This window comes from Bacillus sp. FSL R9-9410 (assembly GCF_038050385.1).
Classification (GTDB): domain Bacteria; phylum Bacillota; class Bacilli; order Bacillales; family Bacillaceae_G; genus Bacillus_A; species Bacillus_A cereus_U.
On record NZ_JBBOTV010000001.1, the window covers coordinates 172,696 to 288,038 of the forward strand.

The following is a 115,343-nucleotide window of genomic DNA, read 5'->3' on the forward strand; positions in this document are numbered from 1 at the left end:
GCCTCTTGAAGAAGGAAAAGAGCTAAGTGAAGTGATGGAAGAGTTTGTAGAGCGAAAAGATATTCGTAGTCACGAAGGTGCTATCGGTATTTTTACAGATGATTATGTCGACCGAACGGAGTTATTTGTACACGTTGTTAAGTTACTTGTTGGGCAATATAAGTATGATGAAAAGCAAGCATAAACCTTGCACCATGCGCGATGTATGGTAGTATAAAGAAAAGATTATAGTGTGAAAAAAGTGCACTCGTTAGAGGAGGAAATATAGATGAAATCATTAGAAAGCATGGAACAATTCCAAGAATTAAAAAATGAAGAGAATGTAGTCTTCATGTTCTCAGCAGAATGGTGCCCAGATTGCCGTTTCGTTGATCCATTTATGCCAGAAGTAGAAGAGAAGTATAGTGATTTCTCATTTTACTATGTAGATCGTGATGAGTTTATTGATTTATGCGTGAAAGTAGACGTATTTGGCATTCCAAGCTTTGTAGCGTACAATAAAGGTGAAGAAACTGGACGCTATGTAAATAAAGATCGTAAAACACAAGAGCAAATCGAAGAGTTTATTGAAGGTTTAAAATAAGACAATTAGCCAATTGAATTGTAAAAACAACCTCTACCTTCGCGGGGGAGGTTATTTTTTTGGAAGGGAGGAAAAAGAGATGAAAATGACAAGTAAAAAGATGAAAGACGAGTTAATGAAGAAATTATCTCGACCAGAATGGGACTTTCATTATGATAGCGAGAAAGAAGTTCTTCGTATTGAACAAGCAGACTCGAAAAAAGGTATTAACGTATCACTTCCAGGAGTAGTTGCAAAATGGGAAGTGAACAAAGAAAAAGCGATTGAAGAGGTCGCTTATTACGTACAAGAAGCGCTAATTGCAATGCATAAAGAAGAAAATAGCACGGCGAAAATTTTACCTGTTATTCGCTCTACTTCTTTCCCGAAACAATCAGAAGAAGGAAATCCGTTTCTTATGACGGACCATACGGCGGAAACACGTATTTACTATGCGCTAGATTCTAATAAAACGTATCGATTAATTGATGAGCGCTTATTGCAAAAATTAGAGCTTACAGAGGAACAAGTACGTGAAATGGCATTATTTAATGCTCGCTCATTAGGTTATGAATTTAAGCAGGACACAGTAGCCGGTAATACATTCTACTTTTTAAACACAAATGATGGATACGATGCGACTCGTATTTTAAACGAATCGTTACTACACTCGATGCGTGAAAAGATCTCTGGTGATATGGTTGTTGCAGTTCCTCACCAAGATGTATTAATTATTGCTGATATCGTCAACGAAATCGGTTATGATATTATTGCACAAATGACAATGAAATTTTTTGCCGAAGGGCATGTTCCGATTACATCACTTTCATTCGTATATGAAGATGGGGACTTTGAACCAATCTTTATTTTAGCGAAGAATCGGAAGAAGACAGATGGAAAAGAGAAAGGATGAACGAAGTGAACGTTTTTTACAACCTTGAAGGAATTGGTGACACTTTAATTGTTACCTTACAAGATATTACTTTAGAAAACCGTACATTTGACCGCAAAGGAGATGTTGCTCGCGTTTATGATCGTGAAAGCAACGTAACAGGAGGATTCAACATCTTTAATGCGTCTTCTTATGTAGAAGTAACAGACAACGGAAACGTTACATTAACGAAAGAGTTTGTTGAAAAAATTAACGACATTTTAGCAAAGAACGGCTTTGAAGAAAAAGTAGAAGCTGATTTCACGCCGAAATTTGTTGTAGGCTATGTAGCTGAAAAAGAGAAGCATCCAAATGCTGATAAATTAAACATCTGTACAGTAGAAATCGGTACAGAAACATTACAAATCGTATGTGGTGCACCAAACGTTGATGCAGGACAAAAAGTTGTTATTGCAAAAATCGGTGCTGTAATGCCAAGTGGTATGTTAATTAAACCAGCTGAACTTCGCGGTGTTCCTTCTTCTGGAATGATTTGCTCTGCACGTGAATTAGAGCTTCCAGATGCTCCAGAAGAAAAAGGTATTCTTGTATTAGAAGACAGTTTTGAAGTTGGACAAGAATTTAAATTTTAATTGATATTAGAAAAGTAGCCTCGCATACGTGAGGCTACTTTTTTTTGTGCGGAATTCCTAGCATTGTAACGTTTCCTCTCAAAATCTATATTGTATTTTAAAAATAGATTAGGTAAAATTTAGAAAAAAGAAGGGGATAGACGTATGAAACAACAACCAAAAATTGCAGAACTTCTGAAACGAATTGAAACTTCAAAACAGCAAGATATCGAGTTAGGTTCCTATGAAATATATTTATTTAGCGAAGATGAATTAGAAAAAGGACAAATCGGTTACCGATATGATAAACATAAAAATTCATTAATAAGCAATGAAAGTGGAAAATGGCAGGAAGGATGGATTGTTATCGGATATGAAACGGACATGGGGGAACCTGTTTTCGTTAATGTAGATAAAGATATTTATCCTGTTTATACAGCTGAGCGCGGTACGGAAACGTGGCAACCGATTTATATCGGAAATATGGATGATATTATAAAAATACTATAAGAAAATGCTTTGAGCCCGGTGCAAAGTGATAGGAGAGAAAAATGAAGTATATAAAAATAATGTGCGCTATTGCAGTCATTGGAATATATATGGGAGGTTGTTCACAAGAACAACCGAAAAAAGAAACAACATCTTCTGTACAAGAGAAAAACAACGATAAAAAAGAAGACGCACCGGTAGAAAAGCAGAAAGAAGAACAAGAAAAGAAAGAAGAACCGCAAGCAATTCAAACGAATGAACAAGTTGAACTTAAGCAGGAGGAAGTGTCGGCCAAAGAAAAGACGGAGGAAATCCCGCCGGCGCAGACGACTGAACAGCCCGTACAAAATAATGAACAAAAAGTAGAGAGTAATGAGAAACAAGAGAAGTTTCTCGTTATTATTGATCCGGGGCATCAACAAAAAGCGAATTTAAATTTAGAGCCAATTGGTCCAGGAGCAACTACGCAAAAATATAAAGTAACAGACGGAACAACGGGAGTTGTAACGAAAAAGAGGGAATCAGTTCTTGTATTAGAGATGGCTTTTATATTGAAAGAAAAATTGGAAGCAAAAGGTATACAAGTATTGATGACAAGAACGTCACATGAGGTTGATATAAGTAATAAGGAACGAGCGACATTCGCGAATGATCATAAGGCGAATTTATTTTTACGTCTTCACGCGGACGGTTCTGAAAATCCAAACCAAAGTGGGTTCGCTGTATTGACGCCAGCGGAAGGAAATCAATATACGAAAGAAATCTATGCTGAAAGTTTTCAAGTCTCTCAAACAATTGTAAACAAAATGAGGGAAAATCATCAGGTGAAAGTAAATGTAATTAAATTTCGAGATGACCTTTCTGGATTTAATTGGTCGAAAGTACCCGGAGTACTATTAGAACTCGGATTTATGTCAAACCCAGAAGAAGACAAAAAATTATCTGACCCACAGTATGTAAATTCTTTGTTACAAAGCGTGACGGATAGTGTAGATGAATATCAGAAAAATAAAGCTTAAATTGCAGTCTTATATGGAAGGCTGCTTTTTTCTATATACAAAATACTCGTAAATTAGAATATTATGGATAAAGTTAAGATGCTTAATTTTACCTGCACTTTTTGCCGAATGCTGATACAATAAAGGTTGTTACTATTTAGTAGAAAGAGTGGTAAGCATGTTAGATTGGATGAAAAAGCTGTTTAACAAAGAGGAAGAAAAAACAGTGATGAATAAAGAAGTACCAAAGCAAATTGTAAGTCAGCCGAAAATTCCTCGTGTAAACCACTACACTGAAGCAAGAGAAGCACAAATGGCAAATCGGAATGCAGGGAAATGTCGTTTTCCATTAATACCAGATAATGGCTTCGATGAGGAGGATGTAAGAGAACTGCCTAACTTTGAAGAACAACCTATTCAAAGAGGAACATATGAAGAACAGCCTACTCAAAGAGGAATAAAAGTGGAAAGAAGTAGACGATCGTATGTGGAAACAGAAGCCCCTACATATGAAGAACCGGAATTGCAATATGAACCGGAACCAGAGCCTGTCGTAAAAAAAGCATTCGTACCGTCGCAAGAAAGTAACCGTAGACCATTTCGTCCAACAGAAATGATTTCTCCGATTTATGGATATAACCGTCCTTCAGTAGAAACGAAGGTTGTGCAGGAGGAAGAAAAGGAAAGAGAAGATCTTGAAATATCTGTTGAAGGAAAAGCTGTTGTTGACGCATGGTTAGAGAAAAAGGGATATACATTATCTGACTTTTCGGGAGTTCTACAAGGAAGTTCATCTGTTAAGAATGGAGTGAACGAACGAAGTAATAAAGTAGAAGAAAAATCGGTTGTGGATGCATGGTTAGAGAAAAACGGTTACGAAGTTGAACGTCAAGCCCCTTCATTAGAAGAAAGCCTAAGTGATGATTTGCTTCATAAAACAGTAGGACAGCATGTGGAAGAAGAGGCTACAATTGTACAAGCCTTGAAGCAGGAGCAAGATGTAGTGGCGTTATCATCTACAGAAGATAACGAAGAAACTTTACAAGAAGAGTCAATAGATTCTAAAGTAGAGCATGTGTATTCGATATTAACAGAAGAAAATGAATGTAATACAGAAATAGAAGAAACTGTTGCTGAAGTTGCAGCAAATCAAGTCGAAGAAGAAACCTTAGAAGATGTAGTGATTGTAAAAGCAGATGAAAAGCTTGAAGAAACAATTACTATAGAAATACCAGATGCTTTTGAAGAAGAAGAAGTGGAATTAGAAGAATCTGAGGAAGCAGAAGAAGTGGAATTAGAAGAATCTGAGGAAGAAGAAGAAGTGGAATTAGAAGAATCTGAGGAAGCAGAAGAAGTGGAATTAGAAGAATCTAAAGAAGCAGAAGAAGATGCGGAGTTAGAGGAATCTAAAGAAGCAGAAGAAGTGGAATTAGAGGAATCTAAAGAAGCGGAAGAAGTTGTGGAGTTAGAAGAAGCTAAGGAAGCAGAAGAAGTGGAATTAGAGGAATCTAAAGAAGCGGAAGAAGTTGTGGAGTTAGAAGAATCTAAGGAAGCAGAAGAAGTTGTGGAATTAGAAGCATCTAAAGAAGCAGAAGAAGATGTGGAGTTAGAAGAATCTGAGGAAGCAGAAGAAGTTGTGGAGTTAGAAGAATCTAAGGAAGCAGAAGAAGTTGTGGAGTTAGAAGAATCTGAGGAAGCAGAAGAAGATGCGGAGTTAGAAGAATCTGAGGAAGCAGAAGAAGTTGTGGAGTTAGAAGAATCTGAGGAAGCAGAAGTTGTGGAATTAGAAGAATCTGAGGAAGCAGAAGTTGTGGAATTAGAAGAATCTGAGGAAGCAGAGGTTGTGGAATTAGAGGAATCTAAAGAAGCAGAAGAAGTTGCGGAGTTAGAAGAATCTGAAGAAGCAGAAGAAGCTGTGGAATTAGAGGAATCTAAGGAAATAGAATCAGTTACGGAATTCGCATTAGAGGAAACACCGCAAGAAGAAGTAATTGAAGAAACGATGAATACAGAGTCGTTAGAAAATATAGCAGTTGAAGAGCAACCAGTGATTTCTCAGCAAGAAACAATTGAGTTCATGGAAGAAAGTGAAGTATTCGTACCAGTTTCAGAAGCAGATGAGCAAACGAAGAAAGATGTTCAAAGCTTTGCGAATGTTTTAATTGAAGAAGCTGATGAAAAGAAACAAGTTGTTGAAGAACAGCCTGCTGCACAAAAAGAAGAGCCGAAACGTGAGAAAAAGCGTCATGTTCCATTTAACGTTGTCATGTTAAAACAAGACAGAAAGAAGTTAATGGAAAGACATGCGGTAAGAACGAACGTAACGCAATCTACTGTCGGTGAACGAGTAACGGAAAAACCAATGCAGCAAGTGGTAGTGGAAGCCCAAGTGGAAGAAAAGCCAATGCAACAAGTAGTGGTAGAAACCCAAATGGAAGAAAAACCAATGCAGCAAGTGGTAGTAGAAGCGCAAGCGGAAGAAAAACCAATGCAGCAAGTAGCGGTGGAAGCCCAAGCGGAAGAAAAGCCAATGCAGCAAGTAGCGGTGGAAGCCCAAGTGGAAGAAAAACCGATGCAACAAGTGGTAGTGGAACCGCAAGTGGAAGAAAAACCGATGCAACAAGTAGTGGTGGCTGAACAAGTACAAGAGCCAATTTCAAATACGGAAGTACAAGAGAAAGCATATGTTGTAAATCAAAAAGAGAACGATATGCGCAACGTACTACAAACGCCACCGAAGTATGAACTTCCGCCATTAACGTTGTTGGCGATTCCACAGCAGGCAGCATTAGATAATACGGAGTGGCTAGAAGAACAGGAAGAATTATTAAATACGACATTTAATAATTTCCATGTTGGAGCACATGTTATTAACGTGTCACAAGGGCCGGCGGTAACTCGTTTTGAAGTACAACCAGACCCAGGTGTGAAAGTAAATAAAATTACAAATTTAAGTGATGATATTAAGTTAAGTTTAGCTGCGAAAGATATTCGAATTGAAGCACCAATTCCAGGGAAGAGTGCAATTGGAATTGAAGTTCCAAACAAGGAAAGTAAGCCAGTATTCCTGCGTGAAATTTTAAGAAGTCCTGTATTTACAAAGAGCGAATCACCGCTTACAGTTGCGCTGGGGCTTGATATTTCAGGTGATCCAATTGTAACGGATATTCGAAAAATGCCACATGGACTTATTGCGGGTGCAACTGGTTCAGGGAAAAGTGTGTGCATTAACGCGATTTTAACGAGTATTTTATATAAAGCGAAGCCGCATGAAGTGAAGTTGATACTAATTGATCCGAAGATGGTTGAGCTTGCACCATACAATTCTGTTCCACATCTTGTAGCACCTGTTATTACTGACGTAAAAGCAGCTACAGCTGCGTTAAAGTGGGCGGTTGAAGAGATGGAACGTCGTTATGAATTGTTTGCTCATGCTGGTGCTCGTGATTTAACTCGTTACAATACGATTGTAAGTGGGAGAGAAATCCCAGGTGAGACATTACCTTATATTGTAATCGTCATTGATGAGTTAGCGGACTTAATGATGGTTGCTCCTGGTGATGTTGAGGAAGCGATTTGTCGTATTGCACAAAAAGCTCGTGCTTGTGGTATTCACTTATTAGTTGCGACGCAGCGTCCATCTGTAGACGTTATTACAGGTTTAATTAAATCAAACATTCCAACGCGTATTGCGTTTACAGTATCATCTCAAGTTGATTCGCGTACGATTATCGATATCGGTGGCGCGGAGAAATTACTTGGCCGTGGTGATATGCTATTTTTAGGAAACGGCACATCTAAACCAGTTCGTGTACAAGGTGTATACGTATCAGATGATGAGATTGAAAGAACAGTTGATCATGTGAAAAAGCAAATGAAGCCAAACTACTTATTTAAGCAAGAGGATTTATTAGCAAAATCAGAGCAGAGTGAGTCTGAAGATGAACTATTTTTTGATGCATGTCAATTTGTTGTAGAGCAAGGGGGGGCGTCCACATCTTCTGTACAGAGAAAATTCCGCATAGGTTATAATCGCGCGGCACGTCTAATTGAAGAAATGGAGTCGCAAGGGATTATTTCTGAAGCAAGAGGAACGAAACCGAGAGAGGTCCTTATTTCCGAGGATGAATTTGCCGCTATGCAGGAAACGAATGTATAGTAAACGGTTTTGCTGTATACTAAGAGAAAATGTTGGATAGTAAAGTAGGGAGTAAAGCGACATGAAAGAAATTGAATTAAAATTAAAAGGTGAAATAAATCGACTAACAAATAAAACATTTAAATTTGATGAACGTGTTGGAGAAGGCTGGTTCTCTGCCGTTTACTTTTTAAAAACTAGAGAAATTATTGAAGAATTTCGCCCGAAAAGTGTTGTAACAATGCAGTTTTTCCAAAAAGAACATTCAGTTCTTTGCGGAGCAGATGAGGTAATCGCATTGCTACAAACATTCGCCAAAAATCCTGAGAAATTAGAAATTCATTCTTTAAAGGATGGCGATAATATTAGCCCGTTTGAAACAGTTTTAACAATTCATGGTCCTTATGAATACTTCGGCTTTTTAGAAGGTGTAATTGATGGGATTTTAGCTCGTCGTACATCAGTTGCGACAAACGTATATAACGTTGTCCAAGCTGCACGTAGTGTAGATAAAGAAAAACCGGTTATTTTCATGGGAGATCGTGACGATCATTATACTCAACAAGCTGGTGACGGCTATGCGGCATACATCGGAGGTATGAGCGCACAAGCAACGCATGCAATGAATGAATGGTGGGGCAGAAGTGGTATGGGGACGATGCCTCACGCTTTAATTCAAATGTTTAATGGCGATGTTGTTGAAGCAGCAAAGGCATATCATAAAAAATTCCCAGAAGATGAATTAGTCGTACTAATTGATTATAACAATGATGTCATTACAGATGCACTTCGCGTAGCGCGTGAATTTGGATCAACATTAAAAGGTGTACGTGTCGATACGTCTCGTACAATGATTGATCAATACTTCATTCGTCACCCCGAAGTACTTGGAACATTCGATCCACGTGGTGTAAATCCATCACTTGTATTTGCACTTCGTAAGGCTCTTGATGAGGAAGGGTTCCAACATGTAGATATCGTTGTAACTGGTGGGTTTGATGAGAAGCGTATTCGTGAATTTGAAGCTCAAAATGTTCCTGTCGATATATACGGAGTAGGAAGTAGCTTATTAAAAATGAATATTGGTTTTACTGGTGATAACGTAGAATTAGATGGAAAACCAGAAGCAAAAGCTGGTCGTAAATACCGTCCAAATTCACGTCTAGAGCGTGTTCAATTAGAAACAAAAGAAGATATGTAAAAGCGAGAAAAACTGATAGGTGATTGACCCTATCAGTTTTTCTGTTATCATAGTATAGCAGCTTGTTTTTTGCTATAATAAATGTGTTATGGACATAAAAAAAGTACGTACGAGTTTATCACTGATAAGTGAATATAAAAAGAAATTCACTGCATCAGAAATGTATGATGATTACCAAAATAAGAAAAGATTCATATACTGTCTTATAGATAGGCCGTTGTATTAGTTCGAAATGTTGGAGGTTCTTTAAGATGACAGTTTACCATTTTGTAGGAATTAAAGGAACAGGAATGAGTTCATTAGCACAAATTCTTCATGACATGAAGCATACTGTTCAAGGGTCTGATTATGAAAAGCGTTTCTTTACACAAACAGCATTGGAAAAGCGTGGTATTTCCATCCTTCCTTTTGATAAAAATAATATTAAAGAAGGACAAGTGATTATCGCAGGAAACGCATTTCCTGATACGCATGAAGAAATCGTAGCAGCAAAAGAATTAAATATCCCAGTACATCGTTATCATCACTTCTTAGGTGACCTTATGAATCAGTACACAAGTGTTGCAGTAACTGGTGCACATGGAAAAACATCAACTACAGGTTTGTTAGCCCATGTAATGCAAGGCGCACATCCAACATCTTACCTTATTGGAGATGGAACTGGGCATGGGGTAGAAAATAGTAAGTATTTTGTATTTGAAGCTTGTGAGTATCGTCGTCATTTCTTGTCTTACTATCCAGACTATGCAATCATGACAAATATCGATTTCGATCATCCAGATTATTTTGCAGACATCAATGATGTATTTAATGCATTCCAAGAGATGGCATTGCAAGTGAAAAAAGGTATTATTGCATGTGGTGATGATGAAGAACTTCAAAAAATTCAAGCGAAAGTACCTGTTATTTTCTATGGATTTGGAGAAGATAATGATTTCCAAGCACGTAACATTCAAAAGAGAACTGATGGTACTATATTCGATGTATTCGTTCGTAATACGTATTATGACACGTTCAAAATTACAGGATACGGCGATCACAGCGTATTAAATGCATTAGCAGTTATCGCGCTTTGCCATTATGAAGACGTTGATGTAGAAGCGGTTAAACATCAACTAACAACATTTGAAGGTGTTAAACGTCGCTTTAATGAAAAACCGATGGGAGAGCAAGTTATCATTGATGACTATGCACACCATCCGACAGAAATTAATGCAACGATTGAAGCAGCTCGTCAAAAACATCCAGAGCGTGAAGTTGTCGCTGTATTCCAGCCACATACATTCTCACGTACAGAGAAATTTTTAGATGAGTTCGCAGAAAGCTTAAGTAAAGCTGACCAAGTATACTTATGTGATATTTTCGGATCAGCACGTGAAAACAAAGGTGAATTAACAATTGAAGATCTGCAAAAACGTATCGATGGCGCAGAGCTGATTACAGATACAACAACAGAGGTATTAAAGAAACATAAACACGGCGTTCTTATTTTCATGGGCGCAGGTGACATCCAAAAATTCGAAGCAGCTTACGTAAAAGAAGTTCAAGTTGCAGAGAAGTAAGAAAAAAGACGCATAGCTATGGCTGTGCGTCTTTTTTGTTGTGTTCGATATATTTTAAAAAGCGTTGATATGTTGATATTGCTTATTCTTTTTGTATTGTCGTTTTAATAAAACGATATACAGTGAACTAAAAAATACATATCCGATTAAATAATAGAATGAAAACATATCGAACTGTTTTGTTATCATAATTCGAATAGCGAAAAATGAAAATGGAAGAGCGATTAAAACGCTAGTACTAAAAGAAAGCACTGTTTTTAAAAATTTTAATAGATCTGCATTCCAATGGTTCTCTCTACAGATGAACCAAATGTTGCTTGCGATAAAGGCTAGTAAAAATGGTAAATTAGCTGAAATATTTATAAAACCAAGTGCGATAGGTACTGATAAAGCCCCAAGTGGAGCGATTGATAGACCTGTAAAGTATTTAATAAATGTATTTGTAGATTGCTGTGCATCTTGAATAACGTCTGTATATTCTGCTGCAATTTCCTTTGCTAATTCTTTTGGAGGTAGAAATTCTTCAATAACTTGTTGAGGGATAATTGCTAAGGGTATCCCGTCACTTTCTTTACTTAATGCGTTTTCATATAAATCGGATTTGATTTCTAGCACATGTTGTTCTCTTGTTGATGTAGGCAAGTTCATTAAACCTTTGTGAAGATCCTGTAAGAAAGAAGCGATGAGTTCATTTGAAAAGAATTGTTCCTTGTTCATTTTTTATCCTCTCCTTTAGCTAGTAACATTAGAGCATGATAAACTGCGTCATAATCATTTAAGCGATTATGCAAAATTTCTCTCCCTTCATCTGTAATCCGATAGTATTTTCTTTTTGGTCCATCACCGGACTCTTCCCAATAGGAAACAGCCCAATTGTTTTTTGTAATTCGATTTAAGATAGGATAAATCGAACCGTTTGGAATATGAAATACAGGGATATCTTGTAATGCACTTGTAATTTCGTATCCGTACATAGGTTGTTTGCTTATTAAAGACAAAATAGCGAGATCAAAAACACCTTTACGTAATTGAATTATAAAATTATCATTTTTTTCCATGGCTTAACTATATATGATTCATATCTAGATATCAATCATATATAGTGGTTATTCGTATATAAAAAAAGAAAGTGTGAATATTTAACATTTTTTATCTGTAAGTGTTAGAATAATAAGAAAAATGAAAAGGGGCTAAAAAACATGTTCACACTCCGAGTAGATGACGAAATCGAATTACAACTATTAGAAAAACATCATAAAGAGGGACTATATGAATTAATAGATCAAAATCGTAATCATTTAAGAAGATGGCTTCCGTGGGTAGATGGGACGAAATCTGCTGCTGCTTATGATGATATTTTTCCGATGTGGTTAAAGAAATTTGCAGAGGGAGATGGGTTCGAGGCTGGCATACGTTATAAAGGAAAGCTCGTTGGGATGGTAGGTATTCATCCAGTGATCTGGGGTAAGAAAGCTACGAGTCTTGGATATTATCTTGCAGAAGATGCTGGCGGAAAAGGTATTATGACGCGAAGTGTGAAGAGTGTGCTTCATTATGCATTTGAAAATTTAAAGTTGAATAAAATTGAAATTCGGTGCGGTGTTGAAAATGCGAAAAGCCGTGCAATCCCAGAACGTTTAGGGTTTAAGTTAGATGGAATTTTACGAGATGAAGAATGGGTGTATGATCATTTTCAGGATATTGCTGTTTATAGTTTACTAGCTTCAGAATGGAAGGATATTCGATGAACGAGAAGATTTGTATTATGCCATATGAAAGTAAGTTTCGAGATGAAGTAGTAGATCTCATTGTTCATATTCAGCGAAAAGAGTACAATGTCCCAATTACGAAAGAAGAGCAGCCGGACTTACTAGAAATAGAAACGTTCTATCAAAGAGACAGCGGAAACTTTTGGGTAGCAGCTTATGATGGTAAAGTAGTTGGAACGGTAGCTTTATTAGATATTGGGAAGCATCAAGTAGCGCTAAGAAAAATGTTCGTGAAAAAAGAGTTCCGCGGAAAAGAATGGGGTGCATCAAGTATGCTGCTTCAAACAGCAATTTCTTGGGCTGATGATAAAAAGTTGAAAGATATTTATTTAGGAACAACAGTAAAATTTTTAGCGGCGCATCGCTTTTATGAGAAGAATGGTTTCCAAAGTGTGAGTATAGTAGAGTTGCCAAAAAGTTTTCCTGTGCTAGAGGTAGATAAGAAATTTTATAGATATATTATTTGAAAAGGTCATTTATAAATGATCTTTTTTTATAAACTAAAATGGAAATTATGGTATAATTTGGATTAGGGGGTGTGGGTATGAACTTTCCAATTCAAAGAAGTAAGTTAGGAATAATTTTCGCTAGTATAACGTTAGCTTTTATGGTGGTATATCCAATAGTTATGTTTTTTACAAGAAAAGGGGATTGGGCTTCAGCTCTAATTGGGATGGGATTATGTTTTATTGTAAATGTCCCTCTCGTTTGGGAAATGTTCATTAAAAAACATAAAGTGGAAAATGGTATTTTAAAATACGGAATTTTAAATGACGACGTTGTATTAAAAGATATAAGAGTTGTTCGTCAAGTTGGAAAATCATTTGAGATTACAACGAATGCGTATAAAGTACATATGATTGCGATGCCGCAAGATCCGGATGAATTTTTGGCGTTTATCGCGAAAGAAAATCCATATGTGAAAATAGAAATGGTAGGTAAGAAATGAAATATATAAAATCTTTATCCCGCTATTTGCGGGCAGTAAGAATCCCACCTCAAAATTCGGCTGGAGCAAAGAAGTAAGGTGGGAGATCAACTGCCCGTAAACGCCCGATTGGTGAGGGCTAATAATCAGTGGGGGATGAACAACCCCCCCACTGATTAAAGTTTCACTTTATTTTGTTTGGAAATTTTGCTAGTGCTGGCTATTTGCACTAGAGTATATATGAAACGGGATCTGCCCTTATATGTCCCAATATTAATAGGTACTATCGCAGTGACGCTTTTATTTTATTTTCATTTTTGGCAAACAAAAAGCGAGAAAAGTAGCTCCATATAAAGTAGGGGGATTAGAAATGAAAAAAAATTATATGTTGTTTTTGTTTCTACTAATCACATCCATTCTTTTAATAGGATGTAGTGCGAAGAAAGAGAAGTCTGATGTTAGTTTAGAAAAGGCACAAAAAATTGAAATAGAATCGCTTATTGATTCGAGCTATAAAAAAACAATTACCGATAAGAAAGAAATCACAAAGTTGTTTGAATCAATCAAGATGAATGAGTGGGAAATGGAATCGGCTCCTATGGATACTCCGCAAGGGAAAACGTTTAAAATGTATCAAGAGGATACACCGAAATTATTGGATTCGAGTAAAGATAAAAAAGAATTACATGAAATTGGTACTATGACAGTATATAAAGATGTCCCTTATGTTGAGGTTGAATTGAAAATTAGTAAAATGAAAAATAAAAATAGTTTTAAAGTACCAGAAGATGTAGCTAAAAAATTATTAGAGTATTAATGAAAAAGCGCTCGGGATTCTATCCGAGCGCTTTTCATATTATTTTAAGTTCTCTGGGTTTAAAGCTTCTAGTTCAGTTACAACGAAGCGTCCGTCTTTACGGATTAGTACGTCGTCGAAGTAAATTTCGCCGCCGCCATATTCAGGGCGCTGAATGCATACTAAATCCCAGTGGATGTTAGAGTTGTTGCCGTTCCATGCATCATCATAAGCTTGTCCAGGTGTGAAGTGGAAGCTACCATCGATTTTTTCATCGAATAGAATGTCTCCCATTGGATGTAAGATGTATGGGTTTACGCCGATTGCGAACTCACCAACGTAGCGTGCGCCTTCGTCTGTATCGAAGATTTTGTTAATGCGCTCTGAATCGTTTGCAGTTGCGTCAACGATTTGGCCATTCTCAAATTTAAGTTGTACATTTTCAAATGTATAGCCGTTGTAAGGTGATGGCGTGTTATAAGAAACTGTACCGTTAACAGAATCGCGAACTGGTGCAGAATATACTTCACCATCTGGAATGTTTAAATGACCTGAGCATTTAATTGCTGGAATGTCTTTAATAGAGAATGTTAAGTCAGTTCCAGGACCAGTTAAGCGAACCTTATCTGTTTTATTCATTAATGTAACAAGGCTATCCATTGCCTTGTCCATTTTACCGTAATCTAAGTTACATACTTCGAAGTAGAAGTCTTCGAAAGCTTCTGTGCTCATTTTAGCAAGCTGCGCCATAGAAGCATTTGGGTAGCGAAGAACAACCCAGCGTGTTTTCGGAACACGGATGTCTCTATGAACCTTTTTACCAACTGTTTGGCCGTGAACTTTCATACGTTCACTTGGAACGTCAGCTTGTTCGTTAATGTTATCACCAGAGCGAAGACCAATGTAAGCATCCATATCTTTCATTACGCTCGCTTCATATGCAGCGATTTGTTCGAAATGTTCTTCAGTAGCACCCATTAATAAAGAGCGATCTACTTGATGATCTTTTAAAGAAACGAATGGGAAACCACCAGCTGCATATGCTTCTTTTACAAGTGCTGTTACAAGTTCTTTTTGTAAGCCAAAGTTTTCAATTAATACTTTCTCACCTTTTTGTAATCGGATAGAGTAGTTAATTAAATTGTATGCTAACTTTTCAATACGTGGATCTTTCATATGTAAAGCCTCCCTACTAATTATGTATCCTCACCTATTGTAACCTACTTAGTGGAATTTGTTGAATGATTTGTGTTAAAGTTAACGAATAAGTATGAAAATTCTAATGGAAAGATAGGGATTAGAACGAAACGGAAAATGATTGTATAATAAGAGAAAGTATGAAAAAGATAAAGGAAGTGATGAAATGCAAGTTCTTTTATATGTAAGTGCGGCTATTATTGCAGTTGCTTTCGCTGTATTAGTAGTGTATGTATGCAGAACGTTGTTATCGGTTCAGAAGACGTTAGAAAATGTTGCAAGTACGTTAGAAGGTTTAGAAAAGCAAATGCAAGGAATAAGCGTAGAGACGGAGCAATTATTACATAAGACAAATGCGTTAGCTGATGATATTCAACAGAAGTCACAGTCGCTAAATAAAGTAGTAGAAGGTGTAGATGGAATCGGAACGACGATCCACTCTTTAAATACGAAGCTTCGCAACGTTTCAGAGTCTGTTACAGACGAAATTGAAAATAATGCAGATAAAGTGGCACAAGTTGTACAGTGGAGCAGCGCAGCAATTGAAGTATATAATCATTACCGTACTACGAGACAAGAGAAAAAGATTGAAAAAGAAGAGCGTAAACTTGAGAAAGCTGAGCAGAAGGCTGAAAAGAGAGAGAAGCGCTCTAGACTTCGCATGAGAGGTGAGTAATGATGAGTATGATGAAGATTGAAACAATTGAAGAACTTGAAGCGTTAGTAGAAAAGAATGAGCCTTACGTTCTTTTTAAACATAGTACGACATGCCCAATTAGTCACGGTGCATATACAGAGTTTCAAGCGTATTGCGGTGAAGAAAGAGAAGTGCCAGCATATTACTTATACGTACAAGATGCGAGAGATGTTTCGAACAATGTTGCAGAGCAGTACAGCATTAAGCATGAATCTCCGCAAGTACTATACATAAAAGATGGAATGGTAGTATGGCATACATCGCATTGGAATATTAAAAAAGAAGCTTTAGAAGAGAATGTAAAATAGGGGGAGGCAAGCGAAGGGCTTGCTTCTTTTTTATTTTGTTGCAATATATTTAATGGTACACTAGAGATACATTAAAACTAAGTAAATTGACTTTTGAAAGTGGGTTTTAAGCAATGAAGAAAATGGCGTTATTCATCGCAAGCTTAAGTGTATTACTGGGGGCTTGCAGTAATAATACTATTGAGAAAAAAGATGAAGTTGTACAGAAAGATACGAAAGAAAAAAGTATGATTCCAAGGACTGCTGTTTCTAAGGATTACTATAGAACTGTTATTCCTTTAAAAGAACAAAAGGTAATTAATACAGTTAATGTTAAAACTAATTCTAAACTAGATTTAGCAGAATATGAAAATGGTTTAATGGATATTGCTTCAAAACAATTCGATACAGAAAATTACGTATTACAATTAAATCAATATATTCCAGAGAAAACAATTGATGAATTAGTTACGAAACAAGAAGTACCAGTTTTGACTAATATTATAGAACAGGACTACTTCGGCAAACAGAATTCAAATGAACTAAGCTTATCTGGTGTTGTTATTGGTTTATCTATGTCTTCAAGTGTATCTAATGAGGAAGCTATTTCTAAAGGTACTGAAGTCGCTAAGGGGCTTGTAGAAGCTATTAATAAAAATGATAAATATAACAAATCTCCAATTACGTTTGCTATATTCAAGCAAGAAAGTACAAGTTCTTTAAAGAATGGTACTTATATTTCAAGCGCTACTGTTCAAAAGAACGAGACTAACCTTGGAAATTGGGATACTATTGATGAAAAATCGTATTCGTATCCTTCTCAAGAATTTGAGGGAGCACAAGGAGAAGATAAGAAAAAGTTAGATGATTTTTCGAAAGCAATAAAGAAATTCTCTCCAGGAGATTATATCCCTGTTAATGCTAAGATTTCTTATAAGCAAAATAAGATGGATAAATTAAAGATGGATCTTGTCGTTAAATATAATGGTAAGTCAGAATTAATGGCACTCTCTCAAATGGCTGCTCAAAGTATGTTAGAACAATTTCCTAAAGATGCTAAGGTTCAATTACAGATAAAGTCCGAGAATAAAATCGAGGTTGTTATTATAAAAGAGAAGAACAGCGATAAACCGTTTGTTTCTTTCCTATAAAATAAAAAAGACAGTTTTTAAGCTGTCTTTTTTATTTTATAAATTTTCCGCAGTTCAATGAGTTTATGAAAGAATTAAAAGCATTCGGAAGTAAATTATAAAAAGGTTTCTTAGTCTATGTAGCCCTTGTTACATAATTTTTTACAAAAATTGACCTTTTTTGTATAAAAAATACGAAAATACGAGAAAAGAAGCGAATTTTTTCGAAACTTTTGCGGGAAAATATTGTATGACCCTGCGTTTTTATCGTATCATTAGTAAAAGGAAGAACTCGGGACGATTGTTGGCATCTGCAAATAGAGTTGATGTCTTTTTTTCATTCAAGTGAACCGATACATAAAAATAGATAACATAAATAGAAGGAGTGTGCGAAGAGATGAACATAACAATCTATGATGTAGCGCGCGAAGCAAACGTTTCAATGGCTACCGTATCACGTGTTGTGAACGGTAACCCAAATGTAAAGCCTACAACAAGAAAGAAAGTATTAGAAGCAATTGATCTTTTAGGATACCGCCCAAATGCGGTAGCACGTGGACTAGCAAGTAAGAAGACAACTACAGTGGGTGTTATTATTCCTGATATCTCAAATACGTTTTATGCAGAACTTGCTCGTGGAATTGAAGATATCGCAACAATGTACAAATATAACATCATTTTAAGTAACTCTGACCAAAACAAAGAGAAAGAGTTCCACTTATTAAATACGATGCTTGGGAAACAAGTGGACGGGATTGTTTTCATGGGTGAAGATATTACAGATATTCACGTGGAAGAGTTCAAAAAATCTCCAGTACCAATCGTATTAGCAGCGTCATTTGATGAGCAAAATGAAACGTCATCAGTAAATATTGATTATACACAAGCCGCTTACGATGCAATGAAGCACTTTGTTGAGCAAGGACATAAGCGTATCGGTTTCGTCTCTGGTCCTTTCATTGATAAAGCAGGAAGCGCGAAGAAGTTAAAAGGTTATAAAAAAGCTTTAGAAGAAGCAGGTATTTCATATGATGAAAATCTTATAATTGATGGAGATTACACATATGATTCAGGTATAGAAGCGTTTGAAAGACTTTGGAGCATGGATGAAAAGCCAACAGCAATCTTCGTATCTTCTGATGAAATGGCACTAGGTGTAATCCACGCAGCACAAGACGCGGGATTAAACGTACCAACTGATATCGAAGTGCTTGGTTTTGACAACACACGTCTTGCATTAATGGTGCGTCCACAGCTTTCAACAGTTGTACAACCAATGTATGATATCGGTGCAGTAGCAATGCGTCTACTAACGAAATACATGAACAAAGAAAAAGTAGAAGATCACTCAGTTATCTTACCTCACCGTATCCAATTTAGAGATTCAACGAAGTAAGAATAAGAGAGCTCACAGCGATAGCTGTGAGCTCTTATTAGTATTCAGGATAGTATTGTTTAACTACTGTATCGACAGTTTCATTTTTCTTAACATGTAAAAAGCGTGCATATAATTCTTTTCCTGTCTCAAATGGTGTGTCATCTAATTCGAAAACATGCAACACTTTTCTAAACGTCCATGTTACTTGCTCACCGTACATATTATCGTACGTATCTTCAGAATGTAGAGCTATCTTTTCACCTAGCTCGTGAGCGTCCTCTAAACTGTTCGCCTTAACGAGAATAATACTTTCTTCAAAAAGTGTATCGTGATTCTCTTCATAATGTTCATCAATTTTACTAGGATTAGGTTCACCTGAATGAACAGATTCAAATAATAATTTTACAGCGTACATATGAGATCAATCTCCTTATGCTGAATGTTTTACTTTATAAACAATACTCGCGATAAGTGAAGCTGGTATTGTAAATACGTTGCTTTGATAATGGTAATGTATTTGGGATTCTTCATAAGACATTCGCTACAGTTGGGGTTATTCCTTGTTATATGTCACACAAGTGCAAATTTAACTATTATAGGGCAATGTCATGTATAATAGAAAGAAAAGGCTTGTGAGGGGGGAGAAGAGATGATCGTTCTTTGGATAATTACGCTTTGCATGACTGCTATTTTTGCATATATGACGTTAAAACAAAATGGCTTAAAGCGATTTGTTCCAGGAAGTATTCTTGCAGGAATCGCCCTTATCACGTATGTAATTTCAATTTTTACTGAAAGTATTTCGATAGATTTAAGTACGAGTTTAATGTTTATCGGTATTACACTATTTGCAGGTAGCATTATGGTACTTATGGTTGCAGGTATTATTGCATTTATTCATATGAATTCAGAAACGTTATAGCATATAAAAAAGGCATGTCCCGAGAGGGGCATGCCTTTTGTCCGTTCAATTATGCTCTATCTTGAGAAGAGTTTTGTTGTTTTAGTAAGTCGCGAATTTCGCTAAGAAGAACTTCTTCTTTTGTTGCTTTTTCTTCTTTCTTTTCAGCTTCTCTTTTTAAAGTCATTTTGTTAAAGACTTTAACGAAAATGAAGATTGCGAATGCAACGATTAGGAAGTCAAATATCGTTTGGATAAAGTTACCATATTTAACAGAGGCCTCGCCTACTGTAAATTTTAATCCTGTGAAGTTAATTCCGCCCATTAATAAACCGATTAATGGTGTAATGATATCTTTTACTAAAGAACTAACGATTTTACCGAATGCAGCACCGATTACAACCCCGACAGCTAGATCAATGACGTTTCCTTTTAAAGCGAACTTTTTAAACTCGTTCCACATGTGTTAATCCCATCCTTTCCACGATTCAATATGAAATTTATAATTCCTATCAACATATTCTATAGAAATTTGTGATAGAAATAAAGAGGAAATGGGAATGAAAGTAAATTCTGAAAAATGTATCCGTTTTAATTTTTGCTTACAGCTTGCAGTAGAGATTGGAGCATTTGTTGAGATTTTAATCCTTCTAATCCATCTACAATAGGCTGTGTATCACCTTGTACACATTGGATAAAATGATGAACAGCATCTTCAAATCCGCGCTGCTTTAACGTTGTCTCCCATGATGGTGAACCACTTTGTGAAACGGAGTTTTCTTGCTCAATTTCAAATGTGTTCATATTTTTTACGCGAATGATTTTACCTGCCGTTACAAGTTCAATTTGTTCTAAATTTGTACCTGCATGGCGGTGCATCGCCGTAGAAAGTAAAAGTCCATTTGCAGTTGTATATGTATGATGTCCGTAAAGAAGTTCGTTCTTTTCATTGATTTGCATCATATTATGAACGACGTTAAGGTCATCGTTAGCTAACCAGCGAGCAGTATCTACAATATGTAAGTAATCATCTAACATAGTAAAGTCATACGTATATGGCCCCACCTTATTTGTGCGGTGCTTTTCAATTCGAATCCATGAAGTATCATTAGCTTGCTCTTTGGCAGTAACGTACATAGGAACGAAACGGCGATTAAATCCCACCATTAACTTTCGATTATACTTTTCACTCATTTCAACTAGTTTCTCTGCTTGTTCAGTAGTAGCAGCTAGCGGCTTATCAACATAAACATCGATTCCTTTTTTCAGAAGTTCAGAAACGATTTCATAATGTGTAGCAGTTGAACTATGAACGAAAGCCGCATCACATTCTGAAGCGAGTGCCTGAAGGTTAGCGAAATCTTGAATACGATATTGCTCGCAAATTTGTTTTCTTTTATTAACATTAGGTGTAAACGCTCCCACAAAAGTCCAATCAGTTTCCTTTGTCAGTGTTGGAAGGTAAGCCTTTTGTGCAATACTACCTAATCCAATCATTCCAATACGAGGTTTGCTCATGTTTTTTTCCCACCCTATTATAAATATATAAGTTGTCTAGCTGTATAGCTATGTGACGAAATAACTGTAGCATAGACTGGGGAGAATGGCAAAAAATAGATTTGAAAATGATACGTTTTTTATAGGAAATGAGCTTTTATTTATTTGTCGCTAATAAAATCTTCTCTATCTCTTCAAAGTTATGAGCACGGGCGTGTTGCAATGGGGTAATACCATCATTGTCGGGAATATTTACATCAGCACCATGTTCAATAAGAAGTTGAATGACTTGTTGCTGTGTTTCATCTCCATTGCTTAGTACGATGGCCTCCATTAAAGCTGTCCATCCGAGGTTATTTACATGGTTTACATCGATATTTGTTCGAGTGAGGAGTTCTTTTATTACATCGAGATAACCATGCTCTGAGGCTGGAATAAGAGCCGTTCCGCCGTAACGATTCGTCAGAGCTGGATCTGCACCAGCATCAATCGTTAGTTTTAAAATGTCTAAGTAACCTTCTGCACCGGCGTATAGAAATGGATTGTTTTTCATATTATCTTGGATATTTACGTCAGCACCAGCGTCGATAAGAGCTTTGGCGGTTTTTACATCATTTTTGTATGTAGCAATCATAAGAGGAGTACGTCCTTTATTGTCCGTTATATTTATGTCAGCCCCTTTTTTGAGTAATGATATAACAGTATTTGTTTCTTGTTTCTTAGTAGCTGTTAGTAGTGCTGTCTCCATGTTTGTCATCTCCTTTTTAACTTCTTGTTCTTGTGAGCATCCTTGTAAAAAAATTACGCAACATATCATGCTTAATGTTTTTTTGAACATGGAATTTCAACCTCCTTTTGTAAGCAATTCGGCATCCTAATTTAAACTGTAAAATAGGAACATTAAATTTTTATAAACTGGTGCTAAAATTACTATAAAATCGCTTGAGTATTTGAACATATATTTTTATGCTTATGAGTAATAAGGATAGATAAAGTGAGGATTTTAATTATGTCTATTAAAACAAGGTTTTTATTTTCTTATATTGCCGTTATTCTCGTTTCCATTACGCTTATATTAGTCGCGGGATTTTTAATTGTTTTTTCGATAACGGGTGATTTGGAATCAGTGAAAAATTTCTACAAGAGTTCTTACATCCAAAAGCCACTGACGGCGGAAGAAGAAAATATTTTTCTTGAATTGAAATCGGAGGCTAAACAGAATCAATCACAATTGTTAGATGAATCGTTCATGTCATCGATCGAAGAGGAAGATGTGAAAATAGTTGTAAGGAAAGGAGAAGCAATTTCATATGCTTCAAAAGTATTTGAAAGCGTAGCTTTAAAAGAAGCTCTTCCAAAATTTGAAAAGACAAATATCAATAGTCGTGGCACAACGGAACTAAATGGTACATTTTATCGATATGTAAAATTTGATTTTTATTTTCCAGAGAATGAAGAAGGGAGTATATTTGTACTAAAAAAGCAAAGTTCGTTCGTAGATCTTACACAAAAATTATTTCCGATTTTATTCGTAGCGCTTTTACTTTTAGCCATTTTACTCATTGGACTAGTAAGTTATTTTGTCTCAAGAAGTGTGATAAAACCAATCTTTGTATTGAAAGATGCAACTGAGAGAATTAAAGAAGGAAATTTAGATTTTCAAATTCCAGTTACATCGTACGATGAGGTAGGGCAATTAAATCAAGGGTTTGAGGAAATGAGGAAGAAGTTAAAAGAATCGATTGAAGTGCAAACGCAATACGAAGAAAATCGAAAAGAACTTATTTCAAACATCTCTCACGATTTAAAAACACCAATTACATCTATTATAGGCTATGTGGAAGGAATAAAAGATGGGGTAGCAAATACGCCGGGAAAAATGGATAAATATTTAACAACCATTCATACGAAAGCAAAACATATGGACACACTCATTGATGAACTATTTTTGTTTTCGAAGCTCGATTTGAACCGAGTTCCATTTCAGTTTGAAACGATAGAGTTAAATATGTTTATGCAAGATTTGATAGAAGAGATGCAGATGGATTTAAGTGAAGAAGGTATATCTGTATACTTACAATTACAGCATGTATCACCGCTATATGTAATAGCGGATCTTGAAAAAATAAAGAGAGTTATATCGAATTTAATTAATAATAGTGTGAAGTACATGGATAAAGGTGAGAAAAAAATTACCGTTACAGCATCAAGTAATGAAAACAAAGTTATCGTGAAGGTGAAGGATAATGGATCAGGAATAGAATCTGATACACTTCCATATATTTTTGAGCGTTTTTATCGTGCAGAGCAATCACGAAATTCTAGCACAGGTGGAAGTGGACTTGGTTTAGCGATAGCGAAGCAAATTGTTGAAGAACATGGTGGGGAAATTTGGGCGGAAAGTAAGCTTGGAGAAAGCACAAGTATTTTCTTCTCGCTGCAAAAAGTACAGGAATGTGGTGAATGAATTGAAGAGAGTTTTACTAATTGAAGATGAAGTAAGTATTGCAGAATTGCAACGAGACTATTTAGAAATTCATGATTTTCAAGTTGATGTAGAGCATTCTGGAGAAACAGGCTTACAAATGGCTTTGAAGGAAGATTATGATTTAATTATTTTAGATATTATGCTTCCGAAGATGAATGGATTTGAAATTTGCAAACAAATACGTGCTAAAAAAGACATTCCTATTTTACTTGTTTCAGCAAAGAAAGAAGATATAGATAAAATTCGTGGACTCGGATTAGGTGCGGATGATTATATAACGAAACCATTTAGTCCAAGTGAGTTAGTCGCCAGAGTAAAAGCACATATTTCTCGTTATGAAAGATTATCAGGAAATATGGTTAAGAAGCGTGATACATTATACATTCACGGGATTTCTATTGATCAGCGAGCGAGGAAAGTTTTTATAAATAATAAAGAAGTTGCGTTTACAACGAAGGAATTTGATTTATTAACATTTTTTGTAATGCATCCAAACCAAGTGTTAAATAAAGAACAGTTATTTGAACGCATTTGGGGATTAGACTCAGCTGGCGATTTAGCAACGGTTGTTGTTCATATTAGAAAGTTACGTGAAAAAATTGAAAGAGATCCTGCTCATCCGCAATATATTGAAACAGTGTGGGGAGCTGGTTATCGCTTTAATGTGTAGTGAACCTGTCAAATTGTTGACAGGTTTTTTTATTGAAAAGAATGAGATTAAAAATATATTACTTTTATTTTATCTTTTTTTAATAATTTATTTATAGGCAATTTATACCCATTATTTATTATAAGTATCACAGAAATCAATTTGATTATTTGTAAGTGGAAAATACTGATAATAAATTTGGAGGTTATTAGGATGAAGAAAATGAAATTTTTAGTACCAGCAGTAATTGGATTTACAGTGCTTGTAACGGGATGTGCACAAGGAGAAACGCAGGCGCAATCAAAACAAGAAACGAAGCAAGAGGCGAAAAAAGAGAAGAAAAAGCAGCAAGCACAAATTACGAAACTAGAGCCATTAAATGCGATGACATTACAACTAACATTTGCTAAACCGTTATCAGAAGAAGAAGTGAAATTAGAAAACTTAGATGCTATTAAGAAAAACTTCGTGTTTAGTAATGGCCTGGAAATTGTGAATGTACCGAGACTAAAAACAGGGGCAACGAGTACATATATCGTACCTGTAAAGGTGCAAAAACCAGGTGGAAAATATACGTTAAGTTATAAGGACGGGAAAAAAGAAAAGTTTGAAGGAAGTTCGGAAAAGATTAATGTTCGCCAAGCGAAGCAAGTGACAAATGATACGTTTGAAATTGAATCATTTTTAGAAGATGGTGTGGTAGATTATGCAAATATTATTGAAGCGTATAAAGCAGGAAGAGGTAATCAAGCATTCCAATTAGATGAAGAAAATAAAGATAAAGATGGTAAACAATATCAAATCATTTCTTCACTTCGTGATAGAAAACTAACGATTACAGCAAGTTCAGGTGAAAAAATTGAAGTTGGATATGTTCCGTTTACACAAGCGTCCGATGGTAGACAAGCACCTAAATTCCGCTTACCTGCTGGCCAAGCGTTGAAACCAGGAACAGAGTACACAATTACGTCTGACTGGGCAACAGTTAAAAATCCGAAGTTTACTGCTTCGTCTATCGCTCCGTTAGTAATTCAAAGTGCAGAAGAAATAGACAATAAATCTATCCAAGTTACATTAGACAAAGATCCGAGCATGGAACTCTTTGCTGGTAGAAAAGTAGAGTTACAAAGTGAAGATGGAAAGAAAGTAGAAGCACAATATCGCTTCAGCTCTCGAAAAGGTGCAGTAGGAATCTTTGACTTACAAAACGGTGCAACTCTGCAGCAAGGAATGAAGTATACAGTTGTACCGATGGGAGGCTGGGCGACTGGCGAACAAGTTACATTTGTAGGGAAATAGTTCAGAGAGCGTAGGACAATTGTATAAATGACAGATTAAATCGAGTATAAAATCATAAAGGTTTTATGCTCGATTTTTTTATGTGTAATGGTGTGTTTTGCTTGTTACTTGAGTGAAAAGGGGAAAATAGGTAATTCGTGTTAAAATATAAAGAGAAATAAAATTTCTTTGTTTTGCTAAAACGAAGGATAGTTTGAGAGGGAGTGCTAGATTTTGGGGGATACATTAAAGAATAATAAATCAAACAGGGCTTTAAGAATTGGAACTAATATCATACTTATTTTATTAATTATAGGTGCAATACAAATGTTTTATGATGAAGATTATACGAATGACCATTTCGGCTGGTTATTTTTGGTGATATGTTGGATAGTTAGAAGCATTTTTAGTATTACGATAAGTTTAAAAGAAGGAGATAAAAAGTCAGTATTACTTGATTTAGGTTTAGTGCTTTTTTCCTTTTATCTTTTATTTGTATATAGTACGAAATATTTCTTTTGAAAATTAAGCTCATAGTCATATAGAGACTTTGAGCTTTTTGTCGGCAAATTAGCCTGTAACGTAATATATTATTTTAGATTTCCTCAATAATAACGGAACTAAAGTCTGTTGTTTTCTTGTTGCAACGTTTTATAAAACTCTCGCGTAGTAGAAGTAAACTGAGCAGCTTCTTCTAAAAAAGGATAATGGTTACTGTACTCAAATGGAACGAAGATCGAATTACGTATCCCCTCATGCATTTCAATAGAATATTGAATCGGGCACTGCACATCATGTCTTCCGCAAATAATAAGCGTCTTTGTGTGGATAGAAGGTAAGTACTTTCTTAAATCAAATAACGGATATTCATAAGCGAAAGCGTTCATCCGACTAGCGGACATTGTTTTTTGGATTGGTTTACAAAAATAAGAGTTGTAGTTTTCAGGTTTATACAATGATAATTTGGTTCTCTTAGTAGATAATTCTTTTCGTTCTGCATTTGTAAGATGAGGGATTTTTAAGTTTTCGATGAGTTCTTGCATATAATGAAACTGTGGATGTTTTGGGTGATAAATACAAAATGATGTTTCGGTATAGTTACTGGCTGCGGCTCCGGCCATGACTAATGATTGCAAGGAAGTTGGATATGTAATGGCATATAAAAGGCCAAGCATACCGCCTGTTGAATGACCAGCGAAATGCCATGATGGAAGTTGTAAAGCATCTCTTATTGCTTCTAAGTCGTGAATGGTTTCAATCATACTTAATTCGTTTTCTGTCTGGGCTTTTACAGAGTTACCGGTGTCTCGCAAATTAACGAGGAATACACGATGTGTAGAAGTAAAAACATCCGCAAAATAATCACCTGTATTATTAAACTGTGAATAATGATGTGTAATGCAAAGTGGTTCGCCATTGCCTTTTGTGAAAATTTCGAATGTGCCGCGCTTTGTATTGACTATTTGTTGTTTCCACATAGTATCACTACCTTTTTTCATTAGAGTTGGGGTTAGTTCATTAGTAACTAAAAATACATCAACGATTCGACACGGAATATCGACTTAACAACAAAAAACGACAATAGTAGCAAAATATAAAAGAAAGGAGGCTGTTCTAAAACGAGCCTCCTCTCTGTTTAGTACAAAGATTTTGTCATATTATTCCGAATAATTTCGAGAGACTTCGCTACAGTTAATGTATTTTTTTCTTCGATTTCTGGTTTTCTAGGGATAGGTTGATACATGTTGTCTGGATCTTCCCATGTGAGGGGAAGGTCGGTTTCTGCTTGTCCTTTCCAAGCGTCAATCCATTCTGGAGGGAGATAACCTGAGATGTTTTGGATGTTGTTCATTTCGAGCCAAATGAGTGCCCAGGCTCTTGGTACGACGCGCCAGTGGTCATAGCCACCACCGCCGACAGCAACCCAGCGACCATCGCAATATTCATTAGCGATTTCACGAGCGAGTTTCGGTATTTCACGATAAATATTCATCGTTGCGCAAAGGTGTGTAAGTGGATCGTAATAATGTGCATCAGCACCATTTTGCGTTAAAATAATATCCGGTTTAAAGTACTCTGCAACTTCTTTTACAACAGTTCGATATGAATCTAAAAACGATTCGTCTTCTGTAAAAGCATCGAGCGGAACGTTAAAAGAATAACTATATCCATTTCCTTGTCCACGTTCATTTACTGCGCCAGTTCCAGGAAATAAATAACGTCCAGTTTCATGTAATGAAATGGTGCACACGTTAGGATCGTCATAAAAAGACCATTGTACCCCGTCACCGTGATGAGCATCTGTATCAATATATAAAACGCGTAAACCGTATTTCTTCTGTATATATTTCATTGCGATAGAGCTATCGTTATAAATACAAAAGCCAGATGCTTTACCGCGAAAGCCATGATGTAAGCCGCCGCCTAAATTGAGGGCGTGCTTTACTTTCCCAGAAAGAACAGCATCGACAGCTGTTAATGTTCCGCCAACGAGTAATGCACTTGCTTCATGCATATTTGGAAACATCGGTGTATCTTCTGTTCCGAGCCCATATGTCATCGCAATTGATTTTTCTAACTTTCCTTCTCCAGCAAGTTTCACCGCATTTATGTACTCCTCTGTATGAATGAATGCAATTTCCTCATCTGTAGCCATTCTTGGCGAGATGACTTGAGAAGGGGAGATAAAACCACTCTTTTGTAATAAATCATACGTAAGTGTGACGCGTAGTTGGTTAAAAGGATGATCAGGGCTAAAAGAATAGCCCCGAAAGTCATCCGAATAAATGAAGGCGCTGCTCATGCTTGCATCCCCATTATGTTTGGCCATAATACGCGGTAGCCCTCTGCTTCAAGTGCATCAATCACTTTTAGAGGATTCATTGTTTGAATGCGGAAAACGAGTACTTTATCATTCTCATCTTTTGCTGGATAGACGAGAACGCTCACAATATTTATTTGTAAATCACTAAAAATAGCAACGACTTTTCCAAGAATACCAGGTTCATTTTTTACTTGAATTTCAATTTGTGAACTTGGTTGGTGAGCTCCTGTTAATTTCACTAACGTGTGCAGCACTGTAGATTCAGAAATGATACCTACGAGTTTTCCAGCTTTCGTAACAGGAAGACAGCCTATTTTATTTTCGAAAAATAAAGTCGCAATTTCCTCAACGAAATCGAGAGGGTGACAAGTCATAACAGGGTGTTTCATTATGAGTTCAAGCGGTTGCTTCAGCATATCGAGTGAAACTTGTTCATCTAAAATAGACGGACTTGCATCTCTTACATCCCGGTCAGAAATAATGCCTACTACGTGATTATTTTGATCGACAATTGGAATGTGCCGAATACCTTTCGTACGTATTGTTCGGATTGCTGTTTCGATTGTGTCATCTGGATGCAATGTTACTACATTTTGGTTCATAATTTCTTCTACAATCATTCCAGTTGCCCCCTTTATTAATACATAAAACGATTGTGAAAACGTAGACGATCGAATGCTTGAATCGAATCCGTATCGACGCGCTTACCGATGCGAACCATTAAACAGTTAGCGGGGTGTGAACAAATTTCAGGATCGTCTGTAGCCATCCATTGTAAACCACCGGCATTCATCATTTTTTCCATTACTTTTCGGTATTCCCAAACATTTAAGCCTGTTTGTTTTAAATCCCAGTGCCAATAATATTCTGTCGTTAATATAATGTAATCTTCCATATGATCGTCCATCATTGAAACTTCTAATAAGTTTTTTCCGACAGAGCAACCGCGAAAGGCTGGGACAACTTCAATCGCCCCGAGTTCAATTAAGGTTTCAATCTTTCCTTCTGACCATCGCTCGAGCGGATCAGGATATAAGTATGTAACATATCCAACGATCGTTTGGTCATGTCTAGCAATAATGAGACGAGCTTCTGGTAATTTAGAAATTTCGACAATTGCTTTATATTGCTGCTCGGCAGGACGAAACGCAATTAAGTCTGGATGAAATTCATACATTTCAAGATTATGTGTAGAGACAGGACCTTCAATAATTAAAGTGCCTTTCGCTGTTTTTAAGTTTCTGGCATTATATATTTTTTTATGAATCAATTTATTGCTCACCACCTTGAGGGTTTGTGAATCTATTAATATCGTACTTTATAATATATGCGATGTGAATCGAATTTTGTCATTAAAAATTTGTCTAAAAATCAACAAATATACTGAAAATTTTAAATAATATCATTATAATAGATAATAGAATACATAGGAGGGGGATGTAAAGTATGAAAGTGGAAACGCTTCCTGTCATTAAAGGAGAAAATAATTTGCCGAATTATGAAGAGGCATACGCGAATTTTAACTGGGAAGAGGTTAATAAAAATTTTACTTGGAATGAAACTGGCCGAGTAAATATGGCGTATGAGGCAATTGATAAGCATGCGAAATCTGATCGAAAGAATAAAGTAGCACTTTATTATCAAGATGGATCGCGAAAAGAGAAATATACGTTTAAGGAAATGAAGGATTTTTCTAATAAAGCAGGAAATGTCCTGAAAAACTATGGCGATGTTGAGAAAGGCGATCGCGTTTTTATTTTTATGCCGCGTTCCCCAGAATTATATTTCGCACTTCTAGGTGCAGTGAAATTAGGGGCAATTGTTGGACCATTATTTGAAGCATTTATGGAAGGCGCAGTTCGCGATCGTTTAGAAGATAGCGAAGCAAAGGTGTTAATTACAACTCCTGAATTGTTAGAGCGTATACCATTAAATGATTTACCAGCTTTAAAAACAGTCTTTCTTGTTGGAGACAATGCAGAAGAAGGCGGTAAAACTGTAGCGTTCAATCCTTTATTTGAACAAGCTTCAAAAGAATTACATATCGAGTGGTTAGGCCGTGAAGACGGTTTAATTCTACATTACACATCGGGTTCTACTGGTAAGCCAAAAGGCGTCCTTCATGCTCAAAACGCAATGGTTCAGCACTATCAAACAGCGAAATGGGTATTAGATTTAAAAGAAGATGATGTATATTGGTGTACAGCTGACCCAGGCTGGGTAACTGGAACAGCTTACGGTATTTTTGCACCGTGGTTAGTGGGGGCATCAAATGTTATTTTAGGTGGACGCTTTAGTCCGGAAGCGTGGTATGAAGCGTTACAAGATTACGGTGTAACAGTTTGGTATAGCGCACCAACAGCGTTCCGTATGTTAATGGGAGCTGGACAAGACGCAATTAAAAAATATGATTTATCACAAGTGCGTCACGTATTAAGTGTTGGTGAGCCATTAAATCCAGAAGTAATTCGCTGGGGTATGAGCGCATTTGGACTTCGTATTCATGATACGTGGTGGATGACAGAAACAGGTGGACAAGTTATTTGTAACTATCCTTGTATGGAAATCCGCCCAGGTTCAATGGGGAAACCAATTCCAGGTGTGAAAGCAGCGATTGTTGATAATGAAGGAAATGAAGTGCCTCCATACACAATGGGGAACTTAGCGATTGGTAAAGGTTGGCCAGCTATGATGCGTGGAATCTGGAATAACCCACAAAAATATGATTCTTACTTCATGCCGGGAGATTGGTACGTATCAGGCGACTCAGCTTATATGGACGAAGATGGATACTTCTGGTTCCAAGGACGTATTGATGATGTAATTATGACGTCAGGTGAGCGCGTTGGTCCGTTTGAAGTAGAAAGTAAATTAATCGAGCATGCTGCTGTAGCAGAAGCTGGTGTAATTGGTATTCCTGATCCAGTACGCGGGGAAATCATTAAAGCATTTATCGCGCTTCGCGTGGGATACGAACCATCTGATGAATTAAAAGAAGAGATTCGTCAATTTGTGAAAAAAGGCCTAGCAGCTCATGCAGCGCCAAGACAAATTGAATTTAGAGATAAATTACCGAAAACGAGAAGCGGTAAAATTATGCGCCGCGTATTAAAAGCGTGGGAATTAAACTTACCAACAGGCGATTTATCGACGATGGAAGATTAAGAGAGAAAGGTCTGAACGAAATGACGTTCAGACCTTTCTTTTTTTATGGTATCATAAACTCATATATATAAGTTAAAGGGGATAGTATGATGAAAACAGAAAAAGAAAAGATGATACAAGGGGAAATGTACATACCAGCTGATCCGGTTTTAGTACAAGAGAGGGAGCAAGCTCGTATATTAACAAGAAAGTTAAATGAAACATCAGAAGTAAAGTTAGAAGAACGTAGTGCAATCGTAAAAGAATTATTCGGAACGACTGGAGATAACATTCATCTTGAATCTTCTTTTAGATGTGATTACGGTTATAACATTCACGTTGGTGAAAACTTTTACGCAAACTTTGACTGTACGATTTTAGACGTATGCCCAGTTATAATCGGAGTGAATTGTATGTTGGCTCCAGGAGTTCACATTTATACAGCAACGCACCCACTTGATCCGGTGGAGCGCATAAGCGGATCAGAGTACGGAAAACCAGTTACCATTGGCGATAACGTATGGATTGGCGGAAGGGCTATTATTAATCCGGGCGTAACAATTGGACATAATGCAGTCATTGCATCTGGAGCTGTTGTAACGAAAGACGTACCGGATAATGTAGTAGTGGGCGGGAATCCTGCGAAGATTATTAAAAAAATAAAATAATATTTGAACGAAGTGCCTTCCTCGTCTGTATACATTTATGAAAGAATAGATGAGGGAGGCGCTTTATATGTCTAATAAATTGATGCTTACTTTTGCTTTAGTTGGAATTATAGTTGTGTTTTCTTGTGGTATGTTATTACCTATACCAATTGGATTTAAAATTTCAATGATTACAGTTGGGATTATTATGATTGTTATTTTTTCAATCCTTATTCCGTTTGATAAGAAGTATATTGTACGAAAAAATGGAAATAAAATTGATTTTACAAAAACAAAAGTGTATTTTCAGTGGAATGTGTTTGATACAATTTCAGTCTGCCTTGCCGTGTATGCATGCATATGTGTGCAAGTATTAAACATTTTAGTTTCAACCGGCCATACAATTCAAAACCCTTACGTTCAATTTTTTACGAATCAATCACAAGTATGGGTCATTGTCGCAAGTGCATATTTAATTTCCCGTATTTCATTAACGTTAAAAGGAATAAAGGAGATTAAAAATCATGGCGCAGATTGGGATTGAGGAGGAGCTCATGCTTGCGTATCAAAATGGAGATAAGCAAGCGGGAGAAAAACTATATGTCTTAATCAAGCCAGCGCTATATACATTTTTGTATCGATTTAATCGTGATGAACAACTAAGTATAGATCTCGTTCAAGATACGTTTTTAATGTTAGAGCGTAAGAAACATATGTATGAAACCCGAAAAGGAAAAGTAAAAACGTATTTATTTCAAATTGGTTATCGTCTTATGATTAATAAATTAAATAGAAGAAAAAAGTGGCGTTCGCTCTTACCGTTTTTAGTACCAGTGCAAGAGGTAGAGTTTTCCCACGAAGATCGGCTCACGGTAAGAGATGCAATTTTGAAAGTTCCTGAAGAACAGCGAGCGGTCCTGATTCTTTCTTATTATCATGATATGCAGCAAAAAGAAATTGCAGAGGTACTAGATATTCCTGTCGGAACAGTGAAGTCGAGACTTCATAATGGGATAAAGAAATTGAAACAATTGCTGGAGGTGGATGAAATTGAGCGAAAATCCTTTTAAGAATGAATATAAATTAAAGCAGCATTTAAATAGTGACCATGTAGAAATACCGGATTTTCCAAACACGGTAAGTCGCTTTGATCGATTACTTGGATTTCTTGCTTCTCCAGCGAAAGATCCTGTGGAAGCGACGATTGGGAATGATTTATCGGTTGTGTTTCATGTATCGTTATTAGTTGGTGTTCCGGTTCTTTCTTTGCTAACAATACTATTAGTCGTTTGAGTGAAAAACATACCGTATTTGAAAACGGTATGTTTTTTGTTAGACCTAAAATTATTCTATTTATTATGGTGTTTCATGTTAATATATTAATATTTAATGTGGAATAGAGGTGGAAAAAGTGAGACATTGTTCTAATTGTGGAGGAAAAATTCAAGATTACGATAATTATTGTAGCGGTTGTGGTCATTATTTAGAGAAAATAAGAAAAGATAATTTCGTGACTGAAGTAGACAATAAAGAAAAATTACCTGTAAAGAGTAAGATGGCTATGTTGTGGGAGCAAAAATTAGTAAAAAGAGGTTTGCTTGCTTTCTTAATTATCATTAGTAGTATCGTCCTTATTTATATGAATTCATCTCCGTTTAATACGATGAAAGGTTATTGGTATACGGAAAAATATCATAACTATATTCAAATTCGAGAAATAAATGATGAGTATATTGAAATGGTCTTCTATGATAAAGGGAGAAAAGAAAAAGTTATTCAAGGAAATGTCGTAAATCATAAACGAGATACTGTGAACTTCTACGTGACTGATCGCGGGAAAAATGTAATGACAACATTAGAATTAAAAGATGGAATGCTGTATTATTTTAGTCAAGAAGATACTGCTTCAGGAAGAATGGAATTTACAAAAGGGACGAAAGAGGAATTTAATAATTTCTATAACGTAAAAGACTTTTATAATTCGAATTAAATCTCCTATTTTCTTCAATTTGACACATACTAGTAAATAATGTTATAAAGAAAAGTATATGAATAATTGAGCGTGGAAAGGGAGAAGTAGTGATCATTTCCCTGTTTTAGAGAGCTGATGGTCGGTGAAAATCAGCACATAGATGATCGCGAATTACGCCCCTAGAGCATCTTTTTTCGATTGAGTTATATTCAAAAGGGAAAAGACGGTGTTAAGCCGTTATGTAAATAAGGTGGTAGGCTTTTTTGTCTGCAACTAGGGTGGTAACGCGATGATCAAAATCGTCCCTTATTTGAAGGGGCGATTTTTTTATGTTTTCAACCTTCACGCCAGTAATGAACTTAAAGGAGAGTATGTAGGATATGGGTATTTTACAAGATCTTGAATTTCGCGGGCTAATTAATCAGCAAACAGATGCTGAGGGATTAGAGCAATTATTAGAAAAAGAAAGCGTTAAATTATACTGTGGTTTCGACCCGACAGCGGATAGCTTACATATTGGTCATATGTTACCAGTATTAATGTTACGTCGTTTCCAATTAGCTGGTCACCAACCAATCGCACTTGTTGGTGGTGGTACTGGTATGATCGGTGACCCAAGTGGTAAAAAAGCAGAGCGTACATTAAATACGAAAGATACAGTTGCTTACTACACGGAAAGCATTAAAAACCAACTTTCAAACTTCTTAGAGTTTGAAAATGTGGGCAACCCAGCAACGATGGCTAACAACTATGACTGGCTTGGTAACTTAGATGTAATTACATTCTTACGCGATATCGGTAAAAACTTCGGTTTAAACTATATGTTAGCAAAAGATACAGTAGCATCTCGTTTAGAAACTGGTATTTCATTTACTGAGTTCAGTTACATGATTTTACAATCATACGACTTCTTAAACTTATACCAACAACACAATTGCCGTCTTCAAATCGGTGGTAGTGACCAATGGGGTAACATTACAGCTGGTCTTGAATTAATCCGTAAATCAGAAGAAGATGCGAAAGCATTCGGTTTAACAATTCCGCTTGTTACAAAATCTGACGGTACGAAGTTTGGTAAAACAGAGGGCGGCGCAATTTGGTTAGACCCAGAGAAAACAACTCCTTACGAGTTCTACCAATTCTGGATCAATACAGATGACCGTGATGTAGTTAAATACTTAAAATACTTCACATTCTTATCTCATGAAGAAATTCTTGAGCTTGAGAAGCAAGTAACTGAAGCGCCAGAAAAACGTGCAGGACAAAAATCATTAGGATCTGAAATGACAAAACTTGTTCACGGTGAAGAAGCGTTAGAGCAAGCAATTAAAATTTCAGCTGCATTATTCAGTGGTTCTGTAGCAGAACTTACTGCAAGTGAAATCGAGCAAGGATTCAAAGACGTACCATCTGTAGAACGTACTGCAGAAGATACAGTATTAATCGACTTACTTGTAGAAAGCAAAATTTCACCATCTAAACGTCAAGCACGTGAAGATGTAACAAACGGTGCAGTCTACGTAAACGGTGAGCGTACACAAGCGTTAGACTACGTTGTAACAGAAAACGACCGCATCGAAGGTAAATTTACAATCATTCGCCGCGGTAAGAAGAAATATTTCTTAATTCGTTACTAATCAGAAAAGAATTTAAAACAAATAGTACCCCGAATTGTAGGCTGAAAAGTTTATGATTCGGGGTTTTTTATGTACGGATTTATATGGCTTCATTATTTCTTTTGAATATGATATGAAAAATTAATACGAGCATATAAAGTAAGCTAATTAGCATAACGACAAATGCTGTGGGATAAAATTTTGCCGCATATATAAAGAAATCGATTTGATAAATATCTTCATAATTTAAAACTGTCCCTTTAAAGTAATTCGTAAACTTCGCACTATATTTCCATTCATCAGGATAATCTATTAAATTACTTCCCTGGTACCAACTAATAAGTGCTGAAGTAATAAACAGCATAAATGAACTACCGAATTGAACCATTTGGTTTATTGTCAAAATGAATCGCCCCCCCCATTTTCTGGTTATTATATCGTAAGAATGTACTTTAATAAACTATTTCGGGGATAAAATACAGTTTGCAGTCCTGTAACTTTTTGTTTTAATCTCCTTTTCGAGTTCATACGGAAATCACATGTAAGCGATATGATAAACGTATAACAAATAGAAAGGAGTGGTAAAACAAAATGTCACTAGAAGCGCTCATTATTTTTTCTTTGCTAAATGCGGGTCAGCTTGCAGAGAACACGAAGGTTGATATACATAAAGAGCAGAAAGATGCTTATGTATATGTTCAAAAAGAGGAAAATAAATAATTTTATTTTATATATAAACGAAAAAGCCAATCCCATGGATTGGCTTTTTCTCATTTTAAACATTAGCTAAAATTTGATCATAACAAGAAAGGACAAGTGGTTCTAAATCTTTTAAATCATTAACATTATCAATGAAAATTCTACTTACTCCCTGTGATTTTGGGGCTTGCTCAACCACAAAATTAGGACATAGTTGCTTAGTAGTTTCTAAGTCTAATCTTACAACTAGAGATTTTGCCTCGCCATCAAGGAATAGACGTATAAACCATTTTGTGATTACACGATTCATGATTCCAAAATAACTAATGGTATCTTTATATTTAAGGTCGCTGATGTCTCGTTGATTTTCAGTTAAAATTTCTTTAACAATGTTAAAGGCAGTTAGTTCATCGTTGGTGGTGAAAACTCTATCTGTTTTGTCTTCTTTGTTAATATCTTCAATTACTTCGGCAGAAGCGGCTGCAACTACACTTGTTTCGGTGGTCTCTGTTATTTTTGTTTCTTTTGGTGTTAAACCATCACTGATTATTTCTAATAGTGTTTGATTAATTGCTTTTTTTACAATTGGTCGGAATCGGTCTAAAACGTTATTTGTAATTCTAGTTGAGCTAAAGTCTTTAATTAGGAAACGAAGGAAATCATCTGAAGGATTTTTAAACAATTCTTTAATTGTAGAATTTAAATTAGTCATATAAATAAGTTCCTCGGCATATTTTACGATTCCCTCAGCTTCAAAATTTTCTTTTGTAAAGGTTTCAATTGTTTCAATATCCACATTGCTTAAATTATCCATGCTAAATGTAAAGAAAGGTTTTTCATCCATCACATTGTCATTTGTTAAATCAGTATAAAATTTGTACTCTACACCATTAGTTAGTACTCCTACTTTGACATCTGGTAAGGCATTGAAATACCTAGATAATTGCGCATCGTGTTTAAGGAGATTTTCTGTTACGGATTTAGCCTCAATTAAAATAATTGGAATCCCATTTTTAAAAACAGCATAATCAACTTTTTCCCCTTTTTTAGCCCCAAAATCTGCAATATACTCAGGTCTAACTTCTAAAGGATTAAAAACGTCATAACCTAGCTTTTGAAGAAAAGGAATAATTAATGATTGCTTGGTCATTTCTTCGTTAGTTATGTATTCTTTTCGTTCTAAAATTTGGTTAGCTATTTTGTTTATATCATTTCTGAATTCCATATTAACGTCCCCTTAGTCTAAAAAAATTATAATTCTTAATATTAACGCTATTTTACTATAAAAATCCATAATATAACAGAAGTTCTGTATGGAAATAAACAGATTCTTCTTTTTCTTTAAATTTAATGAAATAAAAAAGAGAGCCGAAGCTCTCTTTTTTAGTGAAAAACCATTTGTTCTCAGTGAAAACATTGTCATTGTTATACTATTTGGGATATAAATAACAATGTTAGAAAACGAAAAAAGCCAATCCAGAGGATTGGCTTTTTGTCATTAACGAGAGTAGAACTCGATAGCATTAAAAAGCCTTATTATATCAGTGTTTAAAGTAGGTTTATTATTAACTAGCCCCAAAATTAGCCCCACTTTCTGCTAAGCTTTGACTAAATAACTCTACTGACATAGATTCCATTTCCTTTAATACATGGCCATATATTTCATAAATCATTTGTGGAGTATTCCCTAAACGTTCGGCAATTACTTTCACATTTAAACCTTGATTTAATAATATGGTGCAATGTGTATGACGTAAGCCATGTATTGTTATCGAAGGAAGGTTTGTTTTATTTAATACTCTTCTAAATGCATATAGGACACTGCTATCTGTTATAGGTTTTCCTGTTTGGTATGATGTAAATACAAAAGATTCATCATGTAGTTTATATCCAAAAGACAGCATTGTTTCCATGCACCATTTTCGATAAACCTTCAATTGATTTACTAATACATCATCTATTAGAATTTTTCTATAGCTATTTTTTGTTTTGGGTGATCGCACACCTTTATTATCCCTGGTACGTTCAATAGTAATTGTTTTATTATCAAAATCGATGTTTTTCCATTGCAAACCACAAGTTTCGCCTCTACGAATTCCTGTGTACGCAACGGTTAATAAAAATGTGTAGTTTGTAGTGTTTTCTTCTTGTTTCGCTACTTTTAAAAATTCAACTAATTGTTCAGGCGTGAAATAATTGTTTTTTTCTTCTTGAACAGTTTCCTGGTTTGAAAGTTTAATTTTTGTGAAGCGATTACGAGACAATATTTCATCTTCTACAGCTGCGTTAATAGCGATCTTGAATAGGGTGTGAAATAAATGAACTGTACTTGGCTTATATTTCTTTTCAAGTACATTCAAAAATTCTCTCTTATATGTGGTTCTATCCAATGTTTGCAACTTGTAACGGCCAAGTAATGGTTTCATTTGTAAGCGAATAGCCATTTCACGTTGCGCTCGAGAGGTTAGTTTCCAACTATTTTTATGAGTGTTATACCAAATATCTAACCATTCCCCAATGGTTATTTGATCATGTTCGATTTGTTTAGATTCACCACGTAGTGTTGCAGCCTTCACTTCTAATAGTGATTTTAGGGCTGCTTTTTCTGTTTTAAACCCACTTTTCTTTTTCTCTTTTCTTTTCCCTGCATTGTCATAATATTTATGACGGTACATCCACAGTTTTTCATTCTTTGCATTGAAATAATAGTATATTTCCGGTTCTTTTGCTGATTTGTGTAACTTCACCATTACCATTCCTTTCATTGCTTTGGCTGGCGTATGCATAGGAATGGATAGGTATTGGATTTATTCAAAAACATGTGTAAATTTAGTTTTGTGCTTTAAGCATGATATTTGCCATTTCGTTTAGGAGGTGTAGATTGGAGTCGTTCAATTTATTTAATGTATCTACCATTTGTTTTTCAAACTTCATTTTTTTTTCTAACTCTTCCCAGTGTTGTTCCCATTTTCGTTGAGTTTCTTCCTCTATTTCTTTATATTCCTCTGTTTTCTTCCATTCTTCCTCTGTTTTTTCCCATTCCTCTGCACTCATTGCATTATTTTCATCGAAATGAAAAAAGTATCCAGCCTTCTTTATTAATGTTTCACAATCATAGTTGTAAGCTTTGGCTAGCTTTTTTATTGTTTCAAGGGATGGGCGATTGATTTTCCCCGTCCGAGGATCAACACCCTTTTCTAGATTACTTAATTGTACATGACTAATTCCTATCAAATTTGCCATTTCCCTTAAAGAATGATTACCTCTAAGTTCTCTTAAAAGTTGTCCGAAATCATCCATTAGATTACCTCCTTATTTTTTTGTTAATCGTGCTTTACATAAGTTTAACACCATGATATATTATTAGCAAGAGGTGTTAAACGTGATTAACAAACTTAAAGAAGTTAGAGAAAAAAAGAAAATATCGCAGATTGAATTGGCGAAACGCTCTGGTGTGAGCAGAACTACTCTTTATAATATTGAAAAGGGTGGTGATACACGTGTTTCCATTGCACTCTCAATAGCCCGTTCACTTGAAGAGGATGTGGAAAAAATTTTTTATAATTCTTGTTAACCTCGTTTAACGATTTGCAGAAAGGTAAATAAGAATTGTTTATATAAAGAAATTATTGAGATGAGGTAATTATATGATTCCTGCAAATGTGCAAGTAAATATTGATGAAAAAGCCATTAAGGAATACATACTGCAGCAAATAGATCAACAACTTCACGAAACCTTATTGATGGTTGATCTTGAAAAATTAGCAGTAATTACATCAATGAGTAAGAGATTCCTAGAAGATGAGATTTTATCTGATCCACGTATGAGATTAATAGAGCGACGTCGCAACAGAAAACGTTGGTGGTTCTATAAGCGAGCCCTTGAAGTAATAACAGAAATTGTAGATGAATGGTAAGCAACAACGCTTTGGCTGGCGTGTGCATAGGAAACAAAGTCCATAAAAGATTAGGTGGATAATACTTATTAATTCAAATTGCTTGATATTTTATAGCAACGTCGATTTGGAAACAATTGAGGTGAATAGGTTAATGACAACTGCTGAAATACGTGAAGATAAGTTACATATGATTTTAGAAAAAGCGGAAAACGGTGATTCAAAAGCAATCAAAGTTTTAAAAGAAATTAATCGAATATTAAAGCAAGTATGATATTTACTTTTAAAAGCATTATTAAGAGAAAAGGAGGTGCTCATTTTTGAAAGTTACCATGCCGCACTATATAACAAAAATTGATGAAATGTTACCTGGAGCAAAAATTATCAAGCTAACTGGATATGCAAATGGAAATCAAGAGTATCAAAAAGCGAAAACGCCAGTATGTAAGTGGAAAGATAGCCAGGGATTAGATGATTTAGAAATAAATAAATGGATAAACCAAGGCGGATGGATTGGGGCAGTTATTCCCAAGGAGCGGATTATCATAGATGTGGATAACCAGGTTCAAGGAAAACTTGTGAAAGATTTGCTTGAAGGAGAAAACAGGCATCACCATTCGATTAAAACACCAAACGGATGGCAGTTTGTTTTTGCAGCTAAAGAGAAAAGGACACAAGACATTAAACAGATTACGAAATTCTTCTCTCAAATAGGTGTGGTTATTGATACCCGTACAGCTGGAGCAGGATATATTGTTTTTCCTACAAACAACACAGAAGGACGCTACATAGCAACTAATAGTATAGATCAGCTGGACGAATTACCACACTATTTAATACCTGTTAGAAATACAGATAAATCTAAAGATTATACGTTTCCAGTACCTATAGAAAGCTCAGGGAGCAGAAATGACACGATGTATAAGTTTGCTACCCATTTAAAAGTGTGGAATCTTTCTAACGAGGAAATAATGCAGGCAATGGAGCTCATTTATGAGTATTTTCTTTTAGATAAAACTGATTTTCCTTATAACGAATTAAAGACCCTTACGCAGTCAGCTATTCAATGGGAACCAAACCAGTCAGAAAGACAGCATATATCTGACAATAATTTTGAAGCGCATGCCGAAGGTAAGAACGAAAATAAAATCATTCCTAAGCCTTTTAAAGTAGGAGAAAAAGCTACACTTTTTGAGGAAAGAGAGGATAAGGATGGAAATGTGATAACAAAGCTTGTATCACGTAAAACACCATATATTACAAAGGAATTCCATAACATAGAACGTCCACAAGTGCTTTATGAAATTGAATGGAAGGAAAGCAATAGAACGGTAAGAGAAGTTGTGCCAGCTTCTACTATTGCTGTTAGAAAAGAATTATTAGAACTAAGTGATAAAGGTTTTTCTGTTAATGATAATAACGTTAAAAAAATCATTACTTATTTTGACCAATATCTATTGATTAATAATATAGAACAAAATTATGCGGTAGAACGTTTAGGACATATAAAGGATACTTTTATCCATCCTTTAGTTACTAAAGATGTTGAGATTATGGCGATAGATCATGGTGAGAAACAACTACTTGAAGCCTTTGAAGTAAAAGGAACAGGTGATACTTGGAAAGAAGAAGTGTTTGAACGAATTAAGCAGCAACCTAAGGCAGTATTTTTTGTACTTTCTAGTTTTGCGAGTGTCATTATTAAAGATTTACGCTTGCAACCTTTCATTGTTGATTTAAGCGGAACGACCTCGCAGGGGAAGACTACTACATTAAAAGTAGCCGCAAGTGTTTGGGGTAATGAGAGCTTAATGAGTGAGTGGAATGCCACAAAAGTATCTATCGAGAGAAAATCAGCATATTTAAACAGTTTTCCTTTATTACTGGATGATACACGAAAAGCCGATGAACGTATTTTAAAGGATGTTATTTATTCTTTCAGTGGAGGGCGTTCAAAAGGAAGGGGAAGTTTAAAAGGTAGTCAGCGGGAGTTTACTTGGCACAATATTTTATTAAGTACAGGTGAAGTATCTCTCAACGAATATGCAAAAAATCAAGGTGGAGCAGCTGCAAGGATTATTCCATTAATTGACCAGCCGTTAAAGAAAGATCATAGCAATATCATGGAACTTCATGAAGCAATGGAAAGCAACTACGGAGCGATAGGAATAGAGTTCTTAAAAGTTTGGTTGAAACATAAGAAGGAGCTTACTCCAGAGTATCACAAGTTTAGAAAACACTATGTAGATAAAGCCAAAGGTAATGAAGTATTAAGCCGATTAGCTGGATATTATGCTGCAGTCCATTTTACAGGAAGTATATTAAAGAACAAATTGGAATTTGATATTGATCTAAAATCTATTTCATCATTATTTGACGATATAGCAGAAGAAAATAAGGCAATAGACAAACCTATGCAGTTCTTAGAAGAGATACTTACGGATTTGGATAGTAGTAGACAGGATATATTTTATGATTATATGCCAAAAATTATTAAAGCGATTTATAAGGATAAACAAAAACAGTTGTTTTTGACACCAGCTTATACTACTGATTTCTTAGGTGTTGAAGAAAAGCAAGTAAGACGTGAATGGTTAAAAAGAGGTATGACAATTCCATTTGAAAAAGGAAGTAAAATAGTTGATTACAAACTTGTTAGTCATAAAGGTAAGAAGTTTAATAGTATTCCATTAAATATGGAACTTGTAGAAGAATTAGGGTTTGATTTTCATGAAACTAATAGAGATTTTTCGGATTAGAAGTAATAAGAGTAATAGGAAATTACTAGATTTTAAATTTCTTATTACTGTTCAAAACCCTTATAAATCAAGGGGAAATCAATAAAAGTAATAAGAGTAATAAGAGTAATAAGGATTTTGATATACACATGTATTTTAACAATAAAAAATTTAGCTTTATATATGTAAGTATTTTGATTTTAAAAATGTATTACTTTTATTACTGATAAGTCAAATCCCTTGTGGGAGTAAGGGCGAATAAGGTAATACGTCTAAATATTTATTATTACTCTTACTACTGAGCTTTTTATAGAAAAGGTAATAAAGCTTAGAGCCGTAAGCATTTCAAGGTTTTAACAAAGAGTAATAAGCACGTATTACCAAAAAAAATGGAGGTAAGTAAATGGCAACTAAAAAAGCTCCAATCGTAATAGCAATAGAAAGAGACGCAGCAGGAAATCTTAGTACATGGTGTCAATACTGTAGAAAGTTTCATCATCACGGAACAGGTGAAGGACACAGGGATGCACATTGTTTTGAGGAAGATAGTCCTTATATTCGTACAGGTTATGTCCTTAAGAAGATGAAACTATCGGGTAGAGAGGTTGTTACAAAGAGCGAACCTAAGTAGGTGATATGTAATTGGTTTGCCTTAAGGATTATCAAATGTTAGAAGAAGAGATTGCTTATTTGGAATACAAGTTTAATAGAATACATGCTGAATTAAAACGTCAGAGCAAATGGGGTAAAGATATATTATCAATTAATACAGGCAATGAAGAAACAGAAAAGATACTGGATCAACTTAAGAAGAAGCTCGCATTTAAGAAAGAACAATTGCAACAGCTCGTTGACATATTGAGTAATTTCAAAAACTTAGAACAACAGATACTTAAGCTGAAATATATTGATGGAATGACGTTAGAAGGCATAGGAACCAAATTAAATTACAGTACGCATTATATTAAAGTGAAACATGCTGAGATTATGAGAAGAATCAAGTTTGCTGAGAGATTAAAGGTAAGAGGATAGAGAACTGTGGAAGGAAAATAAAATATTTTAAAAGCTATTTAATTAATTAAACAAGAATTGAATTGTTCATTTGTAAACAAAAATTAAAAATGATTTTTTATATAACACCCCCCCTATCTTATATATGAACGGTTTTTGGGGGAGGGCTGGCAACGCGGTGGGGAGATTTGTCTTTTTATTTTTTGCTTTTCGCGCGCGGAAAATAGAAAAAAAGGCCTAAAAAAGATGCTTTCCTATTTTTTTAGGAAAACATTTATGTTTTTAATCGGTAAATTAAATTGTTACTTATGAACCTATAAACCGCATGAAATCAACGTTTGTTTCGTTAAATTTAGATTATCACAACTCAAATATACACGTCAAATAGTGATTTTCATTTTAAAAAAATAATAAAACAAGTGATGAAAGGGTGATGAAAGTATGATTTCAAATGAAGACAAAAAACAAACAGCTTATGAAATGTATAAAAGCGGAAAATACTCGTTTAAAGAAATCGCAGCAGAATTAGAAGTCAAAGAGAGTACGCTAAACAATTGGCGTCACCGTTACAAGTGGGTAGAACTATCCGCAAATGTAGATCGTCAAAAGCTTTATGATTTACTGATGTCTAAATTGAAAGATAAAGGTCTAGAAACCGAAATGCAATTCGTAGACATGGTGAATACGTACATGAAATTTTTCGATATCAAAAACAAATTGATTGAAGATATTGAAGAACGCGGCGTATCTGTAATGGGTGTAACGGGATCAGTCAAAAAGAATGATTCTATTTCAGAATTAACAAAAGTTATCACGTCTATGTCAAAGTTGCTGGAGTTTTTAGGTATCAACATTGAAGAAGCTGAAGACGATGAAGAACTTGATATATAAATAATAATATAACAGGAGGTCATGAAAACATGGCACATTTAGAAAATAGTTTAAAATTGAAAGAATTATTTTATCAACGAATCAAAACAGAAGAAAGAAGCCTTCCAACCTTGGAAAAACTTAAATTAGCTCGCGAATGCCAAAGAAACGTTGCATCACGCGATGAATATAACCATATTACAAAGATCGTTGAAGGACTAGAAAAAGAGTATGAAGCCGAAAGAAAGTTTGGTTACACGCCAACTGTTATTTTTAGCAAAGAAGACAAGGTGCAGGCATCGAAAATGGTCAAGAAAGATATTGAAGCAATGGACAAGCGATATACCGAGTTATACAAACGTAAAACAGAATTAGAATCATCTATCGCTGATGAAGTTTTCGCTATTAATGCAGAACTAAATGAAATGCACGAAGCACATAGAAAGCTAGTATATTGCAACGAAATCTACGGCGGTTATTACGGTGAGTTATACAAAATGGTTACGTCTACGAAATCGGAGGTATTACGATAATGATTACACTATATGAAAAGATTCTATCGGCACGAGAAAGAAAACATGCTTATCATACTTATGATATTGAACTAACGCCGCTAACAGATGCAGGGAAAGTATTATTCGGTCGGATGGACTTATTAAAGGAAGAAAGGGACGGACAAGTTGAAAACTGGTTAAAGAATGCTTTATCACGTAACAAAAGCAACTTCAAACCTAATGACAAATATACTTTTTACTATGATGATCCGAACGAATCAGAAGATCAGCGAGTAAATGAAGTATTACGTTATGTAGAAAACAAGATTTATAGCAAATGGGAAACAAGTACAAAATGGGGTAATTTAAAAACGCCGGTACTTGGAGTCGACTATTCAGTGGAAATTGAAAAGCGAGTTGATGTACTGGACGCTCCGAAAAAGAGCAGCAACCAAAAATCGCTTAAAAATCCAGCTATTGAAGTTGAGGGAAAAGAAGTAAACGAAACGTTAGTTATTGAAGGTTAACACAAGAACCCTGTTATCAGGGGGTCTTTTCCATTTAAATCCGGAAATAACGAAAATATGAAAAACGGCTTTCCAGTGTGTTAAATATGCTATTTTGCGTAACTGTCTAATGTATTTATACCTAAACGACGAATAACATGAAATAAAGAGGGATAAGCGCGTTAGGAAGAAAGTTACTAAGGAAGCAATTGCAGAAGAAATAATAAGAGAGGTAACAGAAGATGAAAACTAAACTAATTCTAGACATCAACAAAACACAACATGCTCAACTCAATTCCATTGTAACTGGTCGCGTTGGCGATAAGGCTAGTAATATAGTTGATGTTTATGTAATTGACAATGGGACGCCGTACAATTTAACAGGTAATACAGTATTTTTTGAATGTGTAAAGCCGGATAATACAGTTGTTCGTGATGATAATGGTGTAAAAATAATTGATGCCGCAAAAGGACACTTTGAATATACATTCCCTACTGAAACGTTCGGAGCAATTGGTAAGGCAAAACAGGCATTTATGTCGATCGAAAAAGATAAAACAGTAAGAGCAACAACGCAAGATTTTGTATTAATCACATTACCTGACGCAACGACAAATCGCATTCCATCAGAATCTTATGTATCCGATTTAGAAAAACTCATCAAAGAATTAAATGAAATGGCATTAGAAGAAATTAATAGCCAAGCCGCCGCAGAAGCATCGGCAGCGAAAGATTTCGCAAATAAAGCGAATGACTTATCTATTAGTATACAAAAACAATTAGATACAATCGTAATCAATGGTGATTCTTCAGTTGAAGCGGCCCAAGCACGTACAGATATAAATGGTAATAGTTCTAGAACTTTAAAGGAAAGATTAGATAAAGAACAAGTTAAAGTTGATAAATTATCAGAAATGGCAAATAAACCGAAAACTATTGAGCAAGTCATTGAGAAAATGATTAAAAAGGAACTTGTAACGATAGTTTGCTATGGAGATAGTATTACTTTTGGATATATACCGGGAAGTGGAGCACAAACCCCTAACACATATCCATCTCATTTACAGACACTTTTAAGAGATTATTATGGATACTCGGGAATTACTGTTATAAATAAAGGGAATAGTGGAAAACGATCTTACGAATTTGCTAGTGATGCATATGTTAAAGAAGTTATTTCATTGAATCCAGACATGATTATTTTCATGACTGGAATAAATGATTGCCGAGGTAGTTCAAGTGGAGGACCTATTATTCCTGTAAAGGATTATAAATATAATATCGCATTAATGATTTCTAAGTTGAATTACCCATTTATCTTTATGACGCCTACGTTCTTTCAAGATACAGAGGAAACAAAGAGTAGATTCGTTCAATATGTTAGCGCTATGGGAGAAATGGCAAAAAAATTAAGTGTTAAACTTATTGATTTGAACACTATTGTTTTGAATGACTTAGAAATTAGAGAACTGTCATTTTCAGATATAGCACCAGACAATATTCATTATATTGATGAGTATTATAAACGATTAGCTGAATTCGTGTTTACATTCGGATTATGTAACAATGATATTGTTGTTAAGCAGGGGAAATTTATTAACCCTTTGGATAACTTATTTAGATGGAAGTTAAATTCAAATTACTATACATCTCCGATTAATCCGATGAAACGAAATATAATTTTAGATAATACAAAAAATGAACTTGAAAATCTAACTATTTATTTATTTGCTGATGAAAAAAAATTAGCATTACAATCATTATACATTCCAAACTATAATACAAGTCCAAGTAATACGATTGAAGTAAATGGAGTAGTATTCTCTCAACCTATTCCATCGCCTGGACAGACAATTTGGAAACTTCGAGAACAAGCAATTCCCTTAGTATATGGTCTTAATAAGATTGTTTATAAAACAAGTAATGCTGTGTCAGGGAAAACACTTCAACTTATTTATGGTGTTAATATCATAAAAACAGATAGTATAATTTTAGGTGATTCGAAGAAGCTTTCTGGAAAAATATATATCAATGCTGAAACAACAGGTGTTCAAAAAAGAACGAAACTATTAACTATGAAAGACAATGATTTCAAAAAAATATCGGTAAAATTTACACCATCGGCAATTGATAGTGGAATTGCATTCGGGACTGGATTAGTAATTTATGAAGGAAAAGCAATTGAATATCCTCTTTCTGTGGTTTTGTATGGCGGAGGCAGGAAAACTAAACTTTATGATTTTAAAATGAATCATAATAACGCTCTCTATAATGTAGATGGAAAATTAAACTTTGGAGAATTGTTTTCTAGCGATGTAGCTTATAACCTTAATGTAGAAAACACATTAACTATAACTTTAAGTTTAGATGAGTATGTGTTTGAACTTAATGGTGTATTATTATTTACTCTTCCTAAGACAACTTATAACATTGGTGTACTAGATGTTTGGGGATATAGCATTAGCACGAGTCCTTGTACAGTTAATGAAATAACGGTTTCTAGATAGCTTTTTAACAAGCATAGATTGCGAGAGGTGATTATCGTCTCTCTTTTTATTTTGAAAGGAGGTGAACAATTGGAGCGGGATCTATTGTTACAAAGGATGTACCTTCGCATTCGGTTGTTGCAGGTAATCCGGCTCGTGTAGTAAAAGAGAATATTGAATGGAAAATTTAACATTATACAAGGGGGAGGCAGCTAATTGCTTCCTCTTTGTTATTTATAAGGTTTCAAGTAATAATTTAGTATGTGTATTTAAAAGTTAACAGTAAATTAGCATGAATTTCACATGAAATTAACATCAGGTAATTAATATATGTGATAAGTCATTAAGAAATAGGAGGTAACTATGAAAACAGAAGGTAATATCATTAAAGGGATTCGAAATGGCGGTTTAATATCTTTAAGTTTTTGGATTTTACTGTACTGTCTGTTAAAAGTAGTGATCCTCTAGTAATAATTAGGTTCTTAACAAAATATGGATTTTAAAACAAAACGAAGCGTGCTTATAGCAGGCTTTTTTATTTTTAAAAGGAGGTAATAACATAAGAAATTGACGAAAGGACAACTGATGCACGGTTGTTCTTTTTTGTAGGAATATGTCGAATGATAGTGCTATGAAAGAACTTCCTTATATTAGATAATTTAGATAGAAGGGAGCGAGTACAAATGGCTAAAAACAAACAATTAGAAGCTGAATTTACTCAAGATAATATGCTTGTACTTATTGAAAGTCGTACAATGCGAGACCAACACGTTTATCGTGAAGAAGTTTTAGAAAAGGTTAAAGGAGTAGCGTTTTTAACGGACAACTTCGAAGTAACTATCCAAATGGCTGCTGATTATTATGAAGTTCCTTTTGAAACAATTAAAGGTGTAATAAGACGCCACCGTGAAGAATTTAATGAATATGGTGAAATGAGATTGTTAAAAGGTAAGCCGTTAAAGGATTTTAAAGCTCAGGTACATGATGTACCTAACCTCGAATCAGCTCCTTCATTAACTCTAATTAACAGAAGAGGATTGTTACGGATTGGTATGCTTCTGACAGATTCAGAAGTTGCACAAGCAGTACGTAACTATTTACTTAATATCGAGGAAGTATCAGACGACGAACAAAAACGTTGGGCTATTGAACGTGAAATCAGTAAACGTGACAGAAGACAACTTACTGACGCAATTCAAGAATTTTATAACGGTGCACTAAAAAATGGAGTTCAGTATGCTGCATTTACTAACTTAGTGTACGATACGTTGTTTGATATGACTGCAAATGAATTAAAGGTAATGTACGAACTCGAAAAGAGAGAGGCGTTAAGAGACTCATTTACCACTGAAGATTTAAGAAAGGTAGTAAAGGTTGAAAAGACGATTTCTGTTTTACTTCTGCTAGGTAAGAGTTATGAAGAAATCGAGTCTGAATTACAAGTTAACAAATCGAAATATCAATAATATTTATTAAAGCATTCCTTATGGAGTGCTTTTTATAATGTGAAAATTACATGAGTGGTATAGATTAAATAAAAATGATTTTTGTTTTTAAAGGTATTGATGTAAATCAAAGCTAACTTATCCATATTCAATAAAAAGCTTACCGAGTCGTATAATCATTAAGCTTTTTTATTTAGTATATGTTTATTTATTACATAAAGGTGTAAAAGAAGGTACACTGGCTAAATTTAGAAATGATAACTCTAATGTTGTATTAGCATTGAAAAGAAATACTAACATTCGAACAAATAGGACAATATAAAATGAATTAGATAATGAAGAAAGCCGCTCGTTTTCCGGGGCGGCTTATGCTTTACATATTTTATTTTTCTTCTTCTTTGTAATTCAATGCAATCTCTACTATTTCTTCTGGTGTTAAATCCCTAAAATCCCAAAAGATTATATCACTTGGAGCGGGATGAGGCACACCGCTATTATTAAATTGGTTTACGTATTCATTAAGTTCTTCTTCAGGTAATTTAGGGTTACAAATCTTTGTTACAAGTTCAATAAGTTCTTCTTTTGTCATTTTGAGTGTCATACTAACCATCCTTTCATAATCATTAACCTTTTTTACCGAAATGATATGAACGATCTAAAACATTTTGATGCATTTTAGGAGAAACAATTATTAAGTTATCGAGATTGTATACATCTCCACCCTGGTGAATTGGTTGTTTATGGTGCAAAATATATTGATTGTGCTGACCATACTTCTCAGATAATGGAGCGAATGGAGCTTTACCCTCTTTCATAAGGTTTATATTTCTTTGGTTAAACTCTTCCGCATAGTTTGAATCAGCAACTGTTTTCCAAAATTCTTTTCTAAAATCATCAAAAGAGTTAAAATTTTTTCCAATCAAACTATCTCGAATTTCTTGTGGAATAACACCAATTGAACCTTTATTATACATTAATTTCTTTTGAGTCCCTAAACTTCGTTCAAGATTAAAACTTGAAGTTACTGTCCCTGGAGAATTTCTTTTTTGTGCACTTGAAATCGTAGTCTTTGCAAAATTATAATAGGCTTGATTCAATTCGTTTTGAGGTATCTTGGTTATGATAGCTCCACCAGAGAAAGCATAAGAAACATCTTTCTTAAAAGATTGTAAAATCTCAGATGCTTGCTTCATTTCTTTTATTAGCGTTACTCCTTTTGTTAATGTACTTGCTCCACTTGATGCTTTTACTCCTTTTATGACAAGTCCTGCTTTACCTAGTCCCTTGTCGGCGATTAGACCGACACCTATTTGGGTTAATGCATAAGTAATCCATTGTGTACGGCTCTCTGCATCTCCATTTATCATATCTCGTTTCACGGTACTTGAAAATGCATGCCACATATTTTTCGCCGTTTCATCCAAATGTAAAATCGCATATGTAACATTAATAAAAGTTCCTATATCCATATTCCTTATATTCATATTACTTAAAGTTTCCATAGACTTGATTTCATCTTCAACAGCTTTCCCTGTTCCGATTACAGTACCATTCCACATCTTTTTTACTGTTTCGAACATTTTAACTACATCATCTACCTTAGCGTCCCAAGCCTTTTTGATCGGAGATTTCTCTTCTATCCTACCGCACATTTCTTCAGCATTAATTAAATGATCAGCTTTTCGGAATTTCTCTTCTGCAATCGCTTGAATTGAAGTCGCCCATTCCATATTCAATCCTTGTGTATTAAATGTACCACTTGCAGGACTAAAACCTTTCCCACTTTGGACTTCAGCAAGACCCGTCGCAATGCTAGCGGCTAATTGAATTGCTGTATTATAGTTATCGCTAGATGTTTGATTAAATTCATATAGATGCTCTAGCTTTTCTTGCAGTTTACGCCTCATGACAGCAAAAAGATTTACCATAGCATCCATACCTGGCATTGGCATAGCTTGATTGATTGCTTCCGTACTTGCTATCATTCGGTCAATTTCTCGAATTTGTTCTAATATTTCTTGTTCGATTACATCTGTCGAAGCGACCTGTGATTGAAATTGACTTGGGAAGGCATCATTTTGATGGATTAGTTCTTCACATAAGTAAATGATTCCTTGTGCTAAAGGACGAAAAGTTTGTACAAAAAATGATTTTGCACTGCTATATGTTTGTCCTTGTAAAACAGTATCGATTGCAAAAGCGTCAATCGACTGAATCGCTTGTTCCATACCTTGAATGGTAGCGGTACATACTGCGTTCATACTTTGAGTTTGGTTTTGTACTTCTCCCAAATACATATTTAAACTCATGAATTCCCCTCCTTAACAGGTAAATCATACCAATTCAAAGGGGGAACTGTAAATATTCCATTGTAATGAATTTATTAGAGGTATCAGCGTATCTCAAAGAGAACTTATCCATATCCCAAATGAAAGGGTGATTCAATGATAATCAGAGAAGGTATCGAAGTAACTAAAATAACTTTAGATGGGTACGAGTTACCAATTCCAGAAGGGTATTCTGAGTTTCTACTTCGTGCTGGATATTGGGGAGTTGGTGAGAAAGTAGAAAAAATAAATCGTGATGAAATCCTAGCGGATTATGACAGAAAGGTTGTTCTGGAAGATGGTAAGTTGTGTACGATACTCACTTACAAAGGGAATAAAAAGAAAAGAGGTAAAAAATCATGAATGAAAAGGTGGGCTTGTTCTTATGGAAAGAAAAGAATGAACTGTTTTGGATAATTCACCAAATAAAAAAAGTGAACGAGTATGAAAAATATTCGTTCACTTTTATTTTACCCTTTATAAATGCAATTCATAATTTCCGTCCGTACTATCGGGCTTTCTAAAAATTTCCTCGAATGGATCAATCTTTTTTGAGAAACCATTTTTTAATGCAAAGTGGTAACCTTCTTCAGTTATAACTTCTTGTAATACTAATCGTTCGAATCCTTTTTCTTTAGCGAATGTTTTAAACCATTCAAGAACAATACTTCCCTTACCTTGATTACTTGGTGTAATGTTTATAGCAGTAATCGCCAAGTATGGATCGGGGAAAAATTCGCTTCTAAGGTTAATGGTGACTTTAGATTTTTTAGAAGAAATATCTAAAGAATACTTAGAAAGGCCTTCTATGAACATTATTTCATCTTGCACTAATTCTTCTAATAACAATTTTAATTTTTGAAAGTCTTGTACATAAAGCGGGATTTTGGTGAATTTTTCTTTCAAAACAAGTACCCCCTTTTATTATTTGTTTTCTGTACTTATCCATTTCTATACATACGCCAGCCTTTTTTATTTTTGGTCCCAAACTAGCCCCACTTAGCCCCAGGTGCATACTTTTCAATGCTTTATTTTGCATTATTAGTGACAAATAAAAAAAGCCCAGAACCCTTGATAAACAAGGTTTCTAAGGCTTTTAATACGACTCTTTGCAGAGTACCGAGATTAACGAGAGTAGAACTCTACGATTAATGCTTCGTTGATTTCAGCTGCTAACTCAGGACGCTCAGCGTGACGAGTGTAAGTAGCTTCTAACTTATCAGCATCGAAAGTTAAATATTCTGGTACGAAGTTGTTAATTTCGATCGCTTCTTTAACAACAACAAGGCTGTTAGATTTTTCGCGAACGCCGATAGTTTGACCAGGTTTAACGCGGTAAGATGGGATATCTACGCGAGCTCCATCAACCGTGATGTGACGGTGGTTTACTAATTGGCGAGCTGCACGACGAGTGCGAGCTAAGCCCATGCGGTAAACTAGGTTGTCAAGACGAGCTTCAAGAAGGATCATGAAGTTTTCGCCGTGCTTACCAGGCATTTTACCTGCTTGGTCAAATGTGCGACGGAATTGACGCTCAGTCATGCCGTACATGTGACGAAGTTTTTGTTTCTCTTGTAATTGTAAACCGTATTCTGAAAGTTTCTTACGTTGGTTAGGACCGTGAGGACCTGGTGCGTAAGGGCGTTTTTCTAATTCTTTTCCTGTGCCGCTTAGAGAGATTCCAAGACGACGAGACAGTTTCCATGCTGGACCTGTATAACGAGCCATAGTTGACTCCTCCTTCAAAAATGTTTTTATTTTCGTAAAATAAAAACAGACGTAATCGATATTTACGGGTATTTTGTTTTCATGTACCTTCGCTCCAGCAGCAGGGAGTTACGAGATACACCTCCGCAGAGGAACAAAATACAAACGATAAACTCACATTACAAGGCTGCCTTTTTATTTTACACAAACGCTATTATATCTTTTAGCTACAGTTTCGTCAAGCGACTCCCTTTTTGTTTTATGCAGATAAATTTTGGAAATTAACAAGAAGGAATTTAAAACAATATGAAAGAAAAGATAGAAACACAAGTAAAACGCTTACATAAAATGTAGTAAAAACGTTCATCAGATTTTTCTTGGTGGATATGTGGCAATAAAGACATAAGGGGGATGTTTTTATGAAAAAGAAACATATGGAGACAGCATTAATTCATCACGGATATGAATCAAATGAAAATAAAGGGAGTTTAACACCACCTTTATTTCAAACTTCTACATTTACGTTTGAGACAGCACAGCAAGGAGAAGCGAGTTTTGCGGGAGAAGATCCATCTTATATTTATTCAAGGCTTGGGAATCCAACTGTGAAATTATTTGAAGAACGTATGGCTGTTTTAGAAGGTGGAGAGGAAGCGCTGGCGTTCGGTTCAGGTATGGCAGCCATTTCAGCAACGTTAATCGGTTTTCTAAAAGCTGGAGATCATATTATTTGTTCGAATGGATTATATGGATGTACGTACGGTTTTTTAGAAGTATTAGAAGAAAAATTTATGATTACTCATTCGTTTTGTGATATGGAGACAGAGACTGATATTGAAAATAAAATTCGTCCAAATACAAAGCTCATTTTTGTGGAAACACCGATTAATCCAACGATGAAATTAATTGATTTAGAAAAGGTGATCGGGGTAGCGAAGCGCAATGATTTGCTTGTTATTGTCGATAATACGTTTTGTTCACCTTATTTACAAAGACCTCTTGAGCTTGGTTGTGACGCCGTCGTTCACAGTGCGACAAAATATATTGGTGGTCACGGGGATGTTGTAGCGGGTGTAACAATTTGTAGAACGAAAGCGTTAGCTGACAAAATTCGTCCGATGCGAAAAGATATCGGCGGTATTATGGCGCCGTTTGACGCGTGGTTATTGTTACGCGGATTAAAAACATTAGCAGTAAGAATGGATCGTCATTGTGATAATGCGGAAAAAATTGTATCGTTTTTGAAAAATCATGAAGTAGTAGAAGGTGTTTGGTATCCGGAGGGAGAATTAGCATCTCGGCAAATGAAACGAGGCGGGGGCGTTATTTCTTTTTCAATTAAAGGCGGGAAAGAGGAAACACAGTCGTTTATCAATGACCTCCATTTTATTACAATTGCCGTAAGTTTAGGTGATACAGAAACGTTAATTCAGCATCCAGCGACGATGACGCATGCAGCTATTCCAGCTGAACTAAGAAAAGAAATGGGTATTTTCGATAATTTAATACGCCTATCTGTCGGCTTAGAATCATGGGAAGATATCGTTTCTGATTTAGAACAGGCACTAAAGAGGATATCGACGGTTAGCAATCAATAAAAAAAGAGTGAGCTATCGGTTTCGTACGTTACGTACTTAATCGATAACTCACTCTTTTCTTTATTAAATATGTTTTAGGAGTGTTTCCACAAACTTTTCTAAATAATGCTGATCTACTTCATCGAAACGATTTTTTTCAGGACTATCAATATCAAGTACACCAATGATAGTTCCTTCTTTCAGAATCGGTACAACGATTTCAGAATTAGAGGCACTATCGCAAGCGATATGTCCTGGGAATTGGTGGACATCTGCTACAAGTTGCGTTGTTTTTGTTTCAGCTGCAACGCCGCAAACACCGCGTCCGAACGGAATACGCACGCAAGCTGGCATTCCTTGGAATGGTCCAAGAACAAGCTGATTTCCTTCTGTTACATAAAAGCCAACCCAATTAACGCGATCTAAAAATTGATTTAATAGTGCGGACGCATTTGATAAGTTTGCGACTACGTTCGGTTCGCCAGTTAATAATGCATCCAGTTGTTTAATTACTGTCTCATATTGCTTTTCACGAGATCCTGCATAACTTTCTTTTGTGAACATGGAAACAACTCCCTTTTTATCGAGATATGTAAAATGGTAGCAAAATACGATGTATTTCACATGACTTTGTCGATAGAAAATTAAAGGAATTTGTCTTAAAAGTCAAGAAATTTAAACTATAGCTGTTCATTGAGAGGAAGTGAGCGCATGAAGCAGACGAAACAAAAGGTAATTGATGCGGCAATATCGTTGTTTAATACGAAAGGGTATGACGGGACATCGGTGCGAGACATTGCAAAGCGAGCGGATGTGAATGTAGCGAATATTTCATATTATTTTTCTGGAAAGCAAGGGTTATTAGAACAGCTTATTACGGATTTTTTAGAAGGATATATTCACGTAATTGAAACGTCATTTGAACAGAGAGAATATTTATCGGCTAAAGATGCGATGGTGCAAATGGTGCGCGGGATTTTACGATATCAATTTGATAATAGAGAACTGACACGTTTTTTTTATAGAGAGCTTTCGCTTGATACGACATTAATTCGTGAAGTGATGACCGTTTATTTTTCCAGAGAAAGATATTATATAGAGCAAATCATTAAACAAGGACAAATGAAGCAAGAATTTAAAAAGGTATCTTTTACAATGTTTATGACGCAACTAAAAGGCATGATGAATATGCCATTTTTATATCCACAATATATATCAGAGGTGCTACACTCATTTCCATCTGAGACGTTTTTCTTAGAAATGTATACGAAGGAAATTGAGCAATGGATGGAACGAACATTATATAAAGCGAGTATGTATTATGAACTGCCAAGAGCTGTTCATATGTGAAAAATCCCCACCTAACGAACTGAGGTGGGGATTTTTATATGTTGTTTTCTTTGCTTTGCTATAAATTGTTGCATACTAGCGCAATAATTGTTAATGAGGCGCCGGCAATTTCTATGTTATCGACAGTATAACCTTGAAACATAGAACCGATGCTTGCAATGGTAAAAGCTGGCCTTGGTATTACTTTACTTCCGGAAATGGTGGTAGAGCAAGCGGTAAGGCAAGGAAATGTTACTTGTGCGCAAAATTTATTTCGCATCTCATATGAAAGAGTGCCTGTTATTACAATCATTTGAGGATAGGTATTTAAGTAAGCGGAATATTAAGAAATATTACATTTACATTTAAAGAAACATGAAATTTTAAAAAAAACTAGGTCAAAAACACGTCATTACATGGTATGATTAGAACATTGTTAGTTGTTAAATATAGGGGAATTCCCTTTTTATACATAATGCCTTCCATTTCATAAACGGAACGGACAAAAAAAGAGATATAACTTAGGAGGCTTTTTTGCATGGATTCTATCCTGACGATCGTTATCATTGTAGTAAGCTCTATTCTAGTGCTGCTCATGATAGAGCTTGTGATAAGAAATCGTTCATATAAAGATATTGAAGCACTGGAGCAGTGGAAACAAGAGATAAAAGATAAACCTGTGGCAGATGAACTAAAGCGGGTAAAAGATTTAAATATGACAGGTCAAACAGAAGAACTATTTGGTAAATGGCGTGAAGAGTGGGATGAAATTGTATCAACAACTCTTCCGAAAGCTGAAAAAGATTTAGGGCAAGCGCGAAAATTTGCCTCGCAATTCTCCTTCCGCAAAGCAAAGCATGCGATGAAAGAATCCATAAGTGGTTTAGATGACGCTGATAATCGTATTACAGACATTTTAAATGAATTACAGCAACTGTTAGAAAGCCATGAGAAAAACAGCTCGGAAATTGAAGAGTTACGTGATACATATCGTAGTATGAAAAAGAGCGTTCTTGCTCATCGACACATGTATGGAGCAGCTGAGCAAAAAATTGAAGAGATGTTAGATGTTGAATCCGAGAAGTTCAAAACTTTTGAAGAGGCAACTGATAATGGTGATTATTTAAAAGCGAGAGAAATTGTTATTAGTTTAGAAGAAGGTTTAGCAAGTTTAGAAATCGTTATTCATCAAATTCCAGATTTATTGGTAGAGTGTCAAGCGACATTACCAGTTCAGCTGGAAGATTTAATACAAGGCCATGATGATATGATAAGACAAGGTTATGTATTAGAGTATTTGGAAATTCCTAAAGAAGTCCGCGATATGACGACACAACTACAAACATGTTTAATGGATATACAGGAGCTTTATATAACGGAAGCAGCAGAAAAAGTAGAGAACTTAAAAACTCGTTTAGACAGTTTTTATGATCAACTTGAACAAGAAGTGCATGCGAAACACTATGTGGAGCAAAAAACACTGTCTGTTTATGAAGATTTAGAAGAAATTCGTACAGAAACAATTGAAACGAAAATAGAAACACAACTTGTGAAACAAAGTTATCAATTACAAGACAAAGACATTGAGTCACAAAAAGTAATTGAAAAGCAAATGCATATTTTAATGAAACGTTTTGAAGTGTTGCAAATACGTGTTGCTGAACAAGATATTGCATTCTCTATTATTCGTGAGGAACTAGAAGAGGTTTATGAGCAATGTGAAACTTTAAAAGTACTTCATGCAGAATATAAAGAAATGCTGCAAACGATGCGCAAAGAGGAATTTGAAGCACGTGAGAAGTTACAAGAAATGCGAAATACGATTTTTGAGACGAAACGTTTTATGCAAAAGTCGAATTTACCAGGTCTTCCAGAGAGTATTATGGAAGATTTACAAAAAGGGCAAATGGCGATGCAAGCTGTATATGAGCAATTAGAAGTAAAGCCGTTAAATATGAATACTGTAAATAGCAGTTTAGAAGAAGCGTACACAGTTGTGAATGGTGTATCTGAAATGACGGAAGAATTAATTGGACAAGCGTATTTAGTTGAAAAACTAATTCAATACGGTAACCGGTACCGCAGTCATGATGAGAATCTTGCAGAAAGCTTAAATTATGCGGAGAAATTATTCCGTGAATATCAATACGATGCAGCTTTAGAACAAGCGGCTTCTATATTAGAGAAACTTGAACCTGGCGTTGTTCAAAAAATAGCTGAATATGTAGACAATGAGCAAACCCTTTAATAAAGGGTTTGTTTTTTTGTGTAATTTTGAAGTCGATGTTGCTATAATGAATAGCGGAATACAGTAAGGTTGTTCGTTTCAAAATAAAGTGAAACCATAAGTGATGGGTTTCATCCACCATTGATTATTAATCTTCACCACTCAGTATGCCTGCAAATGGCGGGGGGAAATATACACTTTTATATAAAAACGGAACCTTTGAGTAGTCTTAGCGTAATTACACGTATTTGTGATATGATTATATGATGTGATAGCGCTGAAAGGGGAAGAACGATGATCTATTTTGATAATAGTGCGACGACGAAGCCATATCCAGAAGCTCTTCAATCGTACGTAACGGTTGCAGGGAAATATTTTGGTAATCCTTCTTCTATTCACTCGCTTGGAGGAGAGGCAGAGCGTCTATTAACACAATCGAGAACGATTGCGGCACAGCTCCTTCACGTTAAACCTTCTGAAATTATTTTCACATCAGGTGGAACGGAAGGGAATAACCTTGCGATTAAAGGGATAGCGATGAGGAATCGTTCGCGCGGCAAACATATTATTACAACAAATATTGAACACGCGTCTGTGTTTGAGGCATATAAACAATTAGAAGATCTCGGTTTTGATGTAACATATTTACCGGTTAACGAGCACGGTGTTGTATCGGTAGAAGATGTAAAACGAGCGCTTCGTGAAGATACGATTCTTGTGTCAATTATTCACGTGAACAACGAGACTGGAGCGATTCAGCCCGTTGCTGAAATTGGAACATTATTAGCGAACTATCCGAAAATAAGATTCCACGTGGATCATGTACAAGGGATAGGAAAAGTACCACTTGATTTATACGCTTCTCATATTGACCTTTGTTCAATATCTGGACATAAATTTCATAGCGTAAAGGGGACAGGTCTTCTTTACATACGTGATGGTGTAAGATTAGATCCAATCTTATCAGGTGGTCAACAAGAGCTCAAGTATCGTTCAGGTACAGAAAATTTACCTGGTATTGTAGCGATGGTGAAAGCACTTCGTATGACGATGGAACAAGTGAAAGAAAAAATAGTTCATTTGCAAAATTTACAAACAGAGCTGGTCCGTTTCTTTAAAGAGATGGAAACTGTAACGATTAATACATCACTTGAATATGCGGCACCGCACATTTTAAATGTATCATTTGTCGGTTTAAAACCAGAAGTAGTCGTTCATGCTTTAGAAGAATATGGTGTATATGTATCGACGAAGTCTGCTTGTTCTTCAAAAGCAAATGAAGTGAGCCGAGTACTAGTGTCAATGGGAGTACCGCACGCCGCAGCTACAAGTGCGATTCGCATTAGTCTAGCACCGGACAACACGATGGAAGAAGTAAAACAATTTGAAGGTATTGTTAAAGAGACAATGCCAAAATTATATGAAGTGATGAGGTAAAGAAATATGATGACATATGAATATATTTTAGTTCGTTATGGAGAAATGACGACAAAAGGAAAGAATCGTTCTAAGTTTGTAAGTACGTTAAGAGATAATGTGAAATTCAAATTAAAAAAATTCCCAAACATTAAAATTGATGCAACACATGATCGTATGTACATTCAGTTAAATGGCGAAGACCATGAAGAAATTTCTGAAAGATTGAAAGATGTATTTGGTATTCATAAGTTTAACTTAGCGATGAAAGTACCATCAGAATTAGAAGATATTAAAAAAGGTGCATTAGCAGCTTTCTTACAAGTAAAAGGTGATGTGAAAACATTTAAAATTACAGTGCACCGTTCTGATAAGCGCTTCCCAATGAAGACGATGGAGTTACTTCCAGAAATCGGTGGGCACATTTTAGAAAATACAGAGGATATCACAGTAGATGTTCATAATCCAGATGTGAATGTACGTGTAGAAATTCGCAGTGGTTATAGCTATATTATGTGTGGTGAGCACATGGGAGCAGGCGGTTTACCAGTTGGTGTTGGCGGAAAAGTAATGGTACTTCTTTCTGGTGGTATCGATAGCCCGGTAGCAACTTACTTAACGATGAAACGCGGTGTATCTGTGGAAGCAGTTCACTTCCATAGTCCACCTTTCACAAGTGAGCGTGCGAAACAAAAAGTAATCGATTTAGCACAAGAGTTAACGAAATACTGTAAACGTGTAACACTTCACCTTGTTCCATTTACTGAAGTGCAAAAAACGATTAATAAAGAAATTCCATCTAGCTATTCTATGACAGTTATGCGTCGTATGATGATGCGTATTACAGAGCGTATTGCAGAGGAGCGTAATGCACTTGCAATTACGACTGGTGAAAGTCTTGGACAAGTAGCGAGCCAAACGTTAGATAGTATGCATACGATTAACGAAGTGACAAACTATCCTGTTATTCGTCCACTTATTACGATGGATAAATTAGAAATTATTAAAATTGCAAAAGAAATTGGAACGTATGATATTTCAATTCGTCCATATGAAGACTGCTGTACAGTATTTACACCAGCAAGTCCATCGACGAAACCGAAGCGTGAGAAAGCAAATCGTTTTGAAGCGAAGTACGATTTCGCGCCGTTAATTGAAGAGGCTGTAGCGAACAAAGAAACAATGGTATTACAAACAGTAGAAGTAGTGGCCGAAGAAGAAAAATTCGAAGAACTTTTCTAAACCCATAAATTACCACATTCAAATGTGCATGAAGTCATGTTGTTTATCACACTCTATACTCACAAGGAGGTGATACAACATGGCAAGCACAAATAAATTAGCAGTATCTGGTGCTCAAGCAGCATTAGATCAAATGAAATACGAAATCGCTCAAGAGTTTGGTGTTCAACTTGGAGCTGATGCAACATCTCGCGCTAACGGATCTGTTGGTGGCGAAATTACTAAACGTCTAGTTTCACTAGCTGAGCAACAATTAGGCGGTTACCAAAAATAATCCCATATACGATGGCTTAGAAAGAGCGGGTTCTCCCGCTCTTTCTTTTTTTGTCATGATTTATCGGTAAATCGATATAAATTCATTCAACGGTTCGACATAAATATAAAAAAATTGTCAAAAGAAGAGGGTTCAAAATTTACTGAAAATTCTTTATTATATAAGAGAGGCATAGAAATAAAGGAGGATGTTATATGAAGAGAGAGGAATTGTTGGCGCCGCCGTCTTATAACTTAGTTTCGGAAATAGAGAAATATACGAATGATAAAGAGAAGCTTGCTTTAATTTGGCAAGATGATAAAGGGAATATACGAGAGATTACATATTTTGAATTAATGCAAGGTGCGAATAAAATTGGAAACGTTTTTATAAAAAGTGGCTTACAAAAAGGGGACAAGCTCCTTATTATGATGCCGCGCTTAATTGAAGCTTACATGACGTATATTGCTGCGATTAAAGCAGGATTTGTCGTTATTCCAAGCTCAGAAATGTTGCGTAAAAAAGATATTGAGTATCGTATTGGGCACGGAGAAGTAAAGGCTATCGTAAGTTACGAACCGTATATTGGACAATTTGACGGCGTAGAAGCGGTGGAATCTCTTCAAAAATTCGTCTTGAGCGAGCGATCAGTAGATGGATGGACAAATTTAAAAACAGCATTAGAAACAGAAAGTGACATGTTAGAAATGGCGAAGACAGATAAAGAAGATATGGTCTTTTTATCTTATACGTCAGGGACGACAGGAAATCCAAAAGGAGTTGTACATACGCATGCCTGGGCATACGCTCATTTACGTACAAGCGCCCCGAATTGGCTCGGAATCGAAGAAGATGATGTTGTATGGGCAACGGCTAGTCCAGGTTGGCAAAAGTGGATTTGGAGCCCGTTTGTAGCGACTCTCGGTTCAGGTGCAACTGGATTTGTATATCATGGTAAATTTGAACCGAAAACATATTTAAACTTATTAGGCGATAATAAGGTGAATGTGCTTTGTTGTACACCGACTGAGTATAGATTAATGGCAAAGGTAGAAAACTTAAGTGAGTACAATTTAGAAGCGTTACATAGCGCTGTATCAGCTGGTGAGCCGTTAAACAGAGAAGTGATTGAAACGTTCCAAAGGCATTTCGATATTACGGTAAGAGACGGTTATGGGCAAACGGAAAACACATTACTTGTTGGGATAATGAAAGGGATGGACATTAGACCAGGATCAATGGGAAAACCAACGCCAGGAAACCATGTTGATATCGTAAATGAAGAAGGTATTCCGGTGCAGGTAGGAGAAGTTGGTGATATTGCAGTTCACATTGAAACACCAGCACTCTTTAAACAATATTATAAAGACGATGAGCGTACAGCGATGCAATTCCGCGGTGATTATTATATTACCGGTGATAAAGCGAAAAAAGATGAAGACGGCTATTTTTGGTTTGAAGGACGCGGAGATGATATCATTATTAGCTCTGGCTATACAATCGGGCCGTTTGAAGTAGAAGATGCACTTGTAAAACACCCATACGTAAGAGAATGTGCGGTTGTCGCAAGTCCAGATGAAATTCGCGGAAGTGTCGTGAAGGCATTTATCGTATTAAGAGAGAATATAGAAAAGAACGAAGAAACATTAATTCCAGTGCTCCAACAACACGTCAAAGAACTGACTGCACCATATAAATACCCTCGAAAAATTGAATTTGTAGATGAACTACCAAAAACGATTTCCGGAAAAATTCGCCGTATTGAACTTAGAAAACAAGAGATGGAGCTTCCTTCAAAATAATTTTGAAAATGAAGAAGTAAATAGTTGAATGAAATGTAAAACGTATGATATTATAAGAACGAACGTAAGTTCGATTTTATAAATTTGAAAAAGAGGTGTCCGTATGATTTTAGGTATTAATCCTTACTTAGTTTTAGATGGTAGTGGGCAAGAAGCTGTACAATTTTATAAAGAGGCGTTAGATGCAAAAGTAGAAGTAATGCAAACCTTTGGTGACATGCCTGAAAATCCAGAATACCCGATTCCAGCTGAAGCAAAAGAGCGCGTTTTACACGCTCATTTAAAAATTGGTAATACGGAGCTTATGATTTCTGATACATTCCCAGGTCAAGGGCATGCAATCGGATCTCAAGTAACAATTGCAATTCGAATTAATAACGCAGAAAAAGCGAAAGAAGTATTTGATAAGTTACAAGAAGGTGGAGAAGTTATCATGCCACTTCAAGAAACTTTCTGGAGCCCAGCATACGGACAATTGAAAGATAAATTTAATATTGAATGGCAAGTTACAACGAATCCTACTGAACAAAAATAATTTTTAGAAAAGCACCATTTTTAATCGGAATGGTGCTTTTTTTATACATATTAATTTCGTAGACTAAAGGAAAAAGGGATGAGTATATGGGAGAAATGTGGCATGGCGGAAGCATTTATACAATGCGAGAAGAGAATGAAAAAGTGGACGCCGTTTACGTTGAAAATGGCATCATAGTTGATGTGGGGAATAAAGAAGAGTTAGAAAACCGATATTCAGAAGTGAAGTCGTGCGACTTACAAGGAAAAACGATGATTCCAGGGCTTGTTGATAGCCATATGCACCTTATTGGGCATGGGGAGAGGTTACTTCGTCTAGACTTATCAAATTGTACATCTTATAAAGAAGTACTTTCACTTGTTCAGAAGCGAGTAGAAGAAGCTCCACAAGGAACATGGATTATCGGAGAAGGATGGAATGAAAATAATTTTACAGATACAAAACATGTTCATATACGTGATTTAGATGAAATCTCTAAAGAACATCCGATTTTATTAAAGCGCGTTTGTCGTCACGTGACATGGGTGAATTCATACATATTGCAAGAAGCGAACATAACAGAAGCGGCGCAAGATCCAAAGGGCGGAAAAATTGGTCGTGACTCATTAAATAAATTAACAGGACTTTTATATGAGCAAGGACAAGAGTTAATTAAACATGTTCAGCCTGAAATAGATGGAGTGTATTTGCAAAGTGCTCTGCAAACAGCGATTTCAGACTGCTGGCAATACGGATTAGTTGGCGGACATACGGAAGACTTAAATTATTATGGCGGCTTTCAAAAAACGTACAATGCGTTTTCACACGTTATAAAAAAAATGCCATTTAAAGCACATTTGCTCGTTCATCATGAAGTAGCGAATGAGCGAAAAGAATATGAAAATGAGCACTATATTGAATTTGGGGCGATGAAGATTTTTTCTGACGGTTCTTTTGGCGGAAGAACAGCTTTATTAAGTGAGCCTTATGAAGATGCACAGGAAACGAATGGAGTTGCGATTTTCTCACCTGAAGAGCTTGCAGGGTTAGTGAAGAAAGCACGTGATTTACATATGCCAGTTGCGATTCATACAATCGGTGATTTATCACTAGAATATGTCATTGATGCGCTTGAATTATATCCACCAGCAGAAGGATTACGTGACCGCATTATTCATTGCCAGCTTGCCCGTGAAGAATTAATTGAAAGAATGAAGAGTTTGCAAGTAATTATTGATATTCAGCCCGTCTTTGTTTCATCGGATTTTCCGTCAGTTATTGAAAAACTAGGAAAGCATCGTCTTCGTTACGCGTACGCTTGGAAGACATTACTCGGCGCAGGATTACACTGCAACGGTGGGTCTGATGCTCCAATTGAACAAGTAAATCCATTTTTAGGTATATATAGTGCTGTTACACGTAGAAGCTTTATTGACGGCGTATGCTATATGCCAGAAGAAAGATTAACGGTATATGAGGCGGTTTCTTTATTTACAACAGGAAGTGCGTATGCAATTGGAAAAGAAGCAAATCGAGGGCAAATTACAAAAGGATATGAAGCAGACTTTACGATATTAGACCGTAATGTTTTTGAAATTGAGGCGGAAGAAATAAAAGAAGTACAGGCAGAAATGACCGTCATTGATGGGGAGATTGTTTATAGAAAAGACGTGTGAAAATATATCAGCGATTTTCGGAATATATCGACCGCAATTCAAAATATATCAGCGATTTTTAAAATATATCGATTTACCGATAAAAGCTGACAATAATGGCGACTGCATAGTAAGAGATGGCTGCCTACACCAATCGGGGGAAATAAATAACCCTCGAATTATGGAAATCCCATAATTCGAGGGTTATTTTATTACTATAAAAATGTTCTCTGTACTTTTTCCCAGAAGGAATTGTTTTTTAATTTAACAGTTTTAATTTGTTTATCGCTTAAACGAACAACGGCTTTTTCCACTTGTTTAATGCTAAGTGCTTCGTTATCCATTCCGATAACAGGATAATCATTGCCATCTGGTTTAAGTGTTAAAGTTAACGTACGCTCGTGATTTAAAAGGAACGGTGACCCGAGTGTACGGTATGTGTTGTTATTTAAAGATGCTAGTTCGCTTACTTGGAAACATGGGATAAGTGGATCGACAACTGCACCATGTAATGATTTATTGTAAGCGGTACTTCCTGTTGGTGTGGAGATAACTAATCCATCACCTCTAAATGTTTCAAAATGTAAATTGTCGACGTGTACATCTACGACAAATGTTTTAATGATGCTAGAGCGTAATGAAAATTCATTTAAACAATGGAAAGATGTACCGTGATCTACATCTACTTTAATTGTTGGATATTTTCGCACTTCAATTTCGTTTTTTGTAATTTCTTGAAGGGCTGTATCAATGTGATCGATGTGGAAATCGCAGTAGAAAGAAATTTCATCTTTCGTAGAAATACCTGCGTATAAGCAATCTTCTCTAAAGCCAGTTTTACGAACGGCTTGTAAGAAAGTTCCATCATCTCCAACGCTGACGATAGCGTTTGCATTTTTTGGATGATCTAATATGGTAAATCCATTCTCCTCTAAAATACGATATACTGGTTTCATTTTTTCAACGAGCGTTACTTTGTCATCACCATAAAAGAAAAATAAATTGCGACGATCTGCCATTATGTATCCCTCCACTGCAGTTAAATTTTCTAGTTTTAGTGCTGCATATCATCAGATTGTATTCTGAATAATATGCTCAAATAGTATATTTCGATATAAAATGTCAAAATCCCTTTTTATTTTTAGAAAAATTTTTATATTCAATTTTATCAAAGGTTGTTTAATGATGAATAAACTTGTCGATAATGGGTATGGAGTGAAAGGATGGTACGAATGAAATGGCTCGTAATTGGAATGATAATTCTTCTACTTTTTATTTTACTAATACTATTATCGAAAATATCGCTTAAGGTGACGTTTTTATATTCAGAAATGGAAAAACAATGTTTATTTCAAGTGAAAATATGGATGATTCGATATACGTTTGATGTATTGGAAAGAATTGAAAAACAGCAGAAAAAGACGGGGCAGAAAATCGAAAAAGCTGAGGAAGATGGCGGCATAGATAATAAAATTATGGCACAACTTGATAGCGTCGGAGAACTGATAAAAAAGCTTCAAGAAGTTCATACTATTGTTAAAGATTTTCTCAAACGAGTGAAAATCAATAGTTGGAAATGGCATTCACAAATTGGAACAGGCGATGCGGCTAGTACTGGAATTGTCACTGGATATGCATGGGGGACAAAAGGAATGGCTGCTGGAGTTGTAGGACAATATATGCATATTGTCGACGTACCAGAATTTGAAATTACACCTGTTTTTCAAGGGAAGGGATTTGCATCAAGATGTGAACTAACAGCTTCCTTTCATATATTTCGTACTGTGAAAACAGCGGTAAAACTACTCATGTTTATGAGAAAACAAAAGTCTGGTATGGAAGATAAATCTGTTCAAGCATAGGGGGGATATAGAATGGACCATCCAATTCAAGGCTTAATGACAACAGCAATGCAGCATTTAAAACAAATGACTGATGTAAATACAATTGTTGGTGATCCAATTAAAGCGGCAGATGGAAGTGTAATTCTTACCGTTTCGAAAGTAAGTTTTGGATTTGCTGCTGGTGGAAGTGAATTTGGAAAAGTAGAACATTCAGGCCGTCACCCGTTTGGAGGAGGTAGCGGTGGTGGGGTTTCCATTAATCCTGTTGCCTTTCTCGTTGTAAATGGAGACGGTGTGAAAGTTTTACATTTAGATAAACAAACACATGTCATTGACAAAATAATTGAATTAGCGCCACAAGCTGTTGATAAAGTGAAAGAAATGATGGATAAACGAAAAGAAGATGATCCGGAATTTCAAATTTAAGGAGTAAAGAAGCTAATCAATGGATTAGCTTCTTTATTTTTTTGTAAATAAAGCGATTTTATTTGCATTATCGATAGGGACAAACTATCATTTACATTGTACATATTTTGTTTAAATAAGGGAGGATTTTTAAGTGGCAAATGTAACTTTTAAAGGTAACCCAATGACTTTAGTTGGAACAGAAGTTAAAGTTGGCGATCAAGCGCCTAACTTTCAAGTATTAGCAAATGACTTATCTCCAGTAAGTTTAGAAACATACAAAGGTGAAGTGAAATTAATTAGTGTTGTACCTTCAATCGACACAGGTGTATGTGATGCACAAACTCGTCGTTTTAACGAAGATGCAGCAGGTATTGAAAATACGAAAGTATTAACAATTAGCGCTGATTTACCATTCGCTCAAAAACGCTGGTGTGCAGCTAACGGTTTAGAAAACGTTGCGACACTTTCTGATCACCGTGATCTTTCATTCGGCGAAGCTTATGGCTTAGTAATGAAAGAACTTCGTTTACTTGCTCGTGCAGTATTCGTAGTAGATAGCAATGACAAAGTAGTTTACGTAGAATACGTAAGCGAAGGTACAAGCCATCCAAACTATGAAGCAGCATTAGAAGCAGCAAAATTGGCGAAGTAATGTAAAAGAAGACGACCTCTCATTAAAGTTTCACTTTAGAAGAGGTCGTTTTTTCTCATGTATTGTTAACTGAACCAATATATGAGAAAAGACGTTACATCATAAACAACTTGAAGGGGAGCTCTTTGCAAGAGGTCGCTTTTTCTTTTTGGAAAAAATCACTTTGTGGTATGATATAAGTTATGTGTAAATGAGAGAAGGAGGAATGTACGTGAGTCAGGCAGTAGAAACATTATTTTCTAATTTTGATTCTTCTACGGTAGTTTTACGTAAAGAATTAGATGTAACATATTTAGAGGCGCTTGTAGAAACAGGTGATAACTTGTTTGAGGGAGCGATTTTACAAGAGGAATTATCCGAATCAACAATTGAAAGGTTGAATCGTGAATATAGTACGTTTAATGAAGAAACATATAAAGGTGAAGAAATTCGTAAAGCATTTCAGCTAGCCATTTTAAAAGGAATGAAAGAGGGCGTACAAGCGAATCACGAAATGACGCCAGATGCAGTTGGAATGTTCGTGAGCTACTTATTCCATAAATTTATGCAAGGGCAAAAAGAAATTACAGTTTTAGACCCTGCAATTGGAACGGGTAACTTAATGACTACCGTGTTTAATAGCGCCAAAGAAGAACTAGCAATGAGTGGATTTGGTGTAGAAGTGGATGAAGTGCTAATTAAACTTGCTTTAGTAAATGCGAATTTACAAAAGCATGCAATCGAATTCTTCCACCAAGATGGACTAGCACCACTTTATATCGATCCAGTTGATGCAGTTGTTTCAGATTTGCCAATTGGTTACTATCCAAATGAAATCGGTGCAAGTGAATATACATTAAAAGCAGATGAAGGAATGTCATATGCGCATCACTTATTTATTGAACAAAGTGTGAAACATACGAAAGAAGGCGGGTATTTATTCTTCTTAGTACCAAACTTCATTTTTGAAAGTGATCAAGCGCCAAAGCTACATGCATTCATTAAAGAAACATGCTTTATTCAAGGATTGTTACAGCTACCTGTTTCCATGTTTAAAAACGAGAAAAATGCAAAAAGTATATTTGTTCTCCAAAAGAAAGGCCAGGATGTAATAATGCCGAAACAGGCACTATTAGTGGAATTACCTAAATTCTCCAACATGAAGGCTATGGAGAACATGATGGATCAACTAAATACGTGGTTTGCAACACATAAGTAATGTCAGATATATGTAACAGGGTTAGTGATTAATGTAGTACAGTTGTATATAATATGGAATATTTTTTAATATATACAAGATTTAACTGAATCTTTTTGAAATCTGTAATATATTTTTTTTCTTGGTGTTACAATTTTTTCACTTGAAATATATGTCGGACGATGTTTAAATTAAAATCGTGAGTATAAAATTTACTAATGATGAAACGTTTTCATAATGAGTGAATTTAATTAGATAAAATCGAGCGGTTTGTGGAATGATCCACACAACTACCAAGAGAAAAAGGGGCGAAAGACTAGATGTCAAAAATCATCGCGATTAACGCAGGAAGCTCTTCCTTAAAGTTCCAATTATTTGAAATGCCAAGTGAAACAGTATTAACAAAAGGTTTAGTAGAACGTATCGGTTTAGAAGATAGTGTCTTCACAATTACTGTAAATGGCGAAAAACAAAAAGAAATTACAAACATCCCAGATCATGCAGTAGCAGTTAACATGCTTCTTAAGAAATTAACTGAAAACGGAATCGTAAAATCTCTTGATGAGATTGGCGGTATCGGTCACCGTGTTGTACACGGCGGCGAAAAATTTGCTGATTCTGTTTTAATTGATGATGAAGTATTAGCTGATATCGAAGACTTAAGCGATTTAGCACCACTTCACAACCCAGCAAACCTTGTTGGTATTAAATCATTCCAAGAAGTACTACCAAACGTACCAGCAGTAGCAGTATTCGATACAGCATTCCACCAAACAATGCCGGAATCTGCATTCCTATACAGCTTACCATATGAGTACTATGAGAAATTTGGCATCCGTAAATACGGTTTCCACGGAACTTCTCATAAATACGTAACTGAGCGTGCGGCTGAACTATTAGGTCGTCCAATTGAAGGCTTAAGCCTACTTTCTTGTCACTTAGGTAACGGTGCAAGTATCGCAGCAGTAGAAGGCGGTAAGTCTATCGATACTTCTATGGGCTTCACTCCACTTGCTGGTGTAACAATGGGTACACGTTCTGGTAATATTGACCCTGCGTTAATTCCATACATCATGGAAAAAACAGGCCAAACTGTAGAAGAAGTAGTTAGCGTATTAAACAAGAAGAGTGGTATGTTAGGTCTTACTGGTTACTCTAGTGACCTACGTGACATCATTGCGAAAGAAGAAGAAGGCGACCACCGTGCGAAAGTAGCACTTGACGTGTTCGTAAGCCGTATCCATAAATACATCGGTTCTTACACAGCTCGTATGAAAGGCGTTGACGCTATCATCTTTACAGCTGGTGTAGGTGAAAACAGTGCAGTTATTCGTGAGCGCGTATTAGAAGGCCTTGAGTACATGGGCGTATACTTCGACGTAAAACGCAATAACGTATTCGGTGAAGAAGCATTCATCAGCTTCCCACACTCTCCAGTAAAAATTATCGTAATTCCAACTGACGAAGAAGTTATGATTGCTCGTGACGTATTACGTCTTGGAGATATGGGTTAATATATGCATGAAAAAGACGAGATCCTAAAGGATTTCGTCTTTTTTTTGTATATATTTTAAAATCTGATCTGGATATAGTATTTTTTCCTTTTGAATAAATGCAGTGAGGGGAATCCATTTTGCATATGAGGCTGTTTGTTCATCTTTTATATTCAGTATTTCCATTTCATATAGTGATATGTCTAATAAACGCACAGAATATAGTTGAATGATCTCATGACCAATTTCCTCACCTGAATAAAAAATATTTTCTAAGCATCCTAAATAATCGATAACTTCTATTTCTGTATGAAGTTCTTCTGTAAATTCTCGAATAACGGTATCTGTTGATTTCTCACCAAGTTCAATTGAACCGCCAAGAGGCCGATAAAAGATTTCGTCTTCCATATTATATTCTTGTACGAGAAGTCGATCGTGATGTATAGCAATGCCAAAAGCTTTTGCACGTGGATACATATGTATAATCGCTCCTTATTTGTTTTGTATAGGGACGATTATAATCTAGCTGAATAGAAACTGGTACCATTTATCCCGCATTAACGGGCAGTAAGACTCCCGCCTCAAAGTTCGGCGAATGCGAGGAAGTTAGGTGGGAGATAACTGCCCGTAAATGCCCGATTGGTTCAACTAATAATCAGTGGGGGATGGACATCCCCCACTGATTAAAGTTTCACTTTATTCGGATAGGTTGTTGCGACTTCTTAGGTTGTAAATAAAGAACACGCGATGTACAAGCACATTTGCAAATATGATACAATAGAAAAAAATCGAACGAGGTGGTTGTTGCGATGCGATCGAAGCGAGAACAAGCCATTTTAGAAAATATAAAAGAGTGGGAAGGGCAATTAGTAGAGCAAGAAGCGACCGATTTTCAAAAGATGTTTGATAAGTGGTTGCATACTACAGTTGCAAAACTACCTGAGAAAAAACGAAAAGACTTCTTTACGAAAGCAGATGGATGGCTCTTTCATTTGCATGCACTTATTCAAAGTTCACAATCACAGTTAGATGCACGTAATCGTATTTTAGGAACGTCGAGATTATTTGATGAATCAATTGAACAACTTGAAGATTTGAAGGCGTTATCTATTGATCAATTAACATACATAGCAGAGCAGCAAACAGCACGTCATCGTCTATATTCATTCGTACAAGGCGGAGCAACAGGTGCTGGCGGTCTATTATTATTAACGGCTGATTTTCCGGTTATGCTTGCATTAAATGTGAAGGCTGTACAACTTATTGCGACATCATTTGGGCATGATGTGAACAAGCCATATGAAATGATGCTTGCGTTAAAGGTATTCCATGCAGCATTATTGCCGGCAAGACTTCAGCAATATGCATGGTACAATTTACTGAGAGAACTTGAGCAAGAAGATTCATTCTTCTATGAAGGAGACGAAGAGGTATTAAAGCCAGCTTCTACTGAGGTTGTGTTAAAACAAATTTTGAAGACATTTTCCATCTATGCTCTTCGTCGTAAATTATTCCAAGGCATTCCTGTACTTGGAATGGCAATTGGATCTACAGTGAACTATCGCTTAACGAGGAATGTTACTGAATTTGCAAATAAGTTTTACCAAGTACGCTACATATTAGAAAAAGAAAAGAGAGCATGAAAAAAAGCGAGAGGCCGAAACCTTTCGCTTTTTAGTTTGTCGCATGTTTTTTGGACATTGGAATAGAAACGGGTTGCTTTGCTGCTTTCTTTTCTGTTTTTGGATAGTAAATTAAATCCAATGTTTTTGCCTGTACGGCAATCGAAAGAATAGTAAAAGCAATTTCTGTCCAATTTAAATAATATAATGAAAGCGCAAGAACAATCGCGTCAAAGACGAAGAAAATTTGCCCAATTGTAAACCGAGTTCGTTTACTTAATATAATTGTTAAAATATCGTCTCCACCGGTTGCACCGCCAAATCGCAATATAAAACCGAGTCCAATACCAGCTAACGCACCGCCAACTACTGCAGCTACAAATAAATTATTTGATAAATCTACCGTAAAAGGAGAATAATTTTCCATAAGGGAATAAAATACTCCGAATGAAAGTGAACCTAAGAATGAATAGCCAACCATTTTTCTACCTAAAAATGAAGCACATAGTAAAATAATAGGGATATCCATTACTACAGTTGAAATAGATGGTGAAATATCATAAAAATTTTGGATAAATAGTGCAATACCTACAAAGCCACCTTCTGTTAAGTGGTTTTGGAAGTGAATGTGATATAGCGCTGTTGCTAAAATAAATGAACCGATTAAAACCATAAAAACTTCTTTAATAATTTGTCGACTTTGGATGTTACTCATCGTTATTCCTTCTTTCCGTAGTTAGTAGTCCTTTTGGTGTTGTAAACTAACTACGAGCTCACATGTAGCTTCAGTTAGTTTACGTAAAACTAACTACGCTATATGTCGCTGAAGAAATAACGAATAATCCTCTCGTCCATCAATTCTCCCTACCTTCGTTTTAGTTTAAGTCTTAAAGCGACTAAACAAAACGTGGAGTAGAATTCTTCATTTAGCAATCCTGCTCTTCTTTGTTTTGTTTAGCTAGTAACAATTAAGTCCTAAACAAAACGCTATGTGTAAGAAGAGTCTTTTTTTTGCCAAATTATCCTTCGGGCAATCATAATTTCCCCACTCTCGTATTTTTTTCGCTAGACTAAAGTATCTGAGCTGAAAAATACGCTACGTGTATGATTCGTCAATACGATGCCACATGCTCCTTCGAGCGATCATGATATCAAAATCCCTTCCTTCAAGATTTATATTATTATATCATACTTTCAAAAAATGTATGCGGATGGAAACCGACAATAACCGGAGGGAATCTACAAAAATTGTTATGTTTAAATATTTTTGTAGAAAAGCCTAAGTTATTTCGTAGAACTGGACAGTTTTTAGAAGTTTGTCCAATAAGTAAGAAAAGAAGAGTTCTTATTCAATTGTATTGTTCTTATCACTTTTATCTGTAAAAAATGCATCCCAGCTAATCACACTTAAAAAAGTTAAAGCGATAATAATGAAAGCTCGCATAATTTTGAGGCCTCCTTTTGTACATAGTATATGAATCCCATACTTTGTGATGTGTCATTTTTTTACAGATTATAATTATTATGAGATTATATTAATATAGATAGATGAAAGGGAGGATGGAGATATGCTAAAAGACATTTTTAAAAGAAAAGAATTAAAATGCGTTTCATGTCAGAAAAAGATTGAATATGAAGAAGAGCTAGTTGCTTTTGTGAAGTTGCCGAAAGAAAGAAGTATATTAGTAGGCCCGTTTGATGTATGTTTAGCAAAAACGGCGCAAGAAATATATTGCAAAGCTTGTTACGATAAAAAAGCATGACCCAAAGTAAATGAGGGGCATGCTTTTTTCATTGGTGTGCTTTTCCCTCAGATACGTTTTGGGTTAGACGATACCAAAGCCAAAGATCGTTAATAATTGAAGCGAGATCGGCAATTTCTGAATTAAGCCTACAGGAAATTTCGAAATTCTCTTCGTTATTTAAACAATGTTGTTTTTGATTAATATGATGTTCAAGCTCTTGTATACGATCAGGTATTTTTCCACGAATTTGCTCCCATTTTAATAAAATAGAATGCTGCGCTTGTTCAGAGATGTCTTCCCATTTTTCTTGTATGTTCGGGACTTCAATTCCTAGATGTTCATTGTATATAAAATACTTTTTCATAGACACCCCTCCATTTTCCTGCCTCTATTTTACATAAAAAAAGAAAGAAGTTCGACGAAATTGTTTGAAAAATTTTTATAAATTCCCCTTGATTCATTTTATGAAAGGTGATAAAGTTTGAATTATTATAAGAAAAGATGAATATTTATTCTTTAGGGGGATGCAAAATGGAGAAGAAAAAAGTTGTATTAGCATATTCCGGAGGTCTTGATACTTCCGTTGCAATTAAATGGTTACAAGAGAAGAATTATGATATTATAGCGCTTTGCTTAGATCTAGGGGAAGGTAAAGACTTAGCGTTTGTAAAAGAAAAAGCACTTTCAGTAGGAGCAATTAAATCATATATGATTGATGTTCAAGAAGAATTTGCGAATGAATATGCATTGATAGCAATGCAAGCTCACACGTTATACGAAGGGAAATATCCTCTTGTCTCTGCATTATCTCGTCCGCTTATTGCGAAAAAATTAGTAGAAATTGCAGAGCAGGAAGGTGCAAGTGCAGTTGCACATGGATGTACAGGGAAAGGGAATGACCAAGTTCGTTTTGAAGTTTCTATTCAAGCGTTGAATCCATATTTAGAAGTTATTGCGCCTGTACGTGAATGGAAATGGTCACGTGAAGAAGAAATTGCATATGCAAAAGAAAATGATATACCGATTCCAATTAATTTAGATAGCCCGTTTTCAATCGATCAAAACTTATGGGGACGCAGCAATGAATGTGGGATTTTAGAAGATCCATGGGCGGCGCCGCCAGAAGAAGCATACGAGATGACATTAGCATTAGAAGATACACCGAATAAACCAGAGTTTGTAGAAATCGGATTTGAAGCAGGAGTACCGACGACTTTAAACGGCACTGCATATTCACTTTCAGAATTAATTAAAACGTTAAATGCCCTAGCTGGAAAACATGGTGTTGGACGTATCGATCATGTAGAAAATCGCCTTGTCGGTATTAAATCTCGTGAAGTGTACGAATGCCCAGCGGCAATGACGTTAATAACAGCGCATAAAGAACTTGAAGATTTAACACTTGTGAAAGAGGTCGCTCATTTCAAACCGATGATTGAGCAAAAACTAACAGAATTAATTTATAACGGTTTATGGTTCTCACCTTTAAAACAAGCACTCAATGCTTTCTTACAAGAAACGCAAAAAAATGTAACAGGTACAGTGCGTGTGAAATTATTTAAAGGTCATGCGATTGTAGAAGGACGTAAATCTGAGTACTCTTTATATGATGAAAAACTTGCAACATATACTGCCCAGGATGAATTTAATCATGATGCAGCAGTTGGTTTCATTTCATTATTCGGTTTACCTACAAAAGTATACAGTCAAGTGAATCAAAAGAAGGTGGAAGCGTGAGCAAACTTTGGGGCGGACGTTTTACAGAAGAAGCGGAAGCATGGGTTGAGGAGTTTGGAGCATCCATCTCCTTCGATCAACAATTAGTAAATCAAGATATAAATGGGAGTATTGCACATGTAACGATGCTAGCAAAGCAAGGCATCGTTACGAAAGAAGAAGCAGAGAAAATAAAGATAGGGCTTCAGTATTTATTAGAGGAAGCGAAAGAAAATAAATTGAATTTCTCGGTAGAAGCTGAGGATATTCACTTAAATATTGAAAAGATGTTAATTGAAAGAATCGGTGAAGTAGGAGGGAAACTTCATACAGGCCGAAGCCGTAACGATCAAGTAGCGACAGATATGCATTTGTATTTAAAAGAAAAAGTAGAAGATATTATAAAAGCTACAAAACAATTGCAAACTGTTCTTGTTCATCAAGCTGAAAATAACATTGAAACCATTATGCCTGGTTATACGCACTTGCAGCGCGCACAGCCTATATCGTTTGCTCATCATATTCTTGCTTACTTTTGGATGTTAGAGCGCGATGTGAATCGTTATGAAGATTCGTTAAAGCGTATTAACATTTCACCATTAGGAGCAGGAGCACTAGCTGGTACAACATTCCCGATTGACCGAGAGTATAGTGCGGAGCTTCTCGGATTTAATGGAATCTATGAAAATAGTTTAGATGCGGTAAGCGATCGTGATTTCATACTGGAGTTTTTAAGTAACTCATCTATGCTTATGATGCACTTATCACGCTTTTGCGAAGAACTTATTTTATGGAGTAGTCAAGAGTTTCAATTTATTGAAATGAGCGATCAATACGCAACTGGAAGCAGTATTATGCCGCAAAAGAAAAATCCGGATATGGCTGAGCTCATTCGCGGGAAAACAGGCAGAGTATATGGCAATTTATTTAGCTTACTTACAGTAATGAAAGGATTACCGCTCGCTTACAATAAAGACTTACAAGAAGATAAAGAAGGAATGTTTGATACAGTGAAAACAGTAGAAGGATGCCTTCATATTATGGCAGGCATGCTTGAAACGATGACCATAAACAAAGAAAAAATGGGGCAAGCTGTGACGCAAGACTTCTCTAACGCAACAGAAATTGCTGACTATTTAGCAAGCAAGGGACTGCCGTTCCGCCAAGCCCATGAAATTGTTGGGAAGTTAGTTCTACATTGCACACAAAAAGGAATTTACTTATTAGATGTACCACTTGAAACGTATAAAGAAATGAGTCCGTTATTTGAAGAAGATTTATATGAAGTTCTTTCACCTTATGCAGCTGTAAAGCGTCGTAACAGTGCTGGCGGGACAGGGTTTGAGCAAATTGAAAAAGCTTTGGAGAAGGCGAAGGGGTTAGCCATAGAGTTTGTTGGAAGTTAAATGATATATGATATAGAAGGTAAGGTGCTTTTTTAGAAAGTACCTTACCTTTTTGTATTTAAATTTTTAGGTATCTATCATTTCATAATTATAAAATGATGCTTCTCATGAATCGCTAATAGTTGGATAGATTGAATAAGGTTAGGATAGTGAGCGATTGGATCTAAAAATACGATATGTCCTGCAATATTTTCTTCTATATTTTGAACTAGTTTTTTTATTTCATCTGTTTCACGTGAAAGTAATTCTTCTAATTCGTTTACATTCATAGAGTAATAGACTTTTTTTGAAGGGATTAAAATCCAAGGAGCTTTCATTCCTTTGCCGTGTTTTTCTTTATATTCGGCATAAATGTCATGTATATCAGTTGCAAATGGGGCGTTTTTTCTTAGTTTGGCATAAGGGATAAGAGTGAAAGAGAATTTAATCGCTACTTTTAGCATCCTTGCAATTAAATATAAGTGATAAAAGTGTTCACCAATAGACCATTTTCCGTCCTCTTTCCTATACCATAGTTGTTCGTGTGAAAGTGAATGAAGCTTAGGAAGGAACTGGTTTCTTTGCGCATGTAATGTGTGAAAATATTTTGAGATATTTTCAGAATGCATATTTTGGTATCCTTCATGTTTTTTCCTAATTATAACATTTTCCGTATAGATGTAATTAAGCCTAGAACAATATGTTCTAGGCTTAAAGTTTCATCGATTAATCATACTTGTGTCGATCTTCCGTAATTCGAATGTATTCAATATCCATCAAATCTCGAAGTAATGCACCGTGACTTAGTTCCACACCATGTTTTTCTTTAAAATGCTCGCGAATCGTATTTAACATTTCGAGTTCTGTACCATTCACATCTAAAATAATACGTTCATAATCATCCATGTAGCATCCTCCTTTTCTAAACACATATATTTTGTCCGTCTATTTCTAAAAAATGTATGTTAGTGTAATGTTAGGAAATGCGAAAGGAATGGAAAATTACGCCGCCAATCGGTTATGTGTATGTTTTCTTACTTCGTAAAAAAATGACAGAAGATGTAAAGTAAACGTACTTAACGGTTGCGACGATAATGATGGCGCTATGGTCCTTGAAATTCCTTACGTCCTATGTGTTGGCAGTTACCGTTGTTGTGGTGGCTTGTCTTGTATTTATAGTGAAGTTTGTGAAATGAAAAACACCAAGCCCATGTGGACTTGGTGTTTTATTTATGAATTAAAGATCACCTTGCTCCTCATCACCACGAACAACAAGGACATCGCATTTTGCATAGCGAATAATATGTTCAGAGACGCTACCAATTAGGAAACGTTCAACTGCATTTAAACCAGTTGCACCGCACATAATTAAATCCACTTTATTGTTTGGAGCAATTTCTTTTGAAATTTTAGATTTAGGATTACCGAATTCTAATACAGTTTCAATGTTTTCAAGGCCAGCTTCAAGCGCAGTTTTTTTGTAGTCTTCTAATAAGTCTTCTGCAAATAGATTAGCACGTTCAGCAATTGCGCGGCTATACGCCTCTACTGCGGAATATGCTTTCACATCAACGATATGAGCAATTGTTAATGTTGCATTGTTTCGTTTTGCGACTTGAATTGCTTTTTTAAAGGCTTTTTCTGCTTCTTTAGAACCGTCCACCGCGATTAAAATATTTGTATATGTATTATTCATAGTAAATTCCTCCCAATTCATTTTTATTACCGTTTACAACTTTATTATAAAACAAATTTTGGTAATGTGCTTGCTAGAAACGTTACAGAATTTTGAAAACTTTGCTTTAATTCATTTTAGTTGTAATTGGAGCGAGAACTTGTTACATATGGAGTATAGCAATTTAAAAGGAGGCATGTTTGTGAGACACGCGCTCATTACAGCCGGTACGAAAGGTTTAGGAAAGCAAGTAACAGAAAAGTTATTGGCTAAAGGATATTCGGTAACAGTAACGTATCATAGCGATATAACTGCTATGGAAACAATGAAAGAAACATATGAAAATATGGAAGAACGTCTACAGTTCGTGCAAGCTGATGTCACGAAAAAGGAAGATTTACATAAAATAGTAGAAGAAGCGATGAGCCGTTTTGGCAAAATTGACTTTTTAATTAATAATGCTGGTCCTTACGTATTTGAAAGGAAAAAATTAGTCGATTACGAAGAAGACGAATGGAATGAAATGATCCAGGGTAATTTAACAGCGGTGTTTCATTTATTAAAACTTGTCGTACCGATTATGAGAAACCAGCAATTTGGCCGTATTATTAACTATGGATTTCAAGGAGCAGATAGCGCACCTGGATGGATTTATCGTTCAGCCTTTGCAGCTGCGAAAGTAGGACTTGTTTCATTAACGAAAACAGTAGCTTACGAAGAGGCGGAATATGGTATTACTGCGAATATGGTTTGCCCTGGTGATATAATTGGTGAAATGAAAGAAGCAACGATTGAAGAAGCACGAAACCTGAAAGGTAGTAACACACCGATTGGTAGATCTGGAACAGGTGAAGATATCGCAAGAACTATTTCGTTTTTATGTGAAGAAGATTCCGATATGATTACTGGTACGATTATTGAAGTAACCGGCGCTGTTGATGTTATTCATAGACATCGATAGAATTAAATAAAGTGAAGTTTTAAATAATTGGACAGTTTATCCTTTATACTGAGAGGTATGGATAATACTGTCCTTTAATGTAAGATTAAATCTATCGGAAAACTTGTATTATTTTTTGTAAAATATTGAGATATTATGTTAGAATATAAGAGCGTAGAAAGCGCTTTAAAAAATGATTCAGGGGTCATTTCATAACTCAAGGGGGAACTAATAATGCGTATCGGTATTCCAACAGAAATTAAAAACAATGAAAACCGCGTGGCAATGACGCCAGCGGGAGCTGTACATTTAGTACAAAATGGTCATGAAGTTTTTGTTCAAAAAGGATCAGGTGTAGGATCAGGCTTTACAGATGAAGAATACGTACAAGCTGGTGCGAAACTTGTTGAAACTGCTGAAGAAGCATGGAATCAAGATATGGTTATGAAGGTAAAAGAGCCAGTTGAAAGTGAATACGGTTATTTCCGCGAAGGTTTAATTTTATTCACATATTTACACTTAGCTCCAGAGCCAGAATTAACAAAAGCATTAATTGATAACAAAGTGGTATCAATTGCATACGAAACAGTACAATTAGACAATCGTTCTTTACCATTACTTGCACCAATGAGTGAAGTTGCAGGTCGTATGTCTGCGCAAATCGGTGCACAGTTCCTTGAGAAAAACAAAGGCGGAAAAGGTATTTTACTTGCAGGTGTTCCAGGGGTTAAACGCGGTAAAGTAACAATTATCGGCGGTGGTCAAGCTGGTACAAACGCAGCGAAAATTGCAGTAGGTTTAGGTGCAGATGTAACAATCATCGACTTAAGTGCAGAACGTCTTCGTCAATTAGATGACATTTTTGGAAACCAAGTAAAAACGTTAATGTCTAACCCGTACAACATTGCAGAAGCTGTAAGAGAATCTGATCTTGTAATCGGTGCAGTATTAATCCCAGGTGCAAAAGCGCCAAAACTTGTAACAGAAGAAATGATTCAATCGATGGAACCAGGTTCTGTCGTTGTAGATATCGCGATTGACCAAGGTGGTATTTTCGAAACAACTGACCGTATTACAACTCACGACAACCCAACTTATGAAAAATATGGTGTTGTTCATTATGCAGTTGCTAATATGCCAGGTGCGGTTCCACGTACATCAACTCTTGCATTAACAAACGTAACAGTACCATATGCAGTACAAATTGCTAACAAAGGCTACAAAGAAGCTTGCCTAGGCAACGCTGCATTATTAAAAGGTATTAACACATTAGAAGGCTATGTAACATTCGAAGCAGTTGCAGAAGCGCACGGCTTACAATACGCTGATGCAAAAGAGCTTCTTGAAAAAGCTCCTGCTTTATCATAATAGAAATATATTTGAGACCTTCCTTTTATGAGGAGGGTCTTTTTTGGTGAGGAAATAAATTGTTATGTATGGCTGTTAATGAATGTTTTTATGATGATTTAGAATTATTGAAACTTAAATAAAGGGATTGGATGGGGAATAAAAATGAATGTAGAATTAACAAGATTCAAAGTAAAGCCAGGTAAAAGTCATCGTGTAGATAAATGGATGCAGCTTCTTAATGATAATATGAAAGAAGTGCTTTTGACATTAAACGACGAAAAGATGTATGTAGAGACAATTTTCCGGGAAATAAGAGATGGAGAAGAGTACTTATATTGGCATTCTGTGCAAGGAGAAGGCGGGGCTCTTGTCGAAAATTCTCACTATGAAATTGATAAAAAGCATTTAGCGTTTTGGTATGAATGTATTGATGAGGATGATCAGGCTGTTGATATGAAAACAGAAGTCGTTATGATTCAAGATGTTGTGAAGGAAGCGATGAAATAATAGAATAGTATTTTAAAGAGAAGCGATCTTCTTTTTTCTCCCCATGCCAAGTTAAAATAGATTTATATGAGAAGTGCATCAAATTTGGTGTGCTTTTTTATGTGTAGAAACTTTTTTTAGAAAAGAGACTCTTATGTAGGATTAAAAGATCCTAAAAGTGGTTCAATATTAAATGCTGAAATGGCTAGTAATGTTTTTGGATTTGAAGGAATTTATGCAAAAGCAAAAGAAGACGTAAAAAGCGATTTAATAAGAAACTCAAAAGAGTTTCTGTGCCAAATGAAGTATTTAGCAAAAAATAGTGAAGGTATACCAAGTGATTATTTTGAACAATATTATAAAGAAATAAAAAACACCAAACCGAAAGACTTACCAATATACGGTGTAGTCGTAACCGGAAAAACAGAGGATTTACAAGGTTTACAAGGAGTACCATATATCCCGCATTAACGGGCAGTAAGACTCCCACCTTAGAGTTCGGCTGGAGCAAAGAAGTTAGGTGGGAGATCAACTGCCCGTAAATGCCCGATTGGTTCAACTAATAATCAGTGGGGAATGAACCCTCCCACTGATTAAAGTGTCACTTTATTAAGGCGGCTGTTAGAGGTGTAACAGTCGAGAAATATTAATTACAGTTAATTAATGTGAATAATCAGAAAACTTATGTTATAATATGGGAAAAGGAGGCTAATATGAAGCAAATACATGGAGCAATTTATATTTACATAACAATATTTCTCGTGGTGATATCCTATGGTTTAGGGCACATGTATTCGCATCCTATATTAACTTTTTTAAGTGGAGCATGTATGGTGTTTGCGTTTCTTGTCCACCTTTTCTCAGTTTGGATCGTGAAATTTCAATTAAATATTAGTGAAATAGAAGAAGGCACTTTTTGAGTGGCCTTCTTTTTTAGTAATAATATTTATGAAGTTCTTGTAGTAATTTTTCAATTTCACGTTCAGTTTTTTTACATATAGACATTGCACGTAATTTGAAAAATAAGCTGCGCAAGAAAGATTTTATATTTCCGTATAGAAATTCATACGATTTAATATGTAGTGTTGGTTTTTGAACTTGTAATTGAGCTACTAAATTATGAAGGGCTAATATGAGTACTTTTTCCTCTAAGCTATTTTGTAGCATTGCAACAATCGGATAAACGAGACGCTCATCTTCTTCATATTTGTAATAGATGGAATGGACACAGACTTTGTTTAATAAAGTTTGTAGTATTTCTTCGTAATGTGAAGCTCCTAGTTTAGGATTATTAACAAGCGCTTCAAATGTATCGGAAGCATGAGCGATACTATGTGCCCAGCCTTGGTCTTGCACATACCCACGGAAATCCTGTTCTTTGTTCATATATAGAATTAATTTATCCTTCACATTTAAAATATCAGTCTGTGATAAGAAATTATGATTTGTATCAGCATCAATAATGAGTGCGATTAATAATGTTGTAAATGCACGGGTAAATACAGCATCGTCGTCATCCGAATGAATCTTATAAAATAAATATTTTTCACTGATGCTTTCTAATAATAGTTTCTGTAAGTGGGTGTGTGAAATATAGTCCTTCTTGATTAGATGATAAAAAGTAGAGTAAATGAGTTTGTCCCTTAAATTGCTATCAGTAACACCGATATGCTCCAGCATATTGGAACTTAAAGAATCAATATTGAGTGCACCATTGATTACGTAATTATTATTACGAATTTCTTCTAACTGTTGTTGTAACATATAAACCTCCTTGATTTAGAAAATTCTGCATATTAATGGTATAATGCATGGAAGGAATAGACAAGAAATAATTTCTTTTGAATGACTCGATATGGGAGGCGTCGTTATGAGGAAAGCCATGTTCTTCTTCATTAGTATTTTATTTTTAGGTGTGTTTCTAATAATATTATCAGCGTGTACTCCGAAAACAGTAGAGCAAGTAGGAGTAAAAGAAGGCTATGTAATAGTCAGAAACGAAACGGCGTACTTTGTCAGTGATAAAGCCTTTGAAACCAAAATAGAGTTGCAAAATTATATAGAACAACAAATAAATAAAGAACACGCATCAGATACAGTCTTGAGCTTTAAGGATAAAAACGCATATGATCAATTAAAAACAGGGGATAAAATAAAAGTATGGTCTTCTCAAATACTTGAAAGCTATCCAGCAAAAATGATTGTAGAGAAATTTGAAATAGTAGAGAAATAGGAAAGGCAGCAATTACGCTGCCTTTTTTCTTATTTCACAAATTGTAATTCTTTCGGGAATTTCGTTAAGATTTCTGATCCGTCTTTTGTGATGTAAATATCATCTTCAATACGAACGCCGCCTACGTTTGGTACGTAAATACCTGGCTCGATTGTGAAGACCATACCTTCTCTTAATAGAGACTCATTGCCTTCTTTTACATCTGGAAATTCGTGTACGCTAATTCCAAGTCCGTGACCAAGGCGGTGTGGGAAGAAGTCTCCGTAACCTGCATCTGCGATAACAGAGCGAGCAGCGTTGTCAATTGCACCAAATGTAACGCCTGGTTTACATACTTCAACTGCTTGTAGTTGTCCAGCAAGTACAGTGTTGTAAATGCGCGTTTGTTCTTCAGAAATATCACCAAATGCTACTGTACGTGTAATGTCAGAGCAATAACCTTCAATGATTACACCTAAATCAAATAGTACGAAATCGCCGCGTTTCATTTTGTTTGCGCCCGGAATACCGTGTGGAAGAGCAGAGTTTGCACCTGCTAATACCATCGTATCGAATGACATTTTATGGATGCCTTTTGTTTTTAATTCATGCTCAATAATTGCTAATACTTCTAGCTCACTACGATTTTCTTTAATTGCATTTACACCAACTTCAACAGCATAATCTGCCATTTTAGCTGCTTCACGTAAAATAGAAAGTTCTTTTTCGTCTTTAATTAAGCGAAGCTCGCGAACTTTCTCTTCAGCTGATTTGAAAGCTGCATTTGGGAATAATTTTGTTAATGCTTCGTAACGCTCTACGTTTAAATGCTCTTTTTCAATTGCAACTGCATTTACATCAATACCACGATCTTTAATTGCTTTTGCAATCATATCCCATGGTCTGTCAGTATCAGTAAATCCGATAATTTCATGTGCCCAGCCAGCGTTACGCGCTTGGCCTTCTTCCATTTTAGGACAAATTAAAATAGGTTCTTTTTCTTGGAATACAAACATACCAAGTAGTCTTTCATGTGGTTCACAATGGAAGTTCGTCATGTAGAAAACGTTCGGTGTAGAAGTTAAGAACGCAGCTTCTACGTTTTTTTCTTTTAGCCATTGCATTAAATTTTCTAATCTAGCATTCATCGATTGGCACCCCCGAGATATTTAATTACAAATATAACTTTACATCGGATGAAAGCGTTATGACAAGTAAATCGATGTTAGAAAAGACAGGTAATTGAGAAATCATGTAGAATAAAAAGTGAGAATGTGAATAGGGGAGGAATGTAATGATGAAAGTATCTTATCACGGGCATTCAGTTGTAAAGATTGAAACGAATGGAAAAGTTATTTTAATTGATCCGTTTTTAACAGGAAATCCGAAAACAGATTTAAAGGCTGAAGATGTAAAAGTTGATGCGATTATTTTATCGCACGGACACGGTGATCATGTCGGCGATACAGTAGCGTTAGCAAAGAAAAATAATGCGGTCGTTGTGGCACCGTTTGAATTAGCGACATTTTTAGGATGGCAAGGTGTAAATACACATCCAATGCATATTGGTGGTTCACATAAATTTGACTTTGGAAAAGTAAAATTCACTCAAGCATTCCACGGCTCTAGTTATATTGATGAAGAAAATAAGACGATTACATATACAGGTATGCCAGCTGGTATTTTGTTCACAGCAGAAGAGAAAACGGTATATCATGCAGGAGATACTGCTTTATTCTCTGATATGAAGTTAATTGGAGAACTTAATAATATTGATGTAGCATTTTTACCAATTGGTGATAATTTCACAATGGGGCCAGAAGATGCTGTGTTAGCGGCAAAATGGATAGAGGCGAAAACAGTTGTACCGATGTATTACAATACGTTCCCAGTTATTGAACAAGATCCATATCAATTTGTAGAAAAGCTACAAAATTGTACAGGGAAAGTGTTAGAAGCTGGAGAAAGTATTACACTATAAAAAAGAAACCCTTCATTTGAAATGACAAGTGAAGGGTTTTTTATGTGTGTAGTATAGTTTTTAAAGTTTGCACTTGTTTAGGTGATTCTTTTCTTTTTGGAAGTGGCTGTTCGGGTGTTTCATTCAACTCCATTGCAACTTTTTTCCCATCTACGAAAGCTAAAAATACAGCACCTACAACCTCTAAAAATTTTTTCATCATGTATTCGCTCCTTTGTTTCATTTCTTGTCTTAATTGTATATGGAATCGAGTGGACAAACTATCGAACGAGATGACAACAGCATTACATTGTTGTAATAGAGTGACTGGTGGAATGTAAGGAGCATTTTGTTATAAAAAAAATAGTACAGACATACAAAGAGAGAGTGTAACAGTTTTGAAAATATAGTATACTGAAAATACAACACATGAAGAATTTAGGGAAAAGAAAGTATGGTGAAACCATTTGGCTACCAAACATAATCAAATTTTAGAACATATTAATAGCCTGCCAGTAGGGCATAAAATTTCTGTGCGGCAAATTGCGAAAGATTTAAGTGTAAGTGAAGGGACAGCTTACCGTGCAATTAAAGACGCAGAAAATAAAGGGTATGTTAGTACAATTGAACGTGTCGGAACAATTCGAATTGAACAAAAAAAGAAAGAGAATATCGAAAAACTGACATATGCAGAAGTCATTAACATTGTCGATGGTCAAGTACTTGGGGGCAGAGAAGGGCTACATAAAACATTAAATAAATTCGTAATCGGGGCTATGAAATTAGAAGCGATGATGCGCTATACAGAAGCAGGGAATTTACTTATCATCGGTAACCGTACGAACGCACATCAATTAGCACTAGAAGCTGGGGCAGCAGTGTTAATTACGGGCGGATTTGATACGGAAGATCATGTGAAGAAATTAGCAGACGAATTAAAGCTTCCAATTATTTCGAGTAGCTATGATACATTTACGGTCGCGACTTTAATTAACCGTGCAATTTATGATCAACTTATCAAGAAAGAAATTGTACTCGTTGAAGATATTTTAACGCCAATTGAAGAAACGTTATATTTAAAGCCAAATGATACAGTACAGCAATGGCATGCGTATAATGAAGAAACTATGCATGGACGTTATCCAATTGTTGATGAAAATAAAAAGGTGTTAGGTATCGTAACTTCAAAAGATATGATTGGTGTCGTGAAAGAAACACCAATTGATAAAGTGATGACAAAGCACCCGATTACGGTAAACGGAAAAATGTCTGTTGCAGCTGCAGCACGTATGATGGTGTGGGAAGGTATTGAATTGCTTCCTGTTGTGGAAGAAGGGAATAAATTGCAAGGGATCATTAGTCGTCAAGATGTACTTCAGGCGCTGCAAATGATTCAACGTCAACCGCAAGTTGGCGAAACAATTGATGACATTGTAACGAATCAATTTATGACGCCGAAAGAAGCGAAAAATGAGCATTTGTATCAATTTTCAGTGACGCCACAAATGACGAATTCAATCGGGACGTTATCTTACGGTGTATTCACAACAATTGTGACAGAAGCAACAAACCGCGTCATTCGTGCGCAGAAGAAGAGCGATTTAATTGTTGAAAACTTAACTATTTATTTCGTAAAGCCAGTTCAAATTGATAATGTTGTATCAGTTCATCCGAAAGTATTAGAAATTGGGCGTAAATTTGGTAAGGTTGATGTAGAAGTGCATCATGAAGGTAATGTTGTCGGGAAAGCGTTACTTATGGTGCAATTGATCGATAAATAAAAAGGTGGAACAAATCGCTTTGGTTTGTTCCATCTTTTTTTGTTTTATCCCGTAAAAGCCCGATTGGTGAAGGCTAATAATCAGTGGGGGATGGACAAAACCCCCACTGATTAAAGTTTCACTTTATTTGGTTTTGAAGTTATTACTAAAGATGTGGAAGTGTTTTAGCGGGAAAGAAATAGCAGGATATATATGAGGAGACGTAATTATATGGTTAAAAAACAGAATATTAATTTAATTAGAAGTCATACTATGTTATAACTGTATTATAAGATAATAGATGTCGGAAGGTGGTATGCCATATGTCATCAGAAGTACTCTTTTTTGGTGGTATCGCACTCTTTTACTTTCTTGTGATGATACCAATTCAATATTTATATTTACAAGGATTGCATGAAAAAAAGAAAAGAACAGGATTATCTCAGCAAGAATTATACAAACAGATGTCTTTTGAAGAAGAACAATTACATTTTCACGTGCAAGGTAATCTCTTTAATATACCATCTGCGTTTGTTGCATATATGATTTTGAAAGTGAAGGGACGTAAAAAAGCATCACAATATTGATGCTTTTTTTACGTTGTTTTATAAGATTCGGCTTCTTTGACTGCTAATGGTAGAAAATGTTTATATTGGCGGAATCCATTAAATGTACTCGCGCTGCCAAGTAAAATAAACAAAACACCAACGATAATGCGTGCAGTTGAAAGTTCTAAAAAGAATTGGTTTATCCCAAAGAATAGGACGAATAAGCCGAGTGCCATTGCGGATTTTCCTGAGAGCCAACCTTTCTCCATTGGACGGTTTGTACGAAAGAACTTTGTTTTGTAGAAGAGATACAACACAAATGAGATGATAATACAAAAGACGAATACTGGCATAATACACGCTCCCATCGATTGGTATAAAAATAACATTTTAGAAAAAAGAAAAATCTAAACTTTCTAATTTTTATTATAAAGCAATTGTTCGCATGTATGAAATGTTTTCCGTTATAATGGGGGGATAAAGTGAAACTTTAATTAGTGTGGGGAGATCCCACGTACTAATTATTAGCCCTCACCAATCGGGCTTTTACGTGCATCCGGGCTCCAAATTAATTTTGCCCCATTGTTTTTAATACTTTTGAGGTGGGAGTCTTACTTACACGTTAATGCGGGATAAAATGAAGAAGTTGGATAAAAAGGAGATTATACATATGCATGAGCAAATTTTAGGAGCAATTAAAGAGTTTGATACAATTATTATTCATCGTCATGTACGTCCGGATCCAGATGCGTTAGGTTCTCAGTGCGGACTTGGTACAATTCTGCAAGAATCGTTTCCAGAGAAAAATATTTATATGGTTGGGTACAACGAGCCTTCTTTAGCGTTTTTACGAGTAATGGATGATATTGAAGATAGTGTATATGAAGATGCACTTGTTATCGTTTGTGATACAGCAAATCAAGAGCGTGTTTGTGATCAACGTTATGCAAAAGGAAAGATGGTAATTAAAATTGATCATCATCCGAATGAAGACCCGTACGGAGATATTACGTGGGTGGATACGACAGCTAGTTCTACAAGTGAAATGATTTATGAGTTTTACAGTTATGGAAAAGATAAAGGATTAACGATATCAAAGGAAGCAGCTCGCCTGATTTTAGCGGGTATTGTCGGTGATACAGGTCGTTTCTTATTCCCAAATACAACAGCGAAAACACTTCGTTACGTAAGTGAGCTTGTTGATATGGACGTGAAATTCACAGATTTATACAATGAAATGTATAAGACAAAAGAAAAGATTGCTCGTTTAAACGGTTATATTTTACAAAATTTCACGATGATAGAAGAAGGCGCAGCATACATTAAATTAACGAAAGAGGTACTAGAAGAGTTTGATGTACTTTCTACTGAAGCATCTGGTGTTGTCGGGGCGCTTGGTAATATTGATGGATTAAAGGCATGGGTTCTATTTTTAGAGGAAGATGATGTTATTCGTGTTCGTCTTCGCTCAAAAGGACCAGTTATTAATAAATTAGCAATGCAATATAATGGCGGAGGACATCCGATGGCTTCTGGTGCAAAAGCATCTTCTTGGGAAGAAGCGGATCGCCTTTTTGCTGATTTACGTGAGCTGTGTAAATAAGAAGTTGTATGTTGAACGAAAGAGAAGGAGAGGCGCTGAGGCCCTCCTTTTTTATTTTTCTTTCTCTATATCAATACTAATTTCAAGTACGGTATCAAAAGAGACTGTATCTACTTTAAAGCGGTATATACGATCGTAATGTTTGTACGTTTTATTTTCGATGACTTTTTTGAGTAGGTCTTTATTTTTTGCGATGCTTTGAATGTTTTTCGTTAAAAGATGCTGGAGATCATTATGGATAGAAGTGGTCATGTTTTCAAGTGTAAGATTGTCTAAATCATATTTTTTTCGATTTATAATTTTTATTTTGATTTCTTGAATTGTTAAGAGTCGTTTATTTTCTGTGTTCAATTTCTCTTGGTCTTCGAGAAGGACGTGGAGTTTTGCTTCTTGTTTTTCGATGATTTCCCTTTGTTCTGCTATTTTACTAGCTTGTTCCTGCTGAAAAACACCGTATATGTACAAAAAAACAAACCAGCTCAACACTCCTCCAACAGCAGCGCCAGCTAAAACTAAATACCACCTTTTGGCTGTATTGGCACTCGGTACCCTCATACATGTTCCTGTGTAAGCCATTTAATAATAATAAGACCAGTTTGCATACCGCCAGTTGCAAAAAAAATAAGGAGAATTTGTTTTACGATATCTTTCATATCTCCGCCAAAGAAGCTTCTTTCAAAGCTATAAAAGGTATCGAACGTTCCGCCAATTGCTGCAACGAGTGCCCAAATCCTTAAATTTTGGGCAAATTGACTAATATAGGTTAGAGCTGGTTTTCCGATGAGAAATGCACCAAATCCGCCAATTAATGAACCACCAAGTATAACTCCAAAGGCAATAAAGTAACTAATAATAAGCAGAGAGAAAAAAGTATGTTCTCTTACATCCATCGTCATTCCCCTTTCTTCTTCATATATATGGACAAAGTATGAGAAGTATGTTTTGATTTCCGCTTTCCTCATCACCTATAATAAAAGTAGTCAGATAGGTAAAGAGAGGGTACAACAGTGAAGTTTGTGCATTTACAATGTCAAACCGTTTTTAGTTTATTAAAAAGTGCTTGTAAAATTGAAGAGCTTGTTATACGGGCGAAAGAGCTTGGATTTTCGTCGCTGGCTATTACGGATGAAAATGTCATGTATGGAGTTATTCCGTTTTATAAAGCATGCAAGAAACATGGTATACATCCTATTATCGGCTTAACAGCTTCTATTTTTAGTGAAGAAGAAGAAAGGTCTTATCCACTCGTCTTACTTGCTGAGAATGAAATAGGCTATCAAAATTTATTAAAGATTTCTAGCAGCATTATGACGAAGTCAAAAGAAGGTATTCCGAAGAAGTGGCTTGCTCATTATGCGAAAGGATTAATTGCAATTTCACCAGGGAAGGACGGAGAAATTGAGCAGTTATTATTAGAAGACAAAGAGAGTCAGGCTGAAGAAGTAGCTCATACGTATCAAAATATGTTCAGCAATTTTTATATAAGTTTGCAGCATCATGCGATTCAAGATGAGCTACTTTTACAAGAAAAACTGCCTGAATTTATTAATAAGGTAAACGTTCCAGTCGTTGCAACAAATGATGTTCGCTATATTAATCAAAGTGACGCACTTGTTCATGAATGTTTATTATCTGTTGAAGGCGGAACGAAAATGACTGATCCAGATAGACCGAGAATGAAAACGGATCAGTATTATTTAAAGTCATCGGATGAAATGGAAGCACTATTTTCTCATGCTGAGGAAGCGATTCAAAATACAATAACAATCGCGGAACGTTGCCAAGTAGAAATTCCTTTCCATGTAAATCAACTACCGAAGTTTCCTGTTCCATCTAACGAGACGAATGATACGTATTTGCGCCGTGTTTGTGAAGAAGGCTTAAGTAAAAGATATGGTACGCCGAAAGAAGTGCATATACAGCGTTTGAATCATGAATTACATGTGATTTCTCGTATGGGATTTAGTGATTATTTCCTCATCGTATGGGACTTTATGAAATATGCACATGAAAATCAGATTTTAACTGGGCCAGGCCGTGGATCGGCAGCGGGTTCACTCGTTTCTTACGTATTGGAAATTACAGATATTGATCCAATTGAATATGACTTATTATTTGAAAGGTTTTTAAACCCTGAACGTGTGACACTTCCAGATATTGATATTGATTTTCCAGATATAAGACGTGATGAGATGATTCGATATGTGAAAGATAAATATGGTCAGCTTCGTGTTGCTCAAATTGTAACGTTCGGAACTCTCGCAGCGAAAGCCGCAATTAGAGACATTGCTCGTGTGATGGGGCTCCCGCCAAGAGATATCGACATATTTTCAAAACTTATCCCATCAAAGCTTGGTATAACGTTAAAAGATGCATATGAGGAATCGCAATCGCTCCGTGAGTTTATACAAGGGAATCTTTTGCATGAGCGTGTGTTTGAAATTGCAAAACGTGTAGAGGGATTACCGCGTCATACGTCTATTCATGCAGCTGGCGTTATAATGAGCCAAGAACCGTTAACGGGAAGTATAGCGATTCAAGAAGGGCATAACGATGTTTATGTTACGCAATATCCAGCTGATGCACTAGAAGAACTTGGATTGCTCAAGATGGATTTTTTAGGCTTACGTAATTTAACGTTACTTGAAAATATTATAAAGTTTATTGTTAAAAAAACTGGGAAACAAATTGATATAAGAAATTTACCTCTTCAAGATGAAAAGACGTTTCAATTGTTAGGAAGAGGGGATACAACAGGTGTATTCCAGCTTGAATCAGGTGGTATGCGAAATGTACTTCGCGGGTTAAAACCGAATGAATTTGAAGACATAGTTGCTGTTAACTCTTTATACAGACCAGGACCGATGGAACAAATTCCAACCTTTATTGAATCGAAGCATGGGGAAAGACGAATTGAATATTTACATCAGGACTTAAAGCCTATTTTAGAACGAACATACGGCGTAATTGTATATCAAGAACAAATAATGCAAATCGCATCGAAGTTAGCTGGATTTTCGCTTGGAGAAGCGGATTTACTGCGCCGTGCTGTGAGTAAAAAGAATCGTGATATTTTAGATCAAGAACGCAAGCACTTTGTTCAAGGTTGTTTGGAAAACGGATACGATGAGACATCTTCAGAACAAATTTACGATTTAATTGTAAGATTTGCGAATTACGGTTTTAACCGAAGTCACGCTGTAGCTTACAGTATGATCGGATACCAGCTTGCATATTTAAAAGCGAATTATACGCTGGAATTTATGACTGCGTTATTATCAAGCGCAATTGGAAATGAAGATAAGATTGTGCAGTATGTACGAGAAACGAAGCGGAAAGGTTTTCACGTTTTACCGCCGTCTCTTCAGAGAAGTGGTTACAACTTCCAAATAGAAGGGAATGCGATTCGATATAGTTTACTTTCGATTCGGAATATCGGAATGGCTACCGTGACTGCGCTACTCGAAGAACGAGAGGAAAAAATGTTCGAAGATTTATTTGAGTTTTGTCTTCGTATGCCATCAAAATTTGTAACAGAGCGAAATTTAGAAGCGTTTGTCTGGTCTGGATGTTTTGACGATTTTGGTGTTTCGAGGACGACGTTATGGAAAAGTCTTAAAGGAGCGTTAGAGTATGCAAATCTTGCACGTGACTTTGATTTAGGGGATGCTGTTCCGAAATCAAAATATGTACAAGGAGAAGAGCTATCCTTTATTGAACAGTTAAATAAGGAGAAGGAAGCACTCGGTTTTTATTTATCTAGCTATCCGACAGCGCAGTATGCGGAGTTAGGAAAAGAATTAGAAATCCCATCTCTTGCTCAGGCGATGCGACATAAGAAAAAAGTACAAAGAGCGATCGTATATATAACAAGTGTGAAAGTTATTCGTACGAAAAAGTTGCAAAAGATGGCGTTTATTACATTCTGTGATCAAAATGATGAAATGGAAGCCGTCATTTTTCCAGAAACGTATATACATTTTTCACACAGGTTACAAGAAGGGGAAATTGTTTTAGTTGATGGTACGATTGAGCAAAGAAATCATAAGTTGCAATGGATCGTGAATGGACTATATCCGCTAGAAAAAATGGATGTTTATGAAGGAATGAAAGAGGCATCTGTTTACGTGAAATTGCCGTCTCAATATGAAAAAAAGCTTGTAAATCAAGTTACAAAAGTATTGTTTGACTATTCAGGTTTTGTGAAAGTACTAATTTATTATGAACAGGAACATAAAATGGTACAATTATCTCGAAGTTTATCAATTCATCCAAGTGAAGAATGCTTAGGAGCACTTCGTGAAATTGTCGGTAACGAAAATGTTGTTGTGAAAATATAATGGACAATTTCCCTATACTTCGATTATTATAGTAGTAGTGTTCGTGGTCAGACCACTTGGAGAAATTGATAGCAGCAAGAATAATTTGAGGAGAGTGGATAGCTTGTCAACACTTCGTGAAGAAGCACTTCATATGCATAAAGTGCATCAAGGAAAATTAGAAACTGTATCAAAAGTAAAAGTAGAAAATGCAAAAGATTTAAGTCTTGCATATTCTCCAGGGGTTGCAGAGCCTTGTAAAGAAATTTATGACGATAAAAGTAAGGTATATGAATATACAATGAAGGGAAATATGGTAGCAGTTGTGACAGATGGAACGGCTGTACTTGGTCTTGGTAACATTGGACCTGAAGCATCTCTTCCAGTAATGGAAGGTAAAGCCGTATTATTCAAGAGCTTTGCTGGCGTAGATGCATTCCCGATTGCCTTAAATACAAACGATGTAGATAAAATTGTTGAAACTGTAAAATTAATGGAGCCAACTTTTGGCGGTGTAAACTTAGAAGATATCGCAGCACCAAACTGCTTCGTTATTGAAGAACGTTTGAAAAAAGAGACAAACATTCCGATATTCCATGATGATCAACACGGAACAGCTATCGTAACAGTAGCAGGTCTTGTGAACGCGCTGAAGTTAGTTGGAAAGAAAATGTCCGACATTAAAGTTGTCGCAAATGGTGCAGGTGCAGCAGGTATTGCAATCATTAAACTTTTATATCGCTATGGTGTACGTGACGTTATTATGTGTGACCGTAAAGGTGCAATCTATGAAGGTCGTCCTGTCGGTATGAATCCGGTGAAGGATGAAGTTGCAAAATATACAAATAAGAATCGTATCGAAGGTTCTTTAGCTGACGTTTTACAAGGTGCGGACGTATTCATTGGTGTATCTGCAGCAGGTGCGTTAAATGAAGAGATGGTTCGTACAATGAATGACGATGCAATTATTTTTGCAATGGCGAATCCGGTTCCAGAAATTATGCCAGAATTGGCAAAAGCAGCGGGCGCAGCTGTTGTTGGAACAGGTCGTTCTGACTTCCCGAACCAAGTAAATAATGTACTAGCGTTCCCAGGTATTTTCCGCGGTGCACTTGATGTACATGCGACACAAATTAATGAAGAAATGAAGATGGCAGCTGTACAAGCCATTGCAGAGCTTGTATCAGACGATGAGTTGAATGCAGACCATATCATTCCAGCGCCATTTGACGCGCGTGTAGCGCCTCAAGTAGCGGCTTACGTTGCGAAAGCAGCAATGGAAACAGGAGTAGCTCGCCGTCAAGTAGATCCAAATGAAGTCGCTGAGAAAACAAGACAATTAGCGCTGATTGGTAAAGAATAAGCGAGGAATTTCCATTGACATCATCAAATACAAAAGTATATCTCGAAATTGTAAAAAAAATCCGATCCATTATGGAAGAGGATTGTTTAGTAGCAGGGGATCGTTTGCCATCTGAGCGTGAGTTAAGTTCACGCTTAAATGTTGGACGTTCCTCTGTAAGAGAAGCATTACGTGCTTTAGAACTGGTAGGATTAATTGAAACGAGACGTGGTGAGGGGACGTTTATTCGAAACTTTTACGATAACGGTCTTGTACAATTAATTGCTCCGTTTCTACTGCAAGATGAGAAAACAATTCGTGATTTATTACAAACAAAACGATTGCTTGAGAAAGATATGATTCGACTTGTATGTAATTTACCGAAAGAAACGTTTTCTGAAGTACTAAGTAAATTACACCAAGTGCTTGAAGAAAATGAAAGCTCAATTCCGGTGCTTCATCAAACGTTCTTTAAAACACTTATTGAACAGTTCGATAATTATTTACTCTATCGCATTTGGATGATCGTAAATGATTACGTTGCAACTCTTTCTTGTGAAGTTTCAGGAGATTCTATCGAAATCTATAGAAAGCTTTATGCTACTTTGGAAGTGAAACAAGAAAATGATGCGTTAAAAATTTACGATGAATTAGTAGAGAATATACAGTTTCACTCGTAATGTATAAAATTTGTCGAAATGACCATGACACGTTATGACAAACATTCTACCGCATAGCGGTTAAAGTTAAACGTAAAGAGAGAGGTTATTAGACAGATTGAGAAGATAAGGCTAACATCAAACATTGGTGTTAGCCCCATTTTCTTCTTACGCTAACCTTAGCTCTCAACGAAGGGGGTCAAATTGTGCTAAGAGATTTATTCGTGAAAAAGAAAAAGTACGCTGCAATACCTTCAGAACAAATACGAAAAGATGTACCAGATGGCGTTATGACAAAATGTCCGAAATGTAAAAAAATCATGTATACGAAAGAACTTCTTAAAAATTTAAAAGTATGCGTGAATTGTGGATATCATCATCCGATGAATGCATGGGAACGCCTTGATAGTATATTGGACGAAGGTTCATTTCGTGAGTATGACAAAGAGATGGTTTCACTAAATCCACTTGAGTTTCCGGGATATGAAGAGAAACTAGAAAACGATCGTAAGAAGACTGAATTGTATGAAGCGGTTGTAACTGGTGAAGGAACAATTGATGACATGCTTGTTGTTGTTGCAGTAATGGATTCTCGTTTTCGAATGGGCAGCATGGGCTCTGTTGTAGGAGAAAAAATTGCTCGTGCGGTTGAAAAGGCATACGACTTACAGGTTCCATTTATTATCTTTACTGCATCGGGTGGTGCCCGTATGCAAGAAGGGATATTAAGTTTAATGCAAATGGCGAAAACAAGCGTAGCTTTGAAAAAGCATAGTAATGCAGGAGGGTTATTTATTTCTGTTATGACTCACCCGACGACGGGCGGGGTTTCAGCGAGTTTCGCTTCACTTGGTGATTACAATCTTGCGGAGCCAGGTGCACTTATCGGCTTTGCTGGTAGACGCGTAATTGAACAAACAGTGCGTGAGAAACTGCCAGAAGATTTTCAAACGGCAGAATTTTTACTAGAGCACGGTCAATTAGATGCGGTGGTGCATCGTGATGATATGAGAGAATCACTCCGTAAGATTTTAGAAGTTCATCAAGGAGGGGAAATGGCTGTATGGCAGAGCTAGAATTTGAGAAACCAGTTGTTGAGCTAAGAAATAAGATTCGTGAACTGAAAGACTATACGAAAAACAGCCAGATGGACTTCAGTGAGGAGATTCGTATTTTGGAAGACAAGCTAGAAAAACTAGAGGAAGATATATACGGCAATATGAAAGTATGGGACCGTGTTCAAATTGCTCGTCATGCAGAACGACCGACAACGCTCGATTATATTGAGCACTTATTTACTAATTTTTTTGAATGTCATGGAGATCGCCTATTTGGCGACGATGCAGCGATTGTCGGCGGCATTGCGAAATATAAGGGGATGCCTGTAACTGTAATTGGGCACCAACGCGGAAAAGATACGAAAGAAAATATTCGTCGTAATTTTGGGATGCCTCATCCAGAAGGATATCGAAAAGCACTGCGTCTAATGAAACAAGCGGAAAAGTTTAATCGTCCCATTATTTGTTTCATCGATACGAAGGGAGCTTATCCTGGTAAAGCAGCTGAAGAACGTGGACAAAGTGAGGCAATTGCCCGTAATTTATTTGAAATGGCGGGTTTAACTGTACCTGTTATTTGTATTGTTATCGGTGAAGGTGGTAGCGGTGGTGCGTTAGGTCTTGGAGTAGGAGATTACATTCATATGCTGGAAAATTCCACTTATTCTGTCATTACACCAGAGGGTGCGGCGGCGATTCTTTGGAAAGATGCTGGTAAAGCAAAAGAAGCTGCAGAAGCGATGAAAATTACAGCATTAGATTTGAAAGAATTAGGTGTAATTGACGAAATTATTCCAGAGGCAAAAGGCGGAGCGCATCGTAATGTTTTGAAACAATCAGAAAATATAGATTTAATGCTTAAGAAAACTTTTGAACAATTAAGCGGAATTTCGAAAGATGAATTAATCGAAAAACGTTATGAAAAATATATGAAAATTGGGCAAGTTTCGTTTTCAAACGCTTCCATTGGGATAAAATAAGAAAAGCGTGCGTTCCTCTTCGCGAATGCACGTTTTTATTATGAAAAGACACATCTTCTCCATTGTGCTTTTGTATTTTTTCGTGTTATTTTATTATAAGGCAAATAATCTTTATGAGGTGAGTACAAATGAAACGTATTGGTGTATTAACGAGTGGTGGAGATTCACCTGGTATGAATGCTGCCATTCGTGCAGTTGTTCGTAAAGCGATTTTCCATGATATTGAAGTATATGGTATTTACCATGGATACGCTGGTTTAATTTCTGGTCATATTGAAAAATTAGAACTTGGTTCTGTTGGCGATATTATCCACCGCGGTGGTACAAAATTATATACAGCAAGATGTCCTGAGTTTAAAGACCCAGAAGTACGACTAAAAGGAATCGAGCAATTAAAGAAACATGGTATTGAAGGACTTGTTGTTATTGGTGGAGATGGTTCTTACCAAGGCGCAAAAAAATTAACTGAGCAAGGATTCCCATGTGTAGGTGTACCAGGTACAATCGACAATGATATCCCTGGAACAGACTTCACAATTGGTTTCGATACAGCTTTAAATACTGTTATTGATGCAATTGATAAAATCCGTGATACAGCTACATCTCATGAACGTACATATGTTATCGAAGTAATGGGACGTCACGCTGGAGATATCGCATTATGGGCTGGTTTAGCTGATGGTGCAGAAACTATCTTAATTCCAGAAGAAAAGTATGACATGGAAGATGTTATCGCTCGTCTGAAACGCGGTAGTGAACGTGGCAAAAAGCACAGTATTATCGTTGTAGCTGAAGGTGTTGGAAGTGCAATTGACATCGGTAAGCACATTGAAGAAGCAACAAGCTTTGATACTCGTGTAACTGTATTAGGTCACGTACAACGTGGTGGATCACCAAGTGCACAAGACCGTGTATTAGCTAGTCGTCTTGGCGCAAGAGCAGTTGAATTATTAATTGCTGGTAATGGCGGACGTTGTGTTGGTATTCAAAATAATAAACTTGTTGATCATGACATTATCGAAGCGTTAGCTCAAAAGCATACAATCGATAAAGATATGTATCAATTATCTAAAGAATTATCTATCTAATTGGCTTAATGCCTTGTATTTGGGAACGGTTTCATAATTTTCGGAGGTGCAATATGCGTAAAACTAAAATTGTATGTACTATAGGTCCTGCTAGTGAAAGTATTGAGAAATTAGAGCAATTAATGGAAGCGGGTATGAACGTTGCTCGTTTAAACTTCTCTCATGGTAGCCATGAAGAGCATGGAGCTCGTATTAAAAATATTCGTGAAGCTTCAAAGAAAACTGGTAAAACAGTTGGTATCTTACTTGATACAAAAGGTCCAGAAATCCGTACACATGACTTCGTAGACGGACAAGCTGAGCTTGTAACAGGTGCAGAAGTAATTCTTTCTACTGAACAAGTATTAGGAACTGCAGAGAAGTTCTCTGTATCTTATGCTGGTCTTTATGATGATGTTGATCCAGGTTCTCGTATTCTAATCGATGACGGTCTTATCGAACTAGAAGTAATCGAGAAAGCTGACGGAGACATCCGTACAAAAGTATTAAACAGCGGAACTGTAAAAAATAAAAAAGGTGTTAACGTACCAAACGTAAGCATTAAGCTTCCTGGTATCACTGAAAAAGACGTACAAGATATCGTTTTCGGTATCGAGCAAAAAGTTGATTTCATCGCAGCATCTTTCGTACGTAAAGCATCTGACGTATTAGAAATTCGTGAATTATTAGAAGGGCATAACGCTCAATACATCCAAATCGTACCAAAAATCGAAAACCAAGAAGGTATCGACAACATCGATTCAATCTTAGAAGTTTCTGACGGTTTAATGGTTGCTCGTGGTGATATGGGTGTAGAAATTCCACCAGAAGAAGTACCATTAGTACAAAAACGTCTAATCAAAAAATGTAACGTATTAGGCAAACCAGTTATTACTGCAACACAAATGTTAGATTCTATGCAACGTAACCCACGTCCAACTCGTGCGGAAGCAAGTGACGTAGCAAACGCAATCTTCGATGGAACAGATGCAATCATGCTTTCAGGTGAAACTGCTGCGGGTCAATACCCTGTAGAATCTGTAACAATGATGGCTAACATTGCGGTACGTGTTGAAAAATCATTACAATATGAAGATATGTTCAAAAAACGTATTAAAGAGTTCACTCCAACAATTACAGATGCAATTAGCCAATCTGTTGCGCATACAGCACTTGCTCTTGATGTAGCTGCAATCGTAGCTCCAACAGAAAGTGGACATACTGCGAAAATGATCTCTAAATACCGTCCGAAATCTCCAATCGTAGCTGTAACATCTGACGAGCAAGTAGGACGTCGTCTTGCACTTGTTTGGGGTGTACAAGCGTTTATGGCTGGAAAACGTGCAGCGTCTACTGATGAAATGTTAGATACAGCAATTCAAACAGGTATGGATGCGGGTCTAATCGGACTTGGAGATACTGTAGTAATCACTGCTGGTGTACCAGTTGCTGAAACTGGTACAACAAACTTAATGAAAATCCACGTTGTTGGTGAAGAAGTTGCTAAAGGACAAGGAATCGGTCGTAAAGCTGCAAAAGGTAAAGTAGTTGTAGCGAAAACAGCTGCTGAAGCTGTAGCGAACGTAAACAAAGGTGATATCCTTGTTACAACAAGTACTGATAAAGATATGATTCCTGCAATTGAAAAAGCTGCAGCTCTAGTTGTAGAAGAAGGCGGTCTAACAAGCCATGCAGCTGTTGTAGGTGTATCAATCGGTATTCCTGTTATCGTTGGTGTAAACGGCGTAACAACAACTTTAAAAAGTGGCCAAGAAGTAACAGTTGATGCAGCACGCGGAATTGTTTATAATGGACATGCGGAAGTGCTATAAGAAGTAATACGGAGAGAAGGATCGGAGTCCTTCTCTTTTTTTTACACAAAAAAGGATAGAGATAGCTTTAAATACTTGAAATTGCTTCGAAAAACGTTTGTTATAATGTCTAGCGGGAAGAGGGTTATTCGTCCTTTGTGAAGCTTGTATGAGCGTTTTAAGGGGCTTATAAGGGTTTTTGCAAGGTGATGGTGGGAAAAGTTATGCCTTTCACCTTTCGAATGAAATATGAAGGAGTGTGGAGCTGTGAAGTGGTTGCTATTCTTACTTATTGTAATACCGGCGATTGAGATTGCGGTATTGATAGGATCGAGTCATGTAATAGGTTTATGGTCTACGTTCGCTATGATTGTATTTACGGGTATTGTGGGTGTATATTTGGCGAAACGACAAGGGTTTAAAGTACTTAGAGAGATTCAATTTAGGTTAAATAGAGGAGAAATGCCGGGTGATACGGTTCTAGATGGTATTTTTATATTCGTAGGAGGTATTCTTTTAGTACTGCCTGGATATGTGACGGATATAATAGGTTTTATCTTTGTTGTTCCTGTAACGAGGGCTTTATTGAAGCCGGTTGTTATGAAGTGGATTGATTGGAAATTTAGAAAGAGGACTACTATTATTGTTCAGAAATAACGCGTAGATTATAGCGATCTACGCGTTATTTTTTTGTTTGCTATTTATAATCAAATGTTAGCTTCTTGTTGGGGGGATTTTTGTTAGTTATTAAACGATAGGATACAGAGGGTTCTTGTGAATGAAAAGTGTTACATTAGGGTGATGTTCTTGGTTGTAGTGAGATTCGACTAGTGAGCAGAAGTTAGATAGGAGAAGAAAAATTACTGATTAAAGGGTTAATCTGCCTTGTTTTGTATATTTATTCATTTACATAAAAAGTAATAAATGTAAGTAATAATTATAGAATAAATAGAATAAAAATGTATTTTTCGACCTAAAACATGCGTTTTTATGCAAAAAAATAAGAGGATTATCCTTTTTTAGGAAATTCTCTTTTGGATGTAGGTAGTACAAAAAAAGTACAGTGAATAATCAGTGGGAAATTCCCACTGATTACAGTTGATTTTTTGTTGTGTATGAGTTAGAAAACATTATTTTGATGGTGAGCCTTTAATGAATTTCCATAAATCGTGGAATACATGAGCTTTGTGTAATGTATTAAGTAGTACTAATATGACTGGACCGATGATTAATCCTAAAAAACCAAAGAGCTTAAAGCCGACAAATAGAGCGATGAGTGTCGCTAATGGATCGAGTCCAATATTAGATGAAAGTACTTTTGGCTCCATGATTTGTCTTTGGACAATCACGACGATGTATAGGATGAGAAGACCGATGGCGAATGCAGTATCACCTGTGAAAAATACGTATATAACCCAAGGAACGAAGACGGCTCCAGTTCCTAAATAAGGGAGTAAATCTACAACCCCTGTAATAATCGCGATAGTAATTGCGTATGGCACGCGTAATATTAAAAGGCCGATTAGTACAATGATAGTTGTCATAGATACGAGTGTAAGTTGCGCTTTAACAAAACCAAACAAAGCTTTTCTTAAATCGACAAAAATAGTTTTTCCGTATCCGTGTACACGATTAGGTAGAAGTTTTCTTACTTTATGAGCAAGACGGTGCCAATCGTAACTAATGAAGAATGTGGCTAATAAGACGAATACAAGGACAGTTAAAGTTGTTGGTAATGCACTAATGAAATTTGTTAATCCGCTTATAATGGCGGTTAAAAGTTCTTTCATTTGTGTCGTTGCTTCGGTGCCTAAGTTTTGAATGTTTTGTGTAATAGTGTATCGCTGTGGTTCTCCAAGATGATTAAATTTAGAAATTAAATCATCATAGAGAGGCATAATATGATTAAGTGCAAATTCTTGGGCGAATGCAACGATATCTGGAAACTTCACTGTGACAATTTGTAGTAAGTATGTTGTGGCAGATATTGCTTCAGTTACAAGGTATGTAACGAGCCCGACGATAGCTCCGAATACGAGAATTAAGCTAACGAGTACCGCTAATGCGCGAGGGAATTGTAGTTTTTGATTAAGGAAATTGACGACAGGATTAATCAAATAAGCGAATGCAAAAGCGATAATAAAAGGGTAGATAAGGCCTGACATGTGCAGCAATGTATAGAACCCAACTACCGTTGCTACAATGACAAATATGAGTCGTAATATCATATATAGTAAGTTTCGGTTCAAAGATGTATACCTCCCATTCCGATTTGGATTATCCTAATTCGTTCAACTTATAACTAGTGAGATTCACTGATCAAAGTTTCACTTCATGTTATAGTGGAATGATGGATTTAGCCTGCTTTTACAGTGGATTAATGACTACAGAAGCTTGTTGGTGACGCTTCTACTATATGGTAAAAACTTCATTTTCTCTCTTTTTTATTTTACCTGTTTCTTATTATAAAAGAAAGGAGAGACATCCACTTTTAAATGTATATGCATGCTTTATTTTTTTCTGGTTAAAGTCTTATTTGTAATTTTGAAATGTATATAAAAATCATTTTTTTCTTTATTATAATTATCAAATATGCATCGGTATAGCATGTAAAACGATAGGTTTAAGGGTATTTTTGTTTGGAAACAAGTTCATTATTTTCAGAAAGGAAGTGCAATCATGATTAGTCAGTCAACGTTATTTTTATTCATACTACTTATTATAGGACTTATTGCTAAAAACCAATCGCTTACTGTAGCTGTTGGAGTGTTATTTTTATTGAAGTTTACGTTTTTAGGCGATAAAGTCTTTCCTTATTTACAAACGAAAGGAATTAACCTCGGTGTGACGGTTATTACAATTGCGGTGCTTGTCCCAATTGCGACGGGGGAAATAGGGTTTAAACAGCTTGGAGAAGCGGCGAAATCATACTATGCATGGATTGCTTTAGCTTCAGGAGTAGCGGTTGCTTTATTGGCGAAAGGTGGGGTGCAATTATTAACGACGGATCCTCATATTACAACCGCACTTGTTTTTGGGACAATTATAGCTGTAGCTTTATTTAATGGAGTTGCTGTAGGTCCGTTAATTGGGGCTGGAATTGCCTATGCAGTTATGAGTATTATACAAATGTTTAAATAAGGAATTTTATAGTAATATAAAATTTTTGAATTCTTTCTGTTCACAAAAGTCAGATAATTGTTTATAATAGGATTAGAAACTTTGAAAAGTTACATAACAGCAGAGACTTTACACCAGATAAAATAAAAACAACATAAAACAATTTTATAATGATATTGTTTTATGTTGTTTTTATCATAAACTCTTCGGAATTCATTTTCCTCACTAACTTGTTGTTCTGAGCGTGAGGATTCGGGGAGACATTCACGCTCATGCTTTCCATGTAAGTAATGGACAATTAGAGGGGAACATCGCAACAAATTTGCATGAACGTGCATTTTGCTTGCCTAAAGAGTGAACGAGCGTTCATAATTTATAAGGGGAGCAAATAGATATAAGGAGCAAGGTTGGGAGAATTTTCAGGAAAAGGAGAGAATGTCATGACTGTTATTCGAGGTTTAGAAGGGGTAGTAGCAACAACATCATCTGTGAGCTCTATTATTGATGATACATTAACTTATGTTGGGTATAATATTGATGATTTAGCTGAGAATGCTACGTTCGAAGAAGTAGTGTACTTATTATGGCACCGCAAGCTTCCTAACGAAAAAGAACTAGCGGAATTTAGTGGAACTGTATCTGAATACTATAAAGTACCAGGTGAAATTTTAACATATTTGAAACAAGTAGATTTAAAAATCGCGCACCCGATGTCGGTTTTACGAACTGCGATTTCCATGCTATCATTATATGATGAGAGCGCTGAAATAATGGATGGAAAGTCTAATTATTTGAAAGCGGTTAAATTGCAGGCTCAAGTCGGAACTTTAATTGCGGCTTATGCAAGAATTCGCAAAGGTTTAGATGTTGTTGAGCCAAGAAAAGATCTATCATTAGCTGCAAACTTCTTGTACATGTTAAATGATCGTGAGCCAAATGAAGTTGAAATTGAGGCTTTTGATAAGGCACTTGTACTTCATGCCGATCATGAGTTAAACGCTTCTACATTTACTGCACGTGTTTGCGTAGCTACACTTTCAGATGTGTATTCTGGTATTACAGCAGCAATCGGTGCATTAAAAGGTCCTCTTCACGGCGGGGCAAATGAAAATGTAATGAAGATGTTAACTGAAATTGGCGAAGAAGAAAATGTAGAATCATATATTCATAATGCTCTTCAAAATAAAGTGAAAATTATGGGATTTGGTCATCGCGTATATGAGCATGGTGATCCACGCGCGAAACACTTACGCGAAATGTCTAAGAGATTATGCGTGCTTTTAGGAGAAGACAAATGGTATAATATGTCTATCAAAATTGAAGACATTGTAACAAAAGAAAAAGGTCTTCCACCAAATGTTGATTTCTATTCAGCTTCTGTATACCATTGTTTAGGAGTTGACCATGACTTATTTACACCTATCTTTGCGATTAGCCGTATGTCAGGCTGGTTAGCTCATATTCTAGAACAATATGAAAACAACCGTTTAATCCGTCCGCGTGCTGATTATGATGGACCTACGCATCAAGTGTATGTTCCGATTGCGCAACGATAAGTGAAAAACACTATTTTGATAGTGAAAATACGCTTTCAAAAGTCTGATTTTTTCGGAAAGATATAATGATTAGAATATTTAAATTTGACTAACGGTTTGAACTGAGGGGTTATTCCCTCAGTTTCATACATATGAAATTTCAAACATGGGGGTTATCACATTGACGACAGGTGAAAAAATTACTGTAACTAATGGTGTTATGAATGTACCAAACAATCCGATTATTCCATTTATCGAAGGAGATGGAATTGGTCCTGATATTTGGGCTGCAGCATCTCGCGTACTAGAAGCAGCAGTTGAGAAAGCATATGATGGTGAGAAGAAAATTGTTTGGAAAGAAGTGCTTGCAGGGGAAAAAGCATTCAACCAAACAGGCGAGTGGTTACCAGAAGAGACTTTAAATTTAATTCGTGAATATTTAATCGCAATTAAAGGTCCACTTACAACTCCAGTTGGCGGTGGTATTCGTTCTCTAAACGTTGCGCTTCGTCAAGAATTAGATTTATATGTATGTCTACGTCCAGTTCGTTACTTTGAAGGTGTTCCTTCACCTGTAAAACGTCCGGAAGATACTGATATGGTTATTTTCCGTGAAAATACAGAAGATATTTACGCTGGTATTGAATATGCACAAGGTTCTCCAGAAGCAGAAAAAGTTCTTGCATTCCTAAAAGAAGCAATGGGCGTTAATAAAATTCGTTTCCCAGAAACATCAGGGATTGGTATTAAACCAATTTCAGAGGAAGGGACAAAGCGTCTGGTTCGTGCTGCAATTCAATATGCAATTAACGAAAAACGTTCTTCTGTTACATTAGTTCATAAAGGAAACATTATGAAATTTACAGAAGGTGCTTTCAAAAACTGGGGTTACGAAGTAGCTGAACAAGAATTTGGCGACAAAGTATTTACTTGGGCTGAATATGATCGCATCGTTGAAAAAGATGGTAAAGATGCAGCGAATAGAGCGATGGCAGAAGCAGAATCTGCTGGGAAAATCATCGTAAAAGATTCTATTGCAGACATCTTCTTACAACAAATTTTAACTCGTCCACGTGAGTTCGATGTTGTTGCAACAATGAACTTAAACGGAGACTACATCTCGGATGCACTTGCTGCACAAGTAGGTGGAATTGGTATTGCACCTGGTGCAAACATTAACTATGTGACTGGACATGCTATCTTTGAAGCTACACATGGTACAGCTCCAAAATATGCAGGTTTAGATAAAGTAAATCCATCGTCTGTTCTTCTTTCTGGTGTATTATTATTAGAGCACTTAGGATGGAACGAAGCTGCGAATTTAGTAACTGATTCAGTTGAGAAAACAATTGAATCAAAAGTAGTAACTTATGATTTCGCACGCTTAATGGAAGGTGCAACAGAAGTGAAATGTTCTGAGTTCGCTAATGAACTTATTAAAAACATGGATGTAGCGATAATCAAAAACGCATAATTAAAGCGGGGGGTAAATTATGACAATCAAACGCAAGAAAGTTTCAGTCATCGGTGCAGGATTTACAGGAGCAACAACAGCATTCTTATTAGCACAAAAAGAACTTGCAGATGTTGTAATAGTGGACATTCCACAGCTGGAAAATCCAACAAAAGGGAAAGCGTTAGATATGTTAGAAGCGAGCCCAGTACAAGGTTTTGATGCTAACATTATTGGTACATCTGATTACGCAGATACTGCTGATTCTGACGTTGTCGTTATTACAGCAGGTATTGCGCGTAAGCCTGGTATGAGCCGTGATGACTTAGTAGCAACAAACTCTAAAATTATGAAAAGTATTACGCGCGACATTGCAAAACATTCACCAAATGCGATTATTGTTGTATTAACAAATCCAGTTGATGCAATGACATATTCTGTATTTAAAGAAGCAGGATTCCCGAAAGAGCGTGTTATCGGTCAATCGGGCGTATTAGATACAGCTCGTTTCCGTACATTCATTTCACAAGAATTAAACCTTTCTGTGAAAGACATTACAGGATTTGTTCTTGGTGGACATGGTGACGATATGGTTCCTCTTGTACGCTATTCCTATGCAGGTGGCATTCCGTTAGAAACATTAATTCCAAAAGAGCGTTTAGAAGCAATTGTAGAACGTACACGTAAGGGTGGCGGCGAGATTGTAGGCTTATTAGGAAACGGTAGTGCATATTATGCGCCAGCAGCTTCTTTAGTTGAAATGACAGAAGCAATCTTGAAAGATCAACGCCGTGTATTACCTGCTATTGCATACCTTGAAGGTGAGTATGGTTATAGTGACATTTACTTAGGGGTACCAGTAATTCTAGGTGGTAACGGAATTGAAAAAATTATTGAATTAGAACTTCTTGCAGATGAAAAAGAAGCGTTAGATCGCTCTGTCGAATCTGTACGTAACGTTATGAAAGTTCTTGTTTAATAATTAAATATAAGCGGAAAAAGATTCGGGGCCCCGAATCTTTTTCTACTATATATTGAAATGTTTTTTTGAAATAATATGAAAACGCTATCATTCGGTGTATCCTATAATGAAACTATAGACTTATACTATACATTGCCCTCATCATAGTAAATTTCGGATAAGGTATCGCTTTTAGTAGGATAATAAGGTGAAAAAATCGGAGGGGGTTGTAACATGTTAAAGAAAAAAGTTCAAATTGGTCGTAAAATGGATGAAATTACAGTAGGAGAGAAATTATCTATCACTGAAAAAATTGAGGATAAAGATTTGTTATTGTATTTAGGGTTAACGAATGATGCCAATCCATTATATATTCAGCATGATTACGCATCCCAAACTCCGTATGAAAAGCCGATTGTCCCAAGCATTATGCTAACGGGGCTGATTACAACGGCGGTTACGAAATATTTACCAGGTCCAGGTAGTCATATTACTAGGAAGGACCTTACGTTCGTGAAACATGTTCACCATTATGAAACGTTACAAATCCACTTTGAAGTTGTGGCTGTTTCAGAGGAGGAACATACAATTGATATGCTTGTAATTGCTCATGATGAAAAAGGAGAAACTGTTGTAAAAGGTTCATTAACAGTAACACCACCTTTTAAATCTGTTTCCATTATGGAAAAAGCATTAGATAATTTTTAAAAAATGAAAGTTAGAATGATATAAAAGTAGCGCTAGTCATATTCTTATTAAGGATATGACTAGCGCTACTTTTTATTTGGAAAGGGTGATATAACTGTGAAATGGGAAAGGGAAGACATTATTTTTGAAACGATAAGAGAAGCTGAAGTATGGGCCGATTCAATCGCGAATGAAATGTACGGGAAAGTATTTGATGGATATGAAACACCAGATTATAAAATAGCGTATGCTCTTTCATTTTTCCTAGCGGAAAATCGAGATTTTATAGTTCATACGGAAAAAGAGTTTAAAAAAGATAGATGCATCTATAAAGTTTGGATAGCGGCCGGATAGAGGGAATGAAGTTACGATTGCTTTTATTTTCCGAAACTCTAGTACAAACGAGCTCCATGAATAGACAATTATATTGAGGGAGACCTTGTTTTCTAGTATGATGAGAATAACGGGGAAAATACTAGGATGAAGAAGGTTTCAAGTCTATAACTTGGAGGAAAAGAATGAACAATCGTATTTTAGTAGTTGATGATGAGGAATTTATCTTAACTTTAATTGAATTTAATTTACAACAAGCTGGGTTTGAAGTTATAACAGCAATGGATGGAGAAATGGCGCTTCAAAAAGCGACAACAGAACGCCCAGATTTAATTATATTAGATTTAATGCTTCCAAAAATGGATGGTATGGAAGTTTGTAAAGAATTACGATTGCAGCGTGTTATGACGCCGATTTTAATGTTAACAGCAAAAGATGATGAATTTGATAAGGTGCTAGGTCTTGAGCTTGGGGCTGACGATTATATGACGAAACCATTTAGTCCAAGGGAAGTTGTTGCTCGTGTGAAAGCGATTTTGCGCCGCACGAAATTACAGCAAGAAGAAAAAGTTTCGGAAACGCCAGATGAAGAGAGCATCATAATTGCAGAGCTTAAAATTTTACCGGAGTTTTATGAAGCGTACTTCCAAGGAAGGAAACTGGAGCTAACACCGAAAGAATTTGAGTTACTTGTTTATCTTGCGAAAAATAAAAGTCGTGTATTAACTCGTGACCAATTATTGAGTGCTGTATGGAATTATGATTTTGCCGGTGATACAAGAATTGTTGATGTCCATATTAGCCATTTACGCGATAAAATTGAACAAAATACGAAAAAACCGACGTACATTAAAACGATACGTGGTTTAGGTTATAAATTAGAGGAGCCAAAAGTGGATGAATAAGTTTCGTTCCAGGCTTCTTTTTACATTTGTTTCTCTTATCGTTTTTATTTTAGTTGGACTAGGTGTATTATTAGAAACTGTATTTGAAAACTACTATATAGATCATGCTAAAGAGAGAATGATAAAAGAGACACAGTATGTTGCTGTATTAGCAGAGGAGCAAGGGTTTGATTCTGTTTTAAAAAAGCCGTATGTATTTGAAAAGTTAGAAGAACAAATACCAGCTTCTATTATATTTGTGGATGAAAAAAAGAAAGTTCAATATAGCGGAGGGAAACAATCTGCATTTAGTCAAGAGATGATTAAAGAACTTTCTTCTGAAGCAGGAAAACAAAAAAATAAAGTCATTACGAAAGAAACAGATCAAAAGAATGAATTTTATCATACTGTGTTCGTCCAGGATGTAGAAGGGAAACAAGGATACATTTTGGTGAAAAGTACAATTGATACTTTGAGGGACGTTCACCAAAAAACGTGGGGATTATTAATTATCGGATTTGTCATTGCTTGTCTCGTAGTTGTATTCCTAGGTGTCAAAATTACAGGACAATATATTAGGCCGATTGAATCAGTTACGAAAGTTGCGATTGAATTAGCGAAGGGTAATTATAAAGCGCGTGCATATGAAAGTCATTCGGATGAAACAGGAATGTTGAGTAAAGCAATTAATATTTTAGCTCGTAATTTACAAGAGATGACACTCGAACAAGAAATGCAACAAGATCGTTTGCACACATTAATTGAAAATATGGGAAGCGGAATGATTTTAATTGATAGCCGTGGTTATGTAAACCTTGTAAACCGTTCTTATAAGGAGACTTTCCACGTAACAGATGAAGAATATTTAGACCGTTTATATTATGAATCGTTTCACCATACGGAAATTATTGAGCTTGTGGAAGAAATTTTTATGACAGAAGTGAAAGTGCGTAAACAAATGTTATTGCCGCTAGGTATTGAGCGCAAGCATTTCGAAGTATATGGAGCGCCAATTATTGGGACAAACCATGAGTGGAAAGGGATTGTTCTCGTATTCCATGACATTACAGAGTTAAAGAAATTAGAACAAATGAGAAAAGACTTTTTAGCGAATGTTTCTCATGAATTGAAGACACCGATTACTTCTATTAAAGGTTTTTCAGAAACACTCTTGGACGGAGCGATGGATAATAAAAAATTCTGCGAACATTTCTTGCATATCATTTTAAAAGAAAGTGAGCGTATGCAAGGATTAATTGAAGATTTATTAGATTTGTCAAAAATTGAGCAGCAAGGGTTTAGATTAAATATGGGTACGGTTGATATGAAGGAGCTTCTTGAAGACATTCACATGGTGCTTGATAATAAAGCGGGTGAAAAAGAAATCTCTTTACAAGTGAATGTATTGAAACGAGTTTCCGTTATTGGAGATCCGAGCCGCTTAAAACAAATCTTTATTAATTTAATTAATAATGCAATCGTATATACGCCGGCTGGAGGCGTTGTTTCAGTTGAATTATTAGAGGATAAATATAATGCGTATATAAAGGTGTCGGATACTGGAATTGGTATTAGTAAAGAAGAAATCCCTCGTATATTTGAACGTTTTTATCGAGTGGATAAAGCGAGAAGTAGAAATACGGGTGGAACGGGTCTTGGTTTATCAATTGTAAAGCATTTAGTTGAAGCACATCAAGGTACGATTACAGTGGATAGTGAGGTTGGAGAAGGAACAACATTTACAGTTGTTTTACCAAAATCAGCTACTGAAAAATAGGATGAAGGATATTTACAATATATTAACAATGGCTTAATTAAATATTAATAAAGCTCTGTTAATATAATATATGAAAACCCCTTCATCCAAGGAGTAATTTTGGACGAGAGTAGTTATGCTATTCTCGTCACTTCCCTTTTATGCCAATGTAAGTCTGTTTATATATGATAGAAAAAAACCGTTATTTTTCTTCTCTCTATTAGTCATGTTAATATAGAGAGAGGATAGGAACGGTTTTTTTCTGTGGAAAAATCGTTTCAAATTTGTATGGGGAGGTTTGTAGTTTGGAAAAAAAAGTCGTATTAGTAGATGGTAATAATATCGCGTATCGTGCTTTCTTTGCACTACCGCTTTTAAATAACGACAAAGGTATACATACGAACGCAATTTATGGTTTTACGATGATGTTAATGAGAATATTAGAGGAAGAAAAACCGACGCATATGCTTGTGGCGTTTGATGCGGGGAAAACAACGTTCCGTCATAAAACGTATAGTGATTATAAGGGAGGACGTCAAAAGACTCCACCTGAACTATCAGAGCAATTCCCATTTATTCGCGAAGTACTTGATGCATTTAATGTTCCGCGCTATGAATTAGAAAACTATGAAGCGGATGACATTATGGGAACGTTAGCGAAAGAAGCGAGTGAGCAAGGGTTTCATGTGAAAGTTATTTCAGGAGATAAAGATTTACTGCAACTTGTTTCAGATAATACACTCGTATGTATTCCTCGCAAAGGGATTACAGAAGTAGATGAATATACGAAAGAAGCTTTATTTGAGAAATATAGCTTATCACCAAAGCAAATTATCGATATGAAAGGTTTAATGGGAGACCAATCAGATAACATTCCAGGTGTACCAGGTGTTGGTGAGAAGACAGCCATTAAATTATTAACGCAATTTGAAACGGTAGAAGCAGTATATGAAAACTTAGATCAAGTGAGTGGAAAGAAATTAAAAGAAAAGTTAGAAGCGAATAAAGAACAAGCTCTTATGAGTAAAGAACTGGCGACTATTATTACAGACGCACCGATTACTGTGCATGTAGATGATATGGCATATAAAGGGTATGAACCAAGCGATTTGATTCCAATGTTCGAGAATTTAGGATTTACATCCCTTTTAAATAAGTTAGGTGTTACACCAGAAGAAACAGCTCCAGCTGAATTAGATGATATTACATTTGATATTGTAGAAGAAGTTACAGAAGAAATACTTCAGCAAGATAGTGCGCTTATTGTTGAAGTGCAAGAAGATAACTATCATAAAGCTGATATTCAAGGTTTTGGTATTCAAAATGAAAATGGTTGTTACTTCATTCCGGCCGATGTTGCTCTTAAATCGGATGCTTTTAAAGAGTGGCTTGCAAATGGAGAAATGAGAAAACATACATTTGATGCGAAGCGTGCTATCGTTGCTCTCAAGTGGAAAGGTGTAGATATTCAAGGGATTGACTTTGATTTATTAATTGCCGCTTATTTACTTGATCCAGCTGATACCGATAAGGATTTCCGTACTGTTGCGAAAATGAAAGAAACACATGCGGTAAAATCTGACGAAGAAGTTTACGGGAAAGGTGCGAAGCGTGCTGTTCCTGAGCAAGAGGTAGTAGCTGAGCATGTCGCTCGTAAAGTGCATGTATTATTCGATGTGAAGCAAACATTCGTAGAAGAGTTAGAAAAGAATGAGCAATATGAACTATTTACAGAGTTAGAATTACCGCTTGCTCGTGTATTAGCTGACATGGAAGTGAAAGGTGTTACAGTTGATACGGAGCGTCTTCGTAATATGGGAGAAGAGCTTGCGGGTAGATTAAAGGAAATGGAACAAGAGATTTATGAGCTTGCAGGAACGGAATTTAATATTAATTCACCGAAGCAGCTTGGGGTTATTCTGTTTGAAAACTTAAATTTACCTGTTATTAAAAAGACGAAAACAGGTTATTCTACGTCTGCTGATGTACTAGACAAGCTTATGGATCATCATGCAATCATTCCGAAGATTTTACACTACCGTCAATTAGGGAAACTAAACTCTACATATATTGAAGGGTTACTAAAAGTTGTACATGACGATTCATCTAAAATTCATACTCGCTTTAACCAAGTGTTAACGCAAACAGGACGACTAAGTTCAACGGAACCAAACTTGCAAAATATCCCGATTCGCTTAGAAGAGGGAAGGAAGATTCGTCAGGCGTTTATTCCTTCAGAAGAAGGATGGATTATGTACGCAGCCGATTATTCACAAATTGAACTTCGTGTGCTTGCTCACATTGCAAAAGATGAAGGTTTAGTTGAAGCGTTCCAACATGACATGGATATTCATACGAAAACAGCTATGGATGTATTCGGTGTTGGAAAAGATGAAGTGACATCTAATATGAGACGACAAGCAAAAGCTGTAAACTTCGGCATTGTATACGGTATTAGTGATTACGGCCTTTCACAAAACTTAGGAATCACGAGAAAAGCGGCAGGGGAATTTATCGAAAGGTATTTAGAAAGCTTCCCTGGAGTACAAGAATATATGGCTGACATTGTAAAAGATGCGAAGCAAAAAGGATATGTTTCAACGTTATTAAATCGCCGTCGTTACATTCCAGAAATTACGAGCCGTAACTTTAATTTACGTAGCTTTGCAGAGCGTACAGCAATGAATACACCAATTCAAGGTAGTGCGGCGGATATTATTAAAAAGGCTATGATTATTATGGCGGATCGCTTAGAAGAAGAAGGCCTACAAGCTCGCCTACTTCTACAAGTACACGATGAATTGATATTTGAAGCACCAAAAGAAGAATTGGAAAAATTAGAGAAGCTTGTACCTGAAGTAATGGAGCATGCAATTGAACTAGCAGTTCCGCTCAAAGTTGATTATTCTTACGGTCCAACTTGGTACGACGCGAAATAAGGAAGTGATAAAATGCCG

120 protein-coding genes, 5 pseudogenes and 1 other annotated feature (2 of these 126 only partly in view) are annotated in these 115,343 nt (G+C 36.0%); of the genes and pseudogenes, 89 read left to right on the plus strand and 36 right to left on the minus strand.

The window, feature by feature from the left end; all coding sequences use genetic code 11:
* From MKX77_RS00985 to murC, 9 genes are all read left to right on the plus strand, one after another.
* Positions 1 to 184 carry the 3' portion of a DUF84 family protein gene (locus MKX77_RS00985; protein WP_199708928.1) on the plus strand. 326 nt of this gene lie to the left of the window's left edge, so 184 of the gene's 510 nt are visible here — the last part of the coding sequence; the start codon falls outside the window, past its left edge; the stop codon is at positions 182 to 184.
* Positions 185 to 268: 84 nt separating this feature from the next.
* Positions 269 to 583, plus strand: a complete 315-nt coding sequence (locus MKX77_RS00990; protein ID WP_002015619.1) for a thioredoxin family protein — start codon at positions 269 to 271, stop codon at positions 581 to 583.
* 79 nt (positions 584 to 662) lie between these two features.
* Positions 663 to 1,475, plus strand: coding sequence for a DUF1444 domain-containing protein (locus MKX77_RS00995; protein WP_215554443.1), 813 nt, complete (start codon positions 663 to 665; stop codon positions 1,473 to 1,475).
* Entirely contained in the window at positions 1,472 to 2,086 is a 615-nt protein-coding gene (ytpR, locus tag MKX77_RS01000) for a YtpR family tRNA-binding protein (protein ID WP_341305585.1), read from the plus strand. Before MKX77_RS00995 ends, ytpR begins: the two co-directional genes overlap by 4 nt.
* Before the next feature lie 144 nt (positions 2,087 to 2,230).
* On the plus strand, positions 2,231 to 2,575 hold the full coding sequence (locus tag MKX77_RS01005; protein ID WP_341305586.1) for a thiamine transporter: 345 nt from the start codon (positions 2,231 to 2,233) through the stop codon (positions 2,573 to 2,575).
* A 41-nt stretch (positions 2,576 to 2,616) separates the two neighbouring features.
* Entirely contained in the window at positions 2,617 to 3,573 is a 957-nt protein-coding gene (locus MKX77_RS01010; RefSeq protein WP_341305587.1) for an N-acetylmuramoyl-L-alanine amidase, read from the plus strand.
* Between the two features lie 157 nt (positions 3,574 to 3,730).
* Entirely contained in the window at positions 3,731 to 7,711 is a 3,981-nt protein-coding gene (locus MKX77_RS01015; protein WP_341305588.1) for a DNA translocase FtsK, read from the plus strand.
* Positions 7,712 to 7,772: 61 nt separating this feature from the next.
* A complete protein-coding gene (locus MKX77_RS01020; RefSeq protein WP_215554439.1) occupies positions 7,773 to 8,891 on the plus strand; it encodes a nicotinate phosphoribosyltransferase in 1,119 nt (372 codons plus the stop codon).
* A gap of 251 nt (positions 8,892 to 9,142) precedes the next feature.
* Complete coding sequence (murC, locus tag MKX77_RS01025) at positions 9,143 to 10,453, plus strand: UDP-N-acetylmuramate--L-alanine ligase (RefSeq protein WP_215554438.1); 1,311 nt, start codon at positions 9,143 to 9,145, stop codon at positions 10,451 to 10,453.
* 54 nt (positions 10,454 to 10,507) lie between these two features.
* Here the strand turns inward: murC and MKX77_RS01030 are convergent, their stop codons facing one another.
* Both MKX77_RS01030 and MKX77_RS01035 read right to left on the minus strand, forming a co-directional pair.
* Positions 10,508 to 11,170 carry an HAAS signaling domain-containing protein gene (locus MKX77_RS01030; RefSeq protein ID WP_341305589.1) on the minus strand — a complete coding sequence of 221 codons (663 nt, stop codon included), beginning with the start codon at positions 11,168 to 11,170 and terminating at the stop codon, positions 10,508 to 10,510.
* Positions 11,167 to 11,511, minus strand: coding sequence for a PadR family transcriptional regulator (locus MKX77_RS01035; RefSeq protein ID WP_341305590.1), 345 nt, complete (start codon positions 11,509 to 11,511; stop codon positions 11,167 to 11,169). Before MKX77_RS01035 ends, MKX77_RS01030 begins: the two co-directional genes overlap by 4 nt.
* 141 nt (positions 11,512 to 11,652) lie before the next feature.
* On the opposite strand from MKX77_RS01035, the gene MKX77_RS01040 reads away from it, so the two are divergent.
* The 4 genes from MKX77_RS01040 (at position 11,653) to MKX77_RS01055 (ending at position 13,967) form a co-directional block, all read left to right on the plus strand.
* Positions 11,653 to 12,201, plus strand: a complete 549-nt coding sequence (locus tag MKX77_RS01040; protein ID WP_215554437.1) for a GNAT family N-acetyltransferase — start codon at positions 11,653 to 11,655, stop codon at positions 12,199 to 12,201.
* Positions 12,198 to 12,689 carry a GNAT family N-acetyltransferase gene (locus MKX77_RS01045; RefSeq protein ID WP_341305591.1) on the plus strand — a complete coding sequence of 164 codons (492 nt, stop codon included), beginning with the start codon at positions 12,198 to 12,200 and terminating at the stop codon, positions 12,687 to 12,689. Before MKX77_RS01040 ends, MKX77_RS01045 begins: the two co-directional genes overlap by 4 nt.
* Before the next feature lie 77 nt (positions 12,690 to 12,766).
* Positions 12,767 to 13,171: a PH domain-containing protein gene (locus MKX77_RS01050; RefSeq protein ID WP_341305592.1), complete on the plus strand. Its 405-nt coding sequence runs from the start codon at positions 12,767 to 12,769 to the stop codon at positions 13,169 to 13,171.
* Positions 13,172 to 13,520: 349 nt separating this feature from the next.
* A complete protein-coding gene (locus MKX77_RS01055) occupies positions 13,521 to 13,967 on the plus strand; it encodes a hypothetical protein (protein ID WP_341305593.1) in 447 nt (148 codons plus the stop codon).
* A 39-nt stretch (positions 13,968 to 14,006) separates the two neighbouring features.
* On the opposite strand, the gene MKX77_RS01060 is transcribed toward MKX77_RS01055, so the two are convergent.
* A complete protein-coding gene (locus MKX77_RS01060) occupies positions 14,007 to 15,122 on the minus strand; it encodes an aminopeptidase (RefSeq protein WP_002034367.1) in 1,116 nt (371 codons plus the stop codon).
* A 187-nt stretch (positions 15,123 to 15,309) separates the two neighbouring features.
* Here MKX77_RS01060 and MKX77_RS01065 point away from each other — a divergent pair, with 187 nt between their 5' ends.
* The 4 genes from MKX77_RS01065 to ccpA all read left to right on the plus strand — a co-directional run bounded on the left by MKX77_RS01065 (position 15,310) and on the right by ccpA (position 18,653).
* On the plus strand, positions 15,310 to 15,819 hold the full coding sequence (locus MKX77_RS01065; RefSeq protein ID WP_012261840.1) for a DUF948 domain-containing protein: 510 nt from the start codon (positions 15,310 to 15,312) through the stop codon (positions 15,817 to 15,819).
* 2 nt (positions 15,820 to 15,821) lie between these two features.
* Positions 15,822 to 16,148: a bacillithiol system redox-active protein YtxJ gene (ytxJ, locus tag MKX77_RS01070; RefSeq protein WP_341305594.1), complete on the plus strand. Its 327-nt coding sequence runs from the start codon at positions 15,822 to 15,824 to the stop codon at positions 16,146 to 16,148.
* Between the two features lie 113 nt (positions 16,149 to 16,261).
* Entirely contained in the window at positions 16,262 to 17,278 is a 1,017-nt protein-coding gene (locus tag MKX77_RS01075) for a CamS family sex pheromone protein (RefSeq protein WP_341305595.1), read from the plus strand.
* A gap of 376 nt (positions 17,279 to 17,654) precedes the next feature.
* Positions 17,655 to 18,653 (plus strand): catabolite control protein A, encoded by a 999-nt coding sequence (gene ccpA, locus MKX77_RS01080; protein ID WP_215554432.1) that lies wholly within the window; start codon positions 17,655 to 17,657, stop codon positions 18,651 to 18,653.
* 37 nt (positions 18,654 to 18,690) lie between these two features.
* On the opposite strand, the gene MKX77_RS01085 is transcribed toward ccpA, so the two are convergent.
* A complete protein-coding gene (locus MKX77_RS01085) occupies positions 18,691 to 19,050 on the minus strand; it encodes a DUF4288 domain-containing protein (protein WP_341305596.1) in 360 nt (119 codons plus the stop codon).
* A gap of 15 nt (positions 19,051 to 19,065) precedes the next feature.
* Positions 19,066 to 19,173: pseudogene (locus MKX77_RS01090) on the minus strand (DUF3949 domain-containing protein); the annotation flags it as partial.
* Positions 19,174 to 19,284: 111 nt separating this feature from the next.
* Between MKX77_RS01090 and MKX77_RS01095 the strand changes: the two are divergent.
* A complete protein-coding gene (locus tag MKX77_RS01095; RefSeq protein ID WP_002112306.1) occupies positions 19,285 to 19,557 on the plus strand; it encodes a DUF3917 domain-containing protein in 273 nt (90 codons plus the stop codon).
* Positions 19,558 to 19,606: 49 nt separating this feature from the next.
* Here MKX77_RS01095 and mscL read toward each other — a convergent pair whose 3' ends face one another.
* The 3 genes from mscL to MKX77_RS01110 all read right to left on the minus strand — a co-directional run bounded on the left by mscL (position 19,607) and on the right by MKX77_RS01110 (position 21,871).
* Positions 19,607 to 19,999, minus strand: a complete 393-nt coding sequence (gene mscL, locus MKX77_RS01100) for a large conductance mechanosensitive channel protein MscL (RefSeq protein WP_341305597.1) — start codon at positions 19,997 to 19,999, stop codon at positions 19,607 to 19,609.
* Between the two features lie 128 nt (positions 20,000 to 20,127).
* Positions 20,128 to 21,054, minus strand: a complete 927-nt coding sequence (locus MKX77_RS01105) for a Gfo/Idh/MocA family protein (protein WP_341305598.1) — start codon at positions 21,052 to 21,054, stop codon at positions 20,128 to 20,130.
* A 136-nt stretch (positions 21,055 to 21,190) separates the two neighbouring features.
* Positions 21,191 to 21,871, minus strand: coding sequence for an ankyrin repeat domain-containing protein (locus MKX77_RS01110; protein WP_341305599.1), 681 nt, complete (start codon positions 21,869 to 21,871; stop codon positions 21,191 to 21,193).
* A gap of 171 nt (positions 21,872 to 22,042) precedes the next feature.
* Here MKX77_RS01110 and MKX77_RS01115 point away from each other — a divergent pair, with 171 nt between their 5' ends.
* The 4 genes from MKX77_RS01115 to MKX77_RS01130 all read left to right on the plus strand — a co-directional run bounded on the left by MKX77_RS01115 (position 22,043) and on the right by MKX77_RS01130 (position 25,970).
* On the plus strand, positions 22,043 to 23,500 hold the full coding sequence (locus MKX77_RS01115; protein ID WP_341305600.1) for a sensor histidine kinase: 1,458 nt from the start codon (positions 22,043 to 22,045) through the stop codon (positions 23,498 to 23,500).
* 1 nt (position 23,501) lies between these two features.
* A complete protein-coding gene (locus tag MKX77_RS01120) occupies positions 23,502 to 24,191 on the plus strand; it encodes a response regulator transcription factor (RefSeq protein ID WP_341305601.1) in 690 nt (229 codons plus the stop codon).
* Positions 24,192 to 24,383: 192 nt separating this feature from the next.
* A complete protein-coding gene (locus MKX77_RS01125) occupies positions 24,384 to 25,469 on the plus strand; it encodes a hypothetical protein (RefSeq protein WP_341305602.1) in 1,086 nt (361 codons plus the stop codon).
* Between the two features lie 213 nt (positions 25,470 to 25,682).
* Positions 25,683 to 25,970 (plus strand): hypothetical protein, encoded by a 288-nt coding sequence (locus tag MKX77_RS01130; RefSeq protein WP_085312531.1) that lies wholly within the window; start codon positions 25,683 to 25,685, stop codon positions 25,968 to 25,970.
* Positions 25,971 to 26,068: 98 nt separating this feature from the next.
* Here MKX77_RS01130 and MKX77_RS01135 read toward each other — a convergent pair whose 3' ends face one another.
* From MKX77_RS01135 to acuA, 4 genes are all read right to left on the minus strand, one after another.
* Positions 26,069 to 26,947, minus strand: a complete 879-nt coding sequence (locus MKX77_RS01135) for an alpha/beta fold hydrolase (RefSeq protein ID WP_341305603.1) — start codon at positions 26,945 to 26,947, stop codon at positions 26,069 to 26,071.
* 137 nt (positions 26,948 to 27,084) lie between these two features.
* A complete protein-coding gene (gene acuC / locus MKX77_RS01140) occupies positions 27,085 to 28,251 on the minus strand; it encodes an acetoin utilization protein AcuC (RefSeq protein WP_341307922.1) in 1,167 nt (388 codons plus the stop codon).
* Entirely contained in the window at positions 28,248 to 28,892 is a 645-nt protein-coding gene (locus MKX77_RS01145) for an acetoin utilization AcuB family protein (RefSeq protein ID WP_078204954.1), read from the minus strand. Before MKX77_RS01145 ends, acuC begins: the two co-directional genes overlap by 4 nt.
* Before the next feature lie 17 nt (positions 28,893 to 28,909).
* The gene (acuA, locus tag MKX77_RS01150) at positions 28,910 to 29,542 is read right to left on the minus strand and encodes an acetoin utilization protein acetyltransferase AcuA (RefSeq protein ID WP_215554421.1); all 633 of its coding nucleotides are present in this window, start codon (positions 29,540 to 29,542) and stop codon (positions 28,910 to 28,912) included.
* A 176-nt stretch (positions 29,543 to 29,718) separates the two neighbouring features.
* On the opposite strand from acuA, the gene acsA reads away from it, so the two are divergent.
* The 7 genes from acsA to tyrS all read left to right on the plus strand — a co-directional run bounded on the left by acsA (position 29,719) and on the right by tyrS (position 35,672).
* Positions 29,719 to 31,437 carry an acetate--CoA ligase gene (acsA, locus tag MKX77_RS01155; RefSeq protein WP_002067621.1) on the plus strand — a complete coding sequence of 573 codons (1,719 nt, stop codon included), beginning with the start codon at positions 29,719 to 29,721 and terminating at the stop codon, positions 31,435 to 31,437.
* 89 nt (positions 31,438 to 31,526) lie between these two features.
* A complete protein-coding gene (locus tag MKX77_RS01160; RefSeq protein ID WP_341305604.1) occupies positions 31,527 to 32,084 on the plus strand; it encodes a maltose acetyltransferase domain-containing protein in 558 nt (185 codons plus the stop codon).
* 67 nt (positions 32,085 to 32,151) lie between these two features.
* A complete protein-coding gene (locus MKX77_RS01165; protein WP_341305605.1) occupies positions 32,152 to 32,607 on the plus strand; it encodes a hypothetical protein in 456 nt (151 codons plus the stop codon).
* Complete coding sequence (locus MKX77_RS01170) at positions 32,588 to 33,133, plus strand: RNA polymerase sigma factor (protein WP_341305606.1); 546 nt, start codon at positions 32,588 to 32,590, stop codon at positions 33,131 to 33,133. The genes MKX77_RS01165 and MKX77_RS01170 overlap by 20 nt, the downstream gene beginning before the upstream one ends.
* Positions 33,114 to 33,356, plus strand: coding sequence for a hypothetical protein (locus MKX77_RS01175; protein ID WP_341305607.1), 243 nt, complete (start codon positions 33,114 to 33,116; stop codon positions 33,354 to 33,356). Before MKX77_RS01170 ends, MKX77_RS01175 begins: the two co-directional genes overlap by 20 nt.
* A gap of 109 nt (positions 33,357 to 33,465) precedes the next feature.
* Positions 33,466 to 34,053 carry a zinc ribbon domain-containing protein gene (locus MKX77_RS01180; protein ID WP_341305608.1) on the plus strand — a complete coding sequence of 196 codons (588 nt, stop codon included), beginning with the start codon at positions 33,466 to 33,468 and terminating at the stop codon, positions 34,051 to 34,053.
* Between the two features lie 64 nt (positions 34,054 to 34,117).
* Positions 34,118 to 34,345 (plus strand) — a binding site (T-box leader).
* A 70-nt stretch (positions 34,346 to 34,415) separates the two neighbouring features.
* Positions 34,416 to 35,672 carry a tyrosine--tRNA ligase gene (gene tyrS, locus MKX77_RS01185; protein WP_215554415.1) on the plus strand — a complete coding sequence of 419 codons (1,257 nt, stop codon included), beginning with the start codon at positions 34,416 to 34,418 and terminating at the stop codon, positions 35,670 to 35,672.
* 79 nt (positions 35,673 to 35,751) lie between these two features.
* Here the strand turns inward: tyrS and MKX77_RS01190 are convergent, their stop codons facing one another.
* Entirely contained in the window at positions 35,752 to 36,054 is a 303-nt protein-coding gene (locus tag MKX77_RS01190) for a YjdJ family protein (protein ID WP_215554414.1), read from the minus strand.
* 188 nt (positions 36,055 to 36,242) lie between these two features.
* On the opposite strand from MKX77_RS01190, the gene MKX77_RS01195 reads away from it, so the two are divergent.
* A complete protein-coding gene (locus tag MKX77_RS01195) occupies positions 36,243 to 36,371 on the plus strand; it encodes a hypothetical protein (RefSeq protein WP_002112286.1) in 129 nt (42 codons plus the stop codon).
* Between the two features lie 55 nt (positions 36,372 to 36,426).
* Here MKX77_RS01195 and MKX77_RS01200 read toward each other — a convergent pair whose 3' ends face one another.
* The 3 genes from MKX77_RS01200 to MKX77_RS01210 form a co-directional block, all read right to left on the minus strand.
* Complete coding sequence (locus MKX77_RS01200) at positions 36,427 to 37,575, minus strand: type I restriction endonuclease (protein ID WP_341305609.1); 1,149 nt, start codon at positions 37,573 to 37,575, stop codon at positions 36,427 to 36,429.
* 340 nt (positions 37,576 to 37,915) lie between these two features.
* Entirely contained in the window at positions 37,916 to 39,136 is a 1,221-nt protein-coding gene (locus tag MKX77_RS01205) for a site-specific integrase (RefSeq protein WP_341305610.1), read from the minus strand.
* Positions 39,137 to 39,179: 43 nt separating this feature from the next.
* The gene (locus tag MKX77_RS01210; protein WP_341305611.1) at positions 39,180 to 39,650 is read right to left on the minus strand and encodes a helix-turn-helix domain-containing protein; all 471 of its coding nucleotides are present in this window, start codon (positions 39,648 to 39,650) and stop codon (positions 39,180 to 39,182) included.
* 82 nt (positions 39,651 to 39,732) lie between these two features.
* Here MKX77_RS01210 and MKX77_RS01215 point away from each other — a divergent pair, with 82 nt between their 5' ends.
* From MKX77_RS01215 to MKX77_RS01260, 10 genes are all read left to right on the plus strand, one after another.
* Positions 39,733 to 39,924: a helix-turn-helix transcriptional regulator gene (locus tag MKX77_RS01215; RefSeq protein WP_341305612.1), complete on the plus strand. Its 192-nt coding sequence runs from the start codon at positions 39,733 to 39,735 to the stop codon at positions 39,922 to 39,924.
* 73 nt (positions 39,925 to 39,997) lie between these two features.
* A complete protein-coding gene (locus tag MKX77_RS01220) occupies positions 39,998 to 40,267 on the plus strand; it encodes a hypothetical protein (protein ID WP_000611694.1) in 270 nt (89 codons plus the stop codon).
* Between the two features lie 299 nt (positions 40,268 to 40,566).
* Positions 40,567 to 43,005, plus strand: a complete 2,439-nt coding sequence (locus MKX77_RS01225) for a DUF927 domain-containing protein (RefSeq protein WP_341305613.1) — start codon at positions 40,567 to 40,569, stop codon at positions 43,003 to 43,005.
* Between the two features lie 382 nt (positions 43,006 to 43,387).
* Positions 43,388 to 43,615, plus strand: a complete 228-nt coding sequence (locus tag MKX77_RS01230) for a hypothetical protein (RefSeq protein WP_341305614.1) — start codon at positions 43,388 to 43,390, stop codon at positions 43,613 to 43,615.
* A gap of 11 nt (positions 43,616 to 43,626) precedes the next feature.
* Complete coding sequence (locus tag MKX77_RS01235; protein ID WP_341305615.1) at positions 43,627 to 44,016, plus strand: sigma factor-like helix-turn-helix DNA-binding protein; 390 nt, start codon at positions 43,627 to 43,629, stop codon at positions 44,014 to 44,016.
* Positions 44,017 to 44,436: 420 nt separating this feature from the next.
* Positions 44,437 to 44,886 (plus strand): terminase gpP N-terminus-related DNA-binding protein, encoded by a 450-nt coding sequence (locus MKX77_RS01240; RefSeq protein ID WP_016126713.1) that lies wholly within the window; start codon positions 44,437 to 44,439, stop codon positions 44,884 to 44,886.
* 29 nt (positions 44,887 to 44,915) lie between these two features.
* Positions 44,916 to 45,398, plus strand: coding sequence for a DNA repair protein Rad50 (locus MKX77_RS01245; RefSeq protein WP_341305616.1), 483 nt, complete (start codon positions 44,916 to 44,918; stop codon positions 45,396 to 45,398).
* Positions 45,398 to 45,886, plus strand: coding sequence for a hypothetical protein (locus MKX77_RS01250; protein ID WP_341305617.1), 489 nt, complete (start codon positions 45,398 to 45,400; stop codon positions 45,884 to 45,886). The genes MKX77_RS01245 and MKX77_RS01250 overlap by 1 nt, the downstream gene beginning before the upstream one ends.
* 221 nt (positions 45,887 to 46,107) lie before the next feature.
* A complete protein-coding gene (locus tag MKX77_RS01255; RefSeq protein WP_341305618.1) occupies positions 46,108 to 48,372 on the plus strand; it encodes a BppU family phage baseplate upper protein in 2,265 nt (754 codons plus the stop codon).
* 662 nt (positions 48,373 to 49,034) lie between these two features.
* Positions 49,035 to 49,817 (plus strand): hypothetical protein, encoded by a 783-nt coding sequence (locus MKX77_RS01260; RefSeq protein ID WP_341305619.1) that lies wholly within the window; start codon positions 49,035 to 49,037, stop codon positions 49,815 to 49,817.
* A 361-nt stretch (positions 49,818 to 50,178) separates the two neighbouring features.
* Here MKX77_RS01260 and MKX77_RS01265 read toward each other — a convergent pair whose 3' ends face one another.
* Positions 50,179 to 50,397: a bacteriocin immunity protein gene (locus tag MKX77_RS01265; protein WP_341305620.1), complete on the minus strand. Its 219-nt coding sequence runs from the start codon at positions 50,395 to 50,397 to the stop codon at positions 50,179 to 50,181.
* Between the two features lie 22 nt (positions 50,398 to 50,419).
* Positions 50,420 to 52,105, minus strand: a complete 1,686-nt coding sequence (locus MKX77_RS01270; protein ID WP_341305621.1) for a T7SS effector LXG polymorphic toxin — start codon at positions 52,103 to 52,105, stop codon at positions 50,420 to 50,422.
* Between the two features lie 135 nt (positions 52,106 to 52,240).
* On the opposite strand from MKX77_RS01270, the gene MKX77_RS01275 reads away from it, so the two are divergent.
* Positions 52,241 to 52,486 carry a hypothetical protein gene (locus tag MKX77_RS01275; protein ID WP_078213541.1) on the plus strand — a complete coding sequence of 82 codons (246 nt, stop codon included), beginning with the start codon at positions 52,241 to 52,243 and terminating at the stop codon, positions 52,484 to 52,486.
* A 114-nt stretch (positions 52,487 to 52,600) separates the two neighbouring features.
* Here MKX77_RS01275 and MKX77_RS01280 read toward each other — a convergent pair whose 3' ends face one another.
* Positions 52,601 to 53,029 carry an N-acetyltransferase gene (locus MKX77_RS01280; protein WP_341305622.1) on the minus strand — a complete coding sequence of 143 codons (429 nt, stop codon included), beginning with the start codon at positions 53,027 to 53,029 and terminating at the stop codon, positions 52,601 to 52,603.
* A 219-nt stretch (positions 53,030 to 53,248) separates the two neighbouring features.
* Positions 53,249 to 53,851, minus strand: a complete 603-nt coding sequence (gene rpsD / locus MKX77_RS01285) for a 30S ribosomal protein S4 (protein ID WP_215554412.1) — start codon at positions 53,849 to 53,851, stop codon at positions 53,249 to 53,251.
* A gap of 398 nt (positions 53,852 to 54,249) precedes the next feature.
* Between rpsD and megL the strand changes: the two genes are divergently transcribed.
* Positions 54,250 to 55,428 (plus strand): methionine gamma-lyase, encoded by a 1,179-nt coding sequence (megL, locus tag MKX77_RS01290; RefSeq protein ID WP_341305623.1) that lies wholly within the window; start codon positions 54,250 to 54,252, stop codon positions 55,426 to 55,428.
* 63 nt (positions 55,429 to 55,491) lie between these two features.
* On the opposite strand, the gene MKX77_RS01295 is transcribed toward megL, so the two are convergent.
* Positions 55,492 to 55,971 carry a GAF domain-containing protein gene (locus tag MKX77_RS01295; RefSeq protein ID WP_002160224.1) on the minus strand — a complete coding sequence of 160 codons (480 nt, stop codon included), beginning with the start codon at positions 55,969 to 55,971 and terminating at the stop codon, positions 55,492 to 55,494.
* A 147-nt stretch (positions 55,972 to 56,118) separates the two neighbouring features.
* Between MKX77_RS01295 and refZ the strand changes: the two genes are divergently transcribed.
* Positions 56,119 to 56,757, plus strand: coding sequence for a forespore capture DNA-binding protein RefZ (refZ, locus tag MKX77_RS01300; protein WP_215554409.1), 639 nt, complete (start codon positions 56,119 to 56,121; stop codon positions 56,755 to 56,757).
* 11 nt (positions 56,758 to 56,768) lie between these two features.
* Here the strand turns inward: refZ and MKX77_RS01305 are convergent.
* Positions 56,769 to 56,917, minus strand: a pseudogene (locus tag MKX77_RS01305) (EamA family transporter); the annotation flags it as partial.
* On the opposite strand from MKX77_RS01305, the pseudogene MKX77_RS01310 reads away from it, so the two are divergent.
* From MKX77_RS01310 to MKX77_RS01345, 8 genes and pseudogenes are all read left to right on the plus strand, one after another.
* Positions 56,901 to 57,105: pseudogene (locus MKX77_RS01310) on the plus strand (hypothetical protein); the annotation flags it as partial. The pseudogenes MKX77_RS01305 and MKX77_RS01310 sit on opposite strands and share 17 nt — an antisense overlap.
* Positions 57,106 to 57,274: 169 nt before the next feature.
* Positions 57,275 to 58,984 (plus strand): septation ring formation regulator EzrA, encoded by a 1,710-nt coding sequence (ezrA, locus tag MKX77_RS01315; protein WP_215554408.1) that lies wholly within the window; start codon positions 57,275 to 57,277, stop codon positions 58,982 to 58,984.
* Between the two features lie 273 nt (positions 58,985 to 59,257).
* Positions 59,258 to 60,400 carry a cysteine desulfurase family protein gene (locus MKX77_RS01320; RefSeq protein WP_215554407.1) on the plus strand — a complete coding sequence of 381 codons (1,143 nt, stop codon included), beginning with the start codon at positions 59,258 to 59,260 and terminating at the stop codon, positions 60,398 to 60,400.
* A 6-nt stretch (positions 60,401 to 60,406) separates the two neighbouring features.
* Positions 60,407 to 61,621 (plus strand): tRNA uracil 4-sulfurtransferase ThiI, encoded by a 1,215-nt coding sequence (gene thiI / locus MKX77_RS01325; protein WP_002160228.1) that lies wholly within the window; start codon positions 60,407 to 60,409, stop codon positions 61,619 to 61,621.
* A gap of 79 nt (positions 61,622 to 61,700) precedes the next feature.
* A complete protein-coding gene (locus MKX77_RS01330) occupies positions 61,701 to 61,895 on the plus strand; it encodes an alpha/beta-type small acid-soluble spore protein (RefSeq protein ID WP_000168891.1) in 195 nt (64 codons plus the stop codon).
* Positions 61,896 to 62,089: 194 nt separating this feature from the next.
* On the plus strand, positions 62,090 to 63,676 hold the full coding sequence (gene mbcS / locus MKX77_RS01335; protein ID WP_341305624.1) for an acyl-CoA synthetase MbcS: 1,587 nt from the start codon (positions 62,090 to 62,092) through the stop codon (positions 63,674 to 63,676).
* 103 nt (positions 63,677 to 63,779) lie between these two features.
* Positions 63,780 to 64,211, plus strand: coding sequence for a VOC family protein (locus MKX77_RS01340; protein ID WP_341305625.1), 432 nt, complete (start codon positions 63,780 to 63,782; stop codon positions 64,209 to 64,211).
* 86 nt (positions 64,212 to 64,297) lie between these two features.
* Complete coding sequence (locus tag MKX77_RS01345; RefSeq protein ID WP_341305626.1) at positions 64,298 to 65,866, plus strand: amidohydrolase; 1,569 nt, start codon at positions 64,298 to 64,300, stop codon at positions 65,864 to 65,866.
* Positions 65,867 to 66,060: 194 nt separating this feature from the next.
* Here the strand turns inward: MKX77_RS01345 and MKX77_RS01350 are convergent, their stop codons facing one another.
* Complete coding sequence (locus MKX77_RS01350) at positions 66,061 to 66,864, minus strand: NAD kinase (RefSeq protein WP_215554403.1); 804 nt, start codon at positions 66,862 to 66,864, stop codon at positions 66,061 to 66,063.
* A 204-nt stretch (positions 66,865 to 67,068) separates the two neighbouring features.
* Here MKX77_RS01350 and MKX77_RS01355 point away from each other — a divergent pair, with 204 nt between their 5' ends.
* The 5 genes from MKX77_RS01355 to ackA all read left to right on the plus strand — a co-directional run bounded on the left by MKX77_RS01355 (position 67,069) and on the right by ackA (position 71,440).
* Entirely contained in the window at positions 67,069 to 67,707 is a 639-nt protein-coding gene (locus MKX77_RS01355) for a DUF2953 domain-containing protein (RefSeq protein ID WP_215554402.1), read from the plus strand.
* A gap of 12 nt (positions 67,708 to 67,719) precedes the next feature.
* Positions 67,720 to 68,115 (plus strand): GerW family sporulation protein, encoded by a 396-nt coding sequence (ytfJ, locus tag MKX77_RS01360; protein WP_215554401.1) that lies wholly within the window; start codon positions 67,720 to 67,722, stop codon positions 68,113 to 68,115.
* Positions 68,116 to 68,248: 133 nt separating this feature from the next.
* The gene (gene tpx / locus MKX77_RS01365) at positions 68,249 to 68,749 is read left to right on the plus strand and encodes a thiol peroxidase (protein ID WP_105586836.1); all 501 of its coding nucleotides are present in this window, start codon (positions 68,249 to 68,251) and stop codon (positions 68,747 to 68,749) included.
* Positions 68,750 to 68,960: 211 nt separating this feature from the next.
* Positions 68,961 to 69,947 carry a class I SAM-dependent methyltransferase gene (locus MKX77_RS01370; protein WP_215554400.1) on the plus strand — a complete coding sequence of 329 codons (987 nt, stop codon included), beginning with the start codon at positions 68,961 to 68,963 and terminating at the stop codon, positions 69,945 to 69,947.
* Between the two features lie 299 nt (positions 69,948 to 70,246).
* On the plus strand, positions 70,247 to 71,440 hold the full coding sequence (ackA, locus tag MKX77_RS01375; protein WP_215554399.1) for an acetate kinase: 1,194 nt from the start codon (positions 70,247 to 70,249) through the stop codon (positions 71,438 to 71,440).
* A 24-nt stretch (positions 71,441 to 71,464) separates the two neighbouring features.
* Here ackA and MKX77_RS01380 read toward each other — a convergent pair whose 3' ends face one another.
* Entirely contained in the window at positions 71,465 to 71,896 is a 432-nt protein-coding gene (locus MKX77_RS01380) for an NUDIX hydrolase (protein ID WP_215554398.1), read from the minus strand.
* Positions 71,897 to 72,228: 332 nt separating this feature from the next.
* Here MKX77_RS01380 and MKX77_RS01385 point away from each other — a divergent pair, with 332 nt between their 5' ends.
* Positions 72,229 to 73,062 carry an EcsC family protein gene (locus MKX77_RS01385; RefSeq protein WP_215554397.1) on the plus strand — a complete coding sequence of 278 codons (834 nt, stop codon included), beginning with the start codon at positions 72,229 to 72,231 and terminating at the stop codon, positions 73,060 to 73,062.
* A 31-nt stretch (positions 73,063 to 73,093) separates the two neighbouring features.
* Here MKX77_RS01385 and MKX77_RS01390 read toward each other — a convergent pair whose 3' ends face one another.
* A complete protein-coding gene (locus MKX77_RS01390; RefSeq protein ID WP_341305627.1) occupies positions 73,094 to 73,756 on the minus strand; it encodes a YitT family protein in 663 nt (220 codons plus the stop codon).
* An 853-nt stretch (positions 73,757 to 74,609) separates the two neighbouring features.
* Here MKX77_RS01390 and MKX77_RS01395 point away from each other — a divergent pair.
* The gene (locus tag MKX77_RS01395; protein WP_199671912.1) at positions 74,610 to 74,804 is read left to right on the plus strand and encodes a hypothetical protein; all 195 of its coding nucleotides are present in this window, start codon (positions 74,610 to 74,612) and stop codon (positions 74,802 to 74,804) included.
* A gap of 28 nt (positions 74,805 to 74,832) precedes the next feature.
* On the opposite strand, the gene MKX77_RS01400 is transcribed toward MKX77_RS01395, so the two are convergent.
* Positions 74,833 to 75,150, minus strand: a complete 318-nt coding sequence (locus MKX77_RS01400; protein WP_215554395.1) for a radical SAM protein — start codon at positions 75,148 to 75,150, stop codon at positions 74,833 to 74,835.
* 167 nt (positions 75,151 to 75,317) lie between these two features.
* Between MKX77_RS01400 and MKX77_RS01405 the strand changes: the two genes are divergently transcribed.
* Both MKX77_RS01405 and argH read left to right on the plus strand, forming a co-directional pair.
* A complete protein-coding gene (locus MKX77_RS01405) occupies positions 75,318 to 76,523 on the plus strand; it encodes an argininosuccinate synthase (RefSeq protein WP_215554394.1) in 1,206 nt (401 codons plus the stop codon).
* Positions 76,520 to 77,908, plus strand: coding sequence for an argininosuccinate lyase (argH, locus tag MKX77_RS01410; protein ID WP_341305628.1), 1,389 nt, complete (start codon positions 76,520 to 76,522; stop codon positions 77,906 to 77,908). The genes MKX77_RS01405 and argH overlap by 4 nt, the downstream gene beginning before the upstream one ends.
* A 77-nt stretch (positions 77,909 to 77,985) precedes the next feature.
* Here the strand turns inward: argH and MKX77_RS01415 are convergent, their stop codons facing one another.
* On the minus strand, positions 77,986 to 78,516 hold the full coding sequence (locus MKX77_RS01415) for a DinB family protein (protein WP_341305629.1): 531 nt from the start codon (positions 78,514 to 78,516) through the stop codon (positions 77,986 to 77,988).
* 97 nt (positions 78,517 to 78,613) lie between these two features.
* Positions 78,614 to 78,793, minus strand: a complete 180-nt coding sequence (locus tag MKX77_RS01420; RefSeq protein WP_002034316.1) for a hypothetical protein — start codon at positions 78,791 to 78,793, stop codon at positions 78,614 to 78,616.
* Between the two features lie 95 nt (positions 78,794 to 78,888).
* On the opposite strand from MKX77_RS01420, the pseudogene MKX77_RS01425 reads away from it, so the two are divergent.
* Positions 78,889 to 79,083, plus strand: a pseudogene (locus MKX77_RS01425) (hypothetical protein); the annotation flags it as partial.
* A 41-nt stretch (positions 79,084 to 79,124) separates the two neighbouring features.
* On the opposite strand, the gene MKX77_RS01430 reads toward MKX77_RS01425, so the two are convergent.
* A complete protein-coding gene (locus MKX77_RS01430; RefSeq protein WP_002112239.1) occupies positions 79,125 to 79,583 on the minus strand; it encodes a universal stress protein in 459 nt (152 codons plus the stop codon).
* A 148-nt stretch (positions 79,584 to 79,731) separates the two neighbouring features.
* Between MKX77_RS01430 and MKX77_RS01435 the strand changes: the two genes are divergently transcribed.
* From MKX77_RS01435 to MKX77_RS01455, 5 genes and pseudogenes are all read left to right on the plus strand, one after another.
* Positions 79,732 to 80,523: an SDR family oxidoreductase gene (locus tag MKX77_RS01435; protein WP_341307923.1), complete on the plus strand. Its 792-nt coding sequence runs from the start codon at positions 79,732 to 79,734 to the stop codon at positions 80,521 to 80,523.
* A gap of 213 nt (positions 80,524 to 80,736) precedes the next feature.
* On the plus strand, positions 80,737 to 81,870 hold the full coding sequence (ald, locus tag MKX77_RS01440) for an alanine dehydrogenase (protein WP_341305630.1): 1,134 nt from the start codon (positions 80,737 to 80,739) through the stop codon (positions 81,868 to 81,870).
* Positions 81,871 to 82,014: 144 nt separating this feature from the next.
* Positions 82,015 to 82,359, plus strand: coding sequence for a DUF6176 family protein (locus MKX77_RS01445; protein WP_341305631.1), 345 nt, complete (start codon positions 82,015 to 82,017; stop codon positions 82,357 to 82,359).
* Positions 82,360 to 82,479: 120 nt separating this feature from the next.
* A pseudogene (locus MKX77_RS01450) lies at positions 82,480 to 82,809 on the plus strand (anti sigma factor C-terminal domain-containing protein); the annotation flags it as partial.
* Between the two features lie 242 nt (positions 82,810 to 83,051).
* A complete protein-coding gene (locus tag MKX77_RS01455; protein ID WP_341305632.1) occupies positions 83,052 to 83,258 on the plus strand; it encodes a hypothetical protein in 207 nt (68 codons plus the stop codon).
* 13 nt (positions 83,259 to 83,271) lie between these two features.
* Here the strand turns inward: MKX77_RS01455 and MKX77_RS01460 are convergent, their stop codons facing one another.
* Positions 83,272 to 84,102, minus strand: coding sequence for a DUF2785 domain-containing protein (locus MKX77_RS01460; protein WP_341305633.1), 831 nt, complete (start codon positions 84,100 to 84,102; stop codon positions 83,272 to 83,274).
* Positions 84,103 to 84,208: 106 nt separating this feature from the next.
* Between MKX77_RS01460 and MKX77_RS01465 the strand changes: the two genes are divergently transcribed.
* Complete coding sequence (locus MKX77_RS01465) at positions 84,209 to 84,571, plus strand: DUF3221 domain-containing protein (RefSeq protein ID WP_341305634.1); 363 nt, start codon at positions 84,209 to 84,211, stop codon at positions 84,569 to 84,571.
* Positions 84,572 to 84,600: 29 nt separating this feature from the next.
* On the opposite strand, the gene pepQ is transcribed toward MKX77_RS01465, so the two are convergent.
* Positions 84,601 to 85,698, minus strand: coding sequence for a Xaa-Pro dipeptidase (gene pepQ / locus MKX77_RS01470; RefSeq protein ID WP_341305635.1), 1,098 nt, complete (start codon positions 85,696 to 85,698; stop codon positions 84,601 to 84,603).
* 149 nt (positions 85,699 to 85,847) lie between these two features.
* On the opposite strand from pepQ, the gene MKX77_RS01475 reads away from it, so the two are divergent.
* Positions 85,848 to 86,531 carry a metal-dependent hydrolase gene (locus MKX77_RS01475; protein WP_341307924.1) on the plus strand — a complete coding sequence of 228 codons (684 nt, stop codon included), beginning with the start codon at positions 85,848 to 85,850 and terminating at the stop codon, positions 86,529 to 86,531.
* A gap of 40 nt (positions 86,532 to 86,571) precedes the next feature.
* Here the strand turns inward: MKX77_RS01475 and MKX77_RS01480 are convergent, their stop codons facing one another.
* On the minus strand, positions 86,572 to 86,733 hold the full coding sequence (locus MKX77_RS01480; protein WP_341305636.1) for a hypothetical protein: 162 nt from the start codon (positions 86,731 to 86,733) through the stop codon (positions 86,572 to 86,574).
* A gap of 244 nt (positions 86,734 to 86,977) precedes the next feature.
* Here MKX77_RS01480 and MKX77_RS01485 point away from each other — a divergent pair, with 244 nt between their 5' ends.
* Positions 86,978 to 88,291, plus strand: a complete 1,314-nt coding sequence (locus MKX77_RS01485; protein WP_341305637.1) for a DRTGG domain-containing protein — start codon at positions 86,978 to 86,980, stop codon at positions 88,289 to 88,291.
* 302 nt (positions 88,292 to 88,593) lie between these two features.
* Positions 88,594 to 88,857: a DUF3949 domain-containing protein gene (locus MKX77_RS01490; RefSeq protein WP_199671999.1), complete on the plus strand. Its 264-nt coding sequence runs from the start codon at positions 88,594 to 88,596 to the stop codon at positions 88,855 to 88,857.
* A gap of 8 nt (positions 88,858 to 88,865) precedes the next feature.
* Here MKX77_RS01490 and MKX77_RS01495 read toward each other — a convergent pair whose 3' ends face one another.
* On the minus strand, positions 88,866 to 89,171 hold the full coding sequence (locus tag MKX77_RS01495) for a YtpI family protein (protein WP_002088950.1): 306 nt from the start codon (positions 89,169 to 89,171) through the stop codon (positions 88,866 to 88,868).
* 317 nt (positions 89,172 to 89,488) lie between these two features.
* On the opposite strand from MKX77_RS01495, the gene MKX77_RS01500 reads away from it, so the two are divergent.
* Positions 89,489 to 90,421 (plus strand): DHH family phosphoesterase, encoded by a 933-nt coding sequence (locus MKX77_RS01500; RefSeq protein ID WP_341305638.1) that lies wholly within the window; start codon positions 89,489 to 89,491, stop codon positions 90,419 to 90,421.
* 51 nt (positions 90,422 to 90,472) lie between these two features.
* On the opposite strand, the gene ytrI is transcribed toward MKX77_RS01500, so the two are convergent.
* Both ytrI and MKX77_RS01510 read right to left on the minus strand, forming a co-directional pair.
* Positions 90,473 to 90,976 (minus strand): sporulation membrane protein YtrI, encoded by a 504-nt coding sequence (ytrI, locus tag MKX77_RS01505; protein WP_215554378.1) that lies wholly within the window; start codon positions 90,974 to 90,976, stop codon positions 90,473 to 90,475.
* The gene (locus tag MKX77_RS01510; RefSeq protein ID WP_078172708.1) at positions 90,973 to 91,386 is read right to left on the minus strand and encodes a YtrH family sporulation protein; all 414 of its coding nucleotides are present in this window, start codon (positions 91,384 to 91,386) and stop codon (positions 90,973 to 90,975) included. Before MKX77_RS01510 ends, ytrI begins: the two co-directional genes overlap by 4 nt.
* A gap of 42 nt (positions 91,387 to 91,428) precedes the next feature.
* Here MKX77_RS01510 and dnaE point away from each other — a divergent pair, with 42 nt between their 5' ends.
* The 8 genes from dnaE to MKX77_RS01550 all read left to right on the plus strand — a co-directional run bounded on the left by dnaE (position 91,429) and on the right by MKX77_RS01550 (position 102,314).
* Entirely contained in the window at positions 91,429 to 94,761 is a 3,333-nt protein-coding gene (gene dnaE, locus MKX77_RS01515; protein WP_341305639.1) for a DNA polymerase III subunit alpha, read from the plus strand.
* 133 nt (positions 94,762 to 94,894) lie between these two features.
* Positions 94,895 to 96,103, plus strand: coding sequence for an NAD(P)-dependent malic enzyme (locus MKX77_RS01520; protein WP_215556638.1), 1,209 nt, complete (start codon positions 94,895 to 94,897; stop codon positions 96,101 to 96,103).
* 14 nt (positions 96,104 to 96,117) lie between these two features.
* Entirely contained in the window at positions 96,118 to 96,762 is a 645-nt protein-coding gene (locus MKX77_RS01525) for a FadR/GntR family transcriptional regulator (RefSeq protein ID WP_002160255.1), read from the plus strand.
* A gap of 185 nt (positions 96,763 to 96,947) precedes the next feature.
* Positions 96,948 to 97,817 (plus strand): acetyl-CoA carboxylase, carboxyltransferase subunit beta, encoded by an 870-nt coding sequence (accD, locus tag MKX77_RS01530; RefSeq protein WP_002160256.1) that lies wholly within the window; start codon positions 96,948 to 96,950, stop codon positions 97,815 to 97,817.
* The gene (accA, locus tag MKX77_RS01535; protein ID WP_000818787.1) at positions 97,805 to 98,779 is read left to right on the plus strand and encodes an acetyl-CoA carboxylase carboxyl transferase subunit alpha; all 975 of its coding nucleotides are present in this window, start codon (positions 97,805 to 97,807) and stop codon (positions 98,777 to 98,779) included. The genes accD and accA overlap by 13 nt, the downstream gene beginning before the upstream one ends.
* Before the next feature lie 128 nt (positions 98,780 to 98,907).
* A complete protein-coding gene (gene pfkA / locus MKX77_RS01540; RefSeq protein WP_002034288.1) occupies positions 98,908 to 99,867 on the plus strand; it encodes a 6-phosphofructokinase in 960 nt (319 codons plus the stop codon).
* A 53-nt stretch (positions 99,868 to 99,920) separates the two neighbouring features.
* The gene (pyk, locus tag MKX77_RS01545) at positions 99,921 to 101,678 is read left to right on the plus strand and encodes a pyruvate kinase (protein ID WP_215554376.1); all 1,758 of its coding nucleotides are present in this window, start codon (positions 99,921 to 99,923) and stop codon (positions 101,676 to 101,678) included.
* Between the two features lie 246 nt (positions 101,679 to 101,924).
* The gene (locus MKX77_RS01550) at positions 101,925 to 102,314 is read left to right on the plus strand and encodes an FxsA family protein (RefSeq protein WP_002160258.1); all 390 of its coding nucleotides are present in this window, start codon (positions 101,925 to 101,927) and stop codon (positions 102,312 to 102,314) included.
* A gap of 473 nt (positions 102,315 to 102,787) precedes the next feature.
* Here MKX77_RS01550 and ytvI read toward each other — a convergent pair whose 3' ends face one another.
* Positions 102,788 to 103,906, minus strand: coding sequence for a sporulation integral membrane protein YtvI (gene ytvI / locus MKX77_RS01555; protein ID WP_341305640.1), 1,119 nt, complete (start codon positions 103,904 to 103,906; stop codon positions 102,788 to 102,790).
* A 430-nt stretch (positions 103,907 to 104,336) separates the two neighbouring features.
* Between ytvI and MKX77_RS01560 the strand changes: the two genes are divergently transcribed.
* The 10 genes from MKX77_RS01560 to mutM all read left to right on the plus strand — a co-directional run.
* Positions 104,337 to 104,798, plus strand: a complete 462-nt coding sequence (locus MKX77_RS01560) for a DUF441 domain-containing protein (RefSeq protein ID WP_002112200.1) — start codon at positions 104,337 to 104,339, stop codon at positions 104,796 to 104,798.
* A gap of 386 nt (positions 104,799 to 105,184) precedes the next feature.
* Entirely contained in the window at positions 105,185 to 106,333 is a 1,149-nt protein-coding gene (gene citZ / locus MKX77_RS01565) for a citrate synthase (protein WP_002160260.1), read from the plus strand.
* Positions 106,334 to 106,493: 160 nt separating this feature from the next.
* Positions 106,494 to 107,786: an NADP-dependent isocitrate dehydrogenase gene (icd, locus tag MKX77_RS01570; RefSeq protein WP_341305641.1), complete on the plus strand. Its 1,293-nt coding sequence runs from the start codon at positions 106,494 to 106,496 to the stop codon at positions 107,784 to 107,786.
* Positions 107,787 to 107,805: 19 nt separating this feature from the next.
* A complete protein-coding gene (gene mdh / locus MKX77_RS01575; RefSeq protein WP_215554374.1) occupies positions 107,806 to 108,744 on the plus strand; it encodes a malate dehydrogenase in 939 nt (312 codons plus the stop codon).
* A gap of 216 nt (positions 108,745 to 108,960) precedes the next feature.
* Complete coding sequence (locus MKX77_RS01580) at positions 108,961 to 109,434, plus strand: MaoC family dehydratase (protein ID WP_341305642.1); 474 nt, start codon at positions 108,961 to 108,963, stop codon at positions 109,432 to 109,434.
* 96 nt (positions 109,435 to 109,530) lie between these two features.
* The gene (locus tag MKX77_RS01585; RefSeq protein ID WP_341305643.1) at positions 109,531 to 109,767 is read left to right on the plus strand and encodes a hypothetical protein; all 237 of its coding nucleotides are present in this window, start codon (positions 109,531 to 109,533) and stop codon (positions 109,765 to 109,767) included.
* Between the two features lie 164 nt (positions 109,768 to 109,931).
* On the plus strand, positions 109,932 to 110,651 hold the full coding sequence (phoP, locus tag MKX77_RS01590) for a two-component system response regulator PhoP (protein ID WP_341305644.1): 720 nt from the start codon (positions 109,932 to 109,934) through the stop codon (positions 110,649 to 110,651).
* Positions 110,644 to 112,407, plus strand: coding sequence for a sensory box histidine kinase PhoR (gene phoR, locus MKX77_RS01595; RefSeq protein WP_341305645.1), 1,764 nt, complete (start codon positions 110,644 to 110,646; stop codon positions 112,405 to 112,407). Before phoP ends, phoR begins: the two co-directional genes overlap by 8 nt.
* Before the next feature lie 284 nt (positions 112,408 to 112,691).
* A complete protein-coding gene (polA, locus tag MKX77_RS01600) occupies positions 112,692 to 115,325 on the plus strand; it encodes a DNA polymerase I (protein WP_341305646.1) in 2,634 nt (877 codons plus the stop codon).
* A gap of 12 nt (positions 115,326 to 115,337) precedes the next feature.
* Positions 115,338 to 115,343, plus strand: partial view of a DNA-formamidopyrimidine glycosylase gene (gene mutM, locus MKX77_RS01605; RefSeq protein WP_341305647.1) — the start only. 825 nt of this gene lie beyond the right edge of the window; only the first 6 of its 831 coding nucleotides appear in the window; it begins with the start codon at positions 115,338 to 115,340; the stop codon falls past the right edge of the window.

Bases quoted from the DNA above. Each gene is read 5' to 3' on its own strand.
- MKX77_RS01220 (WP_000611694.1), top strand. From the start codon at position 39,998: ATGATTCCTGCAAATGTGCAAGTAAATATTGATGAAAAAGCCATTAAG.
- MKX77_RS01195 (WP_002112286.1), top strand. From the start codon at position 36,243: ATGTCACTAGAAGCGCTCATTATTTTTTCTTTGCTAAATGCGGGTCAG.
- MKX77_RS01095 (WP_002112306.1), top strand. From the start codon at position 19,285: ATGATCGTTCTTTGGATAATTACGCTTTGCATGACTGCTATTTTTGCA.
- MKX77_RS01480 (WP_341305636.1), bottom strand. From the start codon at position 86,733: ATGATGAAAAAATTTTTAGAGGTTGTAGGTGCTGTATTTTTAGCTTTC.
- acsA (WP_002067621.1), top strand. From the start codon at position 29,719: ATGAAAGTGGAAACGCTTCCTGTCATTAAAGGAGAAAATAATTTGCCG.
- phoR (WP_341305645.1), top strand. From the start codon at position 110,644: ATGAATAAGTTTCGTTCCAGGCTTCTTTTTACATTTGTTTCTCTTATC.
- MKX77_RS01160 (WP_341305604.1), top strand. From the start codon at position 31,527: ATGAAAACAGAAAAAGAAAAGATGATACAAGGGGAAATGTACATACCA.
- MKX77_RS01500 (WP_341305638.1), top strand. From the start codon at position 89,489: ATGCATGAGCAAATTTTAGGAGCAATTAAAGAGTTTGATACAATTATT.
- MKX77_RS01105 (WP_341305598.1), bottom strand. From the start codon at position 21,054: ATGAGCAAACCTCGTATTGGAATGATTGGATTAGGTAGTATTGCACAA.
- MKX77_RS01065 (WP_012261840.1), top strand. From the start codon at position 15,310: ATGCAAGTTCTTTTATATGTAAGTGCGGCTATTATTGCAGTTGCTTTC.
- MKX77_RS01345 (WP_341305626.1), top strand. From the start codon at position 64,298: ATGGGAGAAATGTGGCATGGCGGAAGCATTTATACAATGCGAGAAGAG.
- MKX77_RS01170 (WP_341305606.1), top strand. From the start codon at position 32,588: ATGGCGCAGATTGGGATTGAGGAGGAGCTCATGCTTGCGTATCAAAAT.
- MKX77_RS01135 (WP_341305603.1), bottom strand. From the start codon at position 26,947: ATGAAAAAAGGTAGTGATACTATGTGGAAACAACAAATAGTCAATACA.
- MKX77_RS01250 (WP_341305617.1), top strand. From the start codon at position 45,398: ATGATTACACTATATGAAAAGATTCTATCGGCACGAGAAAGAAAACAT.
- refZ (WP_215554409.1), top strand. From the start codon at position 56,119: ATGAAGCAGACGAAACAAAAGGTAATTGATGCGGCAATATCGTTGTTT.
- MKX77_RS01035 (WP_341305590.1), bottom strand. From the start codon at position 11,511: ATGGAAAAAAATGATAATTTTATAATTCAATTACGTAAAGGTGTTTTT.
- mbcS (WP_341305624.1), top strand. From the start codon at position 62,090: ATGAAGAGAGAGGAATTGTTGGCGCCGCCGTCTTATAACTTAGTTTCG.
- MKX77_RS01270 (WP_341305621.1), bottom strand. From the start codon at position 52,105: ATGAGTTTAAATATGTATTTGGGAGAAGTACAAAACCAAACTCAAAGT.
- pepQ (WP_341305635.1), bottom strand. From the start codon at position 85,698: ATGAATGCTAGATTAGAAAATTTAATGCAATGGCTAAAAGAAAAAAAC.
- mscL (WP_341305597.1), bottom strand. From the start codon at position 19,999: ATGTGGAACGAGTTTAAAAAGTTCGCTTTAAAAGGAAACGTCATTGAT.
- MKX77_RS01115 (WP_341305600.1), top strand. From the start codon at position 22,043: ATGTCTATTAAAACAAGGTTTTTATTTTCTTATATTGCCGTTATTCTC.
- MKX77_RS01400 (WP_215554395.1), bottom strand. From the start codon at position 75,150: ATGAAAAAGTATTTTATATACAATGAACATCTAGGAATTGAAGTCCCG.
- MKX77_RS01355 (WP_215554402.1), top strand. From the start codon at position 67,069: ATGGTACGAATGAAATGGCTCGTAATTGGAATGATAATTCTTCTACTT.
- MKX77_RS01560 (WP_002112200.1), top strand. From the start codon at position 104,337: ATGATTAGTCAGTCAACGTTATTTTTATTCATACTACTTATTATAGGA.
- ytpR (WP_341305585.1), top strand. From the start codon at position 1,472: ATGAACGAAGTGAACGTTTTTTACAACCTTGAAGGAATTGGTGACACT.
- murC (WP_215554438.1), top strand. From the start codon at position 9,143: ATGACAGTTTACCATTTTGTAGGAATTAAAGGAACAGGAATGAGTTCA.
- MKX77_RS01265 (WP_341305620.1), bottom strand. From the start codon at position 50,397: ATGACACTCAAAATGACAAAAGAAGAACTTATTGAACTTGTAACAAAG.
- MKX77_RS01255 (WP_341305618.1), top strand. From the start codon at position 46,108: ATGAAAACTAAACTAATTCTAGACATCAACAAAACACAACATGCTCAA.
- accA (WP_000818787.1), top strand. From the start codon at position 97,805: ATGGCAGAGCTAGAATTTGAGAAACCAGTTGTTGAGCTAAGAAATAAG.
- tyrS (WP_215554415.1), top strand. From the start codon at position 34,416: ATGGGTATTTTACAAGATCTTGAATTTCGCGGGCTAATTAATCAGCAA.
- MKX77_RS01045 (WP_341305591.1), top strand. From the start codon at position 12,198: ATGAACGAGAAGATTTGTATTATGCCATATGAAAGTAAGTTTCGAGAT.
- MKX77_RS01455 (WP_341305632.1), top strand. From the start codon at position 83,052: ATGAAGCAAATACATGGAGCAATTTATATTTACATAACAATATTTCTC.
- MKX77_RS01060 (WP_002034367.1), bottom strand. From the start codon at position 15,122: ATGAAAGATCCACGTATTGAAAAGTTAGCATACAATTTAATTAACTAC.
- MKX77_RS01395 (WP_199671912.1), top strand. From the start codon at position 74,610: ATGCTAAAAGACATTTTTAAAAGAAAAGAATTAAAATGCGTTTCATGT.
- MKX77_RS01010 (WP_341305587.1), top strand. From the start codon at position 2,617: ATGAAGTATATAAAAATAATGTGCGCTATTGCAGTCATTGGAATATAT.
- MKX77_RS01240 (WP_016126713.1), top strand. From the start codon at position 44,437: ATGATTTCAAATGAAGACAAAAAACAAACAGCTTATGAAATGTATAAA.
- MKX77_RS01110 (WP_341305599.1), bottom strand. From the start codon at position 21,871: ATGTTCAAAAAAACATTAAGCATGATATGTTGCGTAATTTTTTTACAA.
- MKX77_RS01415 (WP_341305629.1), bottom strand. From the start codon at position 78,516: ATGCATTCTGAAAATATCTCAAAATATTTTCACACATTACATGCGCAA.
- MKX77_RS01085 (WP_341305596.1), bottom strand. From the start codon at position 19,050: ATGTACGCTGTAAAATTATTATTTGAATCTGTTCATTCAGGTGAACCT.
- ytxJ (WP_341305594.1), top strand. From the start codon at position 15,822: ATGAGTATGATGAAGATTGAAACAATTGAAGAACTTGAAGCGTTAGTA.
- acuC (WP_341307922.1), bottom strand. From the start codon at position 28,251: ATGAGCAGCGCCTTCATTTATTCGGATGACTTTCGGGGCTATTCTTTT.
- MKX77_RS01055 (WP_341305593.1), top strand. From the start codon at position 13,521: ATGAAAAAAAATTATATGTTGTTTTTGTTTCTACTAATCACATCCATT.
- MKX77_RS01165 (WP_341305605.1), top strand. From the start codon at position 32,152: ATGTCTAATAAATTGATGCTTACTTTTGCTTTAGTTGGAATTATAGTT.
- MKX77_RS01125 (WP_341305602.1), top strand. From the start codon at position 24,384: ATGAAGAAAATGAAATTTTTAGTACCAGCAGTAATTGGATTTACAGTG.
- MKX77_RS01330 (WP_000168891.1), top strand. From the start codon at position 61,701: ATGGCAAGCACAAATAAATTAGCAGTATCTGGTGCTCAAGCAGCATTA.
- MKX77_RS01385 (WP_215554397.1), top strand. From the start codon at position 72,229: ATGCGATCGAAGCGAGAACAAGCCATTTTAGAAAATATAAAAGAGTGG.
- MKX77_RS01460 (WP_341305633.1), bottom strand. From the start codon at position 84,102: ATGTTACAACAACAGTTAGAAGAAATTCGTAATAATAATTACGTAATC.
- ytrI (WP_215554378.1), bottom strand. From the start codon at position 90,976: ATGAGGGTACCGAGTGCCAATACAGCCAAAAGGTGGTATTTAGTTTTA.
- MKX77_RS00995 (WP_215554443.1), top strand. From the start codon at position 663: ATGAAAATGACAAGTAAAAAGATGAAAGACGAGTTAATGAAGAAATTA.
- MKX77_RS01430 (WP_002112239.1), bottom strand. From the start codon at position 79,583: ATGAATAATACATATACAAATATTTTAATCGCGGTGGACGGTTCTAAA.
- MKX77_RS01475 (WP_341307924.1), top strand. From the start codon at position 85,848: ATGAAAGTATCTTATCACGGGCATTCAGTTGTAAAGATTGAAACGAAT.
- MKX77_RS01465 (WP_341305634.1), top strand. From the start codon at position 84,209: ATGAGGAAAGCCATGTTCTTCTTCATTAGTATTTTATTTTTAGGTGTG.
- pfkA (WP_002034288.1), top strand. From the start codon at position 98,908: ATGAAACGTATTGGTGTATTAACGAGTGGTGGAGATTCACCTGGTATG.
- MKX77_RS01490 (WP_199671999.1), top strand. From the start codon at position 88,594: ATGTCATCAGAAGTACTCTTTTTTGGTGGTATCGCACTCTTTTACTTT.
- MKX77_RS01420 (WP_002034316.1), bottom strand. From the start codon at position 78,793: ATGGATGATTATGAACGTATTATTTTAGATGTGAATGGTACAGAACTC.
- ackA (WP_215554399.1), top strand. From the start codon at position 70,247: ATGTCAAAAATCATCGCGATTAACGCAGGAAGCTCTTCCTTAAAGTTC.
- MKX77_RS01435 (WP_341307923.1), top strand. From the start codon at position 79,732: ATGGAGTATAGCAATTTAAAAGGAGGCATGTTTGTGAGACACGCGCTC.
- MKX77_RS01380 (WP_215554398.1), bottom strand. From the start codon at position 71,896: ATGTATCCACGTGCAAAAGCTTTTGGCATTGCTATACATCACGATCGA.
- MKX77_RS01145 (WP_078204954.1), bottom strand. From the start codon at position 28,892: ATGATTGTAGAAGAAATTATGAACCAAAATGTAGTAACATTGCATCCA.
- MKX77_RS01495 (WP_002088950.1), bottom strand. From the start codon at position 89,171: ATGCCAGTATTCGTCTTTTGTATTATCATCTCATTTGTGTTGTATCTC.
- megL (WP_341305623.1), top strand. From the start codon at position 54,250: ATGAAAAAGAAACATATGGAGACAGCATTAATTCATCACGGATATGAA.
- MKX77_RS01390 (WP_341305627.1), bottom strand. From the start codon at position 73,756: ATGAGTAACATCCAAAGTCGACAAATTATTAAAGAAGTTTTTATGGTT.
- MKX77_RS01040 (WP_215554437.1), top strand. From the start codon at position 11,653: ATGTTCACACTCCGAGTAGATGACGAAATCGAATTACAACTATTAGAA.
- MKX77_RS01520 (WP_215556638.1), top strand. From the start codon at position 94,895: ATGCATAAAGTGCATCAAGGAAAATTAGAAACTGTATCAAAAGTAAAA.
- MKX77_RS01260 (WP_341305619.1), top strand. From the start codon at position 49,035: ATGGCTAAAAACAAACAATTAGAAGCTGAATTTACTCAAGATAATATG.
- MKX77_RS01030 (WP_341305589.1), bottom strand. From the start codon at position 11,170: ATGAACAAGGAACAATTCTTTTCAAATGAACTCATCGCTTCTTTCTTA.
- MKX77_RS01230 (WP_341305614.1), top strand. From the start codon at position 43,388: ATGGCAACTAAAAAAGCTCCAATCGTAATAGCAATAGAAAGAGACGCA.
- MKX77_RS01205 (WP_341305610.1), bottom strand. From the start codon at position 39,136: ATGCATACGCCAGCCAAAGCAATGAAAGGAATGGTAATGGTGAAGTTA.
- MKX77_RS00990 (WP_002015619.1), top strand. From the start codon at position 269: ATGAAATCATTAGAAAGCATGGAACAATTCCAAGAATTAAAAAATGAA.
- MKX77_RS01295 (WP_002160224.1), bottom strand. From the start codon at position 55,971: ATGTTCACAAAAGAAAGTTATGCAGGATCTCGTGAAAAGCAATATGAG.
- pyk (WP_215554376.1), top strand. From the start codon at position 99,921: ATGCGTAAAACTAAAATTGTATGTACTATAGGTCCTGCTAGTGAAAGT.
- MKX77_RS01580 (WP_341305642.1), top strand. From the start codon at position 108,961: ATGTTAAAGAAAAAAGTTCAAATTGGTCGTAAAATGGATGAAATTACA.
- MKX77_RS01075 (WP_341305595.1), top strand. From the start codon at position 16,262: ATGAAGAAAATGGCGTTATTCATCGCAAGCTTAAGTGTATTACTGGGG.
- MKX77_RS01340 (WP_341305625.1), top strand. From the start codon at position 63,780: ATGATTTTAGGTATTAATCCTTACTTAGTTTTAGATGGTAGTGGGCAA.
- MKX77_RS01050 (WP_341305592.1), top strand. From the start codon at position 12,767: ATGAACTTTCCAATTCAAAGAAGTAAGTTAGGAATAATTTTCGCTAGT.
- MKX77_RS01210 (WP_341305611.1), bottom strand. From the start codon at position 39,650: ATGGATGATTTCGGACAACTTTTAAGAGAACTTAGAGGTAATCATTCT.
- MKX77_RS01020 (WP_215554439.1), top strand. From the start codon at position 7,773: ATGAAAGAAATTGAATTAAAATTAAAAGGTGAAATAAATCGACTAACA.
- MKX77_RS01200 (WP_341305609.1), bottom strand. From the start codon at position 37,575: ATGGAATTCAGAAATGATATAAACAAAATAGCTAACCAAATTTTAGAA.
- MKX77_RS01015 (WP_341305588.1), top strand. From the start codon at position 3,731: ATGTTAGATTGGATGAAAAAGCTGTTTAACAAAGAGGAAGAAAAAACA.
- MKX77_RS01245 (WP_341305616.1), top strand. From the start codon at position 44,916: ATGGCACATTTAGAAAATAGTTTAAAATTGAAAGAATTATTTTATCAA.
- ytfJ (WP_215554401.1), top strand. From the start codon at position 67,720: ATGGACCATCCAATTCAAGGCTTAATGACAACAGCAATGCAGCATTTA.
- rpsD (WP_215554412.1), bottom strand. From the start codon at position 53,851: ATGGCTCGTTATACAGGTCCAGCATGGAAACTGTCTCGTCGTCTTGGA.
- MKX77_RS01350 (WP_215554403.1), bottom strand. From the start codon at position 66,864: ATGGCAGATCGTCGCAATTTATTTTTCTTTTATGGTGATGACAAAGTA.
- ccpA (WP_215554432.1), top strand. From the start codon at position 17,655: ATGAACATAACAATCTATGATGTAGCGCGCGAAGCAAACGTTTCAATG.
- MKX77_RS01005 (WP_341305586.1), top strand. From the start codon at position 2,231: ATGAAACAACAACCAAAAATTGCAGAACTTCTGAAACGAATTGAAACT.
- phoP (WP_341305644.1), top strand. From the start codon at position 109,932: ATGAACAATCGTATTTTAGTAGTTGATGATGAGGAATTTATCTTAACT.
- MKX77_RS01445 (WP_341305631.1), top strand. From the start codon at position 82,015: ATGAATGTAGAATTAACAAGATTCAAAGTAAAGCCAGGTAAAAGTCAT.
- MKX77_RS01405 (WP_215554394.1), top strand. From the start codon at position 75,318: ATGGAGAAGAAAAAAGTTGTATTAGCATATTCCGGAGGTCTTGATACT.
- ald (WP_341305630.1), top strand. From the start codon at position 80,737: ATGCGTATCGGTATTCCAACAGAAATTAAAAACAATGAAAACCGCGTG.
- MKX77_RS01275 (WP_078213541.1), top strand. From the start codon at position 52,241: ATGATAATCAGAGAAGGTATCGAAGTAACTAAAATAACTTTAGATGGG.
- thiI (WP_002160228.1), top strand. From the start codon at position 60,407: ATGATGACATATGAATATATTTTAGTTCGTTATGGAGAAATGACGACA.
- ezrA (WP_215554408.1), top strand. From the start codon at position 57,275: ATGGATTCTATCCTGACGATCGTTATCATTGTAGTAAGCTCTATTCTA.
- mdh (WP_215554374.1), top strand. From the start codon at position 107,806: ATGACAATCAAACGCAAGAAAGTTTCAGTCATCGGTGCAGGATTTACA.
- MKX77_RS01320 (WP_215554407.1), top strand. From the start codon at position 59,258: ATGATCTATTTTGATAATAGTGCGACGACGAAGCCATATCCAGAAGCT.